The organism is Isoptericola sp. b408, assembly GCF_030588085.1.
Lineage (GTDB): Bacteria > Actinomycetota > Actinomycetes > Actinomycetales > Cellulomonadaceae > Isoptericola > Isoptericola sediminis.
In genome coordinates this window covers 364,468-476,660 of record NZ_JAUQYQ010000002.1, presented here as the reverse complement: position 1 = coordinate 476,660, position 112,193 = coordinate 364,468, and the positions used below count along the sequence as shown (strand labels likewise).

Below are 112,193 nucleotides of genomic sequence, written 5' to 3'. Positions count from 1 at the left end.
CCGGGGCGAGGTCGGCGGCCACGGCGTCGACGTCGTCCTCGGCCAGGAACCCGGCGGGCTCACCGACCAGGTCGCCGAGCTCGGAGCCGGCGTCGGCGGCCTCGAACCACTCGATCTCGCCCTCGAGGTCACGACGGATCGCCAGCGCGTCCAGGACGTTGATCGTCCCGGCGTCCTGCAGCCGGGTCAGCTCGGCCAGGACCGCGCCGGTGAACTCACGGTGCGGGAACTCGACCAGGAGGAGCTCCACGGGGGCGGTGACTGTCATGTCGGGCCTTTCCGTCGGGCGCCCGCGGCGGACGCCGGGATCGGCGGGACCGGGCGGCGGACGCGAAGGCGCTGCTCAACCGCCACGATCATGGTCCGGGGCGGGACGTGGCGCAACAGGAGCGCCGGCCCGGACGCCGTGACGGGCCGGGGACGGTTGGCGCGCGTTGTGTGAGACGGGTGTGAACACCGCCGTGTCGCGGCGGACAGCCGGGCGCCGACGACCCACCATGGTGGGCGTGCCACGCGACGACACCCCGATCTTCGACGCCCTCGCCCGCGAGTTCGAGGCGGGGCGACCCCTGCTGCACGTGGCTCGTGCGCTCGGGGGCGACCCCTTCGGCGACCCCCTGGCGCGCACGCGCGCCGCCGAGGTCCGCCTCGTCTCGCCGGACGCCGCGTCCCGCCTTCCCCGCCGGTCGCGCCGCAGCCGGGCCCGCGACTGACCGCCGGTCGCGGCGACGGCGAAAAAAAGTCCATCCACGTGCATCCAGATCGGTCGCGGTTCACGAACACCTGGTGTCAAGCCACCGGAGCAACCCCGCCAAGGACGGCGGGACCGACACCAGGAGGACACATGCGTACGATCCGAACCACGGCCGCCCTCGGCGCCACCGCGTTGGCCGCCGCAGCGGGCACCGCACTCGCCCTGCCCGCCTCGGCGGACGGACATGTCGCGATGCTGAGCGTCCTGCACGGCGTGCCGGACACGACCGTGGACGTGTACGTCAACGGAGAGCTCACGCTCGACGACTTCGAGCCCGGTGACCTCGCCGGCCCGCTCGAGCTCGAGCCCGACACCTACTCGGTGGCGATCACCGCCGCCGACGCCGAGGACGACTCCGACCCGGTCATCGGCCCCGTGGACCTGCCGCTCGAGGGCGGCATGAACTACACCGCGGCCGCGCACCTCGACGCCGAGGGCTCGCCGACCGCGACGCTGTTCACCAACGACACCTCCGAGATCGCCGCCGGTGAGGGCCGCCTGACCGTCCGTCACGTGGCGGCCGCTCCGGCTGTCGACGTGCTGGCCGGCGGTGACCCGGTGATCGAGGGCCTCGAGAACCCTGACGAGCAGGTGCTCGACCTCCCGGCCGGCACGGTCTCCGCGGCGGTCGCCGCCGCCGGGACCACCGACCCGGTGATCGGGCCGGCCGACGTCGACGTGGCCGAGGGCACGAACACCATCGTCTACGCCTGGGGCTCGCTGGAGAACGACTCGCTGGCTCTCGCCACGCAGACCGTCGAGGGCATGCACTCCGCTCCTGACGGCGTCGACGCCGGGACCACCGGTGCCGCCGCTGCCGACCACCACGGCTTCTTCACGCCGTTCACCGTCGGCACCATCATGACCCTGCTGGCCGGGTTCGTCATCGCGATCGCGGTCCGGGAGGGCGTCCGGGCGCACCGGGCACGCCGGTGACACGCACACACCGCTCCGCGGCGGGCCGGGTCACGCGCCCGGTCCGCCGCGTGGCCCTGGCCACCGTGGCCGCCGTCTCCGTCTCGACCCTGGCCGGCGTGCTGATGGTCGTGGCCGACGACACCCCCACGGTCGGGGCCGACGTCCCCCGGGTGGAGGCCGCCGAGGCGACCTCCGCACCGGAGGCACCGGCGTCCCCCTCGGCGTCCGCCGACCCGACGCCGGGGGGCGCCGGCGACCAGGAGGGTGCCGGCGACCAGGAGGGTGCCGGCGGGCCGGCGGTCCCGGACATCCCCGTCGTCTCGGCCGATCTCGCGGGGATCGAGCCGGCCGCGCCACCCGAGGTGGTCACGGTCCAGGGACTGCTGGAGACACCGGTCCGTCCGGTGGGCGTGGACCCCGACGGCACGATGGAGCTCCCCGAGTCGGGCGACGTGGCGGGCTGGTACCGCTTCGGCCCGGCCCCGGGCGACCCGCAGGGCGCGGCCGTTCTCGCGTCCCACGTCGACACCCAGGAGGGTGTCGGGAAGTTCGCCCGGCTGGCCGAGGCGACGGCCGGCGACAAGGTCACGGTGACCGACGCCGACGGCGTCCGGCACCGGTACGAGGTCACGGAGATCACGCGGTACTCGAAGGAGGCGGTGCCCTGGGAGAAGTTCTTCGACCGCTCGGGTGAGCGGCGACTGGTCCTGGTGACGTGCGGCGGCCGGTGGGACGCCGAGGCGGGCCACTACGAGGACAACCTGGTGGTGACGGCCGTGGCGACGTGACGCGCGGCGGCTGACGCGCTAGGTTCGACCCCGAAGCCGCCGATCGCGCGGGACGACCCGTATCACGGAGGTTCTGTGACCACTGGGGCCGAAGGTGCCGCACTGCCGGCCGCCGACCCCGACGCGGACGTGAGCGCCGCGTTCGCAGCCGGCACCGAGGACGGACTGGCAGCGGCCTACCGTCGCTGGTCGTCTCTCGTGCACACGGTCGCACTCCGGTCGTTGGGCGAGGTCTCGGACGCCGAGGACGTCACCCAACAGGTCTTCGTCGCCGCCTGGCAGGCACGCGGGTCCTACGACCCGCAGCGGGCCAAGCTGTCGACCTGGTTGCTGGGCATCGCCCGGCACAAGATCGCGGACGTGCACGCCTCCCGGGAGAGGCTGCGACGCCAACGCCGAGCCGCGGAGGCGTTCACGCCGAACCCCGTCGGGGAGGCCGACCCGGTCGGTGCCCCTGTCGTGGACCGGGCGATCGTGGCCGACGAGCTGGACCGGCTCGGCGACCCGGCCGGTACGATCCTGCGGCTCGCGTTCTACCGGGACATGACACACACGCAGATCGCCGAGGAGATGTCCCTTCCCCTCGGCACCGTCAAGAGCCATGTCAGGCGAAGTCTGACCCGGCTGCGCACACGATTGGAGGTGGATGGTGCAGCACGTTGACCCGGAGGTCCTCGCGCTCCTCGCGCTCGGGGAGCAGGACGTCGTGTCCGACGACGAGCGCGCCCACCTCGCCTCGTGCGTGGCCTGCCAGGCCGAGCGCGACAGCCTCGCCGACGTGGCCTCCACGGCGCGCGAGCTGGGGCCCGAGGAGCTGGTGGCACCGGCGCCCCACGTGTGGGACAGGATCCGCGCGGAGATCGACCAGGAGGAGGCGTCGAGCGATGCCGCCTGGGTCGCCGGCGTCGAGTCCGCCGAGGCGGAGGTCGTCGACCTCGCCTCCCGACGGCGCCCGGCCGCGCTCTGGGCCGTGGCGGCCGCCAGCGCGGCGCTCGTCGTGGGTGTCGGTGGCGGTATCGCCTGGGAACGGGCGCAGGGCCCCGAGGCCGTGACGGCCCCCACGCCCGTCGCCGTCGCCCAGGCCGAGCTCGAACCGCTGCCCGACTGGCCCGACTCGACGGGTAGCGCGACGGTCGAGGAGGCCGCCGGCGGCGAGCTCGAGATCGTCGTCTCCGTCGCCGGGGCGGACGGCTCCGGCGAGGGCGCCTACCGCGAGGTCTGGCTCATCGCCGACGACCTCAGCGGCATGGTCAGCCTGGGCGTGCTCAAGGGCGACACCGGGACGTTCCCGGTGCCCGCCGGGCTGGACCTGGATCGCTACTCGCTGGTCGACGTCTCGGAGGAGCCGTTCGACGGCGACCCCACGCACTCCGGCGACTCGATCGTCCGCGGGGGTCTCGACCAGGCCTGACCGCCCGCACGACGCGTCACCCTCTCCCCGTCCGGCCCGGACGCCGTGGACCCTCTGGTTCCGCGAGCGTCCGGGCCGGACGTCCGTGCGTCGCGGGACCGGTCACCGTCCGCCGGCCGGCCCCAGGCCCTCCGTGCGGTCCACGTACCGCACGGTGCGCTCGCCGACGGTGGTCAGCGCCGCGGCGTAGCCGCCCACGGGAGGACGCAGGTCGCTGGTGACCAGTGCCGCCGGCGACGCTCCGCCGAGATCGGTCCAGGTGCGCGCCTTGACCGCGGCCTCGCGGCGCACCCAGTCCCCGACGGCGCCCGGGTCCGGCAGGTCGGACGCCCGCTGGACGTCGACGCCGACGGGACCCTGCGGGTCCAGCGCGACGACGACCAGGACGCCGGAGTGCGCGACGGAGACCCCGGGGCGGCGGTCGCCCGGCCCCAGGACACGTGGCGCCCCGTGCGGCCGGCCGCACTCGGCGCAGGTGCGGTCCACGGCGACCTCGGCGGTTCCCACCCCGAGGTGCGCGGCGACCGCGAGGCGCAGCAGGGCCGCACCGACCAGCGACCGCCCGCGGTCGGCGGGGCGGTCGAACGAGTCCAGGCGCGCCCGTTCGGTGTCGTCGAGCAGGGCGGTCAGCTCGTGGTCCGCGGCGGCGAGGGTGGACCACCAGACCTCGACCGTCACCGTCTCACCTGCCACTTTGTGTTCCGCATCTAGGTAAGGCTAACCTCACTGCGTGCCGACAACGACCCCCGCCGCCCTGCCGCGCCCGGACAGCACCCTGCTGCCCGCGCTCGCGGACGTGTCGGCGCCGGCCCGGCCCGCGCTGGTCACGTCGTCCGGCGAGACCCTCACCCACGCCGCGCTGCGCGAACGCGTCGGCGACCTCGCCGCCCGGCTCCCGGACGTCGCCGACGGCCGGCGCCTCGTGCACCTGCCGCTGCGCCCGGACCTGGGCGGGGTCCTGGCGTACCTGGCCACGCTCGAGGCCGGTCACGTCGCGCTCGTCACGGCCGACGACGACCGGACCTCCCAGATCCTGGACCGGTACCGGCCCGACGTCCGGGCGACCGGTGACCCCGACGCGCCGTTCACCGTGACCTCGCCGGACCCGGCACACCTCCTCCACCCTGACCTGGCACTGCTCCTGAGCACGTCGGGCAGCACCGGCTCGCCGAAGCTGGTGCGCCTGTCGCACGAGAACCTCACGAGCAACGCCCTCGCCATCGCCCAGGCCCTGGGGCTGACCGCGGCCGACCGGGCCGTGACCAGCCTTCCGCTGCACTACACGTTCGGGCTGTCCGTGCTGCACTCCCACCTGGCGGTCGGCGCCTCGGTGGTGCTGCAGGAGGCGTCGGTCCTGGACGAGGCGTTCTGGCGCACCGTGGACGGCCTGGAGGTGACGACGCTGGCGGCCGTGCCGCACACGGTCGAGCTCATGGAGTCCACCGGCGTGCTCGAGCGGCCGCACCCCTCGCTGCGCCTGCTGACCCAGGCGGGCGGACGCCTGCACCCCGACCGGGTGGTGCGCACCGCGGCGCTCGGCCGCGAGCACGGCTGGGGCCTGTCGGTCATGTACGGCCAGACCGAGGCCACGGCACGGATCAGCGTGCTCGACCCGTCCCTCGCGGCGGACCACCCCGACGCCGTGGGGCGCCCCGTCCCGGGCACCTCCCTCGAGATCGACACCACCGTGCCCGAGGCCACCGACGGTGCCGGCGAGGTCGTGGTGCACGGCCCCGGCGTCATGATGGGCTACGCCGAGCACGCCGACGACCTCGCGCTCGGCCCGCTGCTCACCGAGCTGCGCACGGGCGACCTGGGACGGGTGGGGCCGGACGGTCTGCTGCGGCTGGTCGGACGCCGGTCCGGCTTCGTCAAGGTGATGGGTCTGCGGATCGCCCTCGCACCGGTCGAGGCCGCCCTCGAGTCCGCCGGGCTGAGCGCCTGCGTGGGAGGGGACGACGACGGTCTGACGGTCGCGGTCGCCCCGGAGCCGGGCGGCGACGACACCGGGACCGCCGTCCGCGCCCGCGAGGTCGCCGCCGCGGCCTCCGGCCTCGGCCCCGCGGCCGTGTCCGTCGCCGTCGGCGAGCTGCCCCGCCTGCAGAGCGGCAAGGTCGACCGCCGCGGGTGCGCCGCCCTGGTGCGCGAGACCTGCGTCGGATGCCCGGTCGCGCCGAACGGCTCGGCCTCCCCGTCCGCCGTCCAGGTGGCCCACGCCGTCGGCGAGGTGCTCGGCCGGGACGCCGTCGACCTCGACCGCAGCTTCGTCCAGCAGGGCGGTGACTCGCTCAGCCACGTGCAGGCGTCCGTCCGGCTCGAGGGGCTCGTCGGCCCGCTCCCCCGCGGCTGGCACCATCGCCCCCTGCGCGAGCTCGCCGAGCTGGACCGCTCCCGCGCCGACGCCTCGCCCGCGGACCCCGCACCGGCTGGGGGACGTCGTGGGTGGCGCACGGTGGAGACGTCGGTGCTGCTGCGCGCGATCGCCGTCGTCATCATCTGCGGGTCGCACGCCGACCTGTTCCGCGTCCTCGGCGGCGCGCACACCCTGCTCGCCGTGGCCGGATTCAACGCGGCGCGCTTCGGCCTGTCGGCCGACACGTCCCGGGGGCGCTGGCGGGCCACCGCGCGCACGCTCGTCGGCGTGGCGGTCCCCACGATGGCCGTCGTGCTGTTCGGCATGATCACCCACGACCGCTACGGGTGGGGCAACCTCGCGCTCTCCAACTGGCTGTTCGGCGACGTCACCTACGGGTTCCGCAACGAGCTGTGGTTCGTCGACGCGCTCGTGGCCTGCACGCTCGTGCTGACCGCCGCGCTGTCGGTCCCCGCCGTCTCCCGGCTCTGGCGGCGCGACCCCTGGCTCGTCGCGGCCGGGGTCGCCGTGCTGGCCCTCGTGCCGCGTTTCGTCGTGCTCGCGCTCGGCGAGGGCGTGCTGCGCGGCATCATGCCGACCACGCTCTGGCTCTTCGCCGTCGGCGCGGCCGCGGCGCACGCCGACACCCGCCGGCGCCGTCTGCTCACCCTCGCGGTCGCGGTGGTCGGCGGGGCGACGTTCTTCCCCGACGACCCGGTGCGCAACGCCACCGTCCTGGCCGGCGTGGCCCTGCTCACCCTCGTGCCCGAGGTGCGGGTGCCCGCCCGCTGGGTGCCCGTGATCGGCGTCCTGGCCGCCGCCTCGCTGTACGTCTACCTCGTCCAGTTCCAGATCCTCGACGTCGTGCCCACGGCGCTCGGCGCCACCGCCGTCGCGATCGCGGCCGGCTGCCTCCTCTGGCGTCTCGCGGACCGCCCGGTCCGCCGGCTCCAGGACCTCCTCGTCCCCCCGACCCGATGAAACGGAAGCCCTTCGTGTCACGTCAGCACCGCCGTCCCCTCGCCGCCGCCCTCCTCGCCCTCCCGCTGGCGCTCACCGCGTGCAGCACCGACGGCGAGTCCGAGGACGCCTTCGCGGCCGAGCCCGGGGCGCTGCAGATCTACTCCTCCCAGCACCGCGACGTCACGCAGGCCTGGGCCGAGGCGTTCACCGAGAAGACCGGCATCGAGACCCAGGTCCGCGAGGGCCAGGACTCCTCGATGGGTCACATGATCGTCGAGGAGGGCGAGGCCTCCCCGGCCGACGTGTTCCTCACGGAGAACTCCCCCGCCATGACCGTGGTGGAGCGCGCCGACCTGCTCGCCCCGGTGGACGAGGAGACCCAGGCCCAGGTGCGCGACGGGATGGCGCCGTCGTCCGGCCGGTGGACGGCGGTCGCCGCCCGCTCGACCGTGCTCGTCTACAACACCGACATGATCAGCGAGGACGAGCTGCCGGACTCGATCATGGACCTGGCCGACCCCGAGTGGGCCGGCAAGTGGGGCGCTGCCCCGGGCGGTGCCGACTTCCAGGCCATCATGGCCGGCATGCTCGCCGACCGCGGTGAGGCCGAGACCCGGGCCTGGCTCGAGGCCCTGGCCGAGAACTCCGAGGTCTACCAGAACAACATCGCCACGATGAAGGCCGTCAACGCCGGCGAGGTGCCGGTCGGGATCATGTACCACTACTACTGGTACCGCGACCAGGCCGGGGACCAGGAGGGCAGCGCGAACACCGAGCTGCACTACTTCGGCCAGCAGGACCCGGGGGCCTTCGTCAGCCTCTCCGCGGGCGGCGTGCTGGAGTCGTCCGACATGCCGGACGAGGCCCAGCAGTTCCTCGCCTACGTCACCAGCCCCGAGGGTCAGCAGGTGCTCGTCGACAGCGGCTCCATGGAGTACGCCGTGGGTGCCGGCGTCGAGTCGGACCCGGCGCTGCCCACGCTGGAGGAGCTGGACGCCCCGCCGGTCGACCCCTTCACCCTGAACTCTGACACCGTCCTGGAGCTCATGACCGATGCGAGCATCCTCTAGGAGCCGCGGGGTCGCCGTCGCCGCGACCCTCGTCGCCGCGCTCACCGTCCTGCCGCTGGTGGTCGTCCTCCTCGACGCCTCCTCCGCGGGCGTCGAGGAGGCGGTCGACTACCTCGTGCGGCCCCGCGTCGGTGAGCTGCTGGGGAACACCGGCCTGCTGATGGGCGTCACCGTGCCCGCCACGGTGGTCCTCGGCACCCTCGCGGCCTGGCTCGTGGAGCGCACGGCCCTGCCCTGGGCCGGGCTCTGGCGCACGCTGCTGCTGGCGCCCCTGGCGGTGCCGGCGTTCGTCAGCGCCTACGCCTGGGTGACGGTCGCGCCCTGGCTCACCGGGTTCGGCGGGGCCGCGCTGGTCACGACCCTGGCGTACTTCCCGTTCGTGTTCCTGCCCGTGGCCGCGCTGCTGCGGTCGCTCGACCCCGCCGAGGAGGAGGTCGCCCGGTCCCTGGGCCTGTCCCCGACGCGGGCCGTCGTCCGGACGGTGCTCCCCCGGCTCCGTCCGGCGATCAGCGGCGGGGCGCTGCTGGTCGCCCTGCACCTCCTGGCCGAGTACGGCGTCCTGGAGATGATGCGGTTCCAGACCTTCACCACCGCGATCATGCAGCGGTACGCGGTGGGGTTCAGCGACGCGTCCGGCAGCCTGCTCGCCTCGGTGCTGCTGGGTCTGTGCCTGCTCGTGCTCACGCTCGAGGTGGTCGCCCGGGGACGGCGCCGGGTGTCGCGGGTCGGTGCCGGCACCCAGCGTCCCGCCACGCGGGCCCGGCTGGGCGGCTGGACCGCTCCGGCGCTGGTCATGCTGGGCGCTCTCGTCGGCCTGGCGCTCGTCGTCCCGGTGGCCACGGTGCTGCGGTGGCTGGGATCGGCGATCGGGGACGGGCTGGTCGACGACCTCCTCACCGTCACCGCGAGCACGGTGCTGCTGGCGGTGCTCGGCGGGCTGGCGGCCGTGGTGGCCGCCCTGCCCGGGGCGTGGCTGCTCAACCGCCGCCGGTCGGCCCTGACGGTCCTGCTCGAGCGGTCCACGTACCTGGCCAGCGCCCTGCCCGGCGTCGTGGTCGGGCTCGCCCTGGTCACCCTGGCCATCGACTGGGCCCGCCCGCTGTACCAGACCCTGGCGCTGACCGTCCTGGCCTACGCCATCCTCTTCCTGCCCCGGGCGATGGTCGCCCTGCGCGCCGGTCTCGCCGCCGCGCCGCCGGAGCTCTCGGAGGCCTCCCGGTCGCTGGGGCTGGGCGGTCCGGCCACGCTCGTGCGGGTGGTCCTGCCGCTCATCGGCCCGTCGGTGCTCACCGGCTTCGTGCTCGTCTCCCTCGCCGTCAGCACCGAGCTGACGGCCACCCTGCTGCTGGCCCCGACGGGGACCGACACCCTCGCCCTCGCCTTCTGGCGGGAGACGAGCGCGCTCGACTACGCTGCTGCGGCCCCCTACGCGGCAGTCATGATCGTCTTGTCCGTACCGCTGACGTTGTTGCTGCGGCGGCAGATACTGGAGGAACGATGACCGACGTGCAGCTGCGAGCCGTCACGGCCGCCTACGGCCGGCACGACGTGCTCGACGAGGTGAACCTGGTCGTGCCCGAGGGCACGACGACCGCCGTCCTGGGTGGGTCCGGCAGCGGCAAGACGACGCTGCTGCGCATCATCGCCGGGTTCATGCAGCCGCGCTCGGGAGAGGCCGTCATCGGCGGTCGCACCGTCGCCGGGCCGGGGGTCTGGGTCCCGCCCGAGCGCCGCGGCGTCGGCTACGTCCGCCAGGAGGGCGGGCTGTTCCCCCACCTGTCGGTCGCCGGGAACATCGCCTTCGGGCTCCCCTGGCCGCGACGCCGGCACCACGACCGGGTGCTCGAGCTGCTCGACCTGGTCGGCCTGCCCGCCGAGGTCGCCGACCGACGGCCCGACCAGCTCTCCGGCGGCCAGCAGCAGCGGGTCGCGCTGGCCCGTGCGCTCGCTCCCCGCCCCGGTCTCGTCCTGCTCGACGAGCCCTTCTCCTCGCTCGACACCACGCTGCGCGCCACCACCCGGGACGCCACGGCGCTCGCGCTGCGCGCCACCGGCGCCACGGCCGTGCTGGTCACCCACGACCAGGACGAGGCACTCTCCTTCGCCGACCAGGTCGCGATCCTCACGTCCGGCCGGATCCGGCAGGCGGCGGCCCCGCGGGCCATCTACCGGGACCCCGTCGACGCCGACGTCGCCCAGTTCCTCGGCGACGCCGTGTTCGTGCCCGGCGAGGCGGCGACCGACGGTTGCGTCACCTGCCCGCTGGGCACCCTGCCGGTCCGCGGTCAGAGCCCCCGCGGCGCCGTGGACGTCATGCTCCGCCCCGAGCAGATCACCCTGACCCCGGCCGGCACCGGCCAGCTCGAGGCCACCGTGCGCCACGTGTCGTTCTTCGGGCACGACGCGCTCGTCGAGCTGGCCCTCGGCGACGGCGCCGCCGAGCAGCGGATCCGCGCGCGGGTGGTCGGGCTGCAGCCCCCGGAGGCGGGCGACCGCGTCGGGCTGGACATCGTCGGGCCGGTCCGTGCCTTCCCGTCGCGTCCCGACCGGCCCGGCGGCGGTCGCCGCGACGAGAGCCCGGTGGCCTCCTCCGCCTGAGGCGGCGTGGCGGTCCGATTCGCCTAGCGTGGGAGCGTGGAACGCTTCGAGGCGTCAGCGCTGACCCACATGCTCGTCGTGGCCGACGTCGAACGCAGTCGTGACTGGTACGTGCGCGTGCTCGACGCCCGGGTGGCCGGCGAGTACGGCGGGACGTCGGTCGTGCTCCAGCTGCTGGAGAGCTGGATCCTGCTCGTGACCGGCGGGGGTCCCGACGCAGGCAAGCCGACCGTGACCCTGGCCCCGCCCGCCGACCCCGACCGCCCCAGCGCCCAGCTCGTCTTCCGCGTCGACGACTGCCTGGAGTTCTACGAGCTTCTGTCGAGCCGTGGCGCAGAGTTCCTGGCCGCACCCGACGTTCGTGACGGCGAGACCCGCGCGTTCTTCCGCGACCCCGACGGCCATCTGTTCGAGATCTCCGAGCTCACCTGAGCCCGGTCCGGCCGCTCCCCAGCGGTCCCCAGGCTTTCCCGCACGCGAGAATGCCCGGACCGTCACTCGTTCGAGCCCTCGTGTGTCGCCCACGAAGACGCGCGCCAATAGGGTTGTCACCCGGTCGGCCCATCTTGAGGAGTGCCCGGCGAGATCGCGGCGCATCAAGGGCGCCACCTCGTCGAGCGCGCTCTCGCCATCACCGGTCATGCGTCCGTGCAAGGTACGGCCCAAGGCGTCCGCGGGGGGCCGCCACCGAGCGGCGGCGCGTGCCAGCAGACAAGCGTCGTCGTGGCCCCGAGCGAGTTCCCACCACCAATCAGGCGCCCCACTGGTCAGTGGCGTCGGTCCGCGGCGGACCCGCCCACTTCGGACCCTCAGCGCGTGTCGCTGATTGACACTAGAAGTCCGCCTCGGTCGTAATCGAAGCGCCACCCGGCGGCGAGCTACCCGATGCCGGTGCTGGAGGTGTCGTCGTTGTCTTCGTCTCATCGCGTTTTCCAGCCAGATACCCAGCGATCGTTCCCAGCAGAGCAAATGCGGCTGCCGTAGACTCATTGACGACGTTTGTGATAGCAAGGATCGCCGCCAGCACGGCCACCACCATCAGCGCGTACAGACGTATGAATGTAATTCCCTTGGCCTTGTTGCCCCAGACGACCAGCACATATATCGCGCAACCAACAATAATTGCGATCAGCCCAAACCAGAGCAGGGCATCAAGAGCTTCCGCTCCTGAGGACCCGGCCACCGCGCCACTCGAAGGGGAGGGGCTGGGAGATTCGGTCGGGCTGGGCGACGGAGCGCTGCCATTCAAGGAACGGGTGGGCATTTCTGATGATGTCATGCGATCGACCCCTTTCCATTACAGACGAATCTTGCAGCGACGCAATTGATGAATGCGCGCACCAGTCTGACAGCCTCGCCAATCTCCGCCTGAGTGCCGACCAATCCAGTATCGCCACCGTGGGCGAGCCTCCGCACGGAGACTACGGGGTGAATTTTGATCATCAGATCCGAGAGGTGCCGGTCTGAAGCCGCGCGCCGATGCGGCGGTCCAGGCCCCCGAAGCCGAGGGCGGAACCGTTTAGAGGTGGATCTGCCTCCGGACTGGTTGACGATCGGAGTCTGAGCTTCGGTACCTCGCGCGGCATCCCGTCACCTTCTTGGTACGGGCGTTCTTCCGACGCTCGATCTCACCGAAACCTCGCTTCACCACGACCACATCCTCTCCCCGTGGGGGTGCTGTGGGGGCACGTAACCCCCAGCGTGGAGGTTTGCGTCCTGTCGTGTCACTGAGCCTGACACGCAAAAACCCCGCCTGACCTGGCATGTTGCCGGTCAGACGGGGTTTCGCATCGGTGGGCGATACTGGGTTCGAACCAGTGACCTCTTCGGTGTGAACGAAGCGCGCTACCACTGCGCCAATCGCCCGAGTGCGTGGTCGATACTAGCCACAGATCCGGGGTTGCTCCAAACCGGATCGGTGCGGCGTGGCCCACACCCGGACGACGACGCTCCAGGTCACGGGTCGAGGCGCTCCCGGCAGTTCTTCTCGAACACCTCCCGCACGGCGAGCGTGATCTCCCCCGGTGCGACGTCGACGCCGTCGAGCCAGGTGATCGGCTGGACGTTGCGGCCCGAGGACGTCAGCGCCAGGTGCACGCCGCCCGTGGCCACCTCGTCCAGCACGGTGAACGGCAGCTCGCCCTCCCGGGCCTCGCGCACCGGCAGCCCCGCCTCGGCGCCCCACTCGAGCACGAGCGCCCGGGTGATCCCGGCCAGGCAGCCCGTGGACAGCGCCGGCGTGAGGAGCTCGCCGCCCTGCTCGACGAAGATGTTCGACCCCGTGCCCTCGCAGAGCTCGCCCACCGTGTTGGGCAGGATCGACTCGTCGCCGCCCTTGGCCTTGGCGTCCGCGAGCGCCACCACGTTCTCCGCGTACGACGTCGTCTTGAGCCCGGCGATGGGCGACCGCTCGTTGCGCGGCCACGGGGAACGGGCCGAGCGCGACTCGGGCATCATCATCGAGTCCTGCACGGCGACCACGACGCTCTGCGCGCCGGGGACCCGCATGGAGCCGAGCGGGCCGATACCCGCGGTGACGGTGATGCGCAGCCGGCCGTCGAACGGACCGTCGAGGCGCACGGCCTCGGCCAGCACGGCGTCGACGCCCTCGCGCACCCGCTGCTCGTCGGGCGCCTCCAGGCCGAGCCCGGTCGCGGAGCGGCGCAGCCGCTCCAGGTGACGCGTCAGCGCGAACACCTGCCCGTCGAACACGGTGCACGTCTCGAAGACGCCGTCACCCACCGTGATGCCGTGGTCGACCGCGCTCAGCGCGGCCTCCCCGGCTCCGACCAACCGACCTTCGGCCCAGATCACGAGACTCATGGTGCTCAGTCTGCCCGACGCCGGTACACCAGATGGGTCACCTCCCCTGCGTGCCGTGCCGCGACGGCGTCGAGGTCCAGCCGGCCGACGCCGTCGAACAGCCGCGTGGCACCGGGGATGTCCAGCACGACGGGGGCGACGTGCAGGCGCAGCTCGTCGATCGCCCCGGCGGCGAGATAGGTGTTGACCGTGGACACGCCCCCGGCGATCGAGATGTCCCCGTCGCCGGCCGCCTCGACGGCCCGGCGCAGCGCCTCGTCGGCACCGTCCGTGACGAAGTGGAAGGTCGTGCCCCCCGCCATCACCAGCGGCTCGCGCGGGTGGTGCGTCAGCACGAACACCGGTGCGCGGTACGGCGGCTCGTCACCCCACCACCCGGTCCAGTCCGGGTCCCACGGGCCGGTGCCCGGGAAGAACATGCCCCGGCCCATCACGTAGGCGTCGGCCTCCAGAATCCCGGCGACCTCGTCGGGATGGTCCTCGGCGTGCTCGAGCAGCCACGTGTGCAGCACCTCGCCGGTGCCGATCACGTCGCCGAAGGGTCGGTCACGGGTCTGGTGCGGTCCGGCGGCGAAGCCGTCCAGGGACACGGACAGGTCGCAGGTCACCCTCGTCATGCCGGTGCCGACGCCCGAGGGACCTCGGACTCATCGGTCGGGGCGGTGCGCGGGGTCACCCGAGGCGAGGCCGACCAGCCGCGCGGCCTTCAGCTCCGTCTCGCGCCACTCGGCCGCGGCGTCCGAGCCCCACGTGATGCCGGCGCCCGTGCCGAAGCGCAGCGTGCCGTCGTCGTCCGCCCCGCGTTCCCACCAGAAGGTCCGGATCCCGACGGCGAGCTCGGCCCGGTCGCCGTCGACCCAGCCGACAGCACCGCAGTAGGGCCCGCGTGCCGTCGGCTCGAGGTCGTCGATGATCGAGAGAGCCGACGACTTGGGCGCACCCGACACGGACCCCGGCGGGAACGTCGCGCGGAGCAGGTGACGCCACCGGTCCGGTGCGGCGGCGACAGCGGACGTCAGCGTGCCCTGCACCCGCGAGACCAGATGCACCAGCCCCGGGTGCTCCTCCACGCCGAGGAGCTCGGTCACCTCGACCGTGCCGGGCTCGCACACCCGCTGCAGGTCGTTGCGGACCAGGTCGGTGATCATGACGTTCTCGGCACGGTCCTTGCCGCTCAGGCCGTCCGCCGTCGGTGCGGTGCCCTTGATCGGCCCGGAGGCCAGCCGTCCGTCCTCGAGGGCCAGGTAGAGCTCGGGGGACGCGGAGACCACCCAGACGGGGGCGACGTCGAGGCCTGCCGGGACGTGCACGGCCGCCCCGTACGGCGCGGGGTTGCCGGCGGCCAGACGCGCAGCCAGCGCGGCCGCGTCCGGCTCCCCCGACCCGGTGCCGGGGTCCGTCGCCGGCAGCGGGGCGCTCAGCACCCGGCACACGTTGACCTGGTAGACGTCGCCCTGACGGATGTGCTGCTGCACGCGACGGACGGCGGCCTCGTACACCTCTTGGGACATCGACGTCGCCCAGTCGTCCGGGGCCGGGCCGGACCAGCCCGCCGCCGGGTCGTCGCCCCGCTCCGGGGGCCCGCCGGCGGTGACGTGGGCGAACCGCCAGGCTCGCGCCCGTCCGCCGCGCCCGAACGCCTCGAAGTCGACGACGACGAACCAGGGCCCGGGGTCGCGGAGCCGCTCGGGGGCGACCTCGAGGTCGACGCACTCGACGACGTCGGTCGCGAGACGGCCGGCGAAGGAGGCCCAGGAGGTCGGTGCACGCACGGCTGCACGGTATGCCAGCGAGGCATCGCGAGGCGATTGGACCATTCGGGCACCGTCCACTAAAGTTTTCCTCGCGCCGGAACACCGCGGGGATCACCCCTGCACCAGGTCCGGTCGTGCGGATGTAGCTCAGTTGGTAGAGCACCACCTTGCCAAGGTGGATGTCGCGAGTTCGAGTCTCGTCATCCGCTCGGAGGCCCACTCCCCTGCGATCTCGGCAACGAGCGAGCCGGTGAGCACAGTCTCAAGGTGGGTTGGCCGAGAGGCGAGGCAGCGGCCTGCAAAGCCGTATACACGGGTTCGAATCCCGTACCCACCTCGGGCGATTGGCGCAGCGGTAGCGCGCTTCCCTGACACGGAAGAGGTCACTGGTTCGATCCCAGTATCGCCCACCACCACAGGCCCCGGACCACACGGTCCGGGGCCTGCTGCGTTCCCCGGAGATCCGTGCCACGCGAGTGGCCGACAGCGGTGCTACGTTCCAGACGGATCACCCCGGGAGGTCCCATGGTCGAGCCCGAGCCCACCGCCACCACCGACGCCCGGACACCGCTCGGCGTGATGACGGCGGCCTGCGTCTCCACCCTCATCGTCAACGCGAACACGTCCGCCGTGGCCATCCTGCTCCCGGCGATCAGCGACGACGTCGGCATGTCCACGGAGACCCTCCAGTGGGCCGTGACGGGCTACCTGCTCGTCGGGGCGGCCACGATCGTCACCTCCGGGAGCCTCGGGGACGTCTTCGGCCGGCGCAAGGTGTTCCTCGGCGGCCTGCTGCTGTTCATCGCGTCGTGCGTCCTTATCGCCCTGGCGCCGGGCGGCTGGGCTGTCATCGTCGGACGCTGCATCCAGGGCGCCGCCGGGGCCACGCTCGTGGCCGGCGGGCTGAGCATCCTCACCATCGCCTCACCGCCCGGGAACGCGCAGCTGCGGGCCGTGTCCTACTGGGGGTCGGCCTCGGCGGTCGGGGCGGCGGCGGGCCCGCTGCTCGGCGGGGCGCTCGTGAACACGGTGGGCTGGCAGGGGTTGTTCTGGCTCGACGCGGCGATCGCGGTCCTGCTCGTCCCCCTGACGCTGCGTACGGTGGCCGAGTCCTCCGACCCGACGCGCAGCCGGTCGATCGACTGGGCGGGCAGCGCGCTCATCGCCCTCGCCCTGGCCCCGCTCATCCTCGGCCTCACCCAGGGCGCGACCTGGGGATGGCTCTCGATCCAGACGCTCGGCTGCTTCGCGGTGTCCGTCGCGTCGACGATCGGGTTCGTCGCGGTCGAGAGCAAGGTGTCCGCCCCGCTGATCGACCTCGGCCTGTTCCGCAACCGGCGGCTGGTCGGGGCGACGATCGGGATCCTCATCGGCGCCGCCGCGATCAACGCGATGATGTTCCTGCTGAGCCTGTTCTTCCAGGACCCGGCCGCCTTCGGGATGGACCCCTTCGAGGCCGGGCTGGCCACCCTGCCGGCGACCGTCGGGATGGTCGCCCTCACCCCGGCGGTCCCCGGGCTGACCCACCGGTTCGGGGTGCTCGCCGTCGTCGGGACGGGGTTCGTCGTCATGACGGCCGGCTTCGTGGTGCTGGCCCTGGCCGGCGCCTCGTGGGGCTACCTGGCGTTCCTGGTTCCGATCGTCATGACGGCGGTGGGACTGTGCCTGTCGAACAATCCCTGTTCCTCGGTCGCCACGGGATCGGTCGACCACTCCGAGGTGGGCGGGGCGTCGGGCCTGTCCAACATGGCGCGCTACGTCGGACCGGCGGTCATGACCGCCGTGGTCGCGGCTCTGTACGCGGGCATCCCCGCGAACCGCTCCGCGGCCGGGGCGTCCGCCACCGATGCCCTGCTCGCCGGGTTCCACGCAGCCGCCCTCGCGCTGGCCGTCGTCTCGGCCCTGGGGATCGTGCTCGTGTGGCTGATCCGGGGCTACCGGGACAAGCACACGCCCGAGGGGGTCGACGTCGCGATCGCCGCCGCCGCGCCCGTGCACACGGTCCCCCGGCCCGAGACGGGGCCATCGACCGCGACCCGGACGGCGGCACCGGGCGACCCGGCGTAGCGTCGATCGCATGTGCCGCAACATCACCACCCTGCGCGGCCTCGAGCCGCCCGCGACCGCGGAGGAGATCGAGGCGGCCGCCGCCCAGTTCGTGCGGAAGGTGACCGGCGTGGCGTCCACCGCCGCACCGGCCTCCCGCGAGCCCTGCGAGGCGGCCGCCGCCGAGATCGCCGTGATCGTCACCCGGCTGCTGGACGACCTACCCGCCCGCCGACAACCGCCGGCCACGGTCCCGCCCCTGCGCCGACCCGAGGTGCAGGCGCGGATCGCCGCCCGCAGCAGCAGCGCGACCGCATGACGTCACCTGGCGTCCCCGCGGGACGTCGAGACCCAGGAGCGACCATGGACCAGCCCGAGCTCGACTTCTCCGCGTTGAGCGCCGTCTTCGTCAACTGCACCCTCAAGCCGTCCCCGGAGGTGTCGAACACCCAGGGACTCATGGACGTCAGCGCCGCGATCATGCGCAGGCACGGCGTGAGGGTGGACGAGATCCGCGCCGTCGACCACGACCTCGCCCCCGGGGTCCAGCCGGACATGACCGAGCACGGGTGGAGCCGCGACGACTGGCCGGCGCTGGCCGAACGGATTCTCGCCGCGGACATCCTCGTCCTCGGCACGCCGATCTGGCTGGGCGACAAGTCCAGCGTCTGCACCCGCGTCGTCGAGCGGCTGTACTCGCTGTCGGGCCGGCTGAACGACGCCGGCCAGTACCTCTACTACGGCCGCGCCGCGGGCGTCGTGATCACCGGCAACGAGGACGGCGCCAAGCACGTGGCGATGAACGTCCTGTACTCCCTGCAACATCTCGGCTACACCATCCCGCCCCAGGCCGACGCCGGGTGGGTCGGCGAGGCGGGGCCCGGCCCGTCCTACCTGGACGAGGGCTCCGGCGGCCCCCAGAACGAGTTCACCCAGCGCAACACCACGTTCATGACCTGGAACCTCATGCACATGGCCGCGATGCTCCGGGCCGCCGGCGGGTTCCCCGCGTACGGCAACCAGCGCAGCGCCTGGGACGCCGGCACCCGGTTCGACCACCCGAACCCCGAGTTCCGCTGACGGCACCCGGCCTCTCGGCCCGTCGTCCGCCGGAGGCCCAGGTCACACCGGTGGAATTGGACCTGGGACCCGCGGTCCAGTAATGTTCCTCAGGCACCGGCACGCGGGGATCACGTCCTCGGAACTGTCCGGCCGTGCGAACGTAGCTCAGTTGGTAGAGCACCACCTTGCCAAGGTGGATGTCGCGAGTTCGAGTCTCGTCGTTCGCTCCACGGGCGATTGGCGCAGCGGGAGCGCGCTTCCCTGACACGGAAGAGGTCACTGGTTCGATCCCAGTATCGCCCACCAGCGCAGAAGGGCCCCTGTATCGCGGAGACGCGATACAGGGGCCCTTCTCGTCGGTGGGTGCGGGCGCCGCGCGAGCCCACGAGCCGTCGGCCGACGGACGCCGACTCTCCGACCGGCCCGAGGACGCCCGGTACGCTCGCGGGCGTGAACGCCGACGACTCCGCCGACAGCCCGCCCGCCGTCTCCGCGACGATGCACCGGGCCAAGACCCGCGCGCGGGCGTCCCACGTCACCGTGGGCCGGACGCGCATGACGGACGAGGGCACCGTCGAGATCGACTGCTCCTGCGGCATGGTGCTCACCAACGGGCCGCAGTGGTCGCTCGACGAGCACATCCGCCTGCATAGGGCGGAGGCGCGTTACCTCGCGCTCAGCGAGGTCGCTCCGGCCGGCATGCCCCGGCTGATCCCCGTGGGCCCCGACCGGCTTCCGCGCTGACCGGCTCCTGGCCGGTCGGCGGTCTCAGAGCTCGTCCGGGTCGTCCCAGGAGTGTCCGCTCGAGGCGCCCTCCATCGGGCGCAGGACGGTCTGCGACAGCGACAGCGGCGCCTTCGTCGCGTCGCCGCCGGGTCGGGGGTCACCGTGCTCTTCCGTGGCCGAGCGCTGCCGCGGCGCGATCCGCGCCTGGGAAGCGATCGACTCGTCGAGGAGGGCCCGAGCTCGGTCGGAGTCGGCCTCCTGTGTGTCCTTGATCATGTCCCAGGTGTATCAGCGGGACGGCACGTTCGCCCGTGCTTGGCACACTATTCTGCACACGGGCGCACTCCTGCCACCCCGTCGGCACCGGGACGTCACACCGTGCGGCGACGCGACGCCCTCTGCACGACACGACCCTCCCCTGCCCGTGCGCGCGCCGTATGGTGGGGCCGTGACCACAGGCGATCCACTCGACGAGGCGCGCTCCCGGGCCACTCCTGCGCCGAGCGAACGCCGCCGCGAACCCTGGCCCGGCCCCCGACCGCTGCTCTGGGCACCTCGCGCGCACACCGTCGAGCTCGTGCTCCTTCTCCCCGACGGATCCACCTCGCGCCGACCGATGCGACTCGTCGGCGCCCACGAACCCGGCTACTGGCGTGCCGACGAGCAGATCTCCCCGGGGACGGACTACTCGTTCTCGATCGACGGCGGGCCGCCGCTCTCCGACCCCGCGGCGGCCCACGTCCCCTCAGGGATCCAGGGCCCGAGCAGGATCCTGGACGAGCGGTTCGTGTGGCGGGACCACGCGTGGCCCGGGGCCGACCTCACCCGGGGGTCGCTGCTGCACCTCGACGTGCCCACGGTGACGCCGGAGGGGACCCTCGACGCCGCCACGGGGCTACTGCCCGACGTCGCCACGCTCGGGGTCGACGGCGTCGAGCTCTCCCCCGTGGCGGCCTTCGACCCCGAGGCCGGTCCTCGCGCCGGCGTCCGGCTCTTCGCGGTCCACGAGCCCTTCGGGGGCCCGCACGCCCTGCAGCGGTTCGTGGACACGGCGCACCGCCACGGACTCGCCGTCGTGCTCGACCTGCCCCACCGGTGGGCGGTCGCCGACCCGCTGCGGCTGGACCGGTTCGGACCGTACGCGCAGGGGTCGCGGATCGCGCCGCGGCCGCGGAAGGACCACGGCCACGACGCCCCCCGGATCAACCTCGACGGCTCCGGCAGCCGCGGCCCCCGGGACTTCTTCGTCGCGGACGCCCGGCGCTGGCTGCACGAGTTCCACGTCGACGGCCTGCTGCTGGACGTCGAGGCCCTCGCCGACCGGTCCTCGGCGCCGTTCCTGACCGAGCTGGCGGCGGTCGCCCAGGACGTCTCGGCGCGGACCGGGCGCCCCCGTGCCCTGCTCGCCGACGGACCCGGTCTCAGCGACCGCCTCACCACGACCGTGGAGCGGCTGCTGACGGGGCGGCTCGACGGTCCGGCCGGCGACCTGCGCCGGCTGTCGACCGAGATCACCGCCCCGGCCCGGATCCCGGCCGGTCGACGGCGTGCGCTGCGAGCCGCCCAGCGCAGCGGCTCGTTCGTCGGACCCGTCACCCGCCTGCCGGCCGCCACCCGGGCGGTCCCCTGGTCACGCCTCGAGGACGTCGCCGGGTCCGCCGCCACGACCTCCGCGGACGACGACGCCACGCTGCTGGCGTTCGCCGTGCTCGCCGGCAGCGTCGTGGTCCTCGACACCGAGCACGTCCCCGTCCGGCCGGGCTCCGCGGACGCCCGCCGACTCGCGGCCTGGACGCGCCGGCTGCTCACCCTGCGGCCCGCCGCCCTGACGGACCTCGCCCACCGCCTGGAGGTCACGACCGACGACGGTGCCCTCGTCGCGCGTCGTGGCGGCACCGCGCTCGTCCTGGTCCTCGACCCCGCGGTGCCCGCGCTGGACCTCGTGCCTCGCCTCGGCACGCCGTCCGGCGCCTGGCGGGTGGCGGCGGCCTGGGACGAGGAGCGCACCCACCTGGAGGACGGGAGCCTGCGGGCCCCGCGGCGCTCCGTCGTCATCCTCCGGGACGACCCCGACGCCCGCCCCGCCGGCGCCGACCCGAGGACGGAACCCTGATGACCGCACCCTGGACCGAGCACCCGGCGACCTCCCTGCGCTGGCGCCCCGGTGATCGCCTCGACGCGCTCGACACCCGCTCCACCCCGGGCTACACCGGCCGCAAGCGCGCCGCCAAGGTGCTGCGCGCCGGCCACGCGGACGAGCTGTCGGACCTGCAGGAACGACTCTTCGCCCACGGCCGCACGGGTGGCGTGCGCAGCGTCCTGCTGATCCTGCAGGGGATGGACACCTCCGGCAAGGGCGGGATCGTGCGGCACGTCGTGGGCATGGTCGACCCTCAGGGCGTCCGGTGCCGAGGCTTCGGGCCACCCACCCCCGAGGAGCAGGCCCACGACTTCCTGTGGCGGATCCGGCGCGCCCTGCCGTCGCCCGGGCTGCTGGGCGTCTTCGACCGGTCGCACTACGAGGACGTGCTCGTCGTGCGGGTCGAGGAGCTCCAGCCCGAGGCGAGCTGGCGGGCCCGTTACGACGAGATCAACGCCTTCGAGGCCGAGACCGCCGCGGCCGGCACCGAGATCGTCAAGGTGATGCTGGCCATCTCGCCCGAGGAGCAGCTCGAGCGGCTGGTCTCACGCCTGGACCGGCCGGAGAAGCACTGGAAGTACGACCCGGCCGACCTGCGCGCCCGGGAGCGGTGGGGCGAGTACCAGGCCGCGTACCAGGAGATGCTGGACCGCACCAGCACCGACGTCGCGCCGTGGTACGTCGTGCCCGCGGACCGCAAGTGGTTCGCCCGGCTGGCCGTGAGCGAGCTGCTGCGCCACACGCTGCGGGGCCTCGACCTCCGGTGGCCGGCGGCGGACTTCGACGTGGAGCGTCAGCGCCGGCTGCTCACCGGCGGGTGACGGCTCAGGCCTCGTCGAGGAGCGCGCGGCCGTCCTCGGCCAGCGCACCCAGGCGGGACAGCGCCCGGTAGTACTTCTTGCGGTAGCCGCCGCGCAGCATCTCCTCGCTGAACAGCGCGCGCGGGTCCGCCCCGGCCAGCAGCACCGGCACGTCGCGGTCGTACAGCCGGTCCACGAGCACGACCAGTCGCAGGGCGACCTCCTGGCGGGTCACCGGTCGCACCCCGGTCAGCCCGACCACCTCGACGCCGTCGAGCAGCGCCCCGTAACGGCTCGGGTGCACGGTCGCGAGGTGCGCGAGGAGGTCGGAGAAGTCGTCGACCACCGCGCGGGGACGCGCGGCCGCGGTGGTGCACACGACCTCGGTGGCGAGCGGCGCGGCGTCCGTGACCACCGACCGGTGGCGGTAGTCCTCGCCGTCGACACGAAGCACCTCGAAACGGTCCGCGAGCGCCTGGATCTCGCGCAGGAAGTCCTCCGCCGCGAACCGCCCCTCGCCGAGGGCGTCCGGCAGGGTGTTCGACGTGGCCGCGAGGGCGACGCCGCGGTCGGCGAGCTCGCGCAGCAGGCGTGACATCAGCACGGTGTCACCCGGGTCGTCCAGCTCGAACTCGTCGATGCAGACGAGCTTCTTGGTGGAGAGGGCCTCGACCGTCGGCAGGAACCCGAGGGCGCCGACGAGGTTCGTGTACTCCACGAAGGTCCCGTAGGCGGCCGCGTCGGCCCCGAGCTCCTCCCGCACGGCGTGCGCGAGCGAGGTCAGCAGGTGGGTCTTGCCCACGCCGAACCCGCCGTCCATGTAGACGGCGGGCGCCGGACGACGACGGCCGAGCAGCGACCGCAGCCCGCTCGGCGCCGGGCGGGCGATCTCGGCGGCCACCTCCTGCAGCCGGGCGACCGCGGCGGCCTGGCTGGGGTGGTCCGGGTTCGCGCGGTACGTGGCGAACCGCGCGTCGGCGAAGTGCCGCGGCGGGACGAGGTCCGCCAGGAGGCGGTCGGCGGAGAAGGCGGGGCGGACCGCCACCAGGGAGCCGATGGCGGTCGTGTCGCTGGACTGCACTGCTGTCACGACGATCCACCCTATGCGGGCGTCGTAGTCTGGCCGCTGTGAGTTCCGACACGCCCCCGCTGGTCCGTCATCTCCCCACCGTCGGCGAGATCCCGCCCGACGCCGACGAGCACGTCCTCGCGGACCTGTACAGGGTGCCGGACGGGCCGTTCGTGCGGGCGAACATGATCGCCACCGTCGACGGGGCCGCCTGGGGTCCTGACGGCCGGTCCGCGTCGATCAACGACCCCGCGGACTGGCGGGTCTTCCGTGTCCTGCGCGCGCTGGCCGACGTCGTCCTCGTCGGCGCCGGGACCGCCCGGCAGGAGGGGTACACGGGCCTGTCCCGGCCCCGCGGCCTGGAACGTCTCGCCACCGCGCCGCTCGAGCTCGCCATCGTCACCCGCAGCGGCCAGGTGCCCTGGGCGACGCTCGACGGCCCCCGTCCCCCGCTGGTGGTCACCGGGCGGGCAGGAGCGCAGGAGGCCGGGGCCGCCGTCGGCGAGGACCGGGTGCTGGAGTGTTCGGACGGCACCGAGGACGGCGTGGACCTGCGCGCGGCCCGCGAGGCGCTCACCGCGCGCGGCCTGGCGCGGGTGCTGTGCGAGGGCGGTCCCGGCCTGCTCGCCGACATGCTGGCCGCGGACCTCGTCGACGAGCTGTGCGTGACGACGTCACCGATGCTGGCCGGGCCCGGACCCCGCCGGATCGTCGCCGCCCCCCGGGACCGGGAGCCCGGCGCCGGGCGGGAGCTGCGCCTCGGCCACCTCCTGTCCGGGCCCTCCGGCACGCTGCTGGCGCGCTGGGAGGTCGGGTGACCCGTGCCGGCGGCCCCCTGGGCACCGCGGGCGGCGGTGCCGTAGGTTGCTGCCATGTCTGCAGAAGCATGGACCGTCGTCGTCCTCAGCGAGGACGCGCTGACCTCCGCCGACGTCGACCACATCACCGGGCTGCACACCGAGATGGACGCCGAGATCGCCTATCGCGTGCTGGTGCCCGCCGACACCGAGCACCGGGTCGTGTCCTCCGTGCTGGACCACCTCGGGATGCTCGAGCTGCGTGAGGCGTGGGACGACCTGATCGGCAAGGAGCCGACGCCCCAGCAGGCCACGGCGACCGCCGCCGAGCAGGTCACCGAGTCCGTGGAGCTGTTCCGCGCCCGCGGCGCCACCGCCTCGGGCGAGGTCACCGAGGACGACCCGCTGCCGACGCTGCAGCGCGCCGTGGCGGACGGCGGCGACGAGGTCGTCGTGGTGACCTACCCGCACGCCGTCGAGGACACCTTCCACACCGACTGGGCCTCCCGTGCCCGGGACGTGCTGCAGGTGCCCGTGCTGCACCTGTACGCCGGCACCAGCGAGCTCGGCTGAGGCGGAGGTGCAGCGCAGGGTGGGGCCCGAAGAACGAGGGACCCGCCCGCAGCGCAACCGCAGACTCAGCCGACGACAGCACGTCTGAGGCCCAGGTCTACCGCACCCGGTGCCCGGCCCGGGTGATGGTCGCGCGCACGAGCTCGTCCATCGAGTCGAGGAACGGCGGCTCGTCCAGCAGCCCGTGGTCGACGGCGGCCACCGACAGCTCGGTGCAGCCGAGCACGACGACCCCGGCGCCGCGGTCGACGAGGCGCGCCGCGACCTGGCGCAGCGCGTCGGGGTCGGCCGGGCGACCGGCCTTGACCTGCTCGTAGATCACGGCGTTGACGCGCTCCTGGTCGGCCTCGTCGGGGGCGACGACGTCGATGCCGTGGGCGGCGAAGGCGTGGTCGTACACCCGGGAGGCGACGGTGCCGGCCGTGGCCAGCAGCCCCACGCGCGTCAGGTCCGGCACGCGGGCCCGTGCGGCGGTGACGGTCACGTCGACGATGGACACGAACGGCACCGTGACGGCGTCGAGCACCTGCTGGGTGAAGTAGTGCGCGGTGTTGCACGGCATCACCAGGAACCGCACCCCGAAGGCCTCGAGACGCGCCGCGTCGCGGGCCAGCACCGGGCCGGGGTCGTCCGTCGACCGGCCGAGCACGAAGTCGGTGCGGTCCGGGATCGTGGCGTGGTTGAGCACCACGAGGTCGACGTGCTCCTGGTCGCGCGCGGCGTCGGTGAGCTGCACGACCCGCTGCAGGAAGTAGGCCGTGGCCAGCGGGCCGACGCCGCCGATCACCCCGACCGGCGGCATCGGTCCCGTGGCCCCGGCGTCCGAGGTGGTGCTCACGCCGAGCCCCGCCACGCGAGGCGGCGGGCCTCGGCGACCGGGTAGTGCTGCGCGTACTTGCGCCACTGGTTGAGCTGGGCGATCGCCAGGTAGGCCAGCCGTCGCGGGTCCGTCTCCGCGCGGTACCACAGCGGGTTGGTGGACCGTCCGCGGCGGGCGAGGCGGCGTGCGGTCGAGCGCACCTCGTCGTCGAGCACGTACCGGCGCAGCAGGGCGCCGGGCAGCACCGTGTACAGGTGCTCCGCCTCGAGCTCGCCGGAGGCGGTGAGCGGCACGTCCGCCCCGAGCACCGCCCGCGGGTCGGGGTCCTGGCCCTGCACGTGCTCGTGCACGTAGAACTTCACGGCGTTCGCCCCGGCGGCGGTGATGTAGAAGTTCGAGCGACCCAGGCGCGGGTTCAGCTCGAAGAACACGTACCGGCCGTCGCGCGGGTCGTACTTGAGGTCGAAGTTCGCGAAGCCGGTCCAGCCCACGTGCTCGAGCATCCGGGTGGCCTGCTCGACGACCTCGTGGTTGACCTGCGTGATGATGCCGGCCGGGTTCCCCAGGGCGCCGGGCGTGTGCTCCTCGAGCAGCACGTGACCGTAGGCGGAGAAGCGGACCTTGCCCGTGGCGTCGGAGTAGCAGGTGAGGATCCGCATCCCGGAGTCGTCCCCGGGGATGTAGTCCTGGACGACGAACGACCCCTGGTACCCCGCGTCGTGGACCCGCCGGAGCAGGTCGACGAGCTCCTCACGGGTGTCGACGAGGAAGACCTTCTTCTTCCCGGCGAACTCCACGTCGTGGTACGCGGCCGTGCTGGCGGCCTTGGCGATGACCGGGAAGGTCAGCTCGGAGGTGTCGGGCTCGCCGCCCGCGGCGACGTCGTGGACGACCGTCGTCGGGTGGGCGATGCCGAGCTCGGCGCACAGGTCGCCGAACCCTTCCTTGTCGGTGAGCCGGTGCAACAGCTTCTCGTCGACGTACGGGATCGTGTAGCGGTCCTCGAGCCGGGCCCGCTGCTCGACGAGGAGCCGGACCAGCCAGTCCGCCGACCCGACGGCGATCAGGTCGGCGTCGGCGTGCTCGTCGGCGATCGCCCGCAGCCGCGCCACCACGACGTCCGGGTCGTCGATCCCGGGCTCCACCACGTGCTGCAGGATCCGCGAGTGGCGCACGAGCCCCGTGGACATCCCGGAGACGACCACCGGGCGCACGCCGTAGGCCTCGTGGAAGGTCCGGGCCAGGGAGTAGGCGCCGATGTCACCGCCGAGGACGACGGGCTGCAGCCGGCGGCTCATCGGGTCTCCTGTCCTGCGGCGGTGCGCCGCGTCGTCGCGCGGCGGGCCGCGTCGTAGTTGGCCTGCAGGGCGCTGGCCGGGTAGTAGCGCCGGTACTTGCGCACGTGGTTCACCAGGGCGGTGAGCACGTACAGCCGGCGGCGCGGCGAGGCGTCGGCGACGTAGCGCAGCGGGTGCACGGTGCGTCCGGTGCGCATCAGCCCCACGACCCGGGCGCGCAGCCCCTCGTCGAGGACGTAGCGGCGCAGCAGCCGGTGCGGCACCACGCAGTAGAGCACCTCGCGCCGCGCCGTGACCTGCTCGCGACGCTCGCGGCGGATCACGTCGTCGACGAGCACCTCGGTCGGGTTCTGGCCGCCCGCGGTCAGGTAGTAGTTGTTGCGCCCGATGCGGGGGTTCTGCTCGAAGAACTTGTACACGCCGTCACGCGGGTCGAGCTTGACGTCGAAGTTGGCGAACCCGTGCCAGCCGACGTGCTCGCACAGCCGCTGGGCCGCGTCGAGGATCTCCTCGATCGGCTCGACGATCATCGCCGACGGGTTGCCCCGGGCCGCCGGGGTGCGCTCCTCCAGCAGCACGCGGGCGGAGCAGCGCAGGGTCACCCGTCCCGAGGTGTCGGAGTACGTCGTGACCGAGCGCATCTGGGTGTCGTCGCCCGGGATCATCTCCTGGACGAGGAACCGCCCCCGGAACCCCGCGCGCCGCAGGCTGCCCCACAGGCTGTCCAGCTCGGCGCGGGAGGCGATCTCGTAGATCTTCTTCTTCCCGGCGAAGTGCACGTCGTGGTAGTCGGCGCTGGAGGCCGGCTTGGCGATCACCGGGTAGTCGAAGCCGACCGGCGCAGGCTTCCACCCCGGCTCGTCCGCGGTGGCGAAGTCCTGGATCACGGTGGCCGGCGTGGGGATGCCCAGCTCGGTGCACACGGCGGAGAACTCGGCCTTGTCGCAGATGCGGTCGATGAGGCCCATGTCGGCGTACGGCAGCACGTAGCCGGCGGCCTGCAGCGCGGACCGGTGGTGCGCGAGGATGCGCACGACCCAGTCCATGTTCGACTGCAGCAGCAGCGGCTCACGGTGCCCGGCCCCCCGACGCTCGCGCGCCACCCGCTCGAGGGTCGCGACGATCTCCTCGGCCGCGGTGCCCGACAGCACGGTGTCGATGAGCTGCGAGTGCGCGATGGGGCCGGGCTCGGCGAAGGCGACCACCGTGGTGCGCAGGCCGTAGGCCTCGTGGAAGGATCGCGTCAGCGCGTACACGCCGATGTCGGAACCGACGATCACGGGGTGGAACCCGGGGTCGCTCGTGGCGGCCTCGGGAACCGACTGGGGGTGGGTCACGGGGGTGTCAGGCCTCCTGCTCGGAACGGTCACCGGACCAGAGGGTGTGGAACGTCCCCTCGCGGTCGGTGCGACGATAGGTGTGCGCACCGAAGAAGTCACGCTGCGCCTGGATGAGCGCGGCGGGCAGGCGCTCCGCGCGGACGCCGTCGTAGTAGGCCAGCGACGACGAGAACGCCGGGGCGGGGATGCCGGCCGACGCGGCCTGGGCCACGACGCGGCGCCACGCGGACAGGCCGTCGCCGACGGCGTCGGTGAAGTACTCGTCCGACAGCAGCAGCGGGAGCTGCGGGTCACGCTCGTAGGCCTCGGTGATCCGGTTGAGGAACCGGGCCCGGATGATGCAGCCACCGCGCCAGATGCGCGCCATGGCACCCCGGTCGATGTCCCAGCCGTGCTCGGCCGACGCGGCGGCGATCTGGTCGAAGCCCTGGGAGTAGGCGACGACCTTGGAGGCGTAGAGGGCCTGACGGACGTCCTCGACGAACGCGTCCCGGTCGGCGACCTGCAGCGGCTCGGCGTTCGCCGGCAGCGCCCGGCGGCCGGCCTCGCGCTGCGGCACGCCGCCGGACAGGGCGCGCGCGAACGTCGCCTCGGCGATCCCGGTGATGGGCACGCCCAGGTCGAGACCGTTCTGCACGGTCCACCGGCCGGTGCCCTTCTGCTCGGCCTGGTCCAGGACGATGTCGACGAAGGCCTGGCCGGTCTCGGCGTCGACGTGCCGGAGCACGTCGGCGGTGATCTCGATGAGGAAGGACTCGAGGTCGCCCTCGTTCCAGGCCGCGAAGATCTCGCCGATCTCGGCGGCGGAGGCCCCCAGGCCGGCCCGGAGCAGGTCGTAGGCCTCGGCGATGAGCTGCATGTCGGCGTACTCGATGCCGTTGTGGACCATCTTCACGAAGTGGCCGGCACCGTTCGGGCCCACGTACGTGCAGCACGGCGTGCCGTCGACCTTGGCCGAGACGGCCTCGAGGATCGGGCCGAGCGACTCGTAGGACTCCCGGGTGCCGCCGGGCATGATCGACGGGCCGAGCAGCGCGCCCTCCTCGCCGCCGGAGACCCCGGTGCCGACGAAGTGCAGGCCGCGGGCGCTCAGCGCCTCCTCGCGGCGGATCGTGTCCGGGAAGTGGGCGTTGCCGGCGTCGACGACGATGTCGCCGTCCTCCAGCAGCGGCAGCAGCTCGTCGATCACGGCGTCGGTGGCCGCGCCGGCCTTGACCATGATGACGACCTTGCGGGGGCGCTCGAGCGAGGCGACGAAGTCGGCCATCGACTCCGAGGGGACGAAGTCGCCCTCGTCGCCGGCCTCCTCCATGAGGGACTGCGTCTTGCCGTAGCTGCGGTTGTGCACCGCCACCGTGTACCCGTGGCGGGCGAAGTTCCGGGCGAGGTTCCGGCCCATCACCGCCAGTCCGGTGACGCCGATCTGAGCTCGTGCTGTCATTGCTTCCTGCTTCCTCGTGGAGGTCGTTCCCGGGCGAACACTCCGTCGGTCACCCGCCAGGCCGAGAACAGCCTAGTCGGACGGCACGAACGGTTGGTCGACGTGCCGTGATGCGGACAGCGCCCGGTCCCGTGCGCCGGACGCGTGCGGCACGTCGGCCCCGCGCGGCGCCCCGCCCGGCGTACGGTGACAGGGTGACTGCTTCCCCGCCGGAGGTCCCGGGGCGGTTCGCCGCCGCGCTGGCGTCGCTGCGCGGCCGTCGCACCCGCCCCGAGGTCCGGCTGTCCGAGATCCCCGGGCCGCGACGTGTGGCGCCGTACAGCCTGGCGCTGGAGGGCGAGGTCATCAGCGGCGGGGTCGAGCTGGCCACCGGACGTTTCGTCGTCCTGCACGACCCCGCAGGACAGGACCAGTGGCGCGGCGACTTCCGGGTCGTGACCCTGGTGCGCGCCGAGCTCGAGCCGGAGCTGGCCGGGGACGAGATGCTCGGCGACGTCGCCTGGACCTGGGTGACCGAGAACCTCGAGTCGGCGCAGGTGGGAGCGATCGCGACCGGCGGGACGGTCACCCGGGTGCTCTCGCAGAGCTACGGGGCGCTGGCACGCACGCCGGACGCGGTGGACCTGGAGATCCGGGCCTCCTGGACGCCGACCGACACCGACCTGGGGGCGCACCTGGAGGTCTGGGCGGACCTGATGTCGACGGCCGGCGGCCTGCCCCCGCTGCCCGACGGCGTGACGGCCCTGGACGTGCGACGCCGTACCGTGGAGCCATGAGCTCCGGCGTGACCCAGGCCGACCCCGGCGTCGTCCCCCTGTCCGAACCGGCCGACGGGGTCGGCGAGGTCGTCTCCACCCCGCGGTCCCTGGACCGCGTCGTCACCGCGTTCGGTGCCGGGTCGGGCCCGGTGGCGGCCGACGCCGAGCGGGCCTCCGGGTACCGGTACGGCCAGGCCACCTACCTCGTGCAGCTCCGCCGCGAGGGCGCGGGGACCGCACTGCTGGACCCGGTGACGCTGCCGGACCTGTCGGCGGTCGCGGACGCCGTCGGACCCGTCGAGTGGGTGCTGCACGCGGCCTCCCAGGACCTGCCGGGACTGGCCGAGCACGGGCTGCGGCCGCCGCGGATCTTCGACACCGAGCTGGCCGCCCGGCTGCTGAACCTGCCGCGCGTGGGCCTCGCGGCCGTCGTCGCCGACACCCTCGGCCTCGGCCTCGCCAAGGAGCACTCCGCGGTCGACTGGTCGACGCGCCCGCTGCCCACGGACTGGCTCCGGTACGCGGCGCTCGACGTCGAGGTGCTGGTCGAGGTCCGCGACGTGCTCGCCGCGCGTCTCGAGGAGGCGGGCAAGGCCGAGTGGGCCGCCCAGGAGTTCGAGCACGTGCGCACCCTGCCGCCGCCGGCCCCGCGGCCGGACCCGTGGCGCCGCACCTCGGGGACGCACACGGTGAAGAACCGACGCGGCCTGGCGGTCGTGCGGGCGCTGTGGGAGGCCCGTGACCGCAACGCCCGCGAGCGCGACGTCTCGCCGGGCCGGGTGCTGCCGGACCGCGCGATCGTCGCCGCGGCGCGCGCGATGCCGCGCACGGCCGGGCAGCTGGCGGCGGTCCCGGAGTTCGCCACCAAGGGCGCCCGACGGCGGATCACCACCTGGCAGCGCGCGATCGACACCGCGCTGGCCCTGCCCGACGCCGAGCTGCCCGCGATCCGGGGGCCGCGCACCGACGGACCCCCGCAGCCGCGCACCTGGGCCGACAGAGACCCCGTCGCAGCCCGGCGCCTGGACGCGGCGCGCGCGATCGTGGCCGAGCTCTCCGAGACCCACGACGTCCCGGCCGAGAACCTGCTGCAGCCCGACGCGATGCGCCGCCTGTGCTGGTCGCCGCCGGAGCCCGCGGGTGCCGAGGAGATCGGGGAATTCCTGCGCGGACGGCGTGCCCGGGAGTGGCAGATCGGTCTGGTGGCGGAGCGGTTCGCGCGCGGTTTCGCCGACGCCTGACCGGCGCGGTCCGCGGGATGGCCTGCCCGCCCGCCGGCTGATACCGGGTCTCAGGTGGTCTATGCTCTTCGTGGTACTCGCGGTAGCGTGTACCTGTGCTCGGCGTGACCCGCCGCGGCACCCGAGCGACGATGCTCCCCGGCACCGTCGGAACCGATCCCCCGCAACGGACGGAGCTGCCATGACCGTGGCCCCCCAGGCCCCCGGCACCACCCGAGACCCGGCCCGTCGCGCCCTGCGCGACGTCGTGTTCGTCGAGGGCGTGCGCACCCCCTTCGGCAAGGCCCGGCCCGACGGCCTGCTGGCCGAGACGCGTGCCGACGACCTCGTCGTCAAGGCGCTGCGCGAGCTGCTGCGCCGTCACCCCGAGCTGCCCGTCGAGCGCATCGACGAGGTCGCCATCGCCGCCACGACGCAGCAGGGCGACCAGGGCCTCACGCTGGGCCGGACCGTCGCGCTCCTCGCGGGCCTGCCGACGTCGGTCCCCGGCTACGCGATCGACCGCATGTGCGCCGGCGGCATGACCGCCGTGACGACCACCGCGGCGGGCATCGCCATGGGCTCCTCCGACGTCGTCGTCGCCGGCGGTGTCGAGCACATGGGCCGGCACCCGATGGGCCTCGACGCCGACCCCAACCCCCGGTTCCTCGCGGAGAAGCTGGTCGACCCCGAGGCGCTCAACATGGGCGTCACCGCGGAGAACCTGCACGACAAGTTCCCGCACCTGACCAAGGAGCGTGCCGACGCCTACGCCGTCAACACGCAGGCCAAGTACGCCAAGGCCGTGGCGAACGGCGACATCGGCCCGGAGATCGTGCCGATCGCCGTCCGGTCCGCCGAGAAGGGCTGGGGCCTGGCCACCGAGGACGAGCTCCCCCGCCCCGGCACCACGATGGAGGGCATCGCCGACCTCAAGACGCCGTTCCGCCCCGGCGGTCGGGTCACCGCGGGCAACGCGTCCCCGCTGACCGACGGCGCCACCGTCTCGCTGCTCGCCGCCGGCGACACCGCCGAGGAGCTCGGCCTGCCCGCCGCGATGCGCATGGTGTCCTACGCCTTCGCCGGCGTCCCGGCCGAGATCATGGGCTACGGGCCGGTCCCGGCCACCGACAAGGCGCTCGCCCAGGCGGGTCTGACCATCGACGACATCGGCCTGTTCGAGATCAACGAGGCCTTCGCCGTGCAGGTGCTCAGCTTCCTGGACCACTACGGCATCGCCGACGACGACGAGCGCGTCAACAGCTACGGCGGAGCCATCGCCGTCGGCCACCCGCTGGCCAGCTCCGGCGTGCGTCTGATGACCCAGCTCGCGCGCCAGTTCGCCCAGCACCCCGAGGTCCGGTACGGCATGACGACGATGTGCGTCGGCCTGGGCCAGGGCGGCACCGTCATCTGGGAGAACCCCCACCACGCCGACTACTCCGGTCACGCCGGAACCACGGAGGGCTGAGCACGATGACCGACACCACGAACCAGACCCCTGAGCCGCGGGCCGAGCGCGTCACCCACTCCCTCGTCCGCGACGTGGAGCTGCCCGGCGGCCGGGGCACCCTGGCGCTGGTCACCCTCGACAACGGGCTCGACCACACCAAGCCGAACACCCTCGGCCCGCAGGGGCTGGCCGAGCTGACCGCCGCCCTGCGCAGCCAGCAGGAGCGTGCGGCAGGCGGCGAGATCGCCGCCGTCGGCATCACCGGCAAGCCGTACTTCCTCGCCGCCGGCGCCGACCTGCTCGGCGTCAGCGCCGTGACCTCCCACGACCAGGCCCTGGAGCTGGGCCGGTCGGGTCACGGTGCGTTCGAGCTACTGCACACGATGGGCGTGCCGACCTTCGCCTTCGTCAACGGCCTCGCGCTGGGTGGCGGCCTCGAGGTCGCGCTGAACTGCCAGTACCGCACCGTGGCCTCCGACGCCGCGGCGCTCGGTCTGCCGGAGACGGGGCTCGGGCTGGTGCCCGGCTGGGGCGGCGCCTACATCGTGCCGCGACTGGTCGGCATCGAGAAGGCCGTCGACGTCATCCTCACGCGGCCGATGGTCGGCAAGCCGTTCAAGCCCGCCGAGGCGCTCGAGATCGGTCTCGTCGACGCGCAGTTCGAGGCCGCCGACTTCCTCGAGCGGTCGCTGGCCTGGGCCGCGGACGTCGTGGCCGGCGAGGTCACCGTCGAGCGTCGCGACCTGGACCCGCAGCCGGTGTGGGACGCCGTCGTGCAGGGCACGCGGGAGCGTCTCGACGCGGTGATCGACGGGTCCCGCCCCGCGCCGTACCGCGCGCTGGACCTGCTCGCCGGTGCCCGGAACGCCTCGCGCGAGGAGGCCTTCGTCGCGGAGGACGAGGCGCTGGCCGACCTCGCCATGAGCGACGAGATGCGCTCCAGCGTGTACGCGTTCCAGCTCACGTCCGCCGGCAAGAAGCCGAAGGGCGCCCCGGACAAGTCGCTGGCGAAGCCGGTGACGCGGGTCGGCATCGTCGGTGCCGGTCTCATGGCCGCTCAGATCGCCCTGCTCGTCTCGCAGCGCCTGGGCGTCCCGGTCGTCATGCGCGACCTGGACACCGAGCGTGTCGAGAAGGGGCTGGGCTACGTCCGGTCCACCGTCGAGAAGCTCGTCGGCCGCGGCCGGATGAAGCCGGAGGTCGGCGACCGCATCGTCGCCAGCATCTCGGGCACCACCGAGATCTCCGAGTTCGCCTCCTGCGACGTCGTCGTCGAGGCCGTCACCGAGGTCATGGGCCTGAAGAAGAAGGTGTTCGCGGAGCTCGAGGAGATCGTCGGCGAGGACACGATCCTGGCCACGAACACCTCTGCGCTGTCGATCACCGAGATGGCCTCCGACCTGCGCCACCCCGAGCGCGTGGTCGGCATCCACTTCTTCAACCCGGTGGCCCAGATGCCGCTGGTCGAGGTCGTCAACGCCGAGCACACCTCGGACGAGGCCCTGGCCACGGCGTTCGCCATCACCAAGAAGCTGCGCAAGACGGCCGTGCTCGTCGCGGACCGTCCGGGCTTCGTCGTGAACCGACTGCTCATCCTGGTCATGGGCAAGGTCATCGAGGCCGTCGAGAACGGCACCTCGGTCGAGGCCGCGGACACCGCGCTCGCACCGCTCGGGTTCCCGATGCCCACGTTCGCGCTGCTCGACCTCGTCGGCCCCGCCGTCGGCATGCACGTGCTCACGTCGCTGCGCGAGGACCTCGGCGACCGGTTCCCCCAGTCCCCCGGTCTGGAGAAGATCGTCGCCGACGGCACCCGCGTGGTGCTCGACGCCCCCGGCCGCGGGCTTCCCAAGCCCGTCGACCCGGCGATCCAGTCGGTGTTCGGCGAGGCGCTGCCGGCCGGCTCGGAGGGCCGGGCGGGCACGCCGGTGCTCGACGCCGACGGCGTGCTGGACTCGGTGCTCACGGCCCTGACCGTGGAGATCGGGCACATGCTGGAGGAGAACGTCGTGGCCGACCCCTCGCAGATCGACCTGTGCATGATCCTCGGTGCTCACTGGGGCTTCCACACGGGCGGCATCACGCCGTACCTGGACCGCACCGGCTACAGCGAGAAGGTGCTGGGCCGCCGCCTGCTGCCGGACGGCGTCGCCAACGTCCCCGGGGGCTCCGCCTGAGCCGAGGTCACCTGACACCGCCCTCTCCCGGGTGAGATGCACCGGAGGCCCGGTCCCGACGTCGGGACCGGGCCTCCGGTGCGTCCGGGCCGTCAGCGGGCCGGGTCGCCGCCGTCCTCGCCGAGCTCGTCGGCCACGGTGACGAGCCACTCGGCCCAGAACTTCTTCCACTGCTCGGCCTCGGCCGGCGTGCCGATGCGCTCATGCGTGACCGTCACGCGGCACCGCTGCCCGACGGCGTCCATCGACAGCATGAGCATCCCCCGGTCCGTCTCGCCGTCCGGACCGGACTCGGTCACCGCGAAGCGGGGGCTCTTCACCCCGGGACGGGAGCGCGCCGTGAGCGTCAGGCCGGGCACCAGGGTGTCGGGTCCGCCGTCGTCCAGCAGCCGGGCCCGCACGGTCTCGCGGTCGACGTCCAGCGTCCGGGACCGGCTCACCGTGAACGTGCCGTCCGGCATCTGGCCCGGCAGCCGGATGCCGGTGATGCGTTCGTAGCCGACCGTCACCGTCTGCACCCACCAGCCGGAGAAGGCGGCGCGGGAGGTGACCCACGCGGCGATCTCGGGGTGGGAGGCGGAGCGGCCGGGACCGGCGTCGATCCGGGCGACCCACTCGTCCCAGCCAAGCCCGGTGGCGTCACGGACGCGTTCGTCGGACAGCTCCGGGTCGCTGACCCATCCCGACGAGGTGCCGGGCGGGTCCGTCAGGAGGGAGCGGCGGGCGGCCGCGTACCGCTCGCCGGTGCGTGCCATCCGCTCGCGGACGCGGCGCTTGAACGATTCCTGGGAGGTCATGAGGACTCCTCGTGCTCGCGGGTGCGCCACCAGCGGCTCGCGCCCGCGGTGCCGCACCGGAACACGGGTGTCCTGTGCGACGCGTCGAGCACTCGAGGTCCCCTTTGCCCTCACCGCACCAGGCGGTCCCGGTGGCGCGAGCACCGGGGAGAGGGTGGGGCGGGACGCACCGCCCACCCTCAGACTAGCCCCTGCGCGGAGCGGCTGTCCGGTTGAGCGGCACGCGCGGCGGCGAGCACCTCGCGCGTCGTCGCCGCGGCCACGTCCGGCGCGTCGCCGTGGGCGACGTCCCAGCGGCGTCCGTGCGACACCCAGCCCGTGCGCGTGCCGGCGGCCCGCCCGGCGGCGACGTCGGCGTGCCCGGCGTCCCCGACCATCCACACCCGGCCCCGGTCGGCGTCGGCCGCGCCGAGGCGCTCCAGCGCGATCTCGAGCAGCGCGGGGTCGGGCTTCTGGACGCCCTCCTCCCCGGAGACGACGATCGCGTCGACACGTGCCTCGACGCCGCACCGGTCGATCTTGCCGCGCTGCTGGTGCGAGACGCCGTTGGTCACCACGGCCACCCGGTCCCCGCCGGCGCGCAGCGCGTCGAGGTCGTCGAGCACGCCGTCGTAGGCGCGGACGTGGTCGCGGATGCCGGCCCGGAAGCGGTCGACCGCCGCCGGGACGTCGTCGGCCCACCCGAGCCGGGCGATCAGCTCGCGGGCGACGTCGGCCTTGGGCGCGAAGCCCCCGTCGTCGGCGGCGACGATCGCGGCCAGGTCGTCGTCCGTCCCGCCGTCGTCGGCCACCGCGCGCGCCGCCCAGGCGGCGAAGGCCGCGTCCCGGGAGACGAGCGTGTTGTCCAGGTCCAGGAGCCAGATCATGGCGGCAGGTTACGCGGGGCGCCGCCACCGGCGGCGCGCCGTCCCGGCGAGCGGATCGGGCGGCCGGTGCCCGGGCGGGAGCTCCGCCCGCTCCCCCAGCGCCACCAGCACCGACGGCACCAGCGCCGCGGCCGTGCGCCGGTAGCCGAGCGCGCTGGGGTGGAACCGGTCGAGGCTGAACGCCTCCTGCGGGGAGGACACGAAGAAGGGCCCGACGACCGCCGCCAGGGAGACGGTGTGCGCCCCGGCCCGACGGGCGGCCACGGACTGCGCGGCCGCGAGCTGCCGCGAGGCGCGCGAGCCGAGGGCCCGCAGCGGCTGAGGCACCGGCCGCAGCGCCCCGAGGTCGGGGCAGGTGCCGACGACGACGGCGCTGCCCCGCTCCTGCAGCCGCTCGACCGTCTCGACCAGGTGTCGCACGGAGGTCGCGACCGGCACGCGGTGGGTGACGTCGTTGCCGCCGACGACGACGACCGCCACGTCGGGCCGGTAGTCGTCGTCGAGCCCGTCCAGCTGGGTCCGCAGCGCCGACGACTCCGCACCCACCACGGCGGCGCAGCGCAGGCGGACGGGACGCTGGAGCTGCTGGGCGGCCCCGCGGGCGATCCGGGCTCCCAGGGTGTCCTTGCGCCGCTCGGCACCGAGCCCCGCCGCGACGGAGTCGCCGAGCACGAGCAGCTCCAGGGGGTCGCCCGGGTACCGGGCCCGCCAGACGCGGTCGGCGTCCGGCACCTCCTCGCCGAGCGCCTTCCCGATCCGTCGGCGGGCGATCGCGGCCTGGCGGCGCAGCACCACGACGGCGACTCCCGCCGTCACCGAGGCGGCGAGGGGGACGGTCAGTGCGGGGAGCGTGGTGCGCGGGCGACCCATGACCGCAGTTCAACCAGACGCGTCTGAACGCCGGGTGACGCCACCCTGACGTGTCGGGGTCGGCGTCTCGGCGCGCGCTCCACGGGCGGCGGCACCATGATGCCGACATGACAGAACCGCGCACCATGGGTGTCGAGGAAGAGTTCCTGCTCGTCGGGCCGGACGGCTCTCCGGTGGCGAAGGCCGCCGAGGCGCTGGCGGCGTCGGGCCACGACAACCGGGAGAGCGGCACCGGCGCCCTGGAGCCGGAGTTCATGGAGGAACAGCTCGAGACGGCCACCCTCCCCCGGGCGTCGCTCGAGGAGCTCGCGCAGGAGATCCGGGCGGGCCGTGCCCGTGCTCAGGACGCCGCCGACCGCGTGGACGCGCGGGTCGCCGCGCTGGCGACCTCCCCGGTGCCCTTCACCGGCACGACGGTGTCGCGGCTGCGCTACCTGCAGGCCCGGCACACGTTCGGCATGACGGCGCGCGAGCAGCTCACCAGCGGGTGCCACGTCCACGTCTCCGTGGTCGACGAGGTGGAGGGCGTGGCCGTGCTGGACCGGATCGGTCCGTGGCTCGCGACGCTGCTGGCGCTGAGCACCAACTCCCCGTACTGGCAGGGCGAGGACAGCGACTACGCGAGCTTCCGCTCCCAGGTGTGGGCCCGCTGGCCGACGGCGGGCCCGACGCGCCGGTTCGGCACGCCCGAGGCCTACCACGCCGCCGTGGAGGCGATCGTCGCCACGGACACCGTGCTCGACCGGGGCATGGTGCACTTCGACGCCCGGCTGTCGCCGAAGTACCCGACGGTGGAGATCCGGGTCGCCGACGTCTGCCTGCACCCCGACACCGCGACGCTGCTCGCCGCCCTGACGCGAGGACTGGTCGAGACAGCCGCCCGCGAGGCGCTCGACGACGTCGAGGTCACGGAGACCTACCCCGAGCTGCTGCGCACGGCGGCCTGGCGGGCCGGCCGGTCCGGTCTGGAGGGGGACCTGGTCTCCCCGGTGACGTGGCGCCCCGCCCCGGCGCACGACGTCGTCGGCCAGCTCGTGGCGCACGTGCGCGACGCGCTCGTCGACGCCGGCGACCTGGAGTCCGTGACCGAGCTGCTGGGCCGCCTGTGGTCCACCGGTGGCGGCGCGGCCCAGCAGCGGGCCTGGTTCGCCGAGTCCGGGGGGAACCTGCACCGGGTCGCCGAACGGGCCGTGGGGGTCACCCACTCCTGAGGTCACATGCTCAGCACCTCGAACGCGGTGGCGTGCTCGGTGCCGAAGGCCTCCCCGTTCCCCCGCGTGATGCGCCCGAGGAACTCCGCCGGGTCGAAGTCCTGCCAGCCGAGCCCCTCGATGTAGGCGGCGTGCGCGCGCAGCGAGGCCACGCCGTCGTCGAACGTGTCGGTGACGTCGACGGCGTGGCCGGCGCGCGGTGACGCCGCGACCCAGACCTCCCGGACGCCGTCCCACCGCTCGAGGCCGTCGGTGAGCTGGTCGGTGAACACCCACCGGTTGCCCGCGTCGCGCACGGCGTCGACGACGGCGCGGCCGACGGCGACGTGGTCGGCCTGGTTGAGGACGCCGCCGGGGAACTCCTCGCGGAAGTTCAGGGTGATGACGACCTCGGGGCGGTGCCGGCGGATCGCGTGGGCGATCGCGGACCGCAGCGGCAGGCCGTACTCGACCACCCCGTCGGGGAAGCCGAGGAACTCGACGTCCTCGACCCCGACGACACGCGCGGACTCGACCTGCTCCGCCTCGCGGACCCGCCGGGACTCGGTGGGCTCCATGCCGTCGATGCCGGCCTCGCCGCTGGTCACCATGACGTAGCCGATCCGTTTGCCCTGTCCGGTCCAGCGCGCGATGGCCGCCGCTCCCCCGAACTCCATGTCGTCGGGGTGGGCGACGACGACCAGGGCCGTGTCCCAGTCCTCGTCGAGCGGTGCCGGCGGTGCGGGTGCGGTGCTCCTCATGCCCCGACGGTACCCAGCGCCGCGCGCGGCGTCAGTACGTGGTCAACCCGCGCGAGCGGAACACCTCGCGCACGGCCTCGGTGGCCTCCGCGGAGGGCGGCTCGACGTCGTCCAGCTCGTAGGTCCGTCCGAGGTCCGCCCACTTGTCGCGCGCCATCTGGTGGAACGGCAGCACCTCGACCCGCTGCACGGTGCCGGGGCGCACGGCCTCGATCGCGGCGGCGTGCTCGGCCACGAGCTCGACGTTGCGCGGGTCGTCGGTCAGCCCCGGCACCAGCACGAACCGGATCCAGACCGGGACGCCCCGCTCGGCGAGCCGCCGGCCGAAGGCCAGCGTCGGGGCCAGCGGCCGGCCGGTCACCCGCCGGTAGGTCTCCTCGTCGCCGGACTTGATGTCGAGCAGGACCAGGTCGGTGTCGTCGAGCATCTCGTCGGTGGCGTTCGCCCCGAGGAACCCCGAGGTGTCCAGGCAGGTGTGCACGCCCCGCTCCTTGGCGCCGCGCAGGACGCGCGCGGCGAAGGCCGGCTGCATGAGCACCTCGCCGCCCGACAGCGTGATCCCGCCGCCGGTGGCGGCGAAGACGGCCCGGTACCGCTCGACGCGGGCCAGCAGGTCCTCGGCCAGGACGGGGCCGCCGTCCTTCATGGCGAGGGTGTCGGGGTTGTGGCAGTACAGGCACCGCAGGGGGCAGCCGGACAGGAACACGGTCATCCGCGTCCCCGGGCCGTCGACCGCGGTGACGAGCTCCCACGAGTGCACCGAGCCGAGCGCGCCCGAGCGCATGAGCTCCAGGCGCTCGGACCGCTCGACGTCGGTGGTCGCCAGCCCGCGCAGGCCGGCACCTGCCCGGCGCGCGCTGGGGGCGTCCAGGGGCGCCAGGCAGGTGGTCATCTCAGATCTCCCCGTGGAAGGTCCGGGCCAGCACGTCGAGCTGCTGCTCGCGGGTCAGCCGCACGAAGTTCACGGCGTAGCCCGAGACCCGGATGGTGAGCTGCGGGTAGTTCTCCGGGTGCTCCATGGCGTCCTCGAGCGTGGAGCGCACCAGCACGTTGACGTTCATGTGGTAACCGCCCGCGCCGAACGACGCGTCGAGCAGGCCGGAGAGGTTGGTGATCTGCTCCGCACGGGTCCGTCCCAGCCCTGCCGGCACGACGGTGTTGGTCAGCGAGATCCCGTCCTGGGCCGCCTCGTAGGGCAGCTTGGCCACCGACAGCGCGGAGGCGAGCATCCCGTGGGTGTCGCGCCCGTTCATCGGGTTGGCCCCCGGGGAGAACGGCTCGCCGGCGCGACGGCCGTCCGGGGTGTTCCCGGTGGCCTTGCCGTAGACGACGTTCGAGGTGATCGTCAGCACCGACTGGGTGGGCACGGCGTCGCGGTACATCCGGTGGCTGCGCACCTTGGCCATGAACGACTCCACCAGGTCCACGGCGATCTCGTCGGCGCGGTCGTCGTCGTTGCCGTAGGCCGGGTAGTCGCCCTCGGTGCGGTAGTCCACGACGATGCCGCGGTCGTCGACGACGGGGGTGACGGTGGCGTAGCGGATGGCCGACAGCGAGTCGGTGGCCACCGCCAGACCGGCGATCCCGCAGGCCATGGTGCGCAGCACGTCCTTGTCGTGCAGCGCCATCTCGAGCCGCTCGTAGGCGTACTTGTCGTGGGACCAGTGGATGCAGTTGAGCGCCTCGACGTAGGTGGCGGCCAGCCAGTCCATGGTCTGGTCGAACCGGGCACGGACGTCGTCGTAGTCCAGGGGCAGGCCCTCGGGCACCGGGGTGGCGACGGGCGAGACCTGCGCGCCCGTGATCTCGTCGCGCCCGCCGTTGATGGCGTAGAGCAGGGTCTTGGCGAGGTTGACGCGCGCGCCGAAGAACTGCATCTGCTTGCCGATCGCCATCGGGGAGACGCAGCAGGCGATGCCGGCGTCGTCGCCCCACGCGGTGCGGATCTCCTCGTCGGACTCGTACTGCACCGCGGAGGTGTCGATGGAGACCTGGGAGCAGAAGTCCTTGAACCCCTGCGGCAGGTCGGCCGACCAGAACACGGTCATGTTCGGCTCCGGCGCCGGCCCCAGGTTGTACAGCGTCTGCAGCATGCGGAACGAGTTCTTGGTGACCAGGGTGCGGCCGTCGGCGCCCATGCCGCCGATGGTCTCGGTGACCCAGGTGGGGTCGCCGGAGAACAGCGCGTCGTACTCGGGGGTGCGCAGGAACCGGACGATGCGCAGCTTGATGACGAAGTCGTCCATGATCTCCTGCGCGCGGGCCTCGGTGATCCGCCCGGCGGCCAGGTCGCGCTCGAGGTAGACGTCCAGGAACGTCGAGGTGCGCCCGAGCGACATCGCGGCACCGTTCTGCTCCTTGACCGCTCCCAGGAACCCGAAGTACAGCCACTGCACGGCCTCGACGGCGGTGCGCGCCGGGCCGGAGATGTCCACGCCGTAGGAGGCGGCCATCTCCTTGAGCTCGCCCAGCGCACGGATCTGCTCGGCGTGCTCCTCGCGGGCCCGGGCCACCGTCTCGCTGAACGGCTCGACGTCGAGGGTCAGCTTGTCGAGCTTCTTGGCCGCGATCAGCTCGTCGACGCCGTAGAGCGCGACGCGCCGGTAGTCGCCGATGATGCGGCCGCGGCCGTAGGCGTCGGGCAGGCCGGTCACCACGTGCGAGCTGCGGGCGGCCCGGACGTTCGGCGGGTAGACGTCGAAGACGCCCTGGTTGTGGGTCTTGCGGTACTCGGTGAAGACCTTCTTGAGGTCCTGGTCGACCGGGTAGCCGTAGGTGTTGAGGGCTCCCTCGACCATCCGCCAGCCGCCGTTCGGCATGATCGCGCGCTTGAGGGGGGCGTCCGTCTGCAGGCCGACGATGATCTCGCTCGCGGGGTCGATGTAGCCCGGCTCGTGCGCCGTGATGCCGGCCGGGACGTCGTAGGAGACGTCGTAGACGCCGTTCTCGCGCTCGACGGGGAACATCGCGCTCAGCCGGGCCCAGAGGGCGTCGGTGCGCTCGGTCGGCCCGGCCAGGAACGTCGCGTCGCCCTCGTAGGGCGTGTAGTTGCGCTGGATGAAGTCCCGGACGTCGACCGTGTCGCACCACGGTCCGGGGACGAAACCTTCCCACGCGGCACCGGTGGTGGTCTGACGCTCTTCCTGGACGGTCATCGCCCCGCTCCTTCACGCTCGCTCGGTGATGCTTCCAGCGTATTCGTGAAGACCTTCACAAGCAATGGTCTGACCACAGAGCGGCCGAGACGTCCGTCACAGACCACCGGCCGCACCGTCTCACGGTGCGGCCGGTGGCGGGAACGGCTCAGGGGGGCGGAGAGCTCACTCCTGGGAGAGCGTCGCCAGCGCGTCGCGCACGGCGTCCTCGGCCTGCATGCGCTGCGCGGACATGATCTGCTCGCGGCTGGCGTGGTCGAGGAACGCCACCGGCAGGCCGGTGTGCACGAAGGGCGTGCGGATCCCCTGCGCGGCGGCGCGCTGGGCGAGCATCGCGCCGACACCGCCGTCCACGACGCCGTCCTCCAGCGTGACGACGAGGTCGTGGTCACCGGTCATCTTCACCAGGCGCTCCGGCGCCGGCAGCACCCAGGTCGGGGAGACGACGTCGACCGCCAGCCCGTGCGCCGCCAACGACTCCCCCGCCGCCAGACCGGCGGCGGCCATCGCCCCGACGCCGACGACGAGGACGCGCGCGGGCGAGGAGGTGCCGTCGCCCGGGGTGTGCCGCGCCACGACGTCGACCCCCTCCAGCGTCTCGACGGCCTCGATCGACTCGTCGAGGGCGCCCTTGGGGTACCGGACGACCGTCGGCGCGTCGTCGACCTCCACGGCCGCGCGCAGGGCCGCGCGCAGCGTCGCCTCGTCGCGCGGGGCGGCCAGCCTCAGACCCGGGACGATGCGCAGCATCGCCATGTCCCACATGCCGTTGTGGCTGGGCCCGTCGGCGCCCGTGACGCCGGCCCGGTCGAGCACGAAGGTGACGCCCGCCTTGTGCAGGGCGACGTCCATCAGCACCTGGTCGAAGGCGCGGTTGAGGAACGTGGCGTACACCGCCACCACCGGGTGCAGACCGGCGAACGCCATGCCGGCGGCCGACGTCGCGGCGTGCTGCTCGGCGATGCCGACGTCGAAGGTGCGCTCGGGGAACTCCTCGGCGAACGGCGCCATGCCGACCGGGTGCAGCATGGCCGCGGTGATCGCCACGACGTCGGGGCGGCGGCGCCCGATCTCCACGAGCTCCTCGGCGAACACCTGGGTCCACCCGAACCGCGACGGCGCGACCGGCAGCCCGGTCTCGGGGTGGATCTTGCCCACCGCGTGGAAGCGGTCGGCGACGTCCTCCTCGGCCGGGATGTAGCCGCGACCCTTCTCGGTGATCGCGTGCACGATGACGGGTCCGCCGTAGGTCTTGGCCCGCCGCAGGGCGTGCTCCATCGCGCTGACGTCGTGGCCGTCGACCGGGCCGACGTACTTCAGCCCCAGGTCCTCGAACATCCCCTGCGGGGCGACGACGTCCTTGAGGCCCTTCTTCAGGCCGTGCAGCCAGCCGTAGGCGAAGCGTCCGGGCGGGCCGGTGCGCTGCAGCGCGCGCTTGCCCCACGCCAGGAAGGCCTCGTAGCCACGGGTCGTGCGCAGCGTGGCCAGGTGGTCAGCCACGCCGCCGATGGTCGGCGAGTACGAGCGGCCGTTGTCGTTGACGACGATGACCAGCCGGCGGTCGCGCCCGGCCGCGATGTTGTTGATGGCCTCCCAGGCCATGCCACCGGTCAGGGCGCCGTCCCCGATCACCGCGACGACGTGCTTGTCGTCGTGGTGCCCGATCTCGTTCGCCTTGGCGATGCCGTCCGCCCAGGACAGGGCCGTCGACGCGTGGGAGTTCTCCACGACGTCGTGCTCGGACTCCGACCGGCTCGGGTAGCCGGACAGGCCGCCGCGCTTGCGCAGGTCGGCGAAGTCCTGGCGCCCCGTGAGCAGCTTGTGCACGTAGGACTGGTGGCCGGTGTCGAAGACCAGCGTGTCCCGCGGCGAGTCGTACACGCGGTGCAGCGCGATCGTCAGCTCGACGACGCCGAGGTTCGGCCCCAGGTGCCCGCCCGTGCGGGAGACGTTGTGCACGAGGAAGTCGCGGATCTCGGTGGCCAGCTGCCGCGTCTGGGCCGGACCGAGCCTGCGCACGTCCTCGGGCGCGGTGATCGTGCTCAACAGCCCCATACGTTCCTCCTGCAGATCATCAGACAACTCTAAGTGCTGTTCGTGACGTCCCGGTGCAGCGGATGCGCGGTAGATTCGAAGGGTGCGTTTCCTCCCGGGCCAGCAGCCCACCACCGACCTGACCTACGGCGACGTCTTCATGGTGCCGTCCCGCTCGGACGTCACCAGCCGGTTCGACGTGGACCTGTCCAGCGACGACGGCACCGGGACGACGGTCCCCGTCGTGGTGGCGAACATGACGGCCGTCGCCGGCCGCCGCATGAGCGAGACCGTGGCCCGCCGCGGCGGCATCGCCATCCTCCCCCAGGACATCCCGGCCGACGTCGTGGCCGACGTCGTGGCGGACGTGAAGTCCAAGGACCCCGTCGTCGAGACCCCGGTCGTGGTGACCCCGACCGACACCGTCGCCGACGTGCTCTCCCTGCTGGGCAAGCGGTCGCACGGCGCCGCCGTCGTGGTCGACGCGGGCCGCCCCGTCGGCGTGGTGACCGAGGACGACTGCACCGCCGTGGACCGGTTCGCCCGCGTCGCCACCGTGATGTCGACGGACCTGGTGACCCTCGACGCCAAGGAGATCGAGGACGACGGCCTGCCCGCCACGTTCGAGCGGCTGCACGCCGCGAAGATCCAGCTCGCCCCCGTCGTGCGCGACGGCGTGCTGGCCGGGGTGCTCACCCGCAAGGGCGCCGTGCGCTCGACCGTCTACTCCCCCGCCCTGGACGCCCGCGGTCGGCTGCGCATCGGTGCCGCCGTCGGCATCAACGGCGACGTCGCGGCCACCAGCCGCGAGCTGCTGGACGCCGGGATCGACGTGCTCGTCGTCGACACGGCGCACGGCCACCAGGACAAGATGATCGCCGCGCTGCAGGCGGTCCGGTCCGTCGACCCGCAGGTGCCGGTCGTGGCCGGCAACGTCGTGACAGCACAGGGAGTGCGCGACCTCGCCGCCGCGGGGGCCGACATCATCAAGGTGGGTGTCGGCCCGGGCGCCATGTGCACCACGCGGATGCAGACCGCCGTCGGGCGCCCGCAGTTCTCGGCCGTGCTGGAGTGCGCGGCCGCCGCCCGTGAGCTGGGCAAGCACGTCTGGGCCGACGGCGGCGTGCGGCACCCGCGCGACGTCGCCCTGGCGCTGGCCGCCGGCGCGTCGCAGGTGATGGTCGGCTCCTGGTTCGCCGGGACCTACGAGTCCCCGGGCGACCTGCACGAGGACGGGTCGGGCCGGCTGTACAAGGACTCGTTCGGCATGGCCTCGGCACGGGCCGTCGCCGCGCGCACCGCGGGCGAGGGGTCGGCGTTCGACCGCGCCCGCAAGGCGCTGTACGAGGAGGGCATCTCGACCGGCAAGATGTACCTCGACCCCCGCCGGCCGGGTGTCGAGGACCTGCTCGACGAGATCACCTCCGGCCTGCGCTCGAGCTGCACGTACGCCGGGGCGCGCACCCTGGCCGAGTTCGCCGACCGCGCCACGGTGGGCATCCAGTCGGCCGCCGGGTTCGCCGAGGGCATGCCCCTGCCGACCTCCTGGTGACCGGGGTGACCGGGGTGACCGGGGTGACCGACCGTCCCGACCCGGCGCGCGACCAGCTGGCGGCCCTCGCCCGCGACGGCTCGTTCGCGGGCCCCTGGCCGCACGCCCGCGGCGAGCTCGACCCGCGGCTCGCCCGCCCGGCGTCGGTCCTCGTGCTGTTCGGCGTCCTGGACGGACTGCCCTCGGACCACCACGCGCAGGCGCAGGCCGTCTCGCACGACCTCGACGTGCTGCTGCTCTCCCGGGCGGCGACGCTGAGCTCGCACGCCGGCCAGGTGGCGTTCCCCGGCGGGCGCGCGGACGCGGACGAGGACGCGGTGTCGGCCGCGCTGCGCGAGGCCCGCGAGGAGACCGGTGTCGACCCCGCGGGGATCGAGGTGCTGGGCACGCTGGCCACGCTGCCGATGCCGGTGAGCAACCACGTCGTCACGCCCGTGCTGGCCTGGTGGACGCGCCAGTCCCCCGTCGGCGTCGTCGACCCGGCCGAGTCCTCGCACGTGTTCCGCGCCCCGGTCGCGGACCTGCTCGACCCCGACCGGCGCGTCACCACCGTGCTGCGCCGCGGTGGCCAGGTCTGGCGCGGCCCGGCGTTCCAGGTGCACGACGGCGGCACCCAGCACCTGGTGTGGGGTTTCACCGCGGGCGTCCTGGACGCGCTGTTCGACCACCTGGGCTGGACCGAGCCGTGGGACCGCGGGCGCGAGATCGAGCTCGACCCCTGATGGCGGCGGCCGAGATCGAGATCGACGTCGACCTGGTCCGCGCGCTGCTGGAGGCCCAGCACCCGGACCTGGCCGACGGCCCGCTGCGGGTCGCCGCCGAGGGCTGGGACAACGTCATGGTGCGCCTGGGCGACGACCTCGCCGTCCGGCTGCCGCGCCGCGAGCCGGCGGCGCCGCTCGTCGTGCACGAGCAGGAGTCCCTGCCCTGGCTGGCGGCGCGGCTGCCCGTGCCCGTCCCGGCGCCGGTCCGCGTCGGGGTGCCGAGCACCGACCCGGCGTACCCGTGGCACTGGTCGGTGGTGCCGTGGTTCGCAGGGCACCGCGCGGCGGACGTCCCGCGTCCCCGACGGCAGCGCCTGGCCGCACCGCTGGCCGCGTTCCTCGACGCCCTGCACGCACCGGCCCTCGACGCGCCGGTCAACCCGGTGCGCGGCGTGCCGTTGACCACCCGGGACGAGGCCGTCCGCCGCCGGCTCGCCGACCCGCGGGTCGGGTCCGCCGCCCGGCTCGCCGCGGTGTGGGAGGACGCGCTGGCCGCCCCGCTCCACGACGGGCCGGCGGTCTGGGTGCACGGCGACCCGCACCCCGGCAACGTCGTCGTCGGTGACGACGACGGTCTCGCCGCCGTGGTCGACTTCGGGGACGTCACCTCCGGCGACCCCGCCACGGACCTCGCCACCGCGTGGCTGACCTTCGACGATGCGGGGCGGGCGGAGTTCCGGCGTGCCCTCGCGCACCGCTACCCCGCCGACGACCCGGTGTGGGTGCGCGCCCGCGGGTGGGCGGTGGCCATGGCGAGCGCGATGGTCGTCGACTCGTCCGCCGAGCACGCCTGGCTGCCCCCGCTGGGCGTCGAGAGCCTGGACCAGGTGCTCGCCGACGCGTCGGCCGAGGACGCCGCCTCCCGGCACTGACGCCTCTTGCGTGGTGAGGCGCCGTTCCCGGCGTTTCAATGGGAGGAGAGCGAGGAGCGCGGAGCCATGAGCAGCGACCGAGGGCGCGGGACAGGGCACCCGGCGGGCTCCGAGCAGTCGGCGGAGGCTCGTCTCGAGAGCTGGCGGGAGGCGCTGCGGCGGCACGAGGCCGACGACGTCGAGGGGCGCACCGCCCGCCTCCGGTCCCGGATCGCCACGCTGCAGGAGGCCGGGCTCGACGACGACGAGGCGTTCCTCGTGGCCGTGATGCGCGTCGACCGGGAGGACCCGGTGGCGCGCGAGGTCGCCCGTGAGCAGGCGGCGGTGTTCTGGCGGCGGTTCGACCGGTCACCGGCTGCCCCGGGCGGCACCACGGTCGACTGGCGGGAGGTCGGCGTCGTGGCGGCGCTGGCCGTCGGCGCCGGCGTCAGCGTCAAGGTGGGGGTCGCCCAGCTCGACAGCACGGCGTTCGGCCACAACGTCGCCCTGCTCGTGGCGCCGTTCCTCGGCGCCTACTTCGCCTGGAAGCGGCGGGTGTCGTGGCGCACCGCGGCGGTGCTGCTGCTCCTGACGGCCGTCCTCGCCGTGGCGATCAACGTCTACCCGTTCGACGCCGGCGGGTCGACGGGCTTCCTCGCCGCGGTGCACGCACCGATCGTGCTCTGGGGGCTGATCGGCGTCGCGTACGCGGCGGGCCGGTGGCGCTCGACGGCGGGCCGGCTGCAGTACCTGCGCTTCACCGGCGAGCTGGTGGTCTACTACGCCCTCATCGCCCTGGGCGGCGGCCTGCTCGTCGGGCTCACGATCGGCCTGCTGACCCTGGCCGACGTGGAGTTCCAGGGGGTGATCGAGGACTGGGTGCTGCCGATGGGCGTCCCCGGCGCGCTGCTCGTCGCGGCGTGGCTCGTCGAGGCCAAGCAGGAGGTCGTGGAGAACATCGCCCCGGTGCTGGCGAAGATCTTCGTCCCGCTGACCACGATCACGCTGCTCGTGAGCGTCGCCGTCCTGGGGGCGGTGGGCAGCCTGACCACCGTCGACCGCGAGTTCCTCGTCACCCTGGCCTCGGTGCTCGTCGTCGCGCTGGCGCTGCTGCTGTACGCCGTCGCCGCCCGCACCCCGGGTCGGCGGCCCGGCTTCTTCGACGGCGTCCTGCTGGCGATGACGGTGGCGGCCACCGCCGTCGACGGCGTGGTGCTGACCGCGATGGTCGCCCGGACCGCCGCGTTCGGGGCGAGCCCGAACAAGGTCGCCGTGCTCGGTCTCGGCGTGCTGATGGCGGTCCACCTGGTCTGGTCGGCCCGGCTGCTGATCTCCATGCTGCGGCGGCGCGACGGGGTCGCGGGTCTGGACCGCTGGCAGGCCGCGGTCCTGCCCTTCTACGTCGGGTGGGCGTTCCTCGTCGTGGTCGCGTTCGGCCCGCTCTTCGGCTTCGTCTGACCCGGGACGCTCCCGCACCACTTGCGATACCTCGCAGCTCGAGGGTTTAATACCTCGTACATCGAGGGATAGAGGCGCTATGCACATCGACAAGGATCTCGTCGCGGCCTCCGCGACACCGCTCGTACTCGGCATCCTCGCCGAGGGCGAGTCGTACGGGTACGCGATCGCGAAACGGGTGGCCGAGCTCTCCGGCGGCCGGATGAGCTGGACGGACGGCATGCTGTACCCCCTGCTGCACCGCCTGGAGCGCAACGGCCTCGTCGAGGCGTCGTGGGGACGGTCGGGTTCCGGACGGCGACGCAAGCACTACGCCCTCACACCGGCCGGGCACGAGGCCCTGGCCGAACGACGCCGGCAGTGGGACGTGGTCGCCGAGACGCTCGGCGAGGTCTGGCGCACCCTGTCCGACGTGCCGGCGCCCCAGGCCGGCCCGGCGACTGCCGGAGGGACGGCATGAACGCCCCGGAGGTCCTCGAGGCGCAGATCGACCGCTGGCGGGACTACGTCCGGCGGCACCGTGCGGTCGCGCCGGACGACGTCGACGAGATGACCGACCACCTGCGCGAGCGCATCGACGACCTGCGGGCCGCCGGGCTCGACGACGAGGAGGCGTTCCTCGTGGCGGTCAAGCGGATGGGACGTCTCGACGCCGTCTCCCGCGAGTTCGCCCGTGCCCACTCGGAGCGACTGTGGAAGCAGCTCGTCCTGCTCCCGGACGGCACCGAGGAGGACGTGTCCCCCGCGCGGCGGGAGCTGGCGGTCGTCCTCGCCTGCGCCGTCGGCGCCGGGCTGGCGGTCAAGGCGGGTGCGACGTTCCTCGACGAGGGGGCGTTCCTGACCAACCTGGGTCTGCTCGTGGCCCCGTTCGTCGCGGGGTACCTCGGCTGGAAGCGGCGCCTCGCGGCGTCCACCACCGGTGTGCTGGTCACCGGCCTCGTGGTCCTCGCCGCGGTCCTGAACCTCTACCCCTACACGGTCGACGGGTCCACGCTCGCCCTGGCCGCCCTGCACGCGCCGGTGGTGCTGTGGGCGCTGGTGGGCGTCGCCTACGCCGGCGGCCGCTGGCGCTCGCCGGACCGCCGGATGGACTTCGTGCGGTTCACCGGCGAGCTGGCGATCTACTTCGTGCTGCTGGCCCTGGGCGGCGGGGTGCTGGTCGGGCTGACGGCCGGCCTGTTCAGCCTCACCGGCCTCGACCTCGAACCCGCGCTCGAGCAGTGGATCCTGCCGGTGTGCGTCCCCGGCGCGTTCCTCGTGGCGGCCTGGCTCGTCGAGGCCAAGCAGGAGGTCGTGGAGAACATCGCCCCGGTGCTGACCCGGGTCTTCACCCCGCTCACCACGCTGACGCTCGTGGCCTGCCTGGTGGCGCTGGCCACCGCCGGGGACCTCACCACCGTCGACCGCGAGCTGCTCATCCTCATGGACGGGGTGCTGCTGCTCGTCCTGGCACTGGTGATGTACTCGGTGTCGGCCCGGGACCCGCTGGCGCGTCCGGGGCTGTTCGACGGCCTCCAGCTCGGCCTGGTCACGGTGGCCCTGGCCGTGGACGCCGTCGCCCTGACCGCGATGCTCACCCGGATCGCCGAGTTCGGGGCGAGCCCGAACAAGGTCGCCGCGCTCGGGCTGAACCTGCTGCTGGCCGTCCACCTCGCACGCTCCGCGTGGCTGCTGCTCGGCCTGCTCCGGCACCGTCGCGCCTTCGGCGACCTCGAGCGCTGGCAGACCGCCTACCTCCCGGTCTACGCGGCCTGGGCGGTGCTGGTCGTCGTCGCGTTCGGCCCGCTGTTCGGCTTCGTGTGACCGTCCGCGGGGATCAGCGCAGCCGCTCCGGGTCGGCGCCGTGGGCCACCAGCATCGTCCGCACGGCGGCCAGCGCCCGCGCGTAGGCGCCGTCGTCGTCCAGCAGCAGCGACCGGTCGTTGGCCGTGCCGAGCAGGGCCACGACCTCGAAGACCACCTGGGCCGGGTCGACGTCGGCGGCCAGGTCGCCGGCGTCGACCGCCAGGGTGACGTGGTGCTGCAGGTACCCGTCCCACTCGCGGCGCACCGCCACGACGGCGTCGCGCACGGCACCGGGCCGCGAGTCCACCTCGGTCTCCACCGCCCGGAAGAAGCACCCGCCGGCGAAGGTCCGGGTGCGCGAGTACTCGCTCCACCCCTGCGCGAGCGCCCAGACGCGGTCGAGCCCCGGCGCCGCCGCGCGTGCCGGGGCGATCACCGCGTCGAGGAAGATGTCGCGCGCGTGCTGCACGAGGGCGGTCTCGAGGCCCTCCTTGTTCCCGAACAACCCGGCGATCGCGCTCTTGGTGGTCGTGGTCTCCGCCGCGAGCGTCCCGAACGTCAGCCCGGCGAGCCCGTCCGCGGAGGCGCGCTGGACGGCGTGGTCCAGCACCGCGGCGCGGGTGCGGTCACCTCGGCGCCGCCGACCGTCCGACGACGGGGCGACGGTGGCGGCTTCCGGCTCGGGTGCGTGGATGGTCATGACACGAGTATACGAGAAATCTTTACGTACGATCGTTCAGATAGTGCTATGGTGGTCACGTCCAGCCGTTCGAGGAGGTACACCGTGGTTCCTGCACCGTTGCGCGCGACGTTCCGCACGCTGTCCGTCGTCGCTCCCCCGGTCGCCACCGGCATCGCCGCGCGACTCTTCACCCAGGTCGGCCCGCGGGCCCGGGTACGCCCCGCCGACCAGGACGTCCACGACGCCGCACGCCGCGGCACGGTCGAGGTCGGCGGCCTCACGGTGACCACCTACCAGTGGGGCGAGACCTCCCCCGGTGCACCCAGCGTGCTGCTCGTGCACGGCTGGCAGCGTCGCGCGAGCCGCTTCGGGGCGCTCGTGCGCGCGCTGGTCGAGGCCGGGTGGTCGGTGGAGTCGTACGACGGCCCCGCCCACGGCGAGTCCGACGGCAACCGCCTCACGGTCGTGGAGCACATGGCGGCCATGCACGCGATGCAGGCGCGCCACGGCGCGTACACCGCCGTCGTCGGCCACTCCCTCGGCGCGTTCACGGCCGGGCTCGCCCTGCACGAGGGCTTCCGCGCCGAACGCTTCGCCTCGCTGGCCGGACCCACGAGCTTCGACTCCGTCACGGCGACCTACATGCGGCTCGTCGGCATCGCGCCCCGCCTGCTGGACCGGCTGTGCGACGACATCACCCGCCGGGAGTTCCCCGGCCAGGACGGTCTGCGCGACCGCTTCGACCTGCGCCGCCACCCGGTGCCGGAGCACGTCGGGACGCTCTTCGTCCAGGACGCCGACGACCGGATGCACGGCGCCGAGGAGGCGTACGCGCTGCACGCGGCGCACCCGGGCAGCGAGCTGATGATCACCGAGGGACAGGGCCACAACGGCGTCCTCGACGACGAGACGGTCGTCAAGACCGTCGTCGACCACCTCACCCGCGTCCCCGCCTGACCCCCGCGCGGTTGTGGGCTTGATTTCTGCGGGTCCGGAGCGCTCCGGACCCGCAGAATCCATACCCACAACGGACGAAGGCACGACGACGCCCCGCCGCTCTCCAAGAGCGACGGGGCGTCGTCGTACGGGCCGGAGCCGGTCTCAGTCGACCAGCGAGCGCAGCACGTACTGCAGGATGCCGCCGTTGCGGTAGTAGTCCGCCTCACCCGGGGTGTCGATGCGGACCACGGCGTCGAACTCGACGGTGCTGCCGTCGTCCTTGGTCGCCGTGACCTTCAGCGTCTCCGGGGTCTCGCCGTCGTTGAGAGCGGTGATGCCGGCGATGTCGAACGTCTCGGTGCCGTCCAGACCGAGGGAGTCGACGGACTCCCCGGCCGGGAACTGCAGCGGGAGCACGCCCATGCCGATGAGGTTCGAGCGGTGGATGCGCTCGAACGACTCGGTGATGACCGCCTTGACGCCGAGCAGCGCGGTCCCCTTCGCCGCCCAGTCGCGCGAGGAGCCGGAGCCGTACTCCTTGCCGCCGAGGACCACCAGCGGGGTGCCCTGCTCGGCGTAGTCCTGCGCGGCGTCGTAGATGGTGTCCTGCTCGCCGGTGACGAAGTTGTGGGTGAAACCACCCTCGACGCCGTCCAGCAACAGATTCTTCAGACGGATGTTGGCGAACGTGCCACGGATCATGACCTCGTGGTTCCCGCGGCGCGAGCCGTAGGAGTTGAAGTCGCGACGCGCGATCCCGTGCTCGGCCAGGTACTTGCCCGCCGGGCTGTCCGGCTTGATCGCACCGGCCGGCGAGATGTGGTCGGTGGTGACCGAGTCGCCGAGCTTGGCGAGCACCCGGGCGCCGGTGATGTCCTCGACCGGCGCCGGCTCGGCGCCCATGCCCTCGAAGTAGGGGGGACGACGCACGTAGGTGGACTCGGTGTCCCAGGAGAACGTGGAGCCCTCGGGGGTCTCCAGCGCGCGCCAGCGGTCGTCACCGGTGAAGACGTCGGCGTAGTCCTTCTCGAACATCTTGCGGTCGATCGAGGACTCGATCGTGGCCTGGACCTCCTCCGGCGTGGGCCAGATGTCCTTGAGGAAGATCGGCTTGCCGTCCTCGTCGCGGCCCAGCGGGTCGGCGTCGAAGTCGAACTCCATGGTGCCGGCCAGGGCGTAGGCGATGACCAGCGGCGGCGAGGCCAGGTAGTTCATCTTCACGTCCGGGTTGATCCGGCCCTCGAAGTTGCGGTTGCCGGACAGCACCGAGACGACGGCGAGGTCGTTCTCCTGGACCGCCTCGGAGACCTTCTCGTCCAGCGGGCCGGAGTTGCCGATGCACGTCGTGCATCCGTAGCCCACCAGGTGGAAGCCGAGCTTCTCCAGGTACGGCCACAGGCCGGCCTTCTCGTAGTAGTTCGTCACGACCTGCGACCCGGGGGCCATCGAGGTCTTCACCCAGGGCTTGGAGACCAGGCCCTTGTCGACGGCGTTCTTGGCCAGCAGCGCCGCGGCGAGCATGACCGACGGGTTCGAGGTGTTGGTGCAGGAGGTGATCGAGGCGATCGCCACCGCGCCGTGGAACAGCTCGAACTCGCGCCCCTGGGTGTCGGTGACGGGCACGGTGCGGCGCACCTGGTCGTGGGTCGACGGCGAGTCGGAGGCCGGGAAGGACTCCATCTCGGCCTCGTCCACGGAGTCGACGACGTCGGAGGCGTAGTTCGGCAGGTCGCGCGCGAACGCAGCCTTGGCGTGCGTCAGCTCGATGCGGTCCTGCGGACGCTTCGGACCCGCGATGGACGGCACGACCGTGGACAGGTCGAGCTCCATGTACTCCGAGAACGTCGGCTCGACGTAGTCGTCCGAGCTCGGGTCGAGCCAGAGGCCCTGCTCCTTGGCGTAGGCCTCGACGAGGGCGAGCTGCTCCTCGCTGCGGCCCGTCAGGCGCAGGTAGTCGATGGTGACGTCGTCGATCGGGAAGATCGCGGCGGTCGAGCCGAACTCCGGCGACATGTTGCCGATGGTGGCGCGGTTGGCCAGCGGCACCTGGCCGACGCCGGAACCGTAGAACTCGACGAACTTCCCGACGGCGCCGTGCTGGCGCAGCATCTGGGTGATCGTCAGCACGACGTCGGTGGCGGTGACGCCGGCGGGGATCTCGCCGGTCAGCTTGAAGCCGACGACGCGCGGGATGAGCATCGAGACCGGCTGGCCGAGCATGGCCGCCTCGGCCTCGATGCCGCCGACGCCCCAGCCGAGCACGCCGAGACCGTTGACCATCGTGGTGTGCGAGTCGGTGCCGACGCAGGTGTCCGGGTAGGCGCGCAGGACGCCGTCGACCTCACGGGTCATGACGGTGCGCGCCAGGTACTCGATGTTGACCTGGTGGACGATGCCGGTGCCCGGGGGGACGACCTTGAAGTCGTCGAACGCCGTCTGGCCCCAGCGCAGGAACTGGTAGCGCTCGTGGTTGCGCTCGTACTCGAACTCGACGTTGCGCTCGAAGGCCTCGGTGGTGCCGGCGACGTCGATCTGCACGGAGTGGTCGATGACCATCTCGGCGGGTGCGAGCGGGTTGATGCGGGTGGGGTCGCCACCGAGCTCCTCGACCGCCTCGCGCATGGTGGCCAGGTCGACCACGCAGGGCACGCCGGTGAAGTCCTGCATGATGACGCGGCCCGGGGTGAACTGGATCTCGGTGCTGGGCTGGGCGTCCGGGTCCCAGTCGGCCAGGGCGCGCACGTGGTCGGCGGTGATGTTCGTGCCGTCCTCGGTGCGCAGCAGGTTCTCGGCGAGGATCTTCAGCGAGTACGGGAGGCGCTCGAGCCCCTCGACCGCGGAGAGCCGGAAGATCTCGTAGGAGTTCCCTCCGACGTCCAGGGTTCCCTTCGATCCGAATGTGTCCACGCTGCTCACTGCGGCTCCTTCTCGGGGGCTTTCCGGCGGACGGGACCCGACCTGCGCTGGTCGCAGCGGTTCCGACGCCGTCTCGTGCGGGGGCTGTCCCAGCGTACGCAGAGGTCGCCGGGCTGTGCCCAGCATAGCCCATATATCTTGACGTCAAGATACTTAGGCGTGCCTCACCCGGAACGCGTGGCACGCGCGCGGCGTTGACCCTGACGTCCGACGGAAGGAGCCCCGTGCCCGCCGCCCTGCCCCCGCTGCCGGCCCAGGCCGACCGCCTCGTCGCGCCGGGCCTCGTGCCCGACGACGGCACCCCGGCCGCCCCGGACCGTCTCGACGCCGCCGGCCTCCGCTCGGCCGCCCGGCGCCTGGCCCGCGCGGCACCGCCCGGCGCGCTGCTCGTGGTGCACCCGCGCCACCTCTCGCCGTCGGCACTGGCCCCGCACCTGCGACGCACGGTGCGCACCCGCACGGGCGTCGTCGAGCGCGAGGGGTTCGTGGTCGAGGACATGACCGACGTCGACGCGTTCGGTCCGGTCGACGGCCTCGAGGTCCCGGACGCCGATGTCTACCTCGTGAACGGACCGGACCGCGGCGACGACATGGCGAACGCCTCCCCGCAGGAGGCGGCGGCCCGGATCGCCGAGCGCGGCCGCTCCCCGCTCACGCTCGCCGAAGGAGCCCAGTGGGTGCTGCAGGACCCGGAGGTTCTCGAGCCCGGGCGCTGCTTCATGACGATCGGCTCGCGACGACGCCGGCCCGACGGCACGTACGACGCCCGCACCCCGGCGCTGTGGATCTCCGGCGGCACCGGACGGGACGGAAGCACTCGCCGCGGCGCGACCAAGATCGGCTGGTGCTGGTGGCGCAACCGGCACACCTGGCTCGGCGTCGCCTCGACGGATGACAGGCTGGACCCATGACGACCCCCACCGCCGTCGTCGAACGGCCGATCGTGACCTTCCTGCCCAGCCCGTTCCTCGGCCCCGCCGTCTGGGAGCCGGTGGCCCAGCGGCTGCGCTCGCACGGCTGGCGGACGCTCGTCGCCGACACCCGGGGCACCTCGCCCGAGCAGGTGCTCGACCGGTGCGAGGCGTCGTTGCCCGACGACGACCTCCTGGTGCTGGTGCCCCACTCGAACGCCGGTCTGTACGTCCCCGCGATCGCCGCGGCTGGCCCGCTGGCCGGCACGGTCTTCGTCGACGCCGCGCTGCCGCCCGCCTCCGGCGAGGCTCCCCTGGTGCCGCCGGACCTGCGGGAGCAGCTGCGCGACCTCGCGGACGCCGACGGGCTCCTGCCCCCGTGGCCGTCCTGGTGGCCGCGCGAGGAGGTCCGCCGGCTCCTGCCCGACGACGCCACCCTCGACCGGCTGGAGGCGGAGGCGCCGCGGATGCCGCTCAGCTACACCGAGTCCGCCGTGCAGGTCCCCGCCGGCTGGGAGCGGGGCCGTCTCGCCTACCTCTCCTTCGGCGACACCTACGCCCGCGAGGCGCAGCGCGCCCGCGAGGCCGGCTGGCCCACCGACTCGCTGCCCGGCGGCCACCTGCACCTGCTCGCCGACCCCGACGCCGTCGCCGCGTCCCTGGCGGGACTGCTCGCGCGGATCTGACGGGCGCCGGTGCGCGGCGCCGTCCCGGGTCAGCCGACGAGCTCGAGCTCGACCTCCAGGGCGTCCGGGCCCACGCCGTCGGGCAGGGCCACGATGCTGGTGCGGTAGACCATGTCCATCGTGCAGGCCGGCCCGCCGTCGACCTCGAGGCGGACCGTGACCCGGTTCCCGTCGGCCGTGACCGACGTCGGTCGCCAGGGGCACGACGAGCTCCCGCCCGCGTAGACGGCGAGCCGGCCGTCCTCGCCGAGCACCCAGCCGGGTTCGCCGTCCACGGGCTCGTCCTGCGCCACGCCCGCGGGCACGCCCTCGTACGTCTGCAGGACGGGGTCGTCGGACGGCTGGCGCGCCAGGACCGCCACGAGCAGGCCGACCAGGACGACGGCGGCCACGACGGCCAGCCGCAGCGGCAGCCAGCGCCGCACTCCCCGCCGCTCCGGCCGCCCCATCAGCGCTCCAGGACCGCGACGGCCTCGACGTGGTGCGTCATGGGGAACAGGTCGAAGGCGCGCAGACCCGCCAGCCCGTAGCCGTGCTCGGCCAGGTAGCCGACGTCACGCGCCAGCGCGGCGGGGTCGCAGGCGACGTAGACCACCCGGGTCGGACGGCGGTCCGCGATCGCCTGCACCACGGCACGTCCCGCGCCGGCCCGCGGCGGGTCGAGCACCACGACGTCGGCCTCGCCGGCGCCGTCGCCGGCCGCGTCCCCGCCGAGCAGCACCGTGTCGACGGCACCGAGGTGCAGCTCGACCTGCGGGGTGTCGTGGGCGTTGCGGCGCGCGTCCTTGACGGCCCGGGGGTCGGACTCGACGGCCACGACCCGGCCACCGGGGCCCACGGCCGCGGCCAGCGGCAGCGTGAACAGCCCGGCACCGGCGTACAGGTCGAGGACCCGCGCGCCGTCCAGGTCGCCGGCGGCCTCCAGCACGGCGTTCGCGAGCACGCCCGGCGCCTCGCGGTGCACCTGCCAGAACCCGTCGGCGGTGACGCGGTAGCGGTGCCCCTGGCCGCCCACGGTCACCTCCTCGGTCACGGCGCGGCGCGCGTTGGCACGGGTGTCGGGCCGGCCGCGGCGCCAGGGCACGCCGTCGACGAGCAGGACCGGCGCCGACCCGGACGCGGGCGCCACGAGCTCCAGCCGCTGCCCGGCGCGCCAGCGACCGCCCCAGACGCCCTCGGCGTCGGCGAGCGCCGCCACCTCGGGCGTCGCCAGCGGCATGCCGTCCAGCGGCACCACCCGGTGGGACCGGAACGCGCGCATGCCGGCGCGGCCGTCCCCGTCGGTGACGAGCTCGACGCGGGTGCGGTAGCCGAGCCCGCCGCGGACGTCGTCGCCCGGTGCCGCCTCGACGGTGACCGGACGCTCCAGACCCGCGAGGCGCTGCAGCTGCTCGGCGAGGACGTCGGCCTTCCAGCGGCGCTGGGCGGGCAGCGCGACGTGGGACAGCTCGCCGCCGCCCGCTCCCCCGGGTCCGGCGGCCGGCCACGCCGGGTCGACGCGGTCGGGCGAGGCGTCGAGCACCTCGACGGCGTCCGCCCGCCAGAAGCGCTTCCCGCCCTCGGTGACCCGGGCGCGGACGCGCTCCCCGGGCAGGGTGTGGCGCACGAACACCACCCGGCCCTCGTGACGGGCGACGCAGTGCCCGCCGTGCGCGACGGGACCGATCTCGAGCTCGAGCTCGAGACCGACGTCGGGGTCGGCGGGACGGGGGCGCGGGGCGGAACGGCGAGGTCGGGGCACGTCCCCTATTCTCACCCGCTCTGCTCGGACTCGAGTCCCGTCTGCCCCTCCGACGAGGACAGCTGGTACGGCACCGAGGCCACCACGACGCCCGGGGTGAACAGCAGCCGACCCTTGAGCCGCAGAGCGGACTGGTTGTGCAGCAGCTGCTCCCACCAGTGCCCGACGACGTACTCGGGGATGTAGACGACCACGAGGTCGCGCGGGGACTCGCGGCGGACCGAGCGCACGTACTGCAGCACCGGCCGGGTGATCTCCCGGTAGGGCGAGTCGAGGACCCGCAGCGGCACCGGGAGGTGCAGCGCCTCCCAGCGTTCCCGCAGGTCGGCCATCTCCGCGGGGTCGACCCCGACGGTGACGGCCTCCAGCACGGACGGCCGGGAGGCGCGCGCGTACGCCAGGGCCCGCATGGTCGGCTTGTGCACGCGCGAGACGAGCACGACGGCGTGCACCCGGCTGGGCAGGGCGCGGGCACCGGAGATGTCGTCCAGCGCCAGCTCGTCGCGCACCCGCGAGTAGTGCTGGTGGATGCCCCGCATGAGGACGAACAGCAGACCCATCGCGACCAGCGTGATCCAGGCGCCGTGGGTGAACTTCGTCACCAGCACGATGACGAGGACCGCCGCGGTCAGCACGAAACCGACACCGTTGACGGTGCGCGACCACTTCATGCGGGTCCGCTCGCGCGGGCTGGGCTCCTTGCGCAGGGCCCGGGTCCAGTGCCGCAGCATCCCGAGCTGGGACAGCGTGAACGAGACGAACACACCCACGATGTAGAGCTGGATGAGCGCCGTGACCTCGGCGTCGAAGGCGAGGATCAGCACCCCGGCCGCGATCGCCAGGGTGACGATGCCGTTGGAGAACGCCATGCGGTCGCCGCGCGTGTGGAGCTGGCGGGGCAGGTAGCCGTCCTTGGCCAGGATCGACCCGAGGACCGGGAACCCGGAGAAGGCCGTGTTCGCCGCGAGCAGCAGCACCAGGGCGGTGACACCGACGACGACCATGGCCACGATCCCCGCGCCGCCGAAGATCGTCTCGGCGAGCTGGGCCAGCACGGGGTGCTGCTCGTAGCCCTCCCCCACCGGCTCGCCCCCGCGGGTGAGCTGGGTGGTCGGGTCCTCGACGAACTTCACGCCGGTGGCCTGCGCCAGGAACAGGATGGTCATGAGCATCACGGCCGAGATGCCGCCGAGCAGCGCCAGGGTGGCGGCCGCGTTGCGCCGCTTGGGGCGCTGGAACGCCGGGACACCGCTGGTGATCGACTCCACCCCGGTCAGCGCGACCGCGCCGGAGGCGAAGGCCCGCGCCACGAGGAAGGCGCCGGCGACGCCGACCAGTCCCTGCTCGAACCCGGCGCCGGGCACGAGGTCGAACCCGGCGCTCTCCGCCTGCGGCAACCCGCCGGTGAGGTGGCGGACGGCACCCACGACGGCCAGGATCCCGACCGCTGCCATGAAGCAGTAGATGACGACGACGAACACCCAGGAGGACTCCCGGACCCCGCGCAGGTTGACGACCGTCAGCGCCGCGAGCAGGCCGACGGCCACCCACGCCTCGACGTCGCGCGCGGCCGGGACGAGCACGGTCAGGTACTGCGCCGCGGCGGACAGCGACACCGCCACCGTCAGGACGTAGTCGAGCAGCAGGGCCGAGGCGACGCCGATGCCCGCCGTCGGCCCGAGGTTGGTGGTCGCGACCTCGTAGTCGCCACCGCCGGAGGGGTAGGCCCGCACGATCTGGCGGTAGGAGGCGACGACCACCAGCAGCACGACGACGACCACCAGCCCGACCCACGGCGAGACCGCGGTGGCGGCCAGGCCCGCCAGGGCGAGCATCAGCAGGATCTCGTCCGGCGCGTACGCCATCGACGACAGCGCGTCCGAGGCGAACACGGGCAGCGCGACCCGCTTGGGCAGCAGAGCCTGCTTCGTGCTCTCGCTGCGCAAGGGGCGTCCTAGGAGCAACCGCTTGGCGGCGTCCGCGATGTCCGACACGATGACACATGCTAAGCCCAGCACCGCCCGCTGGCCGGGTCGGCAGCCGTCCTGACCTGGGTATAGCGTCTGGCGTGTGCACTTCGTGATCATGGGCTGCGGCCGCGTGGGTTCCACGCTCGCGCAGACGATCGAGTCGAACGGCCACTCGGTGGCGGTCATCGACCAGAACCCGGACGCGTTCCGCCGCCTCCCCGCGGACTTCTCCGGGCACAAGGTCACGGGCGTCGGCTTCGACCGCGAGACCCTGACCCAGGCCGGCATCGAGGACACGTACGGGTTCGCGGCGGTGTCCGACGGCGACAACTCGAACGTGCTGGCGGCCCGGGTCGCCCGGGAGACCTACGGCGTCGAGCACGTCGTGGCCCGCATCTACGACCCGCACCGCGCGGAGATCTACCAGCGGCTCGGCATCCCCACCGTGGCCACCGTGCGCTGGACCGCGGACCAGGTCCTGCGCCGGATGCTCCCCCTGGGGGCCACGGACGAGTACCGCGACCCCTCGGGCGCGGTCCGCCTGGCGCAGGTCGACCACCACCCGGGCTGGCTCGGGCTCTCCGTCCGCCGGATCGAGGCCACCACCGGGGCGCGGGTCGCCTTCATCACGCGCTACGCCGAGGCCCGCATCGTCGGGCCGGACACCCTGCTGCAGGAGAACGACGTCCTGCACGTGCTCATGCACGCCGACGACGCGGCGCGGGTCGAGCGGCTGCTCACCCATGCCCCGGGCCCGGAGGAGGAGGACTGATGCGCGTCGTCATCGCCGGGGCCGGGTCGGTCGGCCGGTCCATCGCCTCCGAGCTGCTGGCCAACGACCACGAGGTCGTCCTGGTCGACAAGAACCCGTCCGCCATGCGCGTGGCGCAGGTGCCGGACGCCGACTGGCTGCTGGCCGACGCCTGCGAGACGGACTCCCTGACCGGTGCCGACGTCTCCTCGGCGGACGTCGTCGTCGGCGCGACCGGCGACGACAAGGTCAACCTCGTCTTCTCCCTGCTGGCCAAGACCGAGTTCGCCGTGCCGCGCACCGTGGCCCGGGTGAACAACCCGCGCAACGAGTGGATGTTCGACGACTCGTGGGGCGTGGACGTCGCCGTGTCGACGCCCCGGATCATGACGGCGATGGTCGAGGAGGCCGTCTCCGTCGGCGACCTGGTGCGGATCTTCACCTTCCACCAGTCGGGTGCCGACATCTTCGAGGTCACCCTGCCCGAGGAGTCGCCGCTGGTCGGGCTGCGGGTGCACGACGTCCGCTGGCCCGCGGACACGGTGCTCGCCTGCGTGGTGCGCGGGACCCAGCCGTTCAACCCCACCGACGACGACGCCCTGGAGGCCGGCGACGAGCTGATGTTCGTCACCGGGCAGGAGGCCGACCCGTCGGTGCTGCAGCAGCTCGTCGTCGACGGTCCCGAGCTCGGCTGAGCCGGAGGTGCAGCGCAGGGTGGAGCCCGACGGGCTCGGTCAGGCGCGCTCGGGGGTCCCGGCCTCGGCGGCGTCCCGGTGCGCGCCGCGCACCACGACCCAGGTGAGCCACAGCACCAGGCCCCACAGCGGCAGACCGAGCGCCAGGTGCATCGTGCCCAGCCAGCCGACGTCGCCGTCGAGGTAGAGCGGCACCTTCACCGCGAGCCGGACGGCGAACAGCCCGACCCAGAACCAGCTGGCGATCGTGTACCGCCGCACGAGGTCCGCGTCCGCGCGCCAGGCGACCAGCGGGGCCCACGGGCTGGACTGCTCGGCCTCGTCGTCACGCGACTCGGCGGCCGGGCGCTGCGCGGACGCCTGCTCGGCGAACCCGGAACGGATCGCCTCGACGAACAGACCGACCAGCGGCCAGCGCACGAGGATGGACACGATGAAGGCCACCAGGTAGGCGGCGTTCGTCCACAGGCCCCAGACGTAGAAGTCCTCGGCCTCGCCCGAGGTCCAGGCCCAGATGACGCCGACGGCGATGCCGAGCACGCCGCCGACCGCCTGCGTGACCGGGGTGCGCTGCACGAGACGCGCCCCGACGGTGACCAGCGCCGCGACGCCCGAACCGACCAGGGCCCAGGTCAGGTCCAGGGTCAGGACGTACACCACGACGAACACCAGCCCGGGCAGCACCGCCTCGACGACACCGCGCACGCCGCCGATCGCCTCACCGAGGGAGAACGAGTCCCCGGTCACGGCGCGCACGCCGCGGCGCGCGAGGGAGTCCGCGGGACCGGTCTCGTGCTCGGGCGGCCGCTCGCCGCCCTGCCGCCCGCTCACTCGCCCGCCCGTGCGCGCAGCTCGTAGCGCGGGTTGAACATGGCGCGTCGCCCGTCGCGGGTCGTCACCATGCCTTCCACGCGCAGCCGCCGGCCCGGCTGGATGCCGGCGATCTGACGGCGGCCGAGCCAGACGAGGTCGAGGGTGCCGGAGCCGTCGTAGAGCTCGGCCTCGACGGTGGGGACGTCCTGGCGCGGGTGCAGGACCACGGAGCGCAGGACGCCGGCGACCGAGTACCGGTGCCGCGGGGCCACCTCGCCCAGGGCCGTGCACCCGGCGACCATGGCCGCGGCGCTGCGCTCCTCGTCCGCGGCGACGGTGTCGGTGGAGGCCAGGGCGGACCTGACCATGCTGCGCAACGACATGTCAGCGCGTCTCGGTGATCTCGGGGCCGCGCTGCAGCGGGTCGAAGCTCGGCTCCTGGGGGGTCGCCCCGGCCGGGCCGTCGGACTCCGCGCCCGCGGCACGCTTCTGCTCGGGCAGGGTGAGGGTCAGCAGGTCGCGCGGGGGGCGCGGGCTGCCGTCACGGACGACGACGACGTTCGCGAACACCGACTCCAGCGGCTTGGCGGCGTCGGCGTCGACGGCGGCCCGCCCGGACAGCACGCCGCGCAGGAACCACCGCGGCCCGTCGACACCGATGAACCGGGCCGGGCGGACGCCCGTCTTGCCCTCGGAGGTCTGGGCCGGGATGCGCGCGATGAGCTCGCGGCCGAAGGTGCCCGGCACGTCGTCGACGGTGCCGCCCTGCTTGGTCAGCGAGGCGGCGATCTCCTCGCGCACCTCGTCCCAGATCCCCATCGTCTTGGGTGCGGCGAACGCCTGGACCTGCAGGATGGATCCCTTCAGGGACGCGGCCACCCCGGTGACCTTCTGCGACTTCTTGTCGACCTCCATGCGCAGCTGCAGCCCGGGCAGGACGGGCAGCCAGATGGCGCCGAGGTCGACCCGCGCACCCAGGGACGAGACCTGCGAGGAGTCGAAGGGGCCGCGACCGGTCGGCCGGGCGCTCTCCTCGCCCTGGTCGGACCCGGTCGCCGCCGGGGCGTCGTCCGGGGTCGGGGAGGTCGAGGTCGCGTCCGCCGCGGCGGACTCCGTGTCCTTCGTCGACGCCTTGCGCCGGAACAGACCCACCAGGGAGCTCCTTGTCTCGTCGGTCGCCACGGCGCTGCGCCGTGCCTCGTGCCCAGGGTAGACCGCTGGCGAGAGCGGTCGGGAACAGTGCAGGTCAGCCCTGCGCGAACCCCCCGCTCGACCCGAACCCGCCGGTGTCGCGCTGCGACCCCGGGAGGCGGTCGGCCACGAGGAACCGGGCGTGCTCGACCCGCTGCACCACGAGCTGGGCGACCCGGTCGCCGCGGCGCAGCCGGACGGTCTCCGTGGCGTCGGTGTTGGCCAGGACGACCTTGATCTCCCCGCGGTAGCCGGCGTCGACCGTCCCGGGGGCGTTGACCACGGTGACGCCGTGCTTGGCCGCGAGCCCGGATCGCGGGTGGACGAACGCGGCGTAGCCCTCCGGCAGCGCGATCGCCAGCCCGGTCGGCACGACGGCGCGCGCGCCGGGCGCGAGGTCGACGTCGACGGTCGTGACCAGGTCGGCGCCCGCGTCACCGGGGTGGGCGTAGGTCGGGGCGACCGCGGCGTCGTCCAGCAGCGTCACGAGCACGTCGAGCGTGCTCGGGTCGGTCAGCGGCGGGCTGGCGTCATGGGGCACGCGCGCAGCCTATCGGACCGCGCAGACCTGCGATGATGAGGCCATGAACGACGCGCCCAGCCGCTCGGGGAACCCGGCGGAGCCCGCTCCTGCCCCGCTGTTCCGGGAACGTCTCCTGCCCGGCCCCGGCGCCTGGGTCGCCTCGATCGGCCTCGGCGTCATCGTGGCCGTCACCCTGCTGCCGCTCGCGCCCCTCGTCGCCCCCGGGGCCGGGGTGCTCGTCGCCGGTGTCGTCGTCGTGACGCTCGTCGCGACCGCCCCCGTCGTCGAGGTGGCCGACGGCGAGCTGCGGGCCGGCCCCGCCCGTGTGCCGGTGGAGCTGCTCGGCGGGGTGACGCCGATCTTCAGCGCCGAGGAGATGCGCACCGCGCTCGGGCCGGAGCTCGACGCCCGCGCCTACGTCTGCCTGCGCAGCTGGGCGCGCACCGGCCTGAAGGTGGTGCTGCGCGACCCGCTGGACCCGACCCCCTACTGGCTGGTCTCCACGCGGCGCCCGGACGAGCTCGCCGACGCCCTGGTGCAGTCGGGTGCGGGCGCCTGAGCCGGTCCGCCGGCTCCCCCGACATGACGAAGGCCGTCATGTCGAGGACATGACGGCCTGGGTCTCGGGTGTCGGGTCACGCCCGTCCACGCGGTGTGCGGGGTGTCAGGCCGCGCACTCCGTGCAGATCATCTGGCCCTTCTTCTCGTAGGCCAGCTGGCTGCGGTGATGGACGAGGAAGCAGCTCGAGCACGTGAACTCGTCCGCCTGGCGAGGCAGCACGCGCACCGCGAGCTCTTCACCGGACAGGTCGGCGCCCGGAAGCTCGAAGCCTTCCGCAGCCTCCGTCTCGTCCTCGTCGACGACACCCGAGGACTTGTCGGAGCGACGGGTCTGGAGCTCCTGGATCGAGTCCTGCTCCGCGTCGTCCTCGTTCTTGCGGGGTGCGTCGTAGTCGGTTGCCATCTGTGCTGTCACGCTCCGTGGAGTGGGTGTCGGTACGCGCTGATAATGCTTGCCGATCAGGTTTTGTTCCCGTTCGGCCCACGGATTGTGCACCATCCGAGCCGGGCTCGCGACAAATTGCGGTGTCGCGCCGGTCACATGCCCCCTGACCTGCGCGAACAGTACGGTTCACCCTGCGCGAACGCAAGGTGCTTCAGGCACCTGCTTCCTCGAGCAACGCGACCAGCTCCGCCTGCCGGTCGGGCGACCCGGCGACCGTCATGCGCCGCGTCGCCGGCGCGCCGTCCAGACCGCTGAGCGCCGCACCCGCCTCGAGGGCGACGAGACCGCCCGCGGCCATGTCCCACGGGTTCAGTCCCCGCTCGTAGTAGAGGTCGAGGCGCCCGTCGGCGAGCAGGCAGAGGTCGATGGCCGCCGACCCGAGGCGCCGGATGTCCCGCACCCGCGGCAGCACGTGCCTCAGCACGCGGGCCTGCTCGGCACGCCGCTCGGCCTCGTACCCGAACCCGGTGCCCACCAGGCTGGTGGCGAGCGAGTCCGCCCGGCGCACCTGCACGGGGAGGCCGTCGCGGTCGGCGCCCTGCTCCCGCGCAGCGGTCCAGGTCACGCCGTCGACCACGGAGTGCACGGCACCGGCGAGCGGTGTCCACCGGGCCGGGTCGGGGTCACCGGCCACGACCGCCACCGACACCGCGTAGGAGGCGACGCCGTAGAGGTAGTTGACCGTGCCGTCGATCGGGTCGATCACCCAGGTCAGCCCGCTCGTCCCGGTGACGTCGTCCCCCTCCTCGCCGAGGATCGCGTCGTCCGGCCGACGCGCGGCGAGGCGCCGCCGCAGCAGGTCCTCCACGGCACGGTCCATCGCCGTGACGGGGTCGACGGCGCTGGACTTCGTCGCGGCCACCTCGACCTCGTCGGGCCGACTGCCCCGGACGAGCGCGCCCGCCTCCATCGCGAGGGAGCGGGCGAGGGTGCGCAGGTCGCTGGTCTCGGACGCGGACGGGAGGGAGGGTGTGGTGGTCACCCCTCCATCCTGCCCGATCCGCGGCACACCGACGGAACCTGCCCCCCGGACGACGGCGACGGTGGCACGCTCGACGGAGCAGGCCCGTCACGCGGGCGGGCGGTGAAGGAGGAACCATGGCAGAGCTCGAGCTCGTGACGCTGCACGAGGACGCCGAGCGCCTGGTCCTGCGCGGTCCGGACGGCGCGGAGCACACGCTTGCGATCTCCGAGGCGCTGCGCGCCGCCGTCCGGCGCGACCGCCCGCGGACCGAGGCGCTCCAGGCCCAGTCGCAGACCCCGCTGCGTCCCCGCGAGCTGCAGGCACGCCTGCGGGCCGGTGCCACGGTCGAGGAGCTCGCCGCGGAGTCGGGGCTGCCGTCGGAGCACGTGCGCCGCTACGAGTGGCCCGTGGCCGCCGAGCGCGACCACGTCATCGGCCAGGTGCGCGACCACCGGACCGACCCCGAGGGTGACGCCACCCTGGGCGAGCTCGCCGACGCCCGGCTCGCCGCCCGCGACGTCGACGCGGCCGAGGCGGTCTGGAGCGCCCGGCGCACGGGGACGGCCCCCTGGCACGTCGAGGTGCGCTTCGTGGCCGGGGGTCGCGACCGGTGCGCCGCGTGGACGTTCGACCCGCGCAGCCGGGCGGTGACGGCCGTGGACGACGAGGCCCGGTGGCTGGGCCAGCCCGACGACCCCGTCTCCCCCGAGATCCTCGGCGTCCCGACCGAGCCGCGGCGGCGTCCCACGCCTCCGCCCGATCCCGCCTCGGAGGCGACGGAGCTGCTGCTCGACGACCTGGCGGGCCGACGGGGACAGCGGCCCCACCGCACCCGGCCGGCTCCGCGCCCGGGTGACCAGGAGCTGCCGCTCGGCCTCGACGGCGGACCGCCCGCCAGGACCGACGACGGCGCGAGCATCGTCGACCTCGGCGCACGCCGGGACGCGCACCGCTCCTCGCGCGCCGAGGACACCTCCTCGGCGCCGGACGCCTCCGAGGACCCGGAGCGGTCCGGACGACCGGACCCGGGCGCTGACACCGAGGAGCCCGAACGACCCTCGCCCGACGCCGGGGCGGAGGACGCGTCGCACGACCGCGGCACGGACCACGAGGACGGTGACCACGGTGCCGAGCACGCCCCGGTGCCCGTTCCCGCGCCGGTCCCGGCGCCCGTCCCCCGGCCCGCCGCGCCGGCACCGGCGACCACGGACCGTTCGTCGTCGGCGGACGACGCCGGGTCGCCGACACAGGACACCAGGTCGTCGCCGGACGACGCCGGGTCTCCGGCGGACGACACCGTGGCGGCGACGGGGACCGGCACGGACGACCCGTCGCCACGCCCCCGACGCGGTGCCCGCAAGGGCCGCGCGCCGATGCCGAGCTGGGACGAGATCGTGTTCGGTGGTGCGCGGCCCTCGTCCTGAGGTCAGGGCACGTCGAGCAGCCCGTCCGCCGGGGCGAGCCGCCGCGCGACCCCGGCCGTCATCCGCCGCATGTGGTGGCGCCGGCAGAGCACCTCGTAGGCGACCTCGTCGGCCGAGCTGACGTCACCGACGACGACCTGGTCGCCCTCGACGACCATCACTCCCCCGACCGTGCGGGCGTTGTGGGTCGCCCGCGCCCCGCACCAGCACAGCGTCTGGACCTGCAGGGCCTCCAGCCGGTCCGCGAGCTCGACCAGGCGGGTCGACCCCGGGAAGAGCCGGGAGCGGAAGTCGGCGGTGATCCCGAAGCAGAACACGTCGATCTCGGTCTCGTCGACGAGTCGCGCGAGCTGTTCCACCTGCTCCGGCGAGTAGAACTGCGCCTCGTCGCACACGAGGTAGTCCACCAGGTGCCCGCGCTGGCGCTCGGCGGAGATCTCCTCCCAGAAGTCGGTGTCGTCGTCGACCTCGCGGGCCTGGACCTCGAGCCCGAGCCGGGAGGAGATCCGTGCGGTGCCGGCGCGGTCGTTGCGGGTGAAGATCAGCCCGTGGCGACCCCGCGCGCGGTGGTTGTAGTCGGTCTGCAGGGCCAGCGTCGACTTGCCGCTGTCCATGGTCCCGGAGAAGAAGACGAGCTCGGCCATGGGGACGATCTTGTCAGACGTCGCGCCGCGGGCCCCGCCGCCGACCCAGCAGGCCGCGAGCACCCCGGGACCGACGCACCGCGTGGGGCAGCAGCACCAGCAGCGGCACCGCCGAGAGGCCGAGCGCGCCGCTGACACCGACCCCCTGGGCGACGAACCCGACCCCGAGAGATCCGGCGCCCGTGCCGCCGTCGTACGCGATGTTCCAGGCGGCGCTCGCCGTACCGGTGCCGGCCGGGCCCGCCTCCCGGAACATCAGCACGAGCGTGTCGTTCTGCAGCGCTCCGAACCCCAGCCCGTACAGCAGCCCGCCGGCGCTCGCCAGCACCAGGGCGGACGTCCCCTCCAGCAGCCCGGCCGCGCCCGCGATCGCGAGAGTGCCGACCGCACAGGCCCCGACCCCGAACGGGAGCAGGCCGCCCACGCCCTCGGAGTCGGCCCGCACCCCGGCCCACCACCGGCCCGCCGTCATCGTGACGCTGACGGCGAGCAGCACCAGCGAGGCCGTCGCGGCGGGGAAGGCCAGCGGGACGAAGGACGTCGTCCCGCCGAACGCGCAGGCGGCCACCAGCAGGAGCACCCCGGAGCCGGCCAGCGTCCGGTAGCGCACCGGGCCGCCGACCACCTCGGCGGGGTCCTCCTCGAGGGGGCCGACGGCGGACGGGTCGCCCCGGCGGTCCCGCTCGCGCACGCCCGCCATGACCACTGCGCCGAGCACACCGGCGCCGCCGGCGGTGACGAACACGACGGCGAAGCCGAGGTGCTCGGCCGCCCACACCCCGACGGGGAGCAGCAGGGCCTGCGGGGCGCCGATCGCGACGCCGTAGGCGCCCAGCCCGCGCCCGCGCCGCTCGGGCGGCACCAGCTCGGCGACGAGCGCGCTGCCCGCCACGACCAGCAGCCCGAACCCGACGCCTCGCACCGCGGAGACGAGCAGGACCCACCCCACGGCCGAGGAGACCAGGTAGGCGAAGGTCGGCGCCCCGAGCAGCAGCGCGCCCAGCATCGAGGCCCGACGCAACGACAGCACCCGCAGGAGGCGCGGCATGGCGAGCTGGGTGGCGACGGTCGCTCCCATGAGCACACCGGTGGTCGCCCCGACGCCTCCCGACCCGGCGCCGCCGTCGGCGGTCCACAGGGGCACGACCGAGAGCAGCGGGGCGAATCCCGCGAAGGCGAACGCGGTCGCCCAGAGCAGGAGCGGGAAGTCCCGGCCCGACCTCACCCGCCGGCGGCGATCAGCGGGACGGTCATCTCGGTCTCGGTGAGGGAGCCGTGCACGCCGGGCATGTGCCGGGCCGCGGACGGGTGCAACCGGGAGTCGACGACGGTCGCCCGCCCGCGTGCGGCGACCAGGACGTCCCCGACCACGGGCCGCACGTGGTCGGCGACGGGTCCGAACCACCCCGCCGCGATCGCGGCCTCGCCGGTGACGACGACCGCGTCCTCGCCGAGCTCGTCGGCCCACCGGTCGGCGACCGCGGCGGCGTCGGCGCCGGGTGCGGTGTACACGTGCGTCATGCGGGGTTCGCCGCCGAGCAGGACCACGTCGGCGGCGAGCGCGGGCCGGGTGGCGACGTCGTGCTGCGCGGACAGGTCGGAGGTCACCTGGCCGTGGTCGGCCGTGATCAGCACGAGGGTGCCGCGCGGGGCGGACCGTACGAGCCGACGAAGCTCGGCGTCGGCGTCCTCCAGGGCGTCACCCCACTGCCACGAGTCGGGACCGTGCTGGTGCCCGACCTTGTCGACGTCGCCGTGGTACAGGTACACCAGCCCGTCGTCGCGCAGGGCCGTCAGGGTCGCGTCGACGCGGTCGGCGAACCGTTCGGCCACCACGTACCGCGGTCCGCGCAGGGCGGCGCGGGTCATCCCCGAGTCGGAGAACTTGCGCGGTCCCGGCGCCACGACGCTCACCGCGGCACCGGCCTGCTCCAGGACGGTCGGCTCACGCTGCAGCGCGGCGGGGTCGACCGCCAGCGGGGCCGAGGTCTTGGTGCCGGGCCGGTAGGGGTCGGACTGCTCGGTCCACGACACCATCGTGGCCAGCCCGCCGGTGTCCGGGTTGCGCTGGGTGTAGCCCAGCAGCCCGGTCATGCCCGGGGACGTGCCCGTGCCGAGCGTGGCCAGGGCGGACGCCGTCGTCGACGGGAAGCAGGTGGTCAGCGACCGCGCCTGCGGCAGCAGGCCGCGCAGGAACGGTGCGTGACCGCCGCGTTCGGCGAGGTTGTGCAGGCCGAGGCCGTCGACGAGCACCACGACCACGCGACGGACGTCGGGCAGGCCGAGCGCGGCAGCCGCGTCGAGGGAGTGCAGACCGGTGGCGGTGGTGAGGTCCAGGCCCAGTGCGCCGGCCGCAGCGGGCAGCACGGCGGCCAGCGAGCCGGTGCCGTAGGACGGCGTGACCAGACCGGCGGGCAGGGCGTCGAGGTGTGCCGTCATCGTGACGAACGCCCGCTGACGCCGGTGGCGGCGGACAGCTCGCGCGCGAAGTGCACCGCCCGGCGCACCGCGTCGGCGCCCTCGGCGGCCGAGCTGACGCGCACCACGACGTCGTCCGGGGTGAGCTGGCCGGTCAGGCCGTGGTCCGCCTCGCAGCTCGGGTCGCCGCACTGGGCCGGCTCGAGGTCGATGCGGGCGACGGCACCCCAGCCGATGGCGAGGTTCAGCTCGGCGGCCGCGTCGCCAGGACGGTGGTCCGCGGGCTCGGCGACGATGTGGGTCAGGGCCACGGACCGGATCTCCGGCAGCGGGACCGCCTCGGTGGTGGCGGCGGCCGAGGACGGGTTCGCGGCGTCGCCCTCGTGGTCGTCCACGTGCGCGGCGACGAGCCGGGTGGGCGTCAGCGCGAGCACGGTGAGGTGGCGACGCACCTGGCTGTCGAACGTCGTCTCGGCCTGGACGAGGTGCGCGAGGACCGGCTCGTCCGCGAGCGCGACGTCGAGGACGTCGGTCACCAGGTCGGGGTAGTACCCGGCACGGTAGACGTGGGCACCGAGCTCGTCACGAAGGTTCTTGCGTGTGGTCGCAGAAGGCACGGTCGCATTGTCCCACTGTTCGACCGCCCGCGAGCCCCGCGACCGGCGCCTCAGCCCGGCAGCGCGCGGCGCAGCCCGTCCGCGCGCCGGCCGGCCGGCCGCAGGCGCACCGCGGCGTGCAGCACCGCGGCCCCCTGCTCGGCGACGACGACGGGGTACATCTCCAGCGAGGCGAGCTCGGGCAGGTCGTCGGCCATGACGGACACGCGGGCGAGCACGTCCTCGAGCGCGTCGACGTCGGCGGGCGGGGCGCCGCCGTAGCCGTACAGCCGCGGCGCGGCGCGCACGGTGCTGACCATCGCGGAGATGTCGACGTCGGTCAGCGGCGGGATGCCGTGGGCGACGTCGTCGAGCAGGTCGACGGCGTCCCCGGCGAGGCCGAACGAGACCATGGGGCCGAACAGCGGGTCCTCGGCGGAGCGCACCACGCAGGCCACGCCGGGCGGCGCCATCGCCTGCACCTCGAACACCGGGGACTCGTCGCCCACCAGGGCCGAGGCGACCGACCGGAGCCGCTCGACGTCGTCGCGCAGCTCGGTGGCGTCGGTGATGTCGAGACGCACTCCCCCGAGGTCGCTGCGGTGTCGCAGCGCCGGGGAGGTGCTCTTCAGCGCGACCGGCCAGCCGAGCTCCTCGGCGGCTGCCACCGCATCGTCGGCGTCCCGGGCCGGGCGCGCCTCCCACAGCCGGATGCCGTAGCAGGCCAGCAGCTCGGCGGCCTCGTGGCCGTCCAGCTCGCGCCCCTCGGTGTCCGCGAGCCACGACTCGACGAGCTGCCGGGCCCGGCGGGAGTCGACGCCGTCGGGGGCGACCTCGTGGCCGCGCGTCACCGTGCGCTGCTCGGCGTGGTCGACCACCTTGCCGAGCGCGACCACGGCGTCCTCGGGGGTCGAGAACGCCGGGATCCGGACCAGCGTGCCGTCCGGCGCGACGGCGGCGAGCTCGTCGGGCATGCCGTGCAGCCCGAGCATGGAGGCGACGGTCGTGCGCCCCGTCCGCGCCGCCGCCTGCGCCACGGCCCGGGCGATCGCCCCGGTCCGGGGCTGCACGACGGGCACGTCGACGGCGACGACGACGTCGCAGGACTCGGGGGCGTACAGCGCCTCGACGGTGCGGGCGATGTCCTCCTCGTGGGCGTGCGGCGGCAGGTAGTCGCTGGAGGTCGCGACCTCCAGGCCCGCGGACGCCGCGGCCTCGGCGACCAGGGCCGCGAGCGCCGCCGAGGACGCGAGGATGCCCACCCGCCGGCCCACGGGCAGCGGCTGGTGGGCCAGCACCTGGGCGACGTCCATGAGCTGGTGGGTGTTCTCGGCCTGGATGACGCCGGACTGGCGCAGCAGCTCGTCGAGCAGCCGCCGTGGGGCCCGGGTGGCGCGGACGGCGTGCCCGGGCGGGACGACGTGCCCGGACCGCCCGGCGGTCGAGACCACGACCGGTTTGACGGCGGACAGCCGCCGCGCGATGCGGGAGAACTTGCGCGGGTTGCCGATGGACTCCAGGTAGAGGCACACCACCTGGGTGGCGTCGTCGTCCTGCCAGTACTGCATGAGGTCGTTGCCGGAGACGTCGGCGCGGTGGCCCGCCGAGACGAGGGAGGACACCCCGAGCCCGCGGCGCTCCAGCGTCGCGGTGAGGGTGACGGCCGCGGCGGCGGACTGGCAGAACAGCCCGACGACGCCGGCGGGCGGCGGGCGTTCGGCGAGGCTCGCGCGCAGCGCCGACCCCGGCGTGGTCGTCAGCAGCCCGTAGGACACCGGCCCCACGAGCCGCATCCCGGCGGCGTGCGCGGTCCGCACCAGCTCACGACGCCGTTCGAGTCCGTCGGGGCCGGTCTCGGCGTACCCGCCGGAGAGCACGACGACGCCGCGCGCTCCCCTGCCGGCGAGCCGGCGCACGGCGGCGAGCGCGTCCTCGGGCGGGACGGCCAGCACCGCGAGGTCGATCCGGTCGACGTCGTCCCAGCCGGCGGGCCGGAGCACGTTGCCGGCCACGGCACCGGGCGGGTCGAGCACGAGGAGCTCGGTGTCCCCGGGGTCGAACGAGTAGGCGTCCAGCACCCGGCGGGCGAGCAGCGCCTCAGGGGTGCCGTCGTCGTCCCCGGGGCCGACGAGCAGCACCCGGCGTGCCGAGAGCAGACCCGCCATGGAGCGCGCCTCGGTGCGGTGCTCGCGGTCGGCCATCACGGCCCGGGACCTCTCGGTGGGGTCGAGGTCGATGCCGACGGTGACGAAGCCGTCGTCGAGGTGCTGGCTGATCTCGTAGCCGGCGTCGCGGAACACCCCGAGCATCGAGCCGTTCTGCGGCAGCACCTCGGCGGTGAAGCGCCGCACGCCGCGTTCGCGGGCGGCGCCGGCCACGTGCTCGAGCAGCACGGAGGCCAGCCCCTTGCCCTGGAGCGAGTCGGCGATGTTGAAGGCGACCTCCGCCTCGCCGTCGGCGATGACGTCGAAGCGCGCGACCCCGAGGATGTCCTCGCGGGCGTTGCCCTCCTCGTCCTGGCCCGGCCGGACGGCGACCAGGGCCACGCGGTCGCGGTGGTCGACGTCGACGAGGCGCCGCAGCTCGCGGTCGGTGAGCCGCGGCATGGGTGCGAAGAACCGCATGTACGTGGACCGCTCGGACTGCCCGGTGTGGAACCGCTGCAGCGCGTCCGCGTCCTCGGGGCAGATCGGACGCAGGTGCATCGTGGTGCCGTCACGCAGCACCACGTCGGCCTCCCACTCGACGGGGTAGGCGGTCCTCGGAGCGTCCATCCCCTGCAGGTTATCCGCTGACCACGACGATCACCCCGGGGACCGGCCGGTGTGGACGAGGCGGTACCAGCGCGGGGAGGACCGGTTCATCGGCCAGTGCAGGCCCTTCAGGTCGACCTCGGAGGCCGACCGCACGTCCCACGCCGGGAACGCATCGGCCACGTCCTGCCGCGACACGCCCCCGATCAGGGACCGCCAGCGGGTGACGCCGAACGCCATCATCAGCAGCGTCGCGCCCGGCCGGGCCACGGCGGTGACCTCGCGCCCCATCGCCTCCCGGTCCGCCGCGTCCAGCCCCTGGAAGCAGCCGACGTCCAGGAAGAGGTCGACCGGGCCGACGCCGAGCCCGCGAAGCCGCGTGACGTCGCCGACGACGTAGGTGGCGGTGGCGGCCGGGTCGCGGTCGCGCGCCTCCTCGACCGCCTGCGGCACCGCGTCGACGCCCACGGCCTCCCAGCCACGCCGGGCGAGCTCGCGGGTGTAGATCCCGCGGCCGCAGCCCAGGTCGAGGGCCCGGCCCGGCGGGCGCCCCCGCCCCTCGGCCGCGCCGTCGAGCACCGCTGCGACGTCGGCGGCGGCGACCTTCGGGTACCGCTCCCAGGGTCGGACACCGAGCCGGTACATCCGCGCGTAGTCCGTCATCCCGATCACCCTCCGCGTCCACCTCTCCCGACGAGCCCCCGGCGCCCAGTCTGCCCCGGTCTGCCCCGGCTCACCTCGTCAGCGAACTGCCAGGTGGGCCCCAGGGACACGGCAGGTCCGGCCACGATGCTGGAGACGTCCGGAGGCTCCGGGCGGGGAGGAGCATCATGAAGCGTCGGTTCCTGCGTCGGACGGCGGCAGCCGGGGCCCTGGGGCTCGCGGCGCTCGGCGCGGCCCCCGCGGTCGCCGCGGACACCGCCCTGCCGCAGCACGAGGTCCAGCACACCGGCACCGTCGTCGAGCTGCTGCAGACGCTCGTCGACGACGGTGCGATCACCGCCGCCGAGCGCGACGCCATCGCGGCCGACGTCGAGCGGGCCGACGAGGGCGAGGAGGACGACGAACGCCTGCTCGACCTGCCCACGGCCGCCGCCGTGATCGGCATCGCCCCGGCGGCGCTGCGAACGGCCCTGTCGGCCGACGGGGCGACGCTGGCCTCGGTGGCGGCGGCCCGGGGCGTCCCGCTCCCGACCCTGGAGGCCGGCCTCGTCGCGGCGGCCGCGCAGCGGCTGGGGACCGCGGTCGACCAGGGACTGCTCTCCCCCGAGGAGGCCGACCGGTGCCGGGCCGAGCTCGCGGCCGTCGTCGCCGACGTCGTCCAGGCGCAGTACCCGGACCTGCGGGGCGGCCGGTCGACGCCGCGGGCCGCCTGACGTCCCTCAGAAGAGCTCGGACAGGATCGCGGCGGCCCGTCCCGCACCGTCGGTCTCCACGGGCCGGTATCGGACGTCGGTGCCCACGTTCTTGACGATCTCCTCGGCGAGCAGGTCGGGGTCGCAGGCGTCCTCGTAGGGCACGCACCGACCGGCCGCGTACCGGTCGAGCCGGTGGCGCACATGCAGGTTCTGCTCGAAGTGGTCGCGCAGGGGCACGTAGAGGAACGGGCGCTGGGCCGCGGCCAGCTCCATGCAGGTGGTCAGGCCGCCCTGGACCACGGCCAGGTCGCAGGCGGCGAGGTGGCGGTAGAGCTCGGGCAGGTACCCGACGACCTCGACACCCTCGTGCCGCGGCAGGGCGGCGGGGTCGATCCGGGGACCGGCCACGACGACGAACCGCAGCTCGGGGCGGCGACGGCGGGCCAGCGGCGCCGCGTCCAGGACGCGGCGCAGCAACGCCTCCCCGACCCCGGAACCGCCCACGGTGACGACCACCAGCAGCTCGCCCGGCCGGCAGCCCAGGGAGTCGCGGGCGGCCTGGCGCTCCGCCTCGTCCGGCACCTCGAAGCCGGTGACGTACCCCGAGAACGAGAAGTTGTCCTCGGTCCACTCGCGGATACCGGGCAGTCCCGGGCCGAAGGTCCCCTCGACGACGTCACCCGGGTTGCCGACGAACACGGAGGCGTCCCGCAGCCGGCGGTACCGGGACCGCTGCTCGATCATCTCCGCGTTGTAGTCGGCCGTCAGGGCCACCTCCGCTCCCCCGCCCGAGGGCATGGGCAGCCACCCGACGAAGTCGGTCATCCAGGCGTACGAGAAGCGCTTGAGCTCGGGGTTCTCGTGCAGGAAGTAGTCGATCTCCCACGCCTCGTCGCCGACGACGAGGTCGTACGGCGTCTCGCGCACGACGTCGTCGAACACGAGGAAGTTGTGCACGAGGATCTCGTCCATGCGGCGGACGGCCTGGAAGGCGTGCAGGTCGTGGTCGGCGGACTCGTCCTCGATGTGCGCGGACTCGCTGGCCAGCCACCGCGACGCCGGATGGACGCGCTCGCCCGCGTCCGCCAGCACGCGGGTCACCGGGTGCTGGGCGAGCCAGTCGACCTCGAGGTCGGGGTGGTGGCGCCGCAGCTCGCGCGCGATCGCGACGTCGCGCCGTGCGTGCCCGAGCCCGATCGGCGAGGACAGGTACAGCGCCCGGCGCGGCCGCGACGCCGCCCGGGTCCACGTGCTGCGCCGCACCGCACGGGCCGGCGGCGTGAGGGAGTCGACGAACTCCTCGATCAGCCGGTTCACGACCACCGGGTCGCGGGCCAGCGGCACGTGGCCGCCGCCCCCGAGCGTGACGAGACGGCCTCCGGTGAGCTCCGCGAGGCGGGCACCGACCTCGTGGGACGTGATGCGGTCGTCGTCGCCGTGCACCACGAGCACCGGGCACGCGACGCGCGCGCAGCGCTCCGGGGACACCGGGTGCCGGCCCGCCCCGACCGTCGCCGCGCCGAGCGCCTCGGGATCGCCCTCGAGCCCCCAGCCCACGCCGTCCTCGATCTGCTTGGTCGAGTGCGGCTCGGAGTAGACCCGGCCGAAGAAGAAGTCGAGGAAGTCCCGCCACGCGGACGGGCCCCGCCGCCAGTAGGGCAGGTTGCACTTCGCCCACCCGTCGGAGGTGTCCAGCGGCTCCGTGAACGACTGCCCCCGGTCGGGCAGCGGGCCCGCGAGGCTCGGGATCGACGGCGCGATCGCCACGAACCCGTCGACCCGCTCCGGCGCCGCCGTCGCGAGCGCCACGCCCCACGTGCCCCCGGCCGACAGTCCCACGACCACGGCCGTGGCGGTCCTCGTGGCGTCGAGGACCGCCACCGCGTCCGCGGCGTACTCGTCCGGGGAGTAGGCGGCCGGGTCGTGCGGCCGGTCGGACCGGCCGCACCCCCGTCCGTCGAACACCACGACCCGGTACCGCCGGGCGAGGAACGGGATCTGCGCCTTCCAGAAGCGCGAGTGGATGATCGACCACGTCGGCAGCAGCAGCACCGTCGGTGCGTCCTGCCGGTCGTAGAGGTCCCACGCCACCCGGACGCCGTCACGCTCGACGGTGCCCGTGGCGTCCGGTGCCACCGGTGCCCCCATGGTCCTCACCCCGTCTCCCAGTCTGCTCCTCGCCCGGACGGTCCGCGCCGTCAGCGCCGGACCTCGTAGACGAGGTTGAACGGCGTGCTGGCCGCCACGCCGAACCGGTCGAACCCGGCCGCGGTGGCGACGTCGTGGATCCGGGCGGGCCCGGCCTGGGCCCCGAGCGCCATCCCGACGTCCTGCGAGAGCGAGGACGGCGTGCACAGCAACGTCGAGAACCCGTAGAAGGCCCGGCCGATCGGGTGCAGGTTGTCCTCGACCCGGTCGCCCGCGGCGGGTTCGACGACCATCCACGTGCCGTCCTCCGCGAGGGCCTCGCGCACGTGCCGCCCGGCCCCGACCGGGTCGCCCATGTCGTGGAGGCAGTCGAACATCGTCACCAGGTCCAGCCCGGTCTCGTCGAACCCGTCCGCCGTCGCGACGGCGAACCGGACCCGGTCGGCCACCCCCGCCTCGGCCGCCCGCTCGCGCGCGGCCTCGACGGAGGCCTCGTGGTAGTCGTACCCGACGAACGTCGAGGCCGGGAACGCCTGCGCCATGAGGATGGTCGAGGCGCCGAAGCCGCAGCCGACGTCCGCGACCGCGGCACCCCGCTCCAGCTTCTCCACGACGCCGTCGAGCGCCGGGAGCCACGACGGGACGAGGTTCGCGTGGTAGCTCGGGCGGAAGAACCGCTCGGTGCCGGCGTGCACGTCACGGGTGTGCTCGTGCCAGCCGAACCCGGTGCCGCCGCGGGCGGCCTCGACGATGTGCTCCGTGCCGTGCAGCGCCCCGAGCGCCACCTGGAACAGCCCGGGCAGGAACGCGGGGCTGTCCTCGACGGTCAGCGCGACGGCCTTCTCGGGCTCCAGGGAGTACCGGGCCGACGCCGGGTCGTAGGTCACGTAGTCGCCCGCTGCCTGGGCGTTCAGCCACTCGCGCACGTACGGCTCGGCGGTGCCGGTGCGGTCCGCCACCTCGGCGGGGGTGCTCGGTCCGTGCGCCGCGAGGTCGCGGTAGAGCCCCAGCCGGTCGCCCAGCACGACCAGGGCCGTGTTGAGGGTCGCGCCGGCGTCGCCGACCGCGCGGCCGACGAACGCCATGAGGGCGTCCATGTCGATGGTCGGGGCCTCGGTCCGGGGGGTGTCGAGCGTGGTCATGTCCGTCTCCTTCGTCGGGTGCCGGCCCGTCGCCGGCAGCTGGCCCGTCACCCCCTGACGCTAGGAATCGCAGGCCTCCCGCCGCGTCAGGGGCCCCACCTGGTCGTGCGACGGCCGGCCCCCTGGTCGAGACTCGGGGCATGCTCGTGGGGCGCGACGACGAGGTGGCCGCACTGGGGCGGCTCGTCGCCGGGGCACGCCTCGGCCGGGGCGGGGCCGTCGCCGTGCTCGGTGAGCCCGGCATCGGCAAGAGCTCGCTGCTCGCCGACACGGCCGACCGGGCCGCCGGGACGTGTCGTGTGCTGCGGGTCGTCGGGGCGGCGTCGGAGACGGAGATCGCGTTCGCGGGGCTGTCCCAGCTCCTCACCCCCGTGCTCGACCGGGTGGACGCCCTGCCGGACCGGCAGCGGGACGCCCTGCGATCGGCCCTCGCTCTCGGTGCGCCGGCGGACGGCGACCGGCTCGCCGTCGGCGCCGCGACCCTGGGCACGATGACGCGCTGTGCCGAGGAGTCCCCGCTGGTGGTGCTCGTGGACGACCTGCACCTGCTCGACGTGCCGTCGGTGCAGGCCCTGACGTTCGCGGCACGGCGGCTGTCCGCCGACCCGGTCGCGATGGTCCTCGCGGGGCGCGACCCGGAGGCCGTAGGGCTCGTCGAGGGCCTTCCCGTGCTACGGCTGGCGGGTGTGGACGAGGAGGACGCGCGGGTCGTGGCCGAGCGCAGCCTCGGGGTGTCGATCCCCCGCGAGCGCCTCGCGGAGCTGTACCGGCGCACGGGCGGCAACCCGCTGGCGCTCGTGGAGCTCGCCGGCGACCCCGACGCCGCGGCGGAGGTACCCGGGCTGCCGCGGACGGTGCCGGAGGCGGTGGCACGCAGCTTCGAGCACCGCGTCGACCTGCTCCCGGAGACCACCCGGGAGGTGCTGCTCGTCGCCGCGGTCGCGGACGGGGACCTCGCCACGACGACCGCCGCCGCACGGGCCCTCGGGCTCGACGCCGCGGACCTGGGCCCCGCCGAGGACGCGGGGCTGGTGCGGACGGCGGCCGGGCGCGTGACGTTCCGGCACCCGCTGCTGCAGTCGGTGGCGTACACGCGGCCCGCCTCCGCACGGCGGCGCGCGGCCCACCGGGCCGTCGCGGACTCGCTGCCTCCCGGGGACGAGGACCGCCGTGCCTGGCACCTCGCGGAGTCCGTGGGCGGCGTGGACGCGGAGGTGGCCGGACTGGTCGAGGCAGCCGCCGAGCGCGCGGTCGACCGCTGGGGGTGCGCCGTGGCGTCGACGAGCTTCGAGCGGGCCGCGGCCCTGAGCACCACGCCCGCCGACCGTGCCGGGCGGCTGGTGCACGCCGCCGAGAACGCCTGGGCCGCGGGGGACGCGCGTCGGGCGCTGGTGCTCGTGGACGAGGTCGCGGCGTTGGGACCGGACGCCGACGTCGAGTTCGCCGCGGACGACCTGCGCGCCACCGTGGCGGTGCACACCGGTTCGCTGCGCCGGGCCCTGGAGATGCTGGTCGACCTCGCCCACCGCGCCCCGGACGCCGAGACCCGGGCGCGGCTGCTCGCCGACGGCGTCTATGCCGCACTGTTCCTCGGGAGCACCCCGACGGCGGCGGACCTGGCGGACGAGCTCACGGCCACCCTCCCGGCCCTGACGGACCCGGTCTCGCGCGCCGTGACGCTGCTGGCGTGCGGGGTCGCCCATGTGCTGGCCGGGCGCGACGGCGCCGCGGAGTTCCGCGCGGCCGTCCCGCTGCTCGAGGCCGGCGGGGCGCCTCGCGCCGGGGACCTGCGCTGGCCGTGGGTGATGTCGGCGCCCCTGTTCCTGCGGGACGACTCCGGTGAGTCCGCCGTCCGTCCGCGGGTGGCCGAGGCCCGCCGTGCCGCGACGCCGGCGGCGTTGCCGGGGCTGCTGTTCGTCATCGCCCGCTACGAGGCCACGGCCGAGAGCTGGCACCGGGCCGAGGCGGACTACACGCTCGCGATCGAGGTGGCCCGTGAGACCGGCCAGACGACGGAGCTCGCCGCCTCGCTGGCCGGCCGGTGCTGGCTCGCCTCGCACCAGGGGAACGCCGAGCTGTGCCGGTCCGACGCCGAGGCCGCCGTCGACCTGTGCGCGCAGGGCGACATGCAGTTCTTCGCCGCATGGGTGCGCTTCGCCCTCGGGGACCTCGCGCTCTCCGACGGGGATGCGGCCACGGCCGTCGAGGAGCTGTCGGCGCTGCAGGACCTGCTCGCCGGACAGGGGCTCGCCGACCCGGACCTGTCCCCGGTGCCCGAGCTCGTCGAGGCGCTGGTGCGCACCGGGGACGTGGCCCGGGCCCGGGAGATCGCGCCCCGGTTCGTGACCGCCGCCGAGGGCAAGGGCATGCCCTGGGCGCTGGCCCGCGCCCGCCGCACCGAGGGCCTGCTGGCCGACGATGACCTCGACCGCCCGTTCCTCGCGGCGTTGGCGCTGCACGCGCGCACGCGCGACGCGTTCGAGACGGCGCGCACGCGGTTGGCCTACGGGGCCCGGCTGCGGCGCGCGGGGCGCCGCGTGGACGCCCGCGAGCAGCTCCGCGAGGCGCTGGCCGGTTTCGAGAGCCTGGGGGCGCGGCGGTGGGCCGACCAGACCGCGGCCGAGCTGACGGCGACCGGCGAGACCGTGCGGCGCTCGGGCGCCGGTTGGCAGGCGGAGCTCACCTCCCAGGAGCTGCAGGTGGCGCTGCTGCTGACCGACGGTTCCACCACGCGCGAGGCCGCCGCGGCCCTGTACCTGTCCCCCAAGACGGTCGAGTACCACCTGCGCAAGGTGTACACGAAGCTCGACGTGCACTCGCGCGAGGAGCTCGCCGCCCTGCTGACCGACCGCGGTTGACCCGCCCCGGCGACGGCCCGCCTGCGCGGAACCGTGGCCGGCTGGCGCTACGCTTCCTTCGAACGCCCGTACGCGGCCGCCGTGCCGCCGTCGGGCCCGCAGTCCGCACCGAGGAACACCAGGGAGCCGCACCGCATGGCGCGCAAGAAGGCCGCACCCGTCGCCGACGAGCCGTACGACGAGACGATCGTCGACATCGACGTCGCCGCGGAGATGGAGACGTCGTTCCTCGAGTACGCGTACTCCGTCATCTACTCGCGTGCCCTGCCGGACGCCCGCGACGGCCTCAAGCCGGTGCACCGCCGGATCCTCTACATGATGGCCGACATGGGCCTGCGGCCCGACCGCGCGCACGTGAAGTCCTCGCGCGTGGTCGGCGAGGTGATGGGCAAGCTGCACCCGCACGGCGACGGCGCCATCTACGACGCGCTCGTGCGCCTGGCCCAGGACTTCTCGATGCGCCTGCCGTTGGTGGACGGCCACGGCAACTTCGGCTCCCTCGACGACGGCCCCGCCGCCGCCCGGTACACCGAGGCACGCCTGGCCGCGCCGTCGATGGCGATGACGGCCGGGCTGGACGAGGACGTCGTCGACTTCGTCCCGAACTACGACAACAAGCTCACCCAGCCCGAGGTGCTGCCCTCGGCCATCCCGAACCTGCTGGTCAACGGCGCGTCCGGGATCGCGGTCGGCATGGCCACGAACATGCCGCCGCACAACCTCACCGAGGTCGTCGCGGCCGCCCAGCACCTGCTGGCGAACCCCGAGGCGACGTTGGACGACGTCATGCGGTTCGTCCCGGGGCCGGACCTGCCCAGCGGCGGCAAGATCATCGGGCTGGACGGCGTGCGCGACGCCTACCGCACCGGCCGCGGGTCCTTCCGCACCCGCGCCACGGCGCGGATCGAGAAGGTCACCGCCCGGCGCCAGGGCATCGTCGTCACCGAGCTGCCGTACACGGTCGGCCCGGAGAAGGTGATCGAGAAGATCGCCGACGGCGTGCGGAACAAGAAGATCCAGGGCGTCACGAACGTCCAGGACCTGACCGACCGGTCGCACGGCATGCGCGTGGTCATCGAGGTCAAGACCGGGTTCGACCCGGAGGCCGTGCTGGAGCAGCTCTACCGCACGACGCCGCTGGAGGACTCCTTCGGCATCAACAACGTCGCGCTGGTCGACGGCCAGCCGCGTCCGCTGGGGCTGCTGGACCTGCTGCAGGTCTGGGTCGACCACCGCATCGACGTCGTGCGCCGCCGCTCGCAGTACCGCCTCGCCAAGCGCCAGGACCGCCTGCACCTCGTCGAGGGTCTGCTCGTGGCGATCCTGGACATCGACGAGGTCATCCAGGTGATCCGCTCCTCGGACGACGCCGCGACCGCGCGCGAGCGCCTGCAGTCGGTGTTCGACCTGTCCGAGCCACAGGCCTCCTACATCCTCGACCTGCAGCTGCGCCGCCTGACGAAGTTCTCCCGCATGGAGCTGGAGTCGGAGAAGTCCCAGCTCGAGCAGGAGATCGCCGAGCTGGAGGCGATCCTCGCCGACGAGGCGCGCCTGCACGGCGTCGTCTCGGACGAGATGGCCGAGGTCGCGGCCACCTACGGCACCCCGCGCCGCACGGTGCTGCTCGACTCGGCCGGCGGGACGGCCCAGTCCGCCGCCGCCGCACCGGCCCGCGGCAAGAAGGCCCCCGCCCTGGACCTGGAGATCAAGGACACCCCCACCCGGGTGCTGCTCTCGGCCACCGGGCTGCTGGCGCGCACGTCCGGCGAGAACGCCGACGCGCCGGTGGAACGTGCCGGACGCCGGCACGCGCACGACGCGCTGCGCTCCGACGTCGCCACGACGGCCCGCTCCGAGATCGGTCTGGTCACCTCGGCCGGGCGCCTGTACAAGCTGTCCGCCCTGGAGCTGCCGGCCCTGCCGAGCGTCGACGGTCCGCCGTCGCTGTCCGGCGGGGTGCCGGTCAGCGAGATGGTGTCGCTGGAGGCCGGCGAGCAGGCGCTGGCCGTCGTGTCGCTGGACGAGGACGCCGCTCCCCTGGCTCTCGGCACCCGCCACGGCGTGGTCAAGCGGGTGCTGCCGGGTGACGCGCCGCGCAACGGCGACGTGTGGGACGTCATCGGCCTCAAGGACGGCGACGCCGTCGTCGGGGCGGCACCGGCCGCGGACGACGACGAGGTGGTCTTCCTCGCCTCGGACGCCAGCCTGCTGCACTTCGAGGCGTCCCTGGTCCGCCCGCAGGGCCGTGCCGCCGCCGGCATGGCCGGCATCCGCCTCGGCGGGGGCCAGCACGTGGTGTTCTTCGGCGTGGCCCGCGCGGCCACGCGCGACCTGCACACGGTGGTGACGGTGGCCGGCAGGGCCGGTGCCCTGCCGGGCACGGGCGGCGGCTCGGTGAAGGTCACCCCGTACGAGCTGTACCCGGGCAAGGGCCGCGGGACCGGCGGCGTGCGCGCCCACCGGTTCCTCAAGGGCGAGGACGAGATCGTCCTGGCCTGGGTCGGCGAGGGTCCGGCGCGGGCCGTCGGCACGGGCGGCCAGCCGGTCGACCTGCCGGAGGACAACCCCCGCCGTGACGGCTCCGGAGTGCCGCTGGCCGGCCCGGCCGCCGCCATCGGCTGAGGTCCCGTCAGGTCTCGGACGGTGGCTGGTACCGCGCGCGCAGCTCGCGTTCGCGGTCCCGCCGCGGGAACGCCAGCAGCACCAGCAGCGAGCCGAGCAGCACGGCGACGATCCCCGCCAGGTAGGCCCACTGGTCACCCGCGAGGAACGACTCGCGGGCCGCGGCGACGATCTCGTCACTGTACTGGGGGTACTGCGACGCGATGGACTCGGCCCCGGCGAAGGACTTCTCCAGCGTCGCCTGCGTGCTCGCCGTGAGGTCCGACAGGTCGCTGTCACCGCTGATCGCCGTGGCCATGGAGCTCGCGTACCCGGCGGCCAGCAGTGCGCCGAACGCGGACTGCATGATCGCTCCCCCGAGGTCGCGCTGCAGGTCGGCCGTGCCGGAGGCCATGCCGACGCGCTGCACCGGCACCGAGCCGGTCAGGGAGTTCGACGCCGGGGTCCCGGACAGCCCGACGCCGACGCCGACCAGCAGGTAGGCCAGGCCGACCGCCCAGTAACCGACGTCCTCGCGCCACAGCAGCAGCATCACGAGGAACCCGAGCAGCACGAACACGTAGCCGGACAGCATCGTCGCCCGCGAGCCGTGCCGCTCCACGAGCGCGGCCGAGCGGGGCGCGACGAGGACCATCCCCACCGCCCCGGGCAGGATCGCCGCGCCGGCCGCGACGCTCGAGTAGCCGAGCACGTTCTGCATGAAGAGCTGGCCGATGTACATGGCGCCCATGAGCGAGCCGAAGATGATGAGCCCGGCGACGGCCGCGACCCAGAACGTCGGGCGGGCAGCCACCCGCAGGTCGTACAGCGGGTTCTCGGCGCGCAGCTGGCGCAGCACGAACCAGGTGCCGGCCCCGACGACGGTCCCGCCCAGCACGGCGAGCAGTCCGGCCCGGCCCGGGACCGCGAGCAGGTTGATGCCCATGACCAGCGACCCGACGAGCAGGACGGACAGCACCCCGCCGAGGTGGTCGACGGGTTCGACGCTCTCGTTGACGTGGGACGGCACGAGCACGATCGCCAGGACGAAGGCGACCGCGGCCAGCGGCACGGTGAGCAGGAACACCGACCCCCACCAGAACTGGGTGAGCGACCAGCCGGCGGCCAGCGGTCCGAGGGCGGCGAAGGCGGCACCGATGCCGGACCACAGGGCGATGGCGCGGGTCCGACCGGGGCCGGACCACAGCGCGGAGATGAGGGCGAGCGTCGTGGGGAACGCCATGCCCGCGCACAGGCCCCCGCCCAGCCGCGCGACGAACAGCACCTCGACGGACGGCGCCCAGGCGGCGAGCAGGCTGAACGGGACCGTCAGCCCGGTGCCGATCAGCAGCAGGAGCTTGCGCCCGTACCGGTCGCCGACCGCCCCGAGGTAGAGCACCGAGGCGGACAGCCCGAGCGAGTAGCCGACGGCGACGAGGTTGAGCTGGACCTGGGAGGCGTCGAGGGCGTCGCCGATGTCCGGCAGCGCGACGTTGGCGACCGACAGGTTGAGGTTGGCCACGGCCGCCACGAGGATCAGCGTCGCGAGCACACGCCCCGTCGGCGCGCGCCGGGCCGTGCCCGACGACGCGCTCCGGGCGGCCCGGCCACCGGCGTCCATGCCGTGAGGCTAGGCACGAACCGGCCCGCTCACGCGTCGGACGCCCGAGGCGGGCATCCCCTCGGGGCCGCAGGACACGCTACGTGGCGTGCGGCCAGGACTGGATCTCGGCCAGCCTTCGCGTCACCCGGTGCCGGGAATGGTCGGACATGACGAGCTCGGCCTTGTCCAGGGCCGTCGACAGCGCGGATCGGAACTCCGGCGTCTCGTGGTCGCTGGCAGCCCACTCGCCCTCGGCCAGGTCCGCGCACGTCATCGCGTACTCGTAGCGTCCGACGTCGTGCCACGTGGGGATGATCTCGAGAGCCCGGGCGATCGCCCGCCTCATCTCTGGGTACTCCCCTCGTTGGCTGTGACATCCGGCCATGCTGCGCCAGCTGGCCGCCTCGGCGACGGCACTGCCGTGTGCCGCCAGAGCGGTCGCCCGCTTCCACAACGCCAGTGCCTGGTCGAGGTCACCGGCTCGCTCGCACGCGAGCGCCAGCGTCGCGTACTCCTCCGAGGTCAGACGGCGACCCCTGATCATGCGTTCCAGGAGCAGTGCCTGTTGGACCATCCGCATGCGCTGTGCCTTGATCGCAGCGCGCCGGTCCCAGACCTCGTCCTCGTCCTCTCCCCACCACAGTTCGTCCTCGTTGACGCCGAGCTCGTGCAGATCGTCCACCTTCTTGAGAAGACGGTCCCGCAGATCGCGCTCCGTGGCCGACCGACGTTCGATGATGCCGTACGCACTGATCAGGAGCGCGAAGACGCTCACGAGGATCGGAACGATGCTCGCGTCCATGACTCAACCCCCCAGGTCGTTCTCGGGACGCGACGAGCGGTGCACCCCGTCGCGGGCACGGTGAGGTCCGTCCCGACGAGAGTAGGTACGGCCGCCGGCACACGCAGGAGGCAGTGCGCGCTTCAGGATGGAGAGCCGGACCGGTGGTCGCGGGTCCTCCCGCCCTCAGCGGGCGAGGGCGGCGGCGATCGTCTCGCCCAGCTCGACCGGCCGCGTGAACATCGGCCAGTGCCCGGTGGGCAGGTCGACGATCTCGTAGTTCCGGTGCCTGGCCAGCTCGGCGACGTAGGGGTGGCCCTGCTCCATCAGCTCGCGCAGCATGCCGGCCGGCATCTCGGAGGCGATGACCGTGGTCGGCACGTCGAGCCGGGACTCGTCGTCGCCCAGCCGGTGCGGCTCGCGCACGGTCCCGCCCGGCTGCGGTACCGCACGCTCACGGAACGCGGCCCGCAGCTCGTCGGTGAGCCCGACGAGCGACGCCTCGTCCATGTCCTCCCAGGCCGGCAGATGGTGGTCGACGACGTCGGCGGGCAGGTCCGCGTCCAGCGCCTGCCCCGAGGCGAGCGGGCCCGAGTCGACGTACACGACGTGCCGGACGCGGCCGGGCCGGGCGTCGGATGCCGCGTAGACCAGCGGGCCGCCGGCGGAGTGGCCCACCAGCACCACGCCGGCATCGGCGGGCAGGGCGTCGATCGCGGCGACGACGGCGTCCACGTGGTCGGCGAGGGTGATGCCGGTCCGGTCGGTGTCCACGGAGTCCATGCCGGGCAGGGTCATCGGGTGCACGGTGTGCCCGGCCGCGACGAGCGTCGGGGTGACGGCGTCCCAGGCGGACGCGTCCAGCCAGAAACCGGGAACGAGGATGATGTCCATGCCGGTGACGTTAGAGGTGTCCCCTGACACCCACGACTATCGAAATGCAAACTGCATGCGAATATCATGGTATTCATGTCCACGCTGCAGGTCCGGGACGTCCCGGACGACGTCAAGCGGGTGCTCAAGGCCCGCGCCGCTCGGTCGGGCCAGAGCCTGTCCGAGTTCGTCCTCCAGGAGCTGAGCGAGCTCGCCGGCCGGCCGACCATCAGCGAGCTCACCGACCGCATCCGCGACCGCGGCAGCTACACGCCAGGAGTCGCTGCGGCCGACGTGCTGGCCGCAGCGCGGTCGGAGCGCGAGTGACGCTCGTCCTCGACGCCTCGGTCCTGGCCGAGTTCCTCGTCGGCAGCCCGGCAGGCCGGCGGGCCACGCCTCGGATCCTCGCGGACCGTGACCTGCACATCCCGCACCTGGCGGTCGTCGAGGTCGCGTCCGTCGTCCGAGGGTGGGTTCTGGGCGGTCACCTGCCCGAGCCTCGGGCGCGTGGGGCACTCGACGACCTCGCGGCGCTGCCGGCCGCACGCTGGTCCGCCGAGCCGTTGCTTCCTCGCCTCTGGGCGCTGCGGTCGAACATGACGGCGGACGACGCGACCTACGTGGCACTGGCTGAAGGAGTCGAGGCCACACTCCTGACCGCCGACGCCCGCCTGGTCCGTGCGGCGGAGCAGTTCGGCGAGTGCTCGGTCGAGCTCGTCGACGCGGGCACGGGACGGTGACGGTCGACATGGTGGAATCGGCCGCGTGACCACCTACGAGTTCTCGACCGACCCGAGCCGCCTCGACACCGACTGGATCCACGGGATCCTGTCCGGGACGTTCTGGGCCCGTGGCCGCACGCGCGCCACGATGGACGCCGCCATCGCGGCATCACGCAACTACGGCATGTACGCGGCCGACAGCACGCAGGTCGCCTACGCCCGGGCCGTGACCGACGGCGTCACGTTCGCCTGGGTGGCCGACGTCATCGTCGACCCGGCGCACCGACGCCAGGGACTCGGCACGCAGATCGTGGACGGTCTGATGGCGGACCTCGAGAGCCTCGGGCTGAAGCGTGTGCTGCTCAAGGCCTCCCCCGAGGGGCAGGAGCTCTACCGGCGTGCCGGCTTCGACCGTCTCGACGACCCGGAGACCTGGCTGGGCCGCCGCCTGCGCTGACCGTGCGGAAGACTCCGGGTACGGCGCACCGTCCGTCGGAGCGGCCCGCACCGCGGTCACTCGGCAGAGGCGACGTCCCGCGCGATCTGCCGGGCCCAGGCGTCGATCCGCTCCCAGTCGCGGAAGTCGCCCGCGGGCAGAGGCATCTTCCGGGTGAACCGTTCCGCCAGGCCGATCGGCTTCTCCTCAGGGTCGTAGGCGCCGAAGAACACCTCCTCGCCGCGCGGCTGCAGCAGCTCGCCCAGCTCCGCGAACTCCCGGGGGCGTGCCGCCTCCCGCACGTCACGGCCCTTCTCGTCGACCTCGTCGGTGCCGAGCGGGCCGCTGCTGAACAGCCACACCGGCCGCTGCTTCAGTGCCGACTCGTGCCGCTTCGCGAAGCGGTCGGCGTCCTTCAGCCAGTGGGCCATGTACGCGGCGCCGCCGAGGACCACGGCGTCGTAATCCTCGACCGTGCTGACATCCTCGACGGGCACGGCGTCGGCGTCGACCCCGTGGTCGCGCAGGGTGGCGGCGATCCGCTCGGCGATCCCCGCCGTGGCACCGTGTCGGGTGGCGTAGGCAACCAGGACGTTCATGGCCGACTCCTTCTCGACGACGGGGAGTGCGGACGAGGGGGGCAGTTCAACGCTAGCGCGCGACCGGGTGCGCCGCATGGCCCGCCTCGTCGGCCCGTCGGCGCGAGGATCGCGAGACCAAGAGGGCCCTAGAGCTCGATGCTGAGCAACCGCGAGCCGTGCGTCTTGGTATACCCGAGGCTCGCGTAGAGGCCGTCGGCGCCGCTGGGGTTGGCGGTGTCGACGTCGAGGCAGGCGTACTCCATGCCGTCGGCGGCGAAGGCCCGCATGCTCGCGAGCAGCGCGGCGAGCGCCGCCTTGCGGCCCCGGTAGGCGCGCCGGGTCCCGAGGACCCCGGTGTAGCCGAACGAGTACCCGCGCACCTCGAAGTCCTCGGTGAACAGCTCGTTCATGGCGTAGCCGACGACCAGCGGCTCCCCCGCCCGCAGCGCCGCCGCCGTCTCGTCGTCGGTGTGGGGGTCGGCCAGCAGCGCCTCGACGTCGGGGGCCTCGTCCACGACGAGGTGGCTCCACTGCGGCGCGAAACCGGTGCGGCCGCTCGTCCACTGCTCGCGCGTGTTGGGCTCGCTGCCCCAGTGGTCCCGGAACGCGTCGTTGTGCGCCAGGCGCGTGGCCTCGTCGAGCTCGGGCGAGAAAGGCACGAGGCGCAGGGATCCGTCGAGGACGACCTCGGGCAGCGGCGCGGCCTCCAGGTCGCGCAGGTCGCGGCGCAGGTCGGTGTAGAACCGGCGGGGCTCGAACCCCGCCCGTTCGTAGAGCCGGAGCTTCGACGCCGGGCCGTCGTCCTCGGCGAAGACGCCGATCCGGGCGGGGAGCTCCTTGCCCGACGTCGCGAGCACCTGCCGGGCGCGGGCGACCTGCCAGGCGAACAGCTCACGGCCGATGCCCTCGCCACGACGGGACGGGTGCACCCCGCCGAACAGGAAAGCGCGCAGCGTGCGGGAGTCGCCGGGCATCGTCTCGACGTGACCGTAGGCCCGGAGCGCGCCGGCGGCGTCGAACCCGAGGATCGAGTCGTCCTCGAACCGTCGCCACGGGGCGTCGAACAGCTCGGTGATCTCCTCGAGGGTCTCGCGGTACGGCTCGGCGTCGGCGTCGGCGATGGTGTTGCGCAGGTCGAGCAGCACCGCGGCGTCGTCGGCGGTGGCCGGGCGCCACGTCAGTCCGCCGGCGGTCAGGGCCGGCAGGGTCGCCGGGGCGTCCGCGCGCTCGGCGATGGGCGCGAGGTCGGGTGAGGTCTCCAGGGTGGCCATGTCTGGAGCCTAGGTCTCACCAGATGTACGCCGCACCCTGATTTCGCCCGGCCGAACTAGGCTGTTCCGGTGACTTCCACGCTCGACCTCGCCGCTGCCGACGCCCGTTCCGCCGCCCTGCTCGAGGCGCTGCGCACCCGGGTGGTCGTCGGTGACGGCGCCATGGGCACCATGATCCAGGCGGCCGACCCGACGCTGGAGGACTACCAGCAGCTCGAGGGCTGCAACGAGATCCTCAACGTCACCCGCCCGGACATCGTCCGCGGCGTGCACGACGGCTTCCTCGAGGTCGGCGTGGACGCGATCGAGTCGAACACCTTCGGCGCCAACTGGTCGAACCTGTCCGACTACGGCATCGAGGACCGCATCCGCGAGCTGGCCCGGGTCGGCGCAGAGCTGGCCCGCGAGCGCGCCGACGCCTACACCACGCCGGACCACCCGCGCTGGGTGCTGGGGTCGATGGGGCCGGGCACGAAGCTGCCCTCTCTGGGGCACACCACCTACGAGAACCTGCGCGACACGTTCGCCGAGCAGGCCGCCGGGCTGCTGGAGGGCGGCGCGGACGCGATCCTCGTGGAGACCAGCCAGGACCTGCTGCAGACCAAGGCCGCCGTGAACGGTGCGCACCAGGCAATGCGAGCGGTCGCGGACGGCGGTGTTGGTCGATCTGTGCCGGTGATCGCCTCGGTGACGGTGGAGACCACGGGCACGATGCTCATGGGCTCGGAGATCGGGGCGGCGCTGACGACGCTGCAGTCCGTGGGCGTGGACGCGATCGGCATCAACTGCGCCACCGGCCCGGACCAGATGAGCGAGCACCTGCGCTACCTGTCCAAGCACGCCGAGGTGCCGGTCACCTGCATGCCGAACGCCGGGCTGCCCGAGCTCGGCCCGCACGGCGCCGTCTACCCGCTGACCCCGGACGAGCTGGCGGCGGCGCACAGCCAGTTCGTCGACGAGTTCGGCCTGGGCCTGGTCGGCGGCTGCTGCGGCACGACGCCGGAGCACCTGGGCCGCGTCGTCGAGGCGGTGCGCGGCCGCGCGCTGCCGGAGCGCGAGATCGAGCGCACCAGCGGTGTCGCGTCGCTGTACGCGCACACGGACCTGACCCAGGACACGTCGTACCTGGCGATCGGCGAGCGCACCAACGCCAACGGCTCCAAGGCGTTCCGCGAGGCGCTGCTGGAGGGCCGCTGGGACGACATCGTCGACATCGCCCGCGACCAGACACGGCACGGCGCCCACCTGCTCGACGTCTGCGTCGACTACGTGGGACGTGACGGCGTCTCCGACATCACCGAGGTGGTCTCCCGGCTGGCGAGCGCCTCGACGCTGCCGCTGGTCATCGACTCCACCGAGCCGGCGGTGATCCGCGCCGGGCTGGAGCTCGTGGGCGGGCGCGCCGTCGTGAACTCGGTCAACTTCGAGGACGGCGACGGGCCGGAGTCCCGGTTCCAGCGGATCATGCCGGTCGTGCGCGAGCACGGTGCCGCCGTCGTCGCGCTGACGATCGACGAGGAGGGCCAGGCCCGCACCACTGAGAAGAAGGTCGCGATCGCCTCCCGCCTCATCGACACGCTCACGCAGCAGTGGGGCATGCGGGTGGACGACATCATCGTCGACGCCCTGACGTTCCCCATCGCGACCGGCCAGGAGGAGACGCGCCGGGACGCCATCGAGACGATCGAGGCGATCCGCGAGATCACCCGGCTCTACCCCGGCGTGCATACCACGCTGGGCGTCTCGAACGTCTCGTTCGGCCTCAACGCGGCCGCGCGCACGGTGCTGAACTCGGTGTTCCTGCACGAGGCCACCGCGGCGGGGCTGGACTCCGCCATCGTGCACGCCGCGAAGATCCTGCCGCGCACCGCCATCGACGACGAGCAGTGGCAGGCGGCCGAGGATCTCGTGTGGGACCGCCGGCAGTACGACGACGAGGGCACCCTGACGCACGACCCGCTGTCGCACCTGCTCGAGGTGTTCTCCGGCGTCGACGCCGCCGCGATGCGCGACCAGCGGGCCGCCGAGCTCGCGGCGCTGCCCGTGGGCGAGCGCCTGGAGCGCCGCATCATCGACGGCGCCCGCAAGGGTCTCGAGGAGGACCTGGAGACCGCCCTGGCCGACGGCATGAAGGCCCTCGACATCGTCAACACCCACCTGCTGGGCGGCATGAAGGTCGTCGGCGAGCTGTTCGGGTCGGGGCAGATGCAGCTGCCGTTCGTGCTGCAGTCGGCCGAGGTCATGAAGACGGCCGTGGCCCTGCTCGAGCCGCACATGGAGAAGGTCGAGGGTGCCGAGGAGCAGTCCAAGGGCGTCATCGTGCTGGCGACGGTGCGCGGCGACGTGCACGACATCGGCAAGAACCTCGTCGACATCATCCTGACGAACAACGGCTACACGGTGGTCAACATCGGCATCAAGCAGCCGATCTCGGCCATGATCGAGGCCGCCGAGGAGCACGACGCCGACGTCATCGGCATGTCCGGGCTGCTGGTGAAGTCCACCGTGGTGATGAAGGAGAACCTCGAGGAGCTCGTCTCCCGCGGCATGGAGAAGCGCTGGCCGATCCTGCTCGGCGGCGCGGCCCTGACCCGCACCTTCGTCGAGGACGACCTCGCCTCCGCCTTCCCCGGCGTCGTGCGGTACGCCCGTGACGCCTTCGAGGGGCTGCGCCTCATGGAGCCGCTCGTGGCCGTGGCGCGCGGCGCCTCACCCGACGAGGTCGACCTGCCGGCGCTGCGCAAGCGCCGGCACAACGTCGTCAAGGTCACCGAGACCGCGCCCGAGGACCTGCCCGAGCGGTCCGACGTCGCGACCGACAACGAGGTGCCCGCTCCCCCGTTCTGGGGCACGCGCGTGGTCAAGGGCATCCAGCTCGCCGACTACGCCGCGTTCCTCGACGAGCGGGCCACGTTCATGGGCCAGTGGGGCCTCAAGCCCGGCCGTGGCGAGGACGGGGCGTCGTACGAGGAGCTCGTCAAGACCGAGGGCCGGCCGCGGCTGTCCCAGTGGCTCGACACGATCCGCACCGACCAGATCATGGACCCGACCATCGTCTACGGGTACTTCCCGGTGTGGTCCGAGGGCGACGACATCGTCGTGGCGCACCACGGGCCCGGCCTCGCCGGCATCGGGGCGCCGGACGGCGGATCCGGCGGTGAGCCCGGGACCGAGCGGCTGCGCTTCACCTTCCCCCGCCAGAAGCGCGACCGGCACCTGTGCCTGGCCGACTTCGTCCGTCCCAAGGCGTGGGTCGAGGAGACCGGGCGCTACGACGTGCTGCCCGTCCAGCTCGCCACCGTCGGCGAGCCGGTGTCCGCTTACACGGCGAAGCTGTTCGCCGAGAACAAGTACCGCGAGTACATGGAGCTGCACGGGCTGTCCGTGCAGCTCACCGAGGCGCTGGCCGAGTTCTGGCACTCCCGCGTGCGCGCCGAGCTCGGGTTCGGCGGCGAGGACCCGCGGGACGTCGAGGGCATGTTCAAGCTGGAGTACCGGGGGGCGCGCATGTCACTCGGGTACCCGGCCTGCCCCGACATGGAGGACCGCCGCAAGGTCGTCGAGCTGCTGCGGCCCGAGCGGGTGGGCGTCACGCTGAGCGACGAACTGCAGCTGCACCCGGAGCAGTCGACGGACGCGTTCGTGATGCATCATCCCGAGGCGAAGTACTTCTCCGTATAGGATTCGACACCTCTACTTCAAATCGAGACAGAGTGCTTCCGACCTCACGAGTTTATGGCAAGCGATAGTCTCAGCTTCCGAGTACGACGCACGAATGGCGTCTTGCCACCCTCAAGATGGTGAAGTGCCAACTTGTTCAGATCGTACCGCTCGAGCGACCCACATGCTTCGACTTCACCGTTGCCAGCCGTGGCTTTCATCGTAATGAGTTGCTCGGAATCGGCGCTTACCACAAGCCCTGGGCTCCGGGTGGCGAAGATGTACTGTCGCGTGCCTCTGAGATCGCGTAGGCGGTCAACCAAATACTCTTCGATCCATGGCGCATGAAGTGCGTCCTCGGGCTGGTCAATGAGCACCGGGTTCTCCCCATCCGCGAGCAAAATAACCAATATCGCGGTGCATTTCTGCCCGTGCGAGAGATCTTCGATACTCGCATATTCAAGACCTTCGGGTTTACGGAACTTGACATTCAGCACGTCTGGCATGTCGACCAGTTGACCATCGAGCAGTTCTTGCCACAAATCGCGATCGGCGATTGTCGTAACGAGTCGCGATATGTCTGCCGACTGCACACCATCAGGCAACTTCCCAAGTTTCGAGACGTCCCCGCTCCAAAGCGCACGGGCGAAATTATATGGATGAACATTTTCAGCCAGTAGATCCAGCACGGTGTCACGCACGTGAGATCCGACCTTCAGTGAGCCAATCATCTTACGAAATGCCGTGCCGTCCCCTCTTGAAGGGATGTCCATTTTCACGAACGTCTTCGTCTTCTTGTTCAGTTCCGCAACCCTAGCGCGCCGAAGCATCCGCCGCTCGTCGCGAGCCTGCTTCAGTTCTACTAGGAGCGCCTCGCGATCGGCAGCGATTCGCTCCAGAGCTGGTTGCGCCAAAGTCGTCAACTCGCTAGATGCAGCCTCGGCCATAGAAAGCTTCGTCTGAACTGTCTCGAGCTCCCGGCGTAGCGCCGGCAGGGTGCCAGTACCGGACTTCGCCAGCGCCTCATCAAGCCGCATTTTGAAGTCCGAGAACTCCGAATCCAACTCGTCTTTTACAGCAGCTATCACTCGCCTCAGCGCCGCCAAGCTCTCGGAAACTTGTTTCTCTGCGTCTTCAATGACCTGGTTCAGGCGGTCCTGGGCGCTCCTGATCTTCGCGTAGTGCGCATCGTGCTCCGGCGACATCTTCGCGGCGGCAGATTTGGGCAGTCGGGGTCGGGTAAACTTGACGCCGTCGATGGCAGTGGCAAGTTCAGCGATCGCCGACTGTTCTGCAGTCCATCGACCCTGCGCCTTGACCAGATCACCGTCGAAAAGCTCGGACAGTTCACGCTCGCGATCTCTTAGCCCCCCAATCTCCGCAACCTTCTCGGTCAGGCTATTCACGCGATCTCGCGCGGCAATCAGTTCTGTTCCATTGGCTTTCAACTGGGAAACTCGATCAGAGATCCGCTCCTCGGTCTGAGCCAGATCAAGATGTGCATCTAAGAGTCCGACCCGGCCCACCGGCTGTCGCGCGTACTCAAGAATCTCACCCTGAGAGAAGGCCGAGATACCCAGTATGCTCGCTGGGTCCTGGTCCACCTGGACCCACTCGCCCTCGATGCTCTGCTCAACTATCGGCATCGACCCATCCGTGCGATACGTACGCTTGACTCGATAGTCTTCAGTGGCGGTGCTGAACTCAACGGTCGCCGTCGAGCCTTCACACAGCGCTGATTCCAATCGACGATCGACTTCATTGCGGATCGGCCCAAAGACCGCCTTGTCAACCTGCTGATCAAGCGCGAACCGAATTGCCTCCAGCACTAGCGATTTACCGGCACCAGTGCCGCCGAGAAGACAGTTAAGGTCTGGGCTGAAATCTATTTTCGTGCTTCCAAGGAAGCCGCCCGAAACCGTAACACTATTGATGGCGGGGTGGGCACTCGCTACCGACGGGTCGGTAATGAGCCGTACGCGCAGTTCGGGATCCTCCAACGCGTACCGCAGCCCACACAGGTCAGGCCTCGCAGCTTTGATCCAGGTTCGCCGAATCCCGATCCCTGTCGCCGCGTGCCGACTTAGTGCTGCGTCAAAGGCGTCAGAACTCTGGACCAGGGCTGCGTTCCGAACGCCGCCGAGTTTCGCAGCAACTCTCTCCGGGGTTTCCGGGAGGACGTACTCAAAGGCCCCGATGCTCGGGTTGGCGAGCAACTGGTTTACGTGCGTCTGCACGGGCTGTTTGAGGATGCCCCTCTCTTTGTCGATGTGGGCAGCTATTGCCAATCCGCCCGCGGCGACGATCTCCGCCGCGCACTCGACCATCCCCTTGGCAGCGACCACGTCAGTGCTGCCTAGCTGGCTGCGCTGGATCCCGAGCCTGACGAGTACATCTTCCAAGGCCGACGGCGCGGTCCCCTCCTCCCAGATCCCCAGGAGATGCCCCTCTTGGGTACTCAGCTCGAAGCCTGGCAATACGACCAGGGTCGTCCCCTTCGCTGCCTGAGCCATCTGTGCGCACCAAGCCGCGGTGTTGTGGTCGGTAACGGCGATGGCGTCGAGGCCAGCTTGGAGTGCCGCGTTGACGATGTCGGCTGCCGACCCAAAGTCTTCGTCGTTCGCATCGCTCGACCCTGGAGTGTGCACATGGAGATCGACTGCCCAGAAGCGAGCCCAGCTGCAATTCATTCTTCGTGCCACTCCTCTGCTCGAGCTCTGGCTTGACTTCCAGGTTTTCACACCTGGGCCGCTGGCCTCTCTACATACCTACCGCGCCGATCCAACTCCCGCCAGTTCTGGAGGATTACGGTCACCACAGCCTGGACTGCTTACGGTGAACCAGCCACTCACTCGATCCGTCATGTTCGAAGGTGCCGATGCCAGGCATCGAGGGATTTCACAAGCGAGCCACGACTGCCAGGACGTCGTCGGTTACGCCCTGGGGTTCCGCGAGGCACCGCCATGCCGGCACCCGAAGAACAGTCATCCCCAGACGTTCGAGAACTCGGTCGCGGCTGAGGTCCTGGCGTCGTTGACGGCCCCGTGCATCACGGTGGTGGGTGCCGTCGACCTCGACGTTGAGCCGGCCGCCAGCAGCATCGATCACGAAATCGAGCTCGTACCCCTCGACGATCACCTTCGCCCTTGGGACGAAGCCGCGTCGGGACAGCGCCTCGAACAACCGCTTCTCCGCTTCAGAGTGAAGCATCGCAACGTCGGTCAGCTCGTCGCGTACGGCGGGCCCGGAGGCACCACTCGCCGCGTCGAAGAGCAGGTGCAACGTGGGCACCGGTACGTTGCGTACCTCGGCGCTGTCACCGAAGATCACCAACGCTCGCTTCGCACGTGACACCGCCACGTTGACCAGGTTGCGGGTCGACTCGACCCACGAGGCAGTCCGGACATGAACGCCTGACGCGAGAACCGTCGAGAAAAGGATCACGTCCCGCTCATCCCCTTGGAAGCGGTGAGCCGTTCCCACCGTGATGTCCTTCGAGGCCCAAACGTCATCACCGATTGCTCGACGCAACTTCCGGCGCAGAAGGTCAGCCTGAACGGCGAACGGCGTGACCACACCAACGGTTCCCGGATCGTCTTTGTGCTTTTGGACCCAGCGGACGACGGCATCGGCCTCGTCGTCGTTGAACGCCCCACCGGTAGGTCCGCGTTGTGTCTTCCCGGGGACGTCGACCAGGCTGATGCCCGCGTGCCTGCCCCTGGTTGACGTCACGTCGGTTAGCACACGAAGGGCGCCTCCGTAGAACTGCTCGTTGAAGAATCGGGCGATCTCCGGATGGCAGCGATAGTGCTCGGCCAGAAGGTGCGGCTCGGTGTCATAGCGTGCCGCGTAGGCGGTGAATGCGGAATCACGGCCCGCCGAGACCGCGAGATGGTGCATCGCGTCGTCGGTCTTGCCGACCGCGGAGGCGATCTGGTCGAGGGACGTCCTGGCAAGCGTGACGATCGGCGTCAGCTGGTTCGGGTCCCCGACGACAAGGATGCGCTTCGCCCGATAGGCCAGGGGAAGCACATCGGCGATCGAGCACTGGCTCGCCTCGTCGATGACCAGCAGGTCGAAGAGCCCCGCGACGAGCGGGAAGTTCAACTTCGCCGACAGGGTCGTGCACGCCCAGCCCGACACGTAGGGCAGCGCTCTTTGGACAGCCGCGTTCCTCGCACTGGCGTACGCGGGACGAACTCTCGCGAGATTCTGAATGGCTGGGCCACCGCCGCCTCCGACGATCCGGTGCTGCACCGCGTTCCTCAGGGTGGCCGTGCCCGTTCGCGCCCACTTGCCGGCGATCGTGGCGAGCCGCTCACGGTCACGCTCCGGGTCCGTCGGGCCCAGCTGCTCAAGCTTCTCCGTCAGCTCGTCCACGTCATGCTCATGCCGGGCCCAGGCAGCGACGTCATCCGCGATCACTCCCGTCCCGGTGGGCTGGGCCAGGCTCAGCACTCTCCGAAGACGTCGCTCGCTAAGCCACCGCCATTTGGTGCCCGACGCCTTCACCGCGAGCAGATGGAGAGCGGCTCGGTGCTCATGAACCGGCGCAGGCCCACGCACGCCCCACACGAGCATTCTCAGGCTCTCGGCATCGACAAGGGCCTGCGCAAGGGCTGATTCGACACGAGTACGTTCGCTGAGTTCTTCGAGCAGGTCGTGGCGCTCCCGACCCACGGCCTGCAGGTGGCGCTGCACGACAGACTGTGACGCCCCGCCGTCAGCGTTCCGCGAGGCGATCTGCTCGAGCAGTGCGGGGAGCTGGTCCCGGTACTTTCGATTCCCTGTCCGCATCAGCAGGGCCTCGTCGATCGCGGCAGTACGCCTGACCGCGACGTCGACCGCGGCGTTGTTGGTCGATGCGACGAGAACGGTCCGGCCTGCGACCCACTGATTGACCACGGTCGACGCGACGAGCTGCGACTTCCCCGTGCCAGGCGGACCGGTGACCACCGTGAGGTCATCGGCGACCGCTGCCGCGACCGCCTGCTCTTGGGAGTCGTTGAGGTTCAGCCCCTCGACTCCCAGCGGCGGAAGGCCCTGGACGGGCCCCTCCCCCTGCGGCTCGTCGGCGACCGGGGGACGATCGACAGCTCGGCTCCTCGGCGGGTCCACCAGCCACCGGGCAGCAGTCGCCGACCAGTCGTCGCGCCCGAGCAGCTCGGAAAGCTCCGCAGCAAGAGCCCGGGTCGCCAGATTGGAGACACCTCGAAACACCATGGCTGCGTTGTGCAGACCGACCATCGGAGACGCCGAGGTCAGCCGATCCGGATCAAGGGAGTCAGCAGCGATCCCGAGGTGCTCACACAGATCACTGAGCTGGGACCCGAGGGCATCGATGTCGTCGAAGGCCAACCCTCCGGCCAGAGGAGCCTCTGAGGCGGCCAACGCGTCCGCGGGGAAGAAACTCTCGTTCAGGACGCCAGGGTTGAGATAGGGCGCGTCGTCGCGGGGAACGGCCGTCTGCTCGTCCGCGGCCGGCGGTTCCAGCTCCGTCATGAGCAGGGGCGCGACTCGCAGGTTTCCCTTGGGATCTCTCAGCACAAGCGTCGGCCACCCGTAGTAGACGACTTCGTCGCGACCAGCGGCTCCGAGGAGGGTCTCCAACTTCTCATCGACTCGAAGCTCATCGCTTCGCCCCGTGATGATCTCCTCGCGCGTCAGCTCGAGGATGGAGAACACATCCTCAGAACGAACGGTGGGAGCCTCGGCGACGCCCGCCCGCTGCACAGCGAGCAGGTGATAGCGGACGAGCGAGAACCATCGCGGGTCGACGTCTGCAGGCGGAGCAGATTGCGGAGCGCTCGTCCCTGGTAGAGCACGCCCAGGGCTGGCGCTACCGCAGGCCTGACACCTCACACGCTTGCTGTCCGGTTCCCAGAACGCCAACGATCCGGTGGGAAGAGTGCTGCCGCACTCTCGGCACGATGAATCGAACTTGACCCGAATCCGATGTTCAGCCACTGCGCCCTCTGATCCTCACCGGACCCGCCGCGGCGACGGGTCCGGGCAGAGTATGGCAGCAAAGTGTGAGTCATTGGACATTCCAAGCCGCGTCGCTTCGGAGCGAACGCGAGGATGAACCCGAGGCCAGAGTCCTCCACGGCCGGCTCGGCTCGGACCGCTATTGCTCCACTACTCGGTCCGCCCGATCGTCAGAGTCGGCGTCCGCATCGTCGATCTTGTCGTCATCGGCGTAGCCGACCATGGCATAGCTGATGTCCCCATGACGGTCCGAGCGGATCGCACTTCCCGGCGTTGCGTGCGCTCGGAGGTGCCCTTCGGCACCGATGCCCGGAGTCAGGACGTTCAGCCCTCCAGGGTCCGCGTAGACGGTGCAACCGAGGCCAGCGATGTCGGCCTTCATCGCCGTTCGTGGCCCGACCGTCATCAGGGACTGATTGACGGGGCGTAGCGATTTCGCCGCATCGACACCAAAGGTTGCCTCAAGAGTCGCTTCGACGACGGAGGCTGTCGTGCTGCGCCCCGGGCGTACAGGCACCATCGCTTCGGCTTCACGGAACCGCTCGAACGTCCTGACCACGGGTAGACGCTACAGCGAACGGTCTGCCGGCGACCGCCGCAGAAGGACTACGGGACGGCATTCCGGTGCGACTTCTCGACCTGTCGGCTCCACGACCTGTACGTCGTGCCGTCCGCGCGAAAGGGCGGCACCGGCAGGATGCTCATGGAGACGGTCGAGGAATGGGCACGGTCCCGGCCGATGCCGCTCATCCTCGACTGGCAGGCGTCTGCCGGGCCTGTCGAGTTCTACGAACGGCTCGGATTCGAGGCCGATCACGTCGGCAACTACGGGCAGTAACCCGAGTTCTGCCTCGACACCCGTCCATGACCGCGAGCACCGGCCCTCGACGGCAAGCTCGGCTCCGCGATCGAGGAGTATGGACGTGCACGGCGCACAGCGACCACGCCACGATGGAGGCATGCCCTCACCGACCCGCCCCGGACTCGTCGTCAGTCCGTCGCTGACGATTCCCCGGGCCGAGCTGACCGAGCGCTTCTCGCGGTCCTCCGGCCCTGGCGGGCAGGGCGTGAACACCACCGACTCCCGGGTAGAGCTGTCATGGGACGTCGGACGCTCAGCGGTGCTGAGCCGCGTCCAGCGCGAGCGCATCGTCGCCCGGACGGGTCATCGGCTGGTCGACGGCGTCCTCACGGTGACCGCGTCCGAGCATCGCGAGCAGCGCCGGAACCGGGATGCGGCCGGGCACCGGCTGGCGGCGCTCGTCGCCGACGCCGTCGCGCCACCTGGCCCCGCACGGCGCGCTACCCGGCGCACTCGCGGGTCCCAGGAACGGCGGCTGAAGGCCAAGAAGCAGCGGTCCGCGACGAAGCGGATGCGCTCGTCCCGGCCGTCGCGGGACGACTGAACGTCAGTCGACGATCTCCAGGCCGGTCTCGTCGGCCGCCTCCTGGACGCCACCGGCGTTGACGACGTCCTCGAAGCCCTGCGCCTTGAGGAAGTCGAGCGCGGCGCCGGCACGGTTGCCCGAGCGGCAGTACAGGACGTAGGAGCCGTTCGGGTCCAGCTCGGCGAGCTGCTGGGTGGCGTCGGGCGACTGGACGTCGATGTTGAGCGCGCCCTCCAGGTGGCCGCCGGCGAACTCGGCCGGGGTGCGGACGTCGATCACCGTCGTCCCGGCGTCCAGCGTCGTGGTCTCGCCGTCACCCGACGGCGCGCACGCGGCGAGTGCCACGGTGCCCGTCAGCGCCAGCCCGATTCCCAGCATCGACATCTTGAACATGCCCTACTACTCCCGTCAGTCGTCGCACGGAGCGGTCACCCCGTTGCGGAGCATCCTACTAGATACCCCCTGGGGTATCTAGCCCCGGTCGTCAACGATGATTATCCGCTCCCCCGCCGGTCCACCCTGCGACGGCTCACCCACACGCGGGAGGACCCATGGGCATCATCCAGATCCAGCTCTTCGCCACCCTCGACCTCGTCGGGCAGTCCCCCGGCCTCCGCGACGAGGACCCGGACGGCTTCCCGTTCGGCGGTTGGCAGGCGCCCGTGTTCGACGGCGTCACCGGCACCCAGGTCGAGAAAGCCTACGAGGGCACCGACGCCCTGCTGCTCGGTCGTCGGACCTACGACATCTTCGCCGGCTACTGGCCGTACCAGGAGGGCGGGCAGGACAACGTCATCGCGACCCTGTTCAACAAGGTGCCCAAGTACGTGGCCTCGCGGGGCGAGCCCGACCTGTCCTGGGCGGGGTCCTCGCAGCTCGGACCGGACCTGCCCGCGGCGGTGCGCGAGATCCGCGAGCGCCACGACAAGGTGACGGTCGCCGGGAGCCTGAACCTCGTCCAGACGCTGCTGCACGAGCGGCTCGCCGACACGCTCGACCTGTGGCTGCACCCCCTCGTCCTCGGCGTCGGCAAGAAGGTGTTCGACGGCGGCGAGGTGCCGGCCGGCCTCACGCTCCTCGCCCCGCCGGAGGCCAGCCCGCGGGGCGTCGTGCACCTGCGCTACGGCATCGGCGACCGCGCCCCGGAGACGGGTGACATGACGGCGCCCCGCGCCTGACCTGCGGCACCTGCGGAGCCCCGTGTGAAGCGCGTCTCATCGCCCCGATTCCGGTGGCGGCCGGGGCGCGCAGGCATAGCGTGGCAGATAAGGAATCCCCACTGAACAAAAGGAGACTGCCATGCGTGCCTGGCGATTCCACGGGACCCACAAGCCGCTCACCCTCGAGGAGGTGCCGGAGCCCGAGGCCGGGCCCGGCGAGGTGGTCGTCGACATCAAGGCCGCCGGCGTCTGCCACTCCGACGTCAGCGCCCTGGACGACGAGACCTGGATGCCCCTGTTCCCCCAGCTCCCGGTGACACCCGGCCACGAGAACGCCGGCGTCATCAGCCAGGTCGGCCCCGGGATGGAGCACTGGAAGGTCGGCGACCGCGTCGGCCTCGCCCCGCTGACTGGCGACGGGTTCGCCCTCGGGTACGGGCCGTGGGACGGCGGTTTCGGCGAGAAGCTGCGCGCCACCGACGAGAACCTGGTCCGGCTCCCGGACGAAGTCAGCTTCGAGATGGGGGCCATGGCCACCGATGCCGGCCTCACCTCGTACCACGCGATCGTCACTGCCGGTGGGCTCAAGCCCGGGATGCGGGTCGGCGTCATCGGGCTCGGCGGCCTGGGCTACATCGGCGCCCGCGTCGGCGTCCTCAAGGGCGCCGAGGTCTACGGCGCGGACATCAGCGCCGGTGCGCGCGAACTCGCCGACGAGATCGGTCTGGCCGGGGTCGCGGAGTCCATCGAGGAGTTCGCGGACAAGAAGCTCGACCTCATCGTCGACTACGCCGGGTTCGGCACCACCACGACCGGCGCACTGAACACGCTGGCCGAGTTCGGCACGTTCGTCCAGGTCGGCATGGGCAAGCTGGAGTTCGAGATCAGCACCTACCCGATCATCATCAACCAGCTGACGATCAAGGGCTCGAAGTCCGGCACCAAGCAGGACCTCGTCGAGCTCTACGACCTCATGCGGTCCGGCGACCTCAACCCGCCGGTCAACCACATCACCCACGACGAGATCCCCGGGGCCATCGACCGGCTCCGCGAGGGCGGCGTCGTCGGGCGGCTCATCGCCACCTACTGACGGCCTCGGAGCGCGCCCCCGCCGGACGACGACGGACGTCCGGCGGGGGCGCCTTCTCGTCCATCTGGCATCATCGCAGGCCATGGCTGGATCACCGTCACCTCGACCGTTCTCCGCCACCGGCGGACTCCTCCTGGGCGCCGGAGCCGCCGTCGTCGGCCTGCTCCCCTGGTTGCTCACCGGGCTGCAGGCACCGCGGTTGTCCGCACCGCAGATGCCACCGGACATCACGGGCGCGCTCCTGCCGCTCATCCCCAACGCCCTGGTGCTCCTCGCGGGGATCGTGATGCTGCCCGGCGCGATCGCCGGGATCCTCCTGCGCGGACGCACCGCCGGGTCGGGCGGCCGCGCGGCGTGGGCCGCGACCGGCGGGCTCGTCCTGGTCCTCGGCGGCGCGGTGGCTCAGAGCCTCGCGGTCATGGTGCCGCGGCTCCGCCCGGACTCGCCTTTCCTGCTCGACGTCACGGTCAGCGCGGTGGCCGTGGGCATCCTGCTCGTACTGTCCGCCGTCGTCTGCCACGTGCTGGCACGCGGCTCCGTCCCGGCAGCGACCGTCGCGGTCGCGGGCGCCGCCGTCGCGGCCGGGCCCGGTCTGCGGGAAGCCCTGGTCCAGCTGTACCCGACCGCGCTGCAGGGCCTTCCCCCGGAGGTGACGACCACGCTCCTCCAGGTCGTGACCTCCGTCCCCGCGGTACTCACGGGGATCGCCCTGGCCTGGTGCGGCTGGACGCCCGGCCGCCGGCTGGGGGCCTGGGTCGTGGCGCTGCTGCTCCTCTGGGTCGGCAGGGCGGCCCTGGAGACCCTGCAGATCTGGCTCTTCTGGGAGCAGCCGCTGGGCATGCCGAGCACGGCGCAGAACTCGGCGCTCGTGCCGGGCGAGCTCGCCCAGGCCTTGATCGCGGGCTTGCCGTCGGCAGTCACGGCTCTCGTCGTCGGCGCGGTGGGCGGGCTGGTCGTGGCCCGTCTCCGACGGCGCGATCGGGAGCAGGCCGACACCGTGCCGGCGGCGTGAGCGCGCCTGAACCGCTCGACCAGCGACACGGCCCCGTGTGGCATCATCCCTGGTCATGACCGGATCGCCGACGCTCCGCGAGCTCACTCCCACCCGAGGATTCCTGCTCGGCGTCGGCGCGGCCGTCGTCGGCCTGCTCCCCACGGTCCTGGCCGGGTGGCAACCGTCGTGGCCGACCTACCCGAACACGCCCGACCTCTTCACCGGCACGTTCCTGCCCTTCTCGCCGGACCTCATCGGGCTCACACTCGGCGCCGTCGTCCTGCCCGGCGCGATCATCGGGATCGCCCTGCGCTCCCGGACGACCGGGGTGCCCGGTCGCGCCGAGGCCGCCGCGACCGCCGGACTGGTCCTGGTGATCGCGGTTGCGGCACTGCAGAGCGTCGTGGTGACGGTGCCGAGGCTCCACCCGGGGTCGTCCGGTCTGCTCGACATCGCCGTCGGCCTGACGGTCACGGCACTCGGCCTCGCGCTCTCCGTCCTCGTCTCCCGGGTGCTGGCCCACCGCACGGTGCCGGCCGCCACCGTCGCGGCAGCCGTCGGCGTCGTCGCGGCCGGGTACTGGTGGGCGAGCACCCTGCGCATGCTGTGGACGTGGCGGCTTCAGCTCCCGGACAGCGCCCTGCACGTGATCGTGCTCCTCGCGCAGTACACCCCCGCCGTCCTCCTGGGGATCGCTCTGGCGTGGTGCGGCTGGACGCCTCGACGTCGGCTCTGGGCCTGGGTGTTCGCCCTGCTGGTCTTCTGGGTCGGTCGCGACGTGCTGCACGCGCTACAGCTCTGGATCATCCGGCAGAGTCACCAGGGCCTCGTCCTCGACGATCTCGCCGACTCCCTGGTCGCCAGCCTGCCGGTCGCGGTCACGGCCGTCATCGTCGGCGTCGTGGGCCGGCTGGTCGTGCCCCGCATCCGGCGGCGCTACCGCGAGCGATCCGGCACCCGGAACACCGCGCCGCCCGAACACGCAGCGAGGCGCAACAGCTGATCAAGTCCCTCGTCCCCGGACCCCGGATCTGGCATCATCCCTGGTCATGACCGGATCACTGTCGCTCCGAGGCCTTTCCACCACTCAGACTTTCCTTCTGGGCGTCGGCGCCGCCGTCGTCAGCCTGCTCCCCTGGTTCGTGGCCGGGCTGCAGGCCCCGCCGATGGACGGCCCGCCCTGGCTGGCGGACGCTCGTGGCGCGCTCCTCCCCCTGAACCTGATGACCTTCGTGCGTCTCGTGGGAATCGTGGTCCTTCCCGGGGCAGCCATCGGGCTGGTCCTGCGCCGAGGCGCGTCCGGCTCGACGGGTCGTGCGGCCTGGGCCGCAGCTGCCGGGCTCGCCGTGGTCTTCGCAGGCGCGACGGTGCAGAGCCTCACGGTGATCCTGCCGAGACTCCGCCCTGATTCACCCGCCGCGCTCAACACCGTCCTCGGCGCGGTGGCTGTGGGAATCCTGCTCGTGCTGTCCGTCGTCGTCTGCCGCGTGCTGGCCTTCGGCTCCGTCCCGGCGGCGACCGTCGCGGCGGCGGTCGGCGCCGTCGCGGTGGGGTTCTGGCTCCCGACGCTGCTGCTGCCCCCGGGGATCGTGACGGAGGGCCCGGTGCCGACGGAGCTGATGCGCGCACTCTTCCTGACCATGACCTACACCCCCGCCGTGCTCACGGGAGTCGCGCTGGCCTGGTGCGGCTGGACACCCCTCCGCCGGTTGGCAGCCTGGGCGCTCGCCGTGCTGATCGTCTGGATCGGACCGGCCGTCCTCCCTGTCCTGACGCACTGGGGAACTCCGGGCGGGCCGAGCCTGGTGGCCTTTGTCCCGGTCGTCCTCGACGACCTCAAGGTCTTCCTGGACAGGGGCCTGCCGTACCCCGTCACGGCGCTCGTCGTCGGCGTCGTCGGCCGGCTGGTCGTGCTCCTCGTCCGTCGGCGCCAGCGGGAAGGTCAGGCCGCCGTCAGCGCCGTCCCGACGGCGTGAGCCCGCTCCAGCCGCTCGACCAGCGCCACGACGGCGGCCGCGACCGGCACGAGCACGAGGTTGCCGAGCAGCATCGGCCGCAGGAACGGCAGCCCGGCGACGTAGCTCGCCAGGAGCCCGTCCAGACCCGCCGGGTAGAACGTGCCGCGGCCCTGCAGCCAGACGCCGAAGTTCGTCCAGAGGTAGAACACCAGCGAGGAGCCGACGCCGAAGCCCAGCGCGGCCACGACGCGGCGGCCGCCGCTCGCCCGGCGGGTCCACCAGGCGCCGACGCCGATCGCCGCCCAGGCGGTCCACGTGAACAGCAGGATCGCGGAGTTGGTCAGCAGCACATCGCTGATCGCCACGACGACCAGCGGGGCGAGCATCGCGAGGCGGTGCCGCAGCAGGCCCGCCGCCGCGAACGCGGCCGCGGTGGACAGCTCCAGATTCGGCGGGGCGCCGAGGTCGTCCTTGACGACCCGCCACACGATCGCCGCCACCACGAGCAGCACGGCGACCGCGGGGCGCCACCAGCGCTCGCCGAGGTCGCGCAGGGTCAGGTCCGTCGTCGGGGTCATTCGGTGATCTCCTCGAGCGTCCACGTGATCTCCTGTCCGTCCTCGGTCTCCAGCGAGCCGGCGCCGACCTGGGCCATCTCGCCGTCGACGGACAGGGACCAGAACTCCTCGCCCTCGACGGCGGTGCGCCCCTGGATGCCGGTCACGTAGGCCATCTCGCCCTCGCCGGTCACCTCGGCCTCGGGGTCGGCCTCGAGCAGCAGCTCCAGGGCCGTCCTGCCGTCCTCGCCGGTGTACGAGAACTCGGTGACGTCCTGCTCGGCCGACTCCTCGGCCGTGTCCTGCGGGGCGGAGACCGACGACGAGGTGTCCACGGGGGTGGCCGCCGGGTCGTCGTCCTGCCCGCACCCGGCCAGCAGACCCACCGCGAGCGCGCCGACGGCGGCGGCGGACAGCAGGCGGGGCACGGTGCGCTTCGGGATTCTCACGCCGTCGAGCCTAGCCCGCGTCCTCTGCCGGACGTGCGGGGTGCCGCCATCCGGACGCGTGACGTCGCTCTCGCGCTGGACCAGGCCGTTCACGCCATGATGGGCAGGTGACCCGATGGTTCAGCGCACCCGACGCCCGCACCTGGGACGCGCCGGCGACGCACGACAGCCCGCGCGACTTCCACCGCACGCTGCCCGGCTACTCCCCCACCCCGCTGGTCGAGCTCCCCGAGCTCGCCACGGAGCTCGACGTGGGACGCCTGTTCGTCAAGGACGAGTCGTCCCGGCTCGGGCTGCCCGCCTTCAAGATCCTCGGCGCCTCCTGGGCCTGCCGGCAGGTGCTGGAACGTCAACCGGGCGCGGAGCTGGTCACGGCGACCGACGGCAACCACGGCCGGGCGGTGGCTCGCACCGCCCACCAGCTCGGCGTCCCGGCGACGGTGTTCGTCCCCGACGTCATGGAGCAGGCGACCCAGGCAGCCATCGAGGCCGAGGGGGCGACCGTCGTGCGGCTCGACGTCGGGTACGACGACGCGGTCCGTGCCGCGGCGGACTACGCCGACGCCGCCGACACCCGGGCGCTGGTGCAGGACACCGCCTGGGAGGGCTACACCGACGTCCCGGCGTGGATCGTCGACGGCTACGGCACCCTGCTGGAGGAGGTCGACGAACAGCTCGGCCGCACGCCGGACATCGTCGCCGTGCCGGTGGGCGTGGGTTCGCTCGCCGAGGCCGTGGTGCGCCACTATCGCCGCCCGGACACCCCGCACCCGACCGTGCTCTCCGTCGAGCCGGACAGCGCGGCCTGCGCGCTGGAGAGCCTCGCCGTGCACGAGCCCGTCACCGTTCAGACGGGATCGACGGTCATGGCGGGCCTGAACTGCGGCACCGTCTCCAGCACGGCGTGGCCGGTGCTGCGCGACGGCTGCGACGCCGCGGTCACCGTGAGCGACGACGAGGCCGAGCAGGCGGTGGCCGACCTGGGCCGGCTCGGCATCTCCTCGGGACCCAGCGGTGCCGCCACGCTCGCCGGCGTCCGCGCCGCACTGGCCGAACCACACCGCCGCGAAGCGCTCGACCTGCCGCTGCACCCCGTCGTCGTGCTGCTCAGCACCGAGGGCGCTCCGCACGACACCGAGGGATCCCCCGCATGACCGCGAGCGCCCCGGGCCCCACCGCTGACGCCGTTCCGTCCGCCGTGGTGGACCGTGCCCGGCGGTGGCGTCACGACCTGCACCGCATCCCCGAGACCGCGTTCACCGAGCACGCGACCGCCGCGTATGCCGCACGCGTGCTGGCGGCGCTCGGGTACGAGGTCGTCACCGGCGTCGGCGGAACCGGCGTCGTCGCCTCGCTGACACGCGGCACGTCCGGCCGGTCGGTGGGGCTGCGCTCCGAGCTCGACGCGCTGCCGATCACCGAAGCGAGCGGTGTCGACTACGCCTCGACCCATCCCGGGGCGATGCACGCCTGCGGGCACGACGGCCACCTGGCGATGCTGCTGGGCGCCGCCGCGCTGCTCGCCGAGGACGGCGGGTTCGACGGCACCGTCCGGGCCGTGCTGCAGCCCGCCGAGGAGCCAGGTCACGGCGCCCGGGCGATGGTCGACGACGGGCTGTTCGAACGGTTCGCGGTCGACCGGCTGTTCGGGATCCACAACATCCCGGGGCTGCCGGACGGGCACCTGCGCACCCGGCCGGGTCCGATCATGGCCGGGGAGGACAACTTCCGCATCGCGGTCCGGGGCCGCGGCGGGCACGCGTCCGCCCCGCACCTGGTGGTGGACGCGCTCGTCGTCGCCGCGGAGATCGTCGTGGCGCTGCAGCACGTCGTCGCGCGCAGCATCGACCCGGTGAGCACCGCCGTGCTGTCGTGCACCGACCTGCGCACCGACGGGGCCCGCAACGCCATCCCCACTCACGCCACGATCACCGGGGACACCCGCAGCTTCGACCCCGCCGTCAGCACGCTGCTGGAGCGCCGCATCCGGGAGGTCGCCGCCGGGGTCGCCGCCGCGCACGGCGCGGAGGTCACCGTCGACTACACCCGCGAGTTCGCGCCCACCGTGAACGACGGTGCGAGCGTGGCCCTGGCCGGGCTGGCCGCGGCGCGGGCCGTGGGCATGGACAGGCTCGACGTCGACGCCCCGCCGATCATGGGCAGCGAGGACTTCGGCGTGCTGGCCGGTCACGTGCCGGCGTGCCTGGTGTTCCTCGGCAACGGCACCGCACCCGACGCGGGCGGGGTGCCGCTGCACAGCGCCGACTACGTCTTCAACGACGACGTGCTGGCGGCCGGCATCGCGTTCTACCGCGAGGCCGTCGTCGAGAGCCTCACGACTCCTCCGCCGTCCGACGGAGCGCCGGCCTAGGCGTCGATCTGCGCGCGGTCCAGAGCGTTCGCCCCGGCCACGATGAACTCCTTGCGCGGCGCGACGTCGGAGCCCATGAGCAGGTCGAAGACACGCTCGGCGGCCTCGGCGTGCTCGACGGTCACCCGGCGCAGCGTGCGGTGGCGCGGGTCCATCGTCGTCTCGGCGAGCTGGTCGGCGTCCATCTCGCCCAGACCCTTGTACCGCTGGATGTCGTCCTTGTAGCGGCGACCGGCCTTGTCGAGCTTCTTCAGCGTCGCGTTCAGCTCCGCCTCGGAGTACGTGTACAGGTACTCACCCTTGCGGCGGCCCGACCCGAGCACCTCGATGCGGTGCAGCGGGGGCACGGCGGCGAACACCCGGCCCTCGGTGAGCAGCGGGCGCATGTACCGGTAGAACAGCGTCAGCAGCAGGGTGCGGATGTGCGCGCCGTCGACGTCGGCGTCGGTCATCAGCACGACCTTGCCGTACCGGGCGGCGTCCACGTCGAAGGAGCGCCCCGACCCGGCGCCGAGCACCTGGATGATCGCGGCGCACTCGGCGTTGCGCAGCATGTCGCTGATCGACGCCTTCTGGACGTTGAGGATCTTGCCGCGGATGGGCAGCAGCGCCTGGAAGTCCGACGACCGCGCGAGCTTGGCGGTGCCCAGGGCGCTGTCCCCCTCGACGATGAACAGCTCGGAGCGCCCAACGTCGTCGCTGCGGCAGTCGGCCAGCTTGGCGGGCAGCGAGGAGGACTCCAGGGCGTTCTTGCGCCGGGAGATCTCCTTCTGCTTGCGCGCGGTGACGCGGGCGCGCATCTCGGCGACGACCTTCTCCAGCAGCAGGGAGGCCTGCGCCTTGTCGTCCCGCTTGGTCGAGGTGAGCAGCGCCTTGAGCTCGTCCTCCACGACGCGGGAGACGATCTGGCGCACCGGCGCGGTGCCGAGGACCTCCTTGGTCTGCCCCTCGAACTGCGGCTCGGCGAGCCTGACGGTGACGACGGCGGTCATGCCGGCCATCGCGTCGTCCTTCTCGATGCGCTCGGCGGAGTCCTTCGCCGAGACCTTCAGCCGGCGGGCGTTGGCCTCGACCTGCTTGCGGATCGTCTTGAGCAGGCCCTGCTCGAACCCGGTGCGGTGCGAGCCGCCCTTGGGCGTGGCGATGATGTTGACGAAGGTGCGCAGCTCGGTCTCGTAGCCGACGCCCCACCGCAGCGCGACGTCGACCTCGCAGTCGCGCTTCACCTCCTGGGAGGTCATGTGGCCCTTGGCGTCCAGCACGGGCACCGTCTCGGTGAACGAGCCGGACCCCGTCAGGTGCCAGGTCGAGGTGACCGGGGTGTCCGGGGCGAGGAACTCCACGAA

The 112,193-nt window shown here is 73.0% G+C and carries 101 protein-coding genes, 6 tRNA genes and 1 pseudogene (2 of these 108 only partly in view); 57 read left to right on the top strand and 51 right to left on the bottom strand.

Annotated features, from left to right (window positions below):
* Nucleotides 1–268: the 5' portion of a DUF6325 family protein gene (locus Q6347_RS07880; protein WP_304604102.1), read on the bottom strand. The gene continues 152 nt to the left of window position 1, outside the view; only the first 268 of its 420 coding nucleotides appear in the window; its start codon is at nucleotides 266–268; its stop codon lies off the left edge, out of view.
* 238 nt (nucleotides 269–506) lie between these two features.
* Here Q6347_RS07880 and Q6347_RS07875 point away from each other — a divergent pair, with 238 nt between their 5' ends.
* The 5 genes from Q6347_RS07875 (at nucleotide 507) to Q6347_RS07855 (ending at nucleotide 3,871) form a co-directional block, all read left to right on the top strand.
* Nucleotides 507–713 (top strand): hypothetical protein, encoded by a 207-nt coding sequence (locus Q6347_RS07875; protein WP_304607101.1) that lies wholly within the window; start codon nucleotides 507–509, stop codon nucleotides 711–713.
* A gap of 131 nt (nucleotides 714–844) precedes the next feature.
* Nucleotides 845–1,690 carry a DUF4397 domain-containing protein gene (locus Q6347_RS07870; protein WP_304604103.1) on the top strand — a complete coding sequence of 282 codons (846 nt, stop codon included), beginning with the start codon at nucleotides 845–847 and terminating at the stop codon, nucleotides 1,688–1,690.
* Nucleotides 1,687–2,460 (top strand): class F sortase, encoded by a 774-nt coding sequence (locus Q6347_RS07865; protein ID WP_304607100.1) that lies wholly within the window; start codon nucleotides 1,687–1,689, stop codon nucleotides 2,458–2,460. The genes Q6347_RS07870 and Q6347_RS07865 overlap by 4 nt, the downstream gene beginning before the upstream one ends.
* Before the next feature lie 75 nt (nucleotides 2,461–2,535).
* Nucleotides 2,536–3,123, top strand: a complete 588-nt coding sequence (locus Q6347_RS07860) for an RNA polymerase sigma factor (RefSeq protein ID WP_304604105.1) — start codon at nucleotides 2,536–2,538, stop codon at nucleotides 3,121–3,123.
* Nucleotides 3,107–3,871 carry an anti-sigma factor gene (locus Q6347_RS07855; RefSeq protein ID WP_304607099.1) on the top strand — a complete coding sequence of 255 codons (765 nt, stop codon included), beginning with the start codon at nucleotides 3,107–3,109 and terminating at the stop codon, nucleotides 3,869–3,871. The genes Q6347_RS07860 and Q6347_RS07855 overlap by 17 nt, the downstream gene beginning before the upstream one ends.
* A gap of 102 nt (nucleotides 3,872–3,973) precedes the next feature.
* On the opposite strand, the gene Q6347_RS07850 is transcribed toward Q6347_RS07855, so the two are convergent.
* Nucleotides 3,974–4,549 carry a 4'-phosphopantetheinyl transferase superfamily protein gene (locus Q6347_RS07850; RefSeq protein WP_304607098.1) on the bottom strand — a complete coding sequence of 192 codons (576 nt, stop codon included), beginning with the start codon at nucleotides 4,547–4,549 and terminating at the stop codon, nucleotides 3,974–3,976.
* A 52-nt stretch (nucleotides 4,550–4,601) separates the two neighbouring features.
* Here Q6347_RS07850 and Q6347_RS07845 point away from each other — a divergent pair, with 52 nt between their 5' ends.
* The 5 genes from Q6347_RS07845 to Q6347_RS07825 are packed head-to-tail and all read left to right on the top strand — an operon-like array spanning nucleotide 4,602 to nucleotide 11,287.
* Nucleotides 4,602–7,205, top strand: coding sequence for an AMP-binding protein (locus tag Q6347_RS07845; RefSeq protein WP_304607097.1), 2,604 nt, complete (start codon nucleotides 4,602–4,604; stop codon nucleotides 7,203–7,205).
* Nucleotides 7,206–7,219: 14 nt separating this feature from the next.
* Nucleotides 7,220–8,257: an extracellular solute-binding protein gene (locus tag Q6347_RS07840; RefSeq protein WP_304607096.1), complete on the top strand. Its 1,038-nt coding sequence runs from the start codon at nucleotides 7,220–7,222 to the stop codon at nucleotides 8,255–8,257.
* A complete protein-coding gene (locus Q6347_RS07835) occupies nucleotides 8,241–9,758 on the top strand; it encodes an iron ABC transporter permease (protein ID WP_304604110.1) in 1,518 nt (505 codons plus the stop codon). The genes Q6347_RS07840 and Q6347_RS07835 overlap by 17 nt, the downstream gene beginning before the upstream one ends.
* On the top strand, nucleotides 9,755–10,855 hold the full coding sequence (locus Q6347_RS07830; RefSeq protein ID WP_304607095.1) for an ABC transporter ATP-binding protein: 1,101 nt from the start codon (nucleotides 9,755–9,757) through the stop codon (nucleotides 10,853–10,855). The genes Q6347_RS07835 and Q6347_RS07830 overlap by 4 nt, the downstream gene beginning before the upstream one ends.
* Nucleotides 10,856–10,891: 36 nt before the next feature.
* Nucleotides 10,892–11,287: a VOC family protein gene (locus Q6347_RS07825; protein ID WP_304604112.1), complete on the top strand. Its 396-nt coding sequence runs from the start codon at nucleotides 10,892–10,894 to the stop codon at nucleotides 11,285–11,287.
* 400 nt (nucleotides 11,288–11,687) lie between these two features.
* Here the strand turns inward: Q6347_RS07825 and Q6347_RS07820 are convergent, their stop codons facing one another.
* The 5 genes from Q6347_RS07820 to Q6347_RS07800 all read right to left on the bottom strand — a co-directional run bounded on the left by Q6347_RS07820 (nucleotide 11,688) and on the right by Q6347_RS07800 (nucleotide 15,495).
* Nucleotides 11,688–12,134: a hypothetical protein gene (locus tag Q6347_RS07820; RefSeq protein ID WP_304607094.1), complete on the bottom strand. Its 447-nt coding sequence runs from the start codon at nucleotides 12,132–12,134 to the stop codon at nucleotides 11,688–11,690.
* Nucleotides 12,135–12,649: 515 nt separating this feature from the next.
* Nucleotides 12,650–12,721: transfer RNA gene (locus Q6347_RS07815), tRNA-Val, on the bottom strand.
* 90 nt (nucleotides 12,722–12,811) lie between these two features.
* Nucleotides 12,812–13,678: an aminotransferase class IV gene (locus Q6347_RS07810; RefSeq protein WP_304607093.1), complete on the bottom strand. Its 867-nt coding sequence runs from the start codon at nucleotides 13,676–13,678 to the stop codon at nucleotides 12,812–12,814.
* Between the two features lie 5 nt (nucleotides 13,679–13,683).
* Entirely contained in the window at nucleotides 13,684–14,295 is a 612-nt protein-coding gene (locus Q6347_RS07805) for a dihydrofolate reductase family protein (protein ID WP_304607092.1), read from the bottom strand.
* A gap of 30 nt (nucleotides 14,296–14,325) precedes the next feature.
* Nucleotides 14,326–15,495 (bottom strand): chorismate-binding protein, encoded by a 1,170-nt coding sequence (locus Q6347_RS07800; RefSeq protein WP_369810819.1) that lies wholly within the window; start codon nucleotides 15,493–15,495, stop codon nucleotides 14,326–14,328.
* Nucleotides 15,496–15,568: 73 nt separating this feature from the next.
* Between Q6347_RS07800 and Q6347_RS07795 the strand changes: the two genes are divergently transcribed.
* The 9 genes from Q6347_RS07795 (at nucleotide 15,569) to Q6347_RS07755 (ending at nucleotide 19,284) form a co-directional block, all read left to right on the top strand.
* Nucleotides 15,569–15,641: transfer RNA gene (locus Q6347_RS07795), tRNA-Gly, on the top strand.
* A 57-nt stretch (nucleotides 15,642–15,698) separates the two neighbouring features.
* A tRNA-Cys gene (locus tag Q6347_RS07790) sits at nucleotides 15,699–15,769 on the top strand.
* A gap of 1 nt (nucleotide 15,770) precedes the next feature.
* A tRNA-Val gene (locus Q6347_RS07785) sits at nucleotides 15,771–15,845 on the top strand.
* Between the two features lie 112 nt (nucleotides 15,846–15,957).
* Nucleotides 15,958–17,499, top strand: a complete 1,542-nt coding sequence (locus Q6347_RS07780; RefSeq protein ID WP_304607090.1) for an MFS transporter — start codon at nucleotides 15,958–15,960, stop codon at nucleotides 17,497–17,499.
* A gap of 10 nt (nucleotides 17,500–17,509) precedes the next feature.
* A complete protein-coding gene (locus tag Q6347_RS07775; protein WP_171248171.1) occupies nucleotides 17,510–17,797 on the top strand; it encodes a DUF2277 family protein in 288 nt (95 codons plus the stop codon).
* 44 nt (nucleotides 17,798–17,841) lie between these two features.
* Nucleotides 17,842–18,558, top strand: coding sequence for a flavodoxin family protein (locus tag Q6347_RS07770; protein WP_304604121.1), 717 nt, complete (start codon nucleotides 17,842–17,844; stop codon nucleotides 18,556–18,558).
* Nucleotides 18,559–18,694: 136 nt separating this feature from the next.
* Nucleotides 18,695–18,770 (top strand) — tRNA-Gly (locus Q6347_RS07765).
* A gap of 1 nt (nucleotide 18,771) precedes the next feature.
* Nucleotides 18,772–18,846, top strand: a tRNA-Val gene (locus Q6347_RS07760).
* 144 nt (nucleotides 18,847–18,990) lie between these two features.
* Nucleotides 18,991–19,284: a hypothetical protein gene (locus tag Q6347_RS07755; RefSeq protein WP_304604122.1), complete on the top strand. Its 294-nt coding sequence runs from the start codon at nucleotides 18,991–18,993 to the stop codon at nucleotides 19,282–19,284.
* Nucleotides 19,285–19,308: 24 nt separating this feature from the next.
* On the opposite strand, the gene Q6347_RS07750 is transcribed toward Q6347_RS07755, so the two are convergent.
* Entirely contained in the window at nucleotides 19,309–19,542 is a 234-nt protein-coding gene (locus tag Q6347_RS07750) for a hypothetical protein (RefSeq protein ID WP_171248168.1), read from the bottom strand.
* A gap of 172 nt (nucleotides 19,543–19,714) precedes the next feature.
* Here Q6347_RS07750 and Q6347_RS07745 point away from each other — a divergent pair, with 172 nt between their 5' ends.
* Nucleotides 19,715–21,379 (top strand): hypothetical protein, encoded by a 1,665-nt coding sequence (locus Q6347_RS07745; RefSeq protein ID WP_304607089.1) that lies wholly within the window; start codon nucleotides 19,715–19,717, stop codon nucleotides 21,377–21,379.
* Entirely contained in the window at nucleotides 21,379–22,227 is an 849-nt protein-coding gene (locus Q6347_RS07740; protein ID WP_304604124.1) for a PPK2 family polyphosphate kinase, read from the top strand. Before Q6347_RS07745 ends, Q6347_RS07740 begins: the two co-directional genes overlap by 1 nt.
* Nucleotides 22,228–22,231: 4 nt before the next feature.
* Here the strand turns inward: Q6347_RS07740 and zapE are convergent, their stop codons facing one another.
* On the bottom strand, nucleotides 22,232–23,302 hold the full coding sequence (gene zapE, locus Q6347_RS07735) for a cell division protein ZapE (protein WP_369810826.1): 1,071 nt from the start codon (nucleotides 23,300–23,302) through the stop codon (nucleotides 22,232–22,234).
* Between the two features lie 32 nt (nucleotides 23,303–23,334).
* On the opposite strand from zapE, the gene Q6347_RS07730 reads away from it, so the two are divergent.
* Nucleotides 23,335–24,093 carry a dihydrofolate reductase family protein gene (locus tag Q6347_RS07730; protein WP_304607088.1) on the top strand — a complete coding sequence of 253 codons (759 nt, stop codon included), beginning with the start codon at nucleotides 23,335–23,337 and terminating at the stop codon, nucleotides 24,091–24,093.
* Nucleotides 24,094–24,147: 54 nt separating this feature from the next.
* Nucleotides 24,148–24,645, top strand: a complete 498-nt coding sequence (locus Q6347_RS07725; protein WP_304607087.1) for a hypothetical protein — start codon at nucleotides 24,148–24,150, stop codon at nucleotides 24,643–24,645.
* Between the two features lie 97 nt (nucleotides 24,646–24,742).
* Here Q6347_RS07725 and Q6347_RS07720 read toward each other — a convergent pair whose 3' ends face one another.
* Genes Q6347_RS07720 through gndA form a run of 4 tightly spaced genes read right to left on the bottom strand, consistent with a single transcriptional unit; the run spans nucleotide 24,743 to nucleotide 29,544 of the window.
* On the bottom strand, nucleotides 24,743–25,483 hold the full coding sequence (locus tag Q6347_RS07720) for an aspartate/glutamate racemase family protein (RefSeq protein ID WP_304607086.1): 741 nt from the start codon (nucleotides 25,481–25,483) through the stop codon (nucleotides 24,743–24,745).
* A complete protein-coding gene (locus Q6347_RS07715; protein ID WP_304607085.1) occupies nucleotides 25,480–26,763 on the bottom strand; it encodes a carboxylate--amine ligase in 1,284 nt (427 codons plus the stop codon). Before Q6347_RS07715 ends, Q6347_RS07720 begins: the two co-directional genes overlap by 4 nt.
* Nucleotides 26,760–28,100 (bottom strand): hypothetical protein, encoded by a 1,341-nt coding sequence (locus Q6347_RS07710; protein ID WP_304607084.1) that lies wholly within the window; start codon nucleotides 28,098–28,100, stop codon nucleotides 26,760–26,762. The genes Q6347_RS07715 and Q6347_RS07710 overlap by 4 nt, the downstream gene beginning before the upstream one ends.
* A gap of 7 nt (nucleotides 28,101–28,107) precedes the next feature.
* Nucleotides 28,108–29,544 carry an NADP-dependent phosphogluconate dehydrogenase gene (gene gndA, locus Q6347_RS07705; RefSeq protein ID WP_304607083.1) on the bottom strand — a complete coding sequence of 479 codons (1,437 nt, stop codon included), beginning with the start codon at nucleotides 29,542–29,544 and terminating at the stop codon, nucleotides 28,108–28,110.
* Between the two features lie 194 nt (nucleotides 29,545–29,738).
* Between gndA and Q6347_RS07700 the strand changes: the two genes are divergently transcribed.
* The 4 genes from Q6347_RS07700 to Q6347_RS07685 all read left to right on the top strand — a co-directional run bounded on the left by Q6347_RS07700 (nucleotide 29,739) and on the right by Q6347_RS07685 (nucleotide 35,152).
* Complete coding sequence (locus tag Q6347_RS07700) at nucleotides 29,739–30,320, top strand: DUF3000 domain-containing protein (protein WP_171248161.1); 582 nt, start codon at nucleotides 29,739–29,741, stop codon at nucleotides 30,318–30,320.
* Entirely contained in the window at nucleotides 30,317–31,543 is a 1,227-nt protein-coding gene (locus tag Q6347_RS07695; protein WP_304604130.1) for an HRDC domain-containing protein, read from the top strand. Before Q6347_RS07700 ends, Q6347_RS07695 begins: the two co-directional genes overlap by 4 nt.
* A 181-nt stretch (nucleotides 31,544–31,724) precedes the next feature.
* Nucleotides 31,725–32,993 carry a thiolase family protein gene (locus Q6347_RS07690; RefSeq protein WP_304607082.1) on the top strand — a complete coding sequence of 423 codons (1,269 nt, stop codon included), beginning with the start codon at nucleotides 31,725–31,727 and terminating at the stop codon, nucleotides 32,991–32,993.
* 5 nt (nucleotides 32,994–32,998) lie between these two features.
* On the top strand, nucleotides 32,999–35,152 hold the full coding sequence (locus Q6347_RS07685; RefSeq protein ID WP_304607081.1) for a 3-hydroxyacyl-CoA dehydrogenase NAD-binding domain-containing protein: 2,154 nt from the start codon (nucleotides 32,999–33,001) through the stop codon (nucleotides 35,150–35,152).
* Between the two features lie 92 nt (nucleotides 35,153–35,244).
* Here the strand turns inward: Q6347_RS07685 and Q6347_RS07680 are convergent, their stop codons facing one another.
* From Q6347_RS07680 to Q6347_RS07670, 3 genes are all read right to left on the bottom strand, one after another.
* Nucleotides 35,245–35,949, bottom strand: coding sequence for a hypothetical protein (locus tag Q6347_RS07680; RefSeq protein ID WP_304607080.1), 705 nt, complete (start codon nucleotides 35,947–35,949; stop codon nucleotides 35,245–35,247).
* A 179-nt stretch (nucleotides 35,950–36,128) separates the two neighbouring features.
* On the bottom strand, nucleotides 36,129–36,815 hold the full coding sequence (locus tag Q6347_RS07675; RefSeq protein WP_304604134.1) for an HAD family hydrolase: 687 nt from the start codon (nucleotides 36,813–36,815) through the stop codon (nucleotides 36,129–36,131).
* Between the two features lie 9 nt (nucleotides 36,816–36,824).
* Complete coding sequence (locus Q6347_RS07670) at nucleotides 36,825–37,685, bottom strand: SGNH/GDSL hydrolase family protein (RefSeq protein WP_304607079.1); 861 nt, start codon at nucleotides 37,683–37,685, stop codon at nucleotides 36,825–36,827.
* Between the two features lie 107 nt (nucleotides 37,686–37,792).
* On the opposite strand from Q6347_RS07670, the gene Q6347_RS07665 reads away from it, so the two are divergent.
* Complete coding sequence (locus tag Q6347_RS07665) at nucleotides 37,793–38,896, top strand: glutamate--cysteine ligase (RefSeq protein ID WP_304607078.1); 1,104 nt, start codon at nucleotides 37,793–37,795, stop codon at nucleotides 38,894–38,896.
* 2 nt (nucleotides 38,897–38,898) lie between these two features.
* Here Q6347_RS07665 and Q6347_RS07660 read toward each other — a convergent pair whose 3' ends face one another.
* The 4 genes from Q6347_RS07660 to dxs form a co-directional block, all read right to left on the bottom strand.
* Nucleotides 38,899–39,636: a PIG-L deacetylase family protein gene (locus Q6347_RS07660; RefSeq protein WP_171248154.1), complete on the bottom strand. Its 738-nt coding sequence runs from the start codon at nucleotides 39,634–39,636 to the stop codon at nucleotides 38,899–38,901.
* A 31-nt stretch (nucleotides 39,637–39,667) separates the two neighbouring features.
* On the bottom strand, nucleotides 39,668–40,528 hold the full coding sequence (gene pflA / locus Q6347_RS07655) for a pyruvate formate-lyase-activating protein (protein WP_171248153.1): 861 nt from the start codon (nucleotides 40,526–40,528) through the stop codon (nucleotides 39,668–39,670).
* Between the two features lies 1 nt (nucleotide 40,529).
* A complete protein-coding gene (gene pflB, locus Q6347_RS07650) occupies nucleotides 40,530–42,791 on the bottom strand; it encodes a formate C-acetyltransferase (RefSeq protein ID WP_304607077.1) in 2,262 nt (753 codons plus the stop codon).
* 165 nt (nucleotides 42,792–42,956) lie between these two features.
* Nucleotides 42,957–44,846 (bottom strand): 1-deoxy-D-xylulose-5-phosphate synthase, encoded by a 1,890-nt coding sequence (gene dxs, locus Q6347_RS07645; RefSeq protein WP_304607076.1) that lies wholly within the window; start codon nucleotides 44,844–44,846, stop codon nucleotides 42,957–42,959.
* Between the two features lie 82 nt (nucleotides 44,847–44,928).
* Between dxs and Q6347_RS07640 the strand changes: the two genes are divergently transcribed.
* The 6 genes from Q6347_RS07640 to Q6347_RS07615 all read left to right on the top strand — a co-directional run bounded on the left by Q6347_RS07640 (nucleotide 44,929) and on the right by Q6347_RS07615 (nucleotide 51,253).
* Nucleotides 44,929–46,377: a GuaB1 family IMP dehydrogenase-related protein gene (locus Q6347_RS07640; RefSeq protein ID WP_171248150.1), complete on the top strand. Its 1,449-nt coding sequence runs from the start codon at nucleotides 44,929–44,931 to the stop codon at nucleotides 46,375–46,377.
* Nucleotides 46,378–46,400: 23 nt separating this feature from the next.
* A complete protein-coding gene (locus Q6347_RS07635) occupies nucleotides 46,401–47,099 on the top strand; it encodes a CoA pyrophosphatase (protein ID WP_304607075.1) in 699 nt (232 codons plus the stop codon).
* Nucleotides 47,099–48,013: an aminoglycoside phosphotransferase family protein gene (locus Q6347_RS07630; protein ID WP_304607074.1), complete on the top strand. Its 915-nt coding sequence runs from the start codon at nucleotides 47,099–47,101 to the stop codon at nucleotides 48,011–48,013. Before Q6347_RS07635 ends, Q6347_RS07630 begins: the two co-directional genes overlap by 1 nt.
* A gap of 66 nt (nucleotides 48,014–48,079) precedes the next feature.
* A complete protein-coding gene (locus Q6347_RS07625; RefSeq protein WP_304607073.1) occupies nucleotides 48,080–49,450 on the top strand; it encodes a hypothetical protein in 1,371 nt (456 codons plus the stop codon).
* A gap of 79 nt (nucleotides 49,451–49,529) precedes the next feature.
* Nucleotides 49,530–49,910, top strand: a complete 381-nt coding sequence (locus Q6347_RS07620; RefSeq protein WP_171248146.1) for a PadR family transcriptional regulator — start codon at nucleotides 49,530–49,532, stop codon at nucleotides 49,908–49,910.
* Nucleotides 49,907–51,253, top strand: a complete 1,347-nt coding sequence (locus tag Q6347_RS07615) for a permease prefix domain 1-containing protein (protein ID WP_304607072.1) — start codon at nucleotides 49,907–49,909, stop codon at nucleotides 51,251–51,253. Before Q6347_RS07620 ends, Q6347_RS07615 begins: the two co-directional genes overlap by 4 nt.
* Before the next feature lie 13 nt (nucleotides 51,254–51,266).
* Here the strand turns inward: Q6347_RS07615 and Q6347_RS07610 are convergent, their stop codons facing one another.
* Nucleotides 51,267–51,935: a TetR/AcrR family transcriptional regulator gene (locus Q6347_RS07610; protein ID WP_304607071.1), complete on the bottom strand. Its 669-nt coding sequence runs from the start codon at nucleotides 51,933–51,935 to the stop codon at nucleotides 51,267–51,269.
* A gap of 84 nt (nucleotides 51,936–52,019) precedes the next feature.
* On the opposite strand from Q6347_RS07610, the gene Q6347_RS07605 reads away from it, so the two are divergent.
* Entirely contained in the window at nucleotides 52,020–52,874 is an 855-nt protein-coding gene (locus tag Q6347_RS07605; protein ID WP_304607070.1) for an alpha/beta hydrolase, read from the top strand.
* A gap of 144 nt (nucleotides 52,875–53,018) precedes the next feature.
* Here Q6347_RS07605 and acnA read toward each other — a convergent pair whose 3' ends face one another.
* Nucleotides 53,019–55,772, bottom strand: a complete 2,754-nt coding sequence (gene acnA, locus Q6347_RS07600; protein WP_304607069.1) for an aconitate hydratase AcnA — start codon at nucleotides 55,770–55,772, stop codon at nucleotides 53,019–53,021.
* 224 nt (nucleotides 55,773–55,996) lie between these two features.
* On the opposite strand from acnA, the gene Q6347_RS07595 reads away from it, so the two are divergent.
* Both Q6347_RS07595 and Q6347_RS07590 read left to right on the top strand, forming a co-directional pair.
* Complete coding sequence (locus Q6347_RS07595) at nucleotides 55,997–56,683, top strand: DUF5701 family protein (RefSeq protein WP_304607068.1); 687 nt, start codon at nucleotides 55,997–55,999, stop codon at nucleotides 56,681–56,683.
* Nucleotides 56,680–57,369 (top strand): hypothetical protein, encoded by a 690-nt coding sequence (locus tag Q6347_RS07590; protein ID WP_304607067.1) that lies wholly within the window; start codon nucleotides 56,680–56,682, stop codon nucleotides 57,367–57,369. The genes Q6347_RS07595 and Q6347_RS07590 overlap by 4 nt, the downstream gene beginning before the upstream one ends.
* A 29-nt stretch (nucleotides 57,370–57,398) precedes the next feature.
* On the opposite strand, the gene Q6347_RS07585 is transcribed toward Q6347_RS07590, so the two are convergent.
* From Q6347_RS07585 to Q6347_RS07575, 3 genes are read right to left on the bottom strand one after another with little or no spacing between them, the layout of a single operon-like run.
* Nucleotides 57,399–57,818, bottom strand: coding sequence for a hypothetical protein (locus Q6347_RS07585; protein ID WP_304607066.1), 420 nt, complete (start codon nucleotides 57,816–57,818; stop codon nucleotides 57,399–57,401).
* Nucleotides 57,818–59,110 (bottom strand): class I SAM-dependent RNA methyltransferase, encoded by a 1,293-nt coding sequence (locus Q6347_RS07580; protein WP_304607065.1) that lies wholly within the window; start codon nucleotides 59,108–59,110, stop codon nucleotides 57,818–57,820. Before Q6347_RS07580 ends, Q6347_RS07585 begins: the two co-directional genes overlap by 1 nt.
* A gap of 11 nt (nucleotides 59,111–59,121) precedes the next feature.
* The gene (locus tag Q6347_RS07575) at nucleotides 59,122–61,104 is read right to left on the bottom strand and encodes an APC family permease (protein ID WP_304607064.1); all 1,983 of its coding nucleotides are present in this window, start codon (nucleotides 61,102–61,104) and stop codon (nucleotides 59,122–59,124) included.
* A gap of 91 nt (nucleotides 61,105–61,195) precedes the next feature.
* Here Q6347_RS07575 and Q6347_RS07570 point away from each other — a divergent pair, with 91 nt between their 5' ends.
* The gene (locus tag Q6347_RS07570) at nucleotides 61,196–61,852 is read left to right on the top strand and encodes a TrkA family potassium uptake protein (RefSeq protein WP_304604461.1); all 657 of its coding nucleotides are present in this window, start codon (nucleotides 61,196–61,198) and stop codon (nucleotides 61,850–61,852) included.
* A complete protein-coding gene (locus Q6347_RS07565; RefSeq protein ID WP_304604152.1) occupies nucleotides 61,852–62,526 on the top strand; it encodes a TrkA family potassium uptake protein in 675 nt (224 codons plus the stop codon). The genes Q6347_RS07570 and Q6347_RS07565 overlap by 1 nt, the downstream gene beginning before the upstream one ends.
* A gap of 39 nt (nucleotides 62,527–62,565) precedes the next feature.
* On the opposite strand, the gene Q6347_RS07560 is transcribed toward Q6347_RS07565, so the two are convergent.
* The 4 genes from Q6347_RS07560 to dut all read right to left on the bottom strand — a co-directional run bounded on the left by Q6347_RS07560 (nucleotide 62,566) and on the right by dut (nucleotide 65,071).
* The gene (locus Q6347_RS07560) at nucleotides 62,566–63,357 is read right to left on the bottom strand and encodes a DUF3159 domain-containing protein (RefSeq protein WP_304607063.1); all 792 of its coding nucleotides are present in this window, start codon (nucleotides 63,355–63,357) and stop codon (nucleotides 62,566–62,568) included.
* Nucleotides 63,354–63,722 carry an OB-fold nucleic acid binding domain-containing protein gene (locus Q6347_RS07555; protein WP_304604154.1) on the bottom strand — a complete coding sequence of 123 codons (369 nt, stop codon included), beginning with the start codon at nucleotides 63,720–63,722 and terminating at the stop codon, nucleotides 63,354–63,356. Before Q6347_RS07555 ends, Q6347_RS07560 begins: the two co-directional genes overlap by 4 nt.
* Before the next feature lies 1 nt (nucleotide 63,723).
* Nucleotides 63,724–64,491: a DUF3710 domain-containing protein gene (locus Q6347_RS07550; protein ID WP_304604155.1), complete on the bottom strand. Its 768-nt coding sequence runs from the start codon at nucleotides 64,489–64,491 to the stop codon at nucleotides 63,724–63,726.
* A gap of 94 nt (nucleotides 64,492–64,585) precedes the next feature.
* Entirely contained in the window at nucleotides 64,586–65,071 is a 486-nt protein-coding gene (dut, locus tag Q6347_RS07545; RefSeq protein WP_304604156.1) for a dUTP diphosphatase, read from the bottom strand.
* Between the two features lie 43 nt (nucleotides 65,072–65,114).
* Between dut and Q6347_RS07540 the strand changes: the two genes are divergently transcribed.
* Nucleotides 65,115–65,612 carry a DUF3093 domain-containing protein gene (locus Q6347_RS07540; RefSeq protein WP_304604157.1) on the top strand — a complete coding sequence of 166 codons (498 nt, stop codon included), beginning with the start codon at nucleotides 65,115–65,117 and terminating at the stop codon, nucleotides 65,610–65,612.
* A 105-nt stretch (nucleotides 65,613–65,717) separates the two neighbouring features.
* Here the strand turns inward: Q6347_RS07540 and Q6347_RS07535 are convergent, their stop codons facing one another.
* Together Q6347_RS07535 and Q6347_RS07530 are read right to left on the bottom strand one after the other, a co-directional pair.
* The gene (locus Q6347_RS07535) at nucleotides 65,718–66,017 is read right to left on the bottom strand and encodes a DUF4193 domain-containing protein (protein ID WP_171248133.1); all 300 of its coding nucleotides are present in this window, start codon (nucleotides 66,015–66,017) and stop codon (nucleotides 65,718–65,720) included.
* A 193-nt stretch (nucleotides 66,018–66,210) separates the two neighbouring features.
* Complete coding sequence (locus Q6347_RS07530) at nucleotides 66,211–67,041, bottom strand: inositol monophosphatase family protein (RefSeq protein WP_304604158.1); 831 nt, start codon at nucleotides 67,039–67,041, stop codon at nucleotides 66,211–66,213.
* A 116-nt stretch (nucleotides 67,042–67,157) separates the two neighbouring features.
* On the opposite strand from Q6347_RS07530, the gene sepH reads away from it, so the two are divergent.
* Nucleotides 67,158–68,447: a septation protein SepH gene (gene sepH / locus Q6347_RS07525; protein ID WP_304607062.1), complete on the top strand. Its 1,290-nt coding sequence runs from the start codon at nucleotides 67,158–67,160 to the stop codon at nucleotides 68,445–68,447.
* A gap of 2 nt (nucleotides 68,448–68,449) precedes the next feature.
* On the opposite strand, the gene Q6347_RS07520 is transcribed toward sepH, so the two are convergent.
* Genes Q6347_RS07520 through Q6347_RS07495 form a run of 6 tightly spaced genes read right to left on the bottom strand, consistent with a single transcriptional unit; the run spans nucleotide 68,450 to nucleotide 75,521 of the window.
* A complete protein-coding gene (locus tag Q6347_RS07520; RefSeq protein ID WP_304604160.1) occupies nucleotides 68,450–69,091 on the bottom strand; it encodes a thymidine kinase in 642 nt (213 codons plus the stop codon).
* Between the two features lie 13 nt (nucleotides 69,092–69,104).
* Nucleotides 69,105–70,316 (bottom strand): MFS transporter, encoded by a 1,212-nt coding sequence (locus tag Q6347_RS07515; RefSeq protein ID WP_304607061.1) that lies wholly within the window; start codon nucleotides 70,314–70,316, stop codon nucleotides 69,105–69,107.
* A complete protein-coding gene (locus tag Q6347_RS07510) occupies nucleotides 70,313–71,530 on the bottom strand; it encodes an alkaline phosphatase family protein (protein ID WP_304607060.1) in 1,218 nt (405 codons plus the stop codon). The genes Q6347_RS07515 and Q6347_RS07510 overlap by 4 nt, the downstream gene beginning before the upstream one ends.
* Complete coding sequence (locus Q6347_RS07505) at nucleotides 71,527–72,126, bottom strand: DUF5998 family protein (RefSeq protein WP_304604163.1); 600 nt, start codon at nucleotides 72,124–72,126, stop codon at nucleotides 71,527–71,529. The genes Q6347_RS07510 and Q6347_RS07505 overlap by 4 nt, the downstream gene beginning before the upstream one ends.
* Before the next feature lie 50 nt (nucleotides 72,127–72,176).
* Nucleotides 72,177–74,879, bottom strand: coding sequence for a GNAT family N-acetyltransferase (locus Q6347_RS07500; RefSeq protein WP_304607059.1), 2,703 nt, complete (start codon nucleotides 74,877–74,879; stop codon nucleotides 72,177–72,179).
* A 30-nt stretch (nucleotides 74,880–74,909) separates the two neighbouring features.
* On the bottom strand, nucleotides 74,910–75,521 hold the full coding sequence (locus Q6347_RS07495; protein ID WP_304604165.1) for a bifunctional 2-polyprenyl-6-hydroxyphenol methylase/3-demethylubiquinol 3-O-methyltransferase UbiG: 612 nt from the start codon (nucleotides 75,519–75,521) through the stop codon (nucleotides 74,910–74,912).
* Between the two features lie 167 nt (nucleotides 75,522–75,688).
* Here Q6347_RS07495 and Q6347_RS07490 point away from each other — a divergent pair, with 167 nt between their 5' ends.
* Nucleotides 75,689–76,234, top strand: coding sequence for a hypothetical protein (locus Q6347_RS07490; RefSeq protein WP_304607058.1), 546 nt, complete (start codon nucleotides 75,689–75,691; stop codon nucleotides 76,232–76,234).
* A 6-nt stretch (nucleotides 76,235–76,240) separates the two neighbouring features.
* On the opposite strand, the gene Q6347_RS07485 is transcribed toward Q6347_RS07490, so the two are convergent.
* Nucleotides 76,241–78,364 carry an alpha/beta fold hydrolase gene (locus Q6347_RS07485; RefSeq protein WP_304607057.1) on the bottom strand — a complete coding sequence of 708 codons (2,124 nt, stop codon included), beginning with the start codon at nucleotides 78,362–78,364 and terminating at the stop codon, nucleotides 76,241–76,243.
* 50 nt (nucleotides 78,365–78,414) lie between these two features.
* Entirely contained in the window at nucleotides 78,415–79,506 is a 1,092-nt protein-coding gene (locus tag Q6347_RS07480; protein ID WP_304607056.1) for a class I SAM-dependent methyltransferase, read from the bottom strand.
* Between the two features lie 140 nt (nucleotides 79,507–79,646).
* On the opposite strand from Q6347_RS07480, the gene Q6347_RS07475 reads away from it, so the two are divergent.
* On the top strand, nucleotides 79,647–82,364 hold the full coding sequence (locus Q6347_RS07475) for an AAA family ATPase (RefSeq protein ID WP_304607055.1): 2,718 nt from the start codon (nucleotides 79,647–79,649) through the stop codon (nucleotides 82,362–82,364).
* Between the two features lie 135 nt (nucleotides 82,365–82,499).
* On the top strand, nucleotides 82,500–84,986 hold the full coding sequence (locus Q6347_RS07470) for a DNA topoisomerase (ATP-hydrolyzing) subunit A (protein WP_304607054.1): 2,487 nt from the start codon (nucleotides 82,500–82,502) through the stop codon (nucleotides 84,984–84,986).
* 7 nt (nucleotides 84,987–84,993) lie between these two features.
* Here Q6347_RS07470 and Q6347_RS07465 read toward each other — a convergent pair whose 3' ends face one another.
* The 3 genes from Q6347_RS07465 to Q6347_RS07455 all read right to left on the bottom strand — a co-directional run bounded on the left by Q6347_RS07465 (nucleotide 84,994) and on the right by Q6347_RS07455 (nucleotide 88,243).
* Nucleotides 84,994–86,586, bottom strand: coding sequence for an MFS transporter (locus Q6347_RS07465; RefSeq protein WP_304607053.1), 1,593 nt, complete (start codon nucleotides 86,584–86,586; stop codon nucleotides 84,994–84,996).
* Nucleotides 86,587–86,665: 79 nt separating this feature from the next.
* Entirely contained in the window at nucleotides 86,666–87,370 is a 705-nt protein-coding gene (locus Q6347_RS07460; protein ID WP_304607052.1) for a hypothetical protein, read from the bottom strand.
* A gap of 165 nt (nucleotides 87,371–87,535) precedes the next feature.
* Nucleotides 87,536–88,243: an alpha/beta fold hydrolase gene (locus Q6347_RS07455; protein ID WP_304607051.1), complete on the bottom strand. Its 708-nt coding sequence runs from the start codon at nucleotides 88,241–88,243 to the stop codon at nucleotides 87,536–87,538.
* Between the two features lie 75 nt (nucleotides 88,244–88,318).
* Here Q6347_RS07455 and Q6347_RS07450 point away from each other — a divergent pair, with 75 nt between their 5' ends.
* The 3 genes from Q6347_RS07450 to Q6347_RS07440 are packed head-to-tail and all read left to right on the top strand — an operon-like array spanning nucleotide 88,319 to nucleotide 89,401.
* A complete protein-coding gene (locus Q6347_RS07450; RefSeq protein ID WP_304607050.1) occupies nucleotides 88,319–88,549 on the top strand; it encodes a hypothetical protein in 231 nt (76 codons plus the stop codon).
* Nucleotides 88,546–88,962: a type II toxin-antitoxin system VapC family toxin gene (locus Q6347_RS07445; protein ID WP_304607049.1), complete on the top strand. Its 417-nt coding sequence runs from the start codon at nucleotides 88,546–88,548 to the stop codon at nucleotides 88,960–88,962. The genes Q6347_RS07450 and Q6347_RS07445 overlap by 4 nt, the downstream gene beginning before the upstream one ends.
* A gap of 25 nt (nucleotides 88,963–88,987) precedes the next feature.
* Nucleotides 88,988–89,401 carry a GNAT family N-acetyltransferase gene (locus Q6347_RS07440; RefSeq protein WP_304607048.1) on the top strand — a complete coding sequence of 138 codons (414 nt, stop codon included), beginning with the start codon at nucleotides 88,988–88,990 and terminating at the stop codon, nucleotides 89,399–89,401.
* A 56-nt stretch (nucleotides 89,402–89,457) separates the two neighbouring features.
* Here the strand turns inward: Q6347_RS07440 and Q6347_RS07435 are convergent, their stop codons facing one another.
* Both Q6347_RS07435 and Q6347_RS07430 read right to left on the bottom strand, forming a co-directional pair.
* Entirely contained in the window at nucleotides 89,458–89,979 is a 522-nt protein-coding gene (locus Q6347_RS07435; protein WP_304607047.1) for a flavodoxin domain-containing protein, read from the bottom strand.
* 128 nt (nucleotides 89,980–90,107) lie between these two features.
* On the bottom strand, nucleotides 90,108–91,232 hold the full coding sequence (locus tag Q6347_RS07430) for a GNAT family N-acetyltransferase (protein ID WP_304607046.1): 1,125 nt from the start codon (nucleotides 91,230–91,232) through the stop codon (nucleotides 90,108–90,110).
* 69 nt (nucleotides 91,233–91,301) lie between these two features.
* Here Q6347_RS07430 and metH point away from each other — a divergent pair, with 69 nt between their 5' ends.
* Nucleotides 91,302–94,913, top strand: a complete 3,612-nt coding sequence (gene metH / locus Q6347_RS07425) for a methionine synthase (RefSeq protein ID WP_304607045.1) — start codon at nucleotides 91,302–91,304, stop codon at nucleotides 94,911–94,913.
* A gap of 44 nt (nucleotides 94,914–94,957) precedes the next feature.
* Here the strand turns inward: metH and Q6347_RS07420 are convergent, their stop codons facing one another.
* The 3 genes from Q6347_RS07420 to Q6347_RS07410 form a co-directional block, all read right to left on the bottom strand.
* Nucleotides 94,958–97,582, bottom strand: coding sequence for an AAA family ATPase (locus tag Q6347_RS07420; RefSeq protein WP_304607044.1), 2,625 nt, complete (start codon nucleotides 97,580–97,582; stop codon nucleotides 94,958–94,960).
* A gap of 208 nt (nucleotides 97,583–97,790) precedes the next feature.
* Nucleotides 97,791–100,577, bottom strand: a complete 2,787-nt coding sequence (locus tag Q6347_RS07415) for an AAA domain-containing protein (protein WP_304607043.1) — start codon at nucleotides 100,575–100,577, stop codon at nucleotides 97,791–97,793.
* 442 nt (nucleotides 100,578–101,019) lie between these two features.
* On the bottom strand, nucleotides 101,020–101,439 hold the full coding sequence (locus Q6347_RS07410) for a hypothetical protein (protein WP_304607042.1): 420 nt from the start codon (nucleotides 101,437–101,439) through the stop codon (nucleotides 101,020–101,022).
* A gap of 69 nt (nucleotides 101,440–101,508) precedes the next feature.
* On the opposite strand from Q6347_RS07410, the pseudogene Q6347_RS07405 reads away from it, so the two are divergent.
* Together Q6347_RS07405 and arfB are read left to right on the top strand one after the other, a co-directional pair.
* Nucleotides 101,509–101,718: pseudogene (locus Q6347_RS07405) on the top strand (GNAT family N-acetyltransferase); the annotation flags it as partial.
* Between the two features lie 121 nt (nucleotides 101,719–101,839).
* Nucleotides 101,840–102,286, top strand: coding sequence for an alternative ribosome rescue aminoacyl-tRNA hydrolase ArfB (gene arfB, locus Q6347_RS07400; protein WP_304607041.1), 447 nt, complete (start codon nucleotides 101,840–101,842; stop codon nucleotides 102,284–102,286).
* A gap of 3 nt (nucleotides 102,287–102,289) precedes the next feature.
* Here arfB and Q6347_RS07395 read toward each other — a convergent pair whose 3' ends face one another.
* Nucleotides 102,290–102,661, bottom strand: a complete 372-nt coding sequence (locus Q6347_RS07395; protein ID WP_304604183.1) for a rhodanese-like domain-containing protein — start codon at nucleotides 102,659–102,661, stop codon at nucleotides 102,290–102,292.
* Nucleotides 102,662–102,819: 158 nt separating this feature from the next.
* Here Q6347_RS07395 and Q6347_RS07390 point away from each other — a divergent pair, with 158 nt between their 5' ends.
* From Q6347_RS07390 to Q6347_RS07370, 5 genes are all read left to right on the top strand, one after another.
* Nucleotides 102,820–103,446: a dihydrofolate reductase family protein gene (locus Q6347_RS07390; protein ID WP_304607040.1), complete on the top strand. Its 627-nt coding sequence runs from the start codon at nucleotides 102,820–102,822 to the stop codon at nucleotides 103,444–103,446.
* A 121-nt stretch (nucleotides 103,447–103,567) separates the two neighbouring features.
* Nucleotides 103,568–104,518, top strand: coding sequence for a zinc-binding dehydrogenase (locus tag Q6347_RS07385; RefSeq protein ID WP_304607039.1), 951 nt, complete (start codon nucleotides 103,568–103,570; stop codon nucleotides 104,516–104,518).
* 82 nt (nucleotides 104,519–104,600) lie between these two features.
* A complete protein-coding gene (locus Q6347_RS07380) occupies nucleotides 104,601–105,530 on the top strand; it encodes a hypothetical protein (RefSeq protein WP_304607038.1) in 930 nt (309 codons plus the stop codon).
* Nucleotides 105,531–105,585: 55 nt separating this feature from the next.
* Entirely contained in the window at nucleotides 105,586–106,515 is a 930-nt protein-coding gene (locus tag Q6347_RS07375) for a hypothetical protein (protein WP_304607037.1), read from the top strand.
* A gap of 46 nt (nucleotides 106,516–106,561) precedes the next feature.
* The gene (locus Q6347_RS07370) at nucleotides 106,562–107,488 is read left to right on the top strand and encodes a hypothetical protein (RefSeq protein ID WP_304607036.1); all 927 of its coding nucleotides are present in this window, start codon (nucleotides 106,562–106,564) and stop codon (nucleotides 107,486–107,488) included.
* On the opposite strand, the gene Q6347_RS07365 is transcribed toward Q6347_RS07370, so the two are convergent.
* Both Q6347_RS07365 and Q6347_RS07360 read right to left on the bottom strand, forming a co-directional pair.
* Nucleotides 107,455–108,048, bottom strand: coding sequence for a DUF6580 family putative transport protein (locus tag Q6347_RS07365; protein WP_304607035.1), 594 nt, complete (start codon nucleotides 108,046–108,048; stop codon nucleotides 107,455–107,457). The genes Q6347_RS07370 and Q6347_RS07365 overlap by 34 nt on opposite strands.
* A complete protein-coding gene (locus Q6347_RS07360; RefSeq protein WP_304607034.1) occupies nucleotides 108,045–108,476 on the bottom strand; it encodes a DUF4430 domain-containing protein in 432 nt (143 codons plus the stop codon). Before Q6347_RS07360 ends, Q6347_RS07365 begins: the two co-directional genes overlap by 4 nt.
* A gap of 107 nt (nucleotides 108,477–108,583) precedes the next feature.
* Here Q6347_RS07360 and Q6347_RS07355 point away from each other — a divergent pair, with 107 nt between their 5' ends.
* Together Q6347_RS07355 and Q6347_RS07350 are read left to right on the top strand one after the other, a co-directional pair.
* Complete coding sequence (locus tag Q6347_RS07355) at nucleotides 108,584–109,630, top strand: pyridoxal-phosphate dependent enzyme (RefSeq protein WP_304604189.1); 1,047 nt, start codon at nucleotides 108,584–108,586, stop codon at nucleotides 109,628–109,630.
* On the top strand, nucleotides 109,627–110,847 hold the full coding sequence (locus Q6347_RS07350; protein ID WP_304607033.1) for an amidohydrolase: 1,221 nt from the start codon (nucleotides 109,627–109,629) through the stop codon (nucleotides 110,845–110,847). The genes Q6347_RS07355 and Q6347_RS07350 overlap by 4 nt, the downstream gene beginning before the upstream one ends.
* On the opposite strand, the gene Q6347_RS07345 is transcribed toward Q6347_RS07350, so the two are convergent.
* Nucleotides 110,844–112,193, bottom strand: partial view of a type IIA DNA topoisomerase subunit B gene (locus Q6347_RS07345; RefSeq protein ID WP_304607032.1) — the 3' portion only. 777 nt of this gene lie beyond the right edge of the window; only the last 1,350 of its 2,127 coding nucleotides appear in the window; the start codon falls outside the window, past its right edge — the gene reads right to left on this strand; its stop codon occupies nucleotides 110,844–110,846. The genes Q6347_RS07350 and Q6347_RS07345 overlap by 4 nt on opposite strands.

What these genes read in the sequence shown, in the direction of transcription:
- dxs (WP_304607076.1), bottom strand. Translation starts at nt 44,846, where the DNA reads ATGGGGCTGTTGAGCACGATCACCGCGCCCGAGGACGTGCGCAGGCTC.
- Q6347_RS07770 (WP_304604121.1), top strand. Translation starts at nt 17,842, where the DNA reads ATGGACCAGCCCGAGCTCGACTTCTCCGCGTTGAGCGCCGTCTTCGTC.
- Q6347_RS07535 (WP_171248133.1), bottom strand. Translation starts at nt 66,017, where the DNA reads ATGGCAACCGACTACGACGCACCCCGCAAGAACGAGGACGACGCGGAG.
- Q6347_RS07435 (WP_304607047.1), bottom strand. Translation starts at nt 89,979, where the DNA reads ATGAACGTCCTGGTTGCCTACGCCACCCGACACGGTGCCACGGCGGGG.
- Q6347_RS07750 (WP_171248168.1), bottom strand. Translation starts at nt 19,542, where the DNA reads ATGATCAAGGACACACAGGAGGCCGACTCCGACCGAGCTCGGGCCCTC.
- Q6347_RS07520 (WP_304604160.1), bottom strand. Translation starts at nt 69,091, where the DNA reads ATGGCCGAGCTCGTCTTCTTCTCCGGGACCATGGACAGCGGCAAGTCG.
- Q6347_RS07465 (WP_304607053.1), bottom strand. Translation starts at nt 86,586, where the DNA reads ATGGACGCCGGTGGCCGGGCCGCCCGGAGCGCGTCGTCGGGCACGGCC.
- Q6347_RS07365 (WP_304607035.1), bottom strand. Translation starts at nt 108,048, where the DNA reads ATGACCCCGACGACGGACCTGACCCTGCGCGACCTCGGCGAGCGCTGG.
- Q6347_RS07810 (WP_304607093.1), bottom strand. Translation starts at nt 13,678, where the DNA reads ATGAGTCTCGTGATCTGGGCCGAAGGTCGGTTGGTCGGAGCCGGGGAG.
- Q6347_RS07685 (WP_304607081.1), top strand. Translation starts at nt 32,999, where the DNA reads ATGACCGACACCACGAACCAGACCCCTGAGCCGCGGGCCGAGCGCGTC.
- Q6347_RS07680 (WP_304607080.1), bottom strand. Translation starts at nt 35,949, where the DNA reads ATGACCTCCCAGGAATCGTTCAAGCGCCGCGTCCGCGAGCGGATGGCA.
- Q6347_RS07565 (WP_304604152.1), top strand. Translation starts at nt 61,852, where the DNA reads ATGCGCGTCGTCATCGCCGGGGCCGGGTCGGTCGGCCGGTCCATCGCC.
- arfB (WP_304607041.1), top strand. Translation starts at nt 101,840, where the DNA reads ATGCCCTCACCGACCCGCCCCGGACTCGTCGTCAGTCCGTCGCTGACG.
- Q6347_RS07475 (WP_304607055.1), top strand. Translation starts at nt 79,647, where the DNA reads ATGCTCGTGGGGCGCGACGACGAGGTGGCCGCACTGGGGCGGCTCGTC.
- Q6347_RS07830 (WP_304607095.1), top strand. Translation starts at nt 9,755, where the DNA reads ATGACCGACGTGCAGCTGCGAGCCGTCACGGCCGCCTACGGCCGGCAC.
- Q6347_RS07630 (WP_304607074.1), top strand. Translation starts at nt 47,099, where the DNA reads ATGGCGGCGGCCGAGATCGAGATCGACGTCGACCTGGTCCGCGCGCTG.
- Q6347_RS07350 (WP_304607033.1), top strand. Translation starts at nt 109,627, where the DNA reads ATGACCGCGAGCGCCCCGGGCCCCACCGCTGACGCCGTTCCGTCCGCC.
- Q6347_RS07500 (WP_304607059.1), bottom strand. Translation starts at nt 74,879, where the DNA reads ATGGACGCTCCGAGGACCGCCTACCCCGTCGAGTGGGAGGCCGACGTG.
- Q6347_RS07620 (WP_171248146.1), top strand. Translation starts at nt 49,530, where the DNA reads ATGCACATCGACAAGGATCTCGTCGCGGCCTCCGCGACACCGCTCGTA.
- Q6347_RS07510 (WP_304607060.1), bottom strand. Translation starts at nt 71,530, where the DNA reads ATGACGGCACACCTCGACGCCCTGCCCGCCGGTCTGGTCACGCCGTCC.
- Q6347_RS07585 (WP_304607066.1), bottom strand. Translation starts at nt 57,818, where the DNA reads ATGGGGCGGCCGGAGCGGCGGGGAGTGCGGCGCTGGCTGCCGCTGCGG.
- Q6347_RS07420 (WP_304607044.1), bottom strand. Translation starts at nt 97,582, where the DNA reads ATGAATTGCAGCTGGGCTCGCTTCTGGGCAGTCGATCTCCATGTGCAC.
- Q6347_RS07455 (WP_304607051.1), bottom strand. Translation starts at nt 88,243, where the DNA reads ATGGACATCATCCTCGTTCCCGGTTTCTGGCTGGACGCGTCCGCCTGG.
- Q6347_RS07695 (WP_304604130.1), top strand. Translation starts at nt 30,317, where the DNA reads ATGAGCTCCGGCGTGACCCAGGCCGACCCCGGCGTCGTCCCCCTGTCC.
- Q6347_RS07380 (WP_304607038.1), top strand. Translation starts at nt 104,601, where the DNA reads ATGGCTGGATCACCGTCACCTCGACCGTTCTCCGCCACCGGCGGACTC.
- Q6347_RS07800 (WP_369810819.1), bottom strand. Translation starts at nt 15,495, where the DNA reads ATGGTCCAATCGCCTCGCGATGCCTCGCTGGCATACCGTGCAGCCGTG.
- Q6347_RS07590 (WP_304607067.1), top strand. Translation starts at nt 56,680, where the DNA reads ATGACGACCCCCACCGCCGTCGTCGAACGGCCGATCGTGACCTTCCTG.
- Q6347_RS07555 (WP_304604154.1), bottom strand. Translation starts at nt 63,722, where the DNA reads ATGTCGTTGCGCAGCATGGTCAGGTCCGCCCTGGCCTCCACCGACACC.
- Q6347_RS07540 (WP_304604157.1), top strand. Translation starts at nt 65,115, where the DNA reads ATGAACGACGCGCCCAGCCGCTCGGGGAACCCGGCGGAGCCCGCTCCT.
- Q6347_RS07835 (WP_304604110.1), top strand. Translation starts at nt 8,241, where the DNA reads ATGCGAGCATCCTCTAGGAGCCGCGGGGTCGCCGTCGCCGCGACCCTC.
- Q6347_RS07740 (WP_304604124.1), top strand. Translation starts at nt 21,379, where the DNA reads ATGACCGCACCCTGGACCGAGCACCCGGCGACCTCCCTGCGCTGGCGC.
- Q6347_RS07780 (WP_304607090.1), top strand. Translation starts at nt 15,958, where the DNA reads ATGGTCGAGCCCGAGCCCACCGCCACCACCGACGCCCGGACACCGCTC.
- Q6347_RS07870 (WP_304604103.1), top strand. Translation starts at nt 845, where the DNA reads ATGCGTACGATCCGAACCACGGCCGCCCTCGGCGCCACCGCGTTGGCC.
- Q6347_RS07690 (WP_304607082.1), top strand. Translation starts at nt 31,725, where the DNA reads ATGACCGTGGCCCCCCAGGCCCCCGGCACCACCCGAGACCCGGCCCGT.
- Q6347_RS07660 (WP_171248154.1), bottom strand. Translation starts at nt 39,636, where the DNA reads ATGAGGAGCACCGCACCCGCACCGCCGGCACCGCTCGACGAGGACTGG.
- Q6347_RS07775 (WP_171248171.1), top strand. Translation starts at nt 17,510, where the DNA reads ATGTGCCGCAACATCACCACCCTGCGCGGCCTCGAGCCGCCCGCGACC.
- Q6347_RS07725 (WP_304607087.1), top strand. Translation starts at nt 24,148, where the DNA reads ATGTCTGCAGAAGCATGGACCGTCGTCGTCCTCAGCGAGGACGCGCTG.
- Q6347_RS07495 (WP_304604165.1), bottom strand. Translation starts at nt 75,521, where the DNA reads ATGACGGACTACGCGCGGATGTACCGGCTCGGTGTCCGACCCTGGGAG.
- Q6347_RS07615 (WP_304607072.1), top strand. Translation starts at nt 49,907, where the DNA reads ATGAACGCCCCGGAGGTCCTCGAGGCGCAGATCGACCGCTGGCGGGAC.
- Q6347_RS07370 (WP_304607036.1), top strand. Translation starts at nt 106,562, where the DNA reads ATGACCGGATCACTGTCGCTCCGAGGCCTTTCCACCACTCAGACTTTC.
- Q6347_RS07855 (WP_304607099.1), top strand. Translation starts at nt 3,107, where the DNA reads ATGGTGCAGCACGTTGACCCGGAGGTCCTCGCGCTCCTCGCGCTCGGG.
- Q6347_RS07480 (WP_304607056.1), bottom strand. Translation starts at nt 79,506, where the DNA reads ATGACCACGCTCGACACCCCCCGGACCGAGGCCCCGACCATCGACATG.
- Q6347_RS07450 (WP_304607050.1), top strand. Translation starts at nt 88,319, where the DNA reads ATGTCCACGCTGCAGGTCCGGGACGTCCCGGACGACGTCAAGCGGGTG.
- Q6347_RS07625 (WP_304607073.1), top strand. Translation starts at nt 48,080, where the DNA reads ATGAGCAGCGACCGAGGGCGCGGGACAGGGCACCCGGCGGGCTCCGAG.
- Q6347_RS07570 (WP_304604461.1), top strand. Translation starts at nt 61,196, where the DNA reads ATGGGCTGCGGCCGCGTGGGTTCCACGCTCGCGCAGACGATCGAGTCG.
- Q6347_RS07805 (WP_304607092.1), bottom strand. Translation starts at nt 14,295, where the DNA reads ATGACGAGGGTGACCTGCGACCTGTCCGTGTCCCTGGACGGCTTCGCC.
- Q6347_RS07460 (WP_304607052.1), bottom strand. Translation starts at nt 87,370, where the DNA reads ATGGACGCGAGCATCGTTCCGATCCTCGTGAGCGTCTTCGCGCTCCTG.
- sepH (WP_304607062.1), top strand. Translation starts at nt 67,158, where the DNA reads ATGGCAGAGCTCGAGCTCGTGACGCTGCACGAGGACGCCGAGCGCCTG.
- Q6347_RS07610 (WP_304607071.1), bottom strand. Translation starts at nt 51,935, where the DNA reads ATGACCATCCACGCACCCGAGCCGGAAGCCGCCACCGTCGCCCCGTCG.
- Q6347_RS07665 (WP_304607078.1), top strand. Translation starts at nt 37,793, where the DNA reads ATGACAGAACCGCGCACCATGGGTGTCGAGGAAGAGTTCCTGCTCGTC.
- Q6347_RS07715 (WP_304607085.1), bottom strand. Translation starts at nt 26,763, where the DNA reads ATGAGCCGCCGGCTGCAGCCCGTCGTCCTCGGCGGTGACATCGGCGCC.
- Q6347_RS07675 (WP_304604134.1), bottom strand. Translation starts at nt 36,815, where the DNA reads ATGATCTGGCTCCTGGACCTGGACAACACGCTCGTCTCCCGGGACGCG.
- gndA (WP_304607083.1), bottom strand. Translation starts at nt 29,544, where the DNA reads ATGACAGCACGAGCTCAGATCGGCGTCACCGGACTGGCGGTGATGGGC.
- Q6347_RS07395 (WP_304604183.1), bottom strand. Translation starts at nt 102,661, where the DNA reads ATGTTCAAGATGTCGATGCTGGGAATCGGGCTGGCGCTGACGGGCACC.
- Q6347_RS07375 (WP_304607037.1), top strand. Translation starts at nt 105,586, where the DNA reads ATGACCGGATCGCCGACGCTCCGCGAGCTCACTCCCACCCGAGGATTC.
- Q6347_RS07820 (WP_304607094.1), bottom strand. Translation starts at nt 12,134, where the DNA reads ATGACATCATCAGAAATGCCCACCCGTTCCTTGAATGGCAGCGCTCCG.
- Q6347_RS07430 (WP_304607046.1), bottom strand. Translation starts at nt 91,232, where the DNA reads ATGGCCACCCTGGAGACCTCACCCGACCTCGCGCCCATCGCCGAGCGC.
- Q6347_RS07390 (WP_304607040.1), top strand. Translation starts at nt 102,820, where the DNA reads ATGGGCATCATCCAGATCCAGCTCTTCGCCACCCTCGACCTCGTCGGG.
- Q6347_RS07670 (WP_304607079.1), bottom strand. Translation starts at nt 37,685, where the DNA reads ATGGGTCGCCCGCGCACCACGCTCCCCGCACTGACCGTCCCCCTCGCC.
- Q6347_RS07470 (WP_304607054.1), top strand. Translation starts at nt 82,500, where the DNA reads ATGGCGCGCAAGAAGGCCGCACCCGTCGCCGACGAGCCGTACGACGAG.
- pflA (WP_171248153.1), bottom strand. Translation starts at nt 40,528, where the DNA reads ATGACCACCTGCCTGGCGCCCCTGGACGCCCCCAGCGCGCGCCGGGCA.
- Q6347_RS07485 (WP_304607057.1), bottom strand. Translation starts at nt 78,364, where the DNA reads ATGGGGGCACCGGTGGCACCGGACGCCACGGGCACCGTCGAGCGTGAC.
- Q6347_RS07490 (WP_304607058.1), top strand. Translation starts at nt 75,689, where the DNA reads ATGAAGCGTCGGTTCCTGCGTCGGACGGCGGCAGCCGGGGCCCTGGGG.
- Q6347_RS07385 (WP_304607039.1), top strand. Translation starts at nt 103,568, where the DNA reads ATGCGTGCCTGGCGATTCCACGGGACCCACAAGCCGCTCACCCTCGAG.
- pflB (WP_304607077.1), bottom strand. Translation starts at nt 42,791, where the DNA reads ATGACCGTCCAGGAAGAGCGTCAGACCACCACCGGTGCCGCGTGGGAA.